Source organism: Citrobacter sp. RHBSTW-00599 (assembly GCF_013784065.1).
Classification (GTDB): Bacteria; Pseudomonadota; Gammaproteobacteria; order Enterobacterales; family Enterobacteriaceae; genus Citrobacter; species Citrobacter braakii.
Genome location: NZ_CP056717.1, coordinates 2,299,441 through 2,413,622, shown reverse-complemented (window position 1 = coordinate 2,413,622; position 114,182 = coordinate 2,299,441). Strand labels below are relative to the sequence as shown.

The 114,182-nt window shown below is 50.2% G+C and carries 117 protein-coding genes, 2 tRNA genes, 3 other RNA genes and 6 pseudogenes (2 of these 128 only partly in view); 47 read left to right on the top strand and 81 right to left on the bottom strand.

Annotated features, from left to right (window positions below; translation table 11 throughout):
* The 3 genes and pseudogenes from HV243_RS11800 to HV243_RS11790 form a co-directional block, all read left to right on the top strand.
* Positions 1 to 29: pseudogene (locus HV243_RS11800) on the top strand (DinI family protein) (its annotated part extends 52 nt beyond the left edge of the window); the annotation flags it as partial.
* 91 nt (positions 30 to 120) lie between these two features.
* Complete coding sequence (locus HV243_RS11795; RefSeq protein WP_181604062.1) at positions 121 to 363, top strand: DinI family protein; 243 nt, start codon at positions 121 to 123, stop codon at positions 361 to 363.
* A 240-nt stretch (positions 364 to 603) separates the two neighbouring features.
* Entirely contained in the window at positions 604 to 2,046 is a 1,443-nt protein-coding gene (locus HV243_RS11790; protein WP_047365884.1) for an IS1182 family transposase, read from the top strand.
* Positions 2,047 to 2,385: 339 nt separating this feature from the next.
* Here the strand turns inward: HV243_RS11790 and HV243_RS11785 are convergent, their stop codons facing one another.
* The 8 genes and pseudogenes from HV243_RS11785 to HV243_RS11750 all read right to left on the bottom strand — a co-directional run bounded on the left by HV243_RS11785 (position 2,386) and on the right by HV243_RS11750 (position 11,682).
* Positions 2,386 to 3,684 (bottom strand): GTP pyrophosphokinase, encoded by a 1,299-nt coding sequence (locus HV243_RS11785; RefSeq protein WP_181604061.1) that lies wholly within the window; start codon positions 3,682 to 3,684, stop codon positions 2,386 to 2,388.
* A 487-nt stretch (positions 3,685 to 4,171) separates the two neighbouring features.
* Positions 4,172 to 4,426: pseudogene (locus tag HV243_RS11780) on the bottom strand (recombinase family protein); the annotation flags it as partial.
* Between the two features lie 103 nt (positions 4,427 to 4,529).
* The gene (locus HV243_RS11775; protein ID WP_047502723.1) at positions 4,530 to 4,853 is read right to left on the bottom strand and encodes an antibiotic biosynthesis monooxygenase; all 324 of its coding nucleotides are present in this window, start codon (positions 4,851 to 4,853) and stop codon (positions 4,530 to 4,532) included.
* 325 nt (positions 4,854 to 5,178) lie between these two features.
* Complete coding sequence (locus HV243_RS11770; protein WP_220132204.1) at positions 5,179 to 7,494, bottom strand: sialate O-acetylesterase; 2,316 nt, start codon at positions 7,492 to 7,494, stop codon at positions 5,179 to 5,181.
* Between the two features lie 128 nt (positions 7,495 to 7,622).
* The gene (locus HV243_RS11765; RefSeq protein WP_181604059.1) at positions 7,623 to 10,346 is read right to left on the bottom strand and encodes a host specificity factor TipJ family phage tail protein; all 2,724 of its coding nucleotides are present in this window, start codon (positions 10,344 to 10,346) and stop codon (positions 7,623 to 7,625) included.
* Positions 10,343 to 10,723 (bottom strand): hypothetical protein, encoded by a 381-nt coding sequence (locus HV243_RS11760; RefSeq protein WP_047502209.1) that lies wholly within the window; start codon positions 10,721 to 10,723, stop codon positions 10,343 to 10,345. The genes HV243_RS11765 and HV243_RS11760 overlap by 4 nt, the downstream gene beginning before the upstream one ends.
* Before the next feature lie 9 nt (positions 10,724 to 10,732).
* The gene (locus HV243_RS11755; RefSeq protein ID WP_181604058.1) at positions 10,733 to 11,221 is read right to left on the bottom strand and encodes a DUF1833 family protein; all 489 of its coding nucleotides are present in this window, start codon (positions 11,219 to 11,221) and stop codon (positions 10,733 to 10,735) included.
* Positions 11,218 to 11,682: a hypothetical protein gene (locus HV243_RS11750; protein WP_181604057.1), complete on the bottom strand. Its 465-nt coding sequence runs from the start codon at positions 11,680 to 11,682 to the stop codon at positions 11,218 to 11,220. Before HV243_RS11750 ends, HV243_RS11755 begins: the two co-directional genes overlap by 4 nt.
* A gap of 57 nt (positions 11,683 to 11,739) precedes the next feature.
* On the opposite strand from HV243_RS11750, the gene HV243_RS11745 reads away from it, so the two are divergent.
* The gene (locus tag HV243_RS11745; RefSeq protein ID WP_181604056.1) at positions 11,740 to 11,961 is read left to right on the top strand and encodes a hypothetical protein; all 222 of its coding nucleotides are present in this window, start codon (positions 11,740 to 11,742) and stop codon (positions 11,959 to 11,961) included.
* A gap of 22 nt (positions 11,962 to 11,983) precedes the next feature.
* Here the strand turns inward: HV243_RS11745 and HV243_RS11740 are convergent, their stop codons facing one another.
* From HV243_RS11740 to HV243_RS11730, 3 genes and pseudogenes are all read right to left on the bottom strand, one after another.
* On the bottom strand, positions 11,984 to 15,235 hold the full coding sequence (locus tag HV243_RS11740; protein WP_181604055.1) for a phage tail length tape measure family protein: 3,252 nt from the start codon (positions 15,233 to 15,235) through the stop codon (positions 11,984 to 11,986).
* Positions 15,236 to 15,313: 78 nt separating this feature from the next.
* Positions 15,314 to 15,610, bottom strand: coding sequence for a hypothetical protein (locus HV243_RS11735; protein ID WP_181604054.1), 297 nt, complete (start codon positions 15,608 to 15,610; stop codon positions 15,314 to 15,316).
* A gap of 305 nt (positions 15,611 to 15,915) precedes the next feature.
* Positions 15,916 to 16,293, bottom strand: a pseudogene (locus HV243_RS11730) (phage antirepressor N-terminal domain-containing protein); the annotation flags it as partial.
* 323 nt (positions 16,294 to 16,616) lie between these two features.
* Here HV243_RS11730 and HV243_RS11725 point away from each other — a divergent pair.
* Positions 16,617 to 16,946, top strand: coding sequence for an Arc family DNA-binding protein (locus HV243_RS11725; RefSeq protein ID WP_181604053.1), 330 nt, complete (start codon positions 16,617 to 16,619; stop codon positions 16,944 to 16,946).
* Between the two features lie 44 nt (positions 16,947 to 16,990).
* Positions 16,991 to 17,497 carry a hypothetical protein gene (locus tag HV243_RS11720; protein ID WP_181604052.1) on the top strand — a complete coding sequence of 169 codons (507 nt, stop codon included), beginning with the start codon at positions 16,991 to 16,993 and terminating at the stop codon, positions 17,495 to 17,497.
* Between the two features lie 193 nt (positions 17,498 to 17,690).
* Here the strand turns inward: HV243_RS11720 and HV243_RS11715 are convergent, their stop codons facing one another.
* Positions 17,691 to 18,362: a hypothetical protein gene (locus HV243_RS11715; protein WP_181604051.1), complete on the bottom strand. Its 672-nt coding sequence runs from the start codon at positions 18,360 to 18,362 to the stop codon at positions 17,691 to 17,693.
* Positions 18,363 to 18,540: 178 nt separating this feature from the next.
* On the opposite strand from HV243_RS11715, the gene HV243_RS11710 reads away from it, so the two are divergent.
* Positions 18,541 to 19,002: a hypothetical protein gene (locus HV243_RS11710; protein ID WP_249415231.1), complete on the top strand. Its 462-nt coding sequence runs from the start codon at positions 18,541 to 18,543 to the stop codon at positions 19,000 to 19,002.
* A 35-nt stretch (positions 19,003 to 19,037) separates the two neighbouring features.
* Here HV243_RS11710 and HV243_RS11705 read toward each other — a convergent pair whose 3' ends face one another.
* The 32 genes and pseudogenes from HV243_RS11705 to HV243_RS11550 form a co-directional block, all read right to left on the bottom strand.
* Positions 19,038 to 19,547 carry a hypothetical protein gene (locus tag HV243_RS11705; RefSeq protein ID WP_181604050.1) on the bottom strand — a complete coding sequence of 170 codons (510 nt, stop codon included), beginning with the start codon at positions 19,545 to 19,547 and terminating at the stop codon, positions 19,038 to 19,040.
* Positions 19,544 to 20,587, bottom strand: a complete 1,044-nt coding sequence (locus HV243_RS11700) for a hypothetical protein (RefSeq protein WP_181604049.1) — start codon at positions 20,585 to 20,587, stop codon at positions 19,544 to 19,546. The genes HV243_RS11705 and HV243_RS11700 overlap by 4 nt, the downstream gene beginning before the upstream one ends.
* Before the next feature lie 216 nt (positions 20,588 to 20,803).
* Entirely contained in the window at positions 20,804 to 20,971 is a 168-nt protein-coding gene (locus HV243_RS11695; RefSeq protein WP_103766491.1) for a hypothetical protein, read from the bottom strand.
* Between the two features lie 149 nt (positions 20,972 to 21,120).
* Entirely contained in the window at positions 21,121 to 21,588 is a 468-nt protein-coding gene (locus HV243_RS11690; protein ID WP_047500751.1) for a hypothetical protein, read from the bottom strand.
* Between the two features lie 62 nt (positions 21,589 to 21,650).
* Positions 21,651 to 22,823 (bottom strand): phage tail tube protein, encoded by a 1,173-nt coding sequence (locus HV243_RS11685; RefSeq protein ID WP_181604048.1) that lies wholly within the window; start codon positions 22,821 to 22,823, stop codon positions 21,651 to 21,653.
* Between the two features lie 26 nt (positions 22,824 to 22,849).
* Entirely contained in the window at positions 22,850 to 23,242 is a 393-nt protein-coding gene (locus tag HV243_RS11680; protein ID WP_181604047.1) for a phage tail terminator-like protein, read from the bottom strand.
* Positions 23,239 to 23,790: a hypothetical protein gene (locus HV243_RS11675; RefSeq protein WP_047418035.1), complete on the bottom strand. Its 552-nt coding sequence runs from the start codon at positions 23,788 to 23,790 to the stop codon at positions 23,239 to 23,241. The genes HV243_RS11680 and HV243_RS11675 overlap by 4 nt, the downstream gene beginning before the upstream one ends.
* Before the next feature lies 1 nt (position 23,791).
* Positions 23,792 to 24,175, bottom strand: a complete 384-nt coding sequence (locus HV243_RS11670) for a glutamate 5-kinase (protein ID WP_181604046.1) — start codon at positions 24,173 to 24,175, stop codon at positions 23,792 to 23,794.
* 1 nt (position 24,176) lies between these two features.
* Positions 24,177 to 24,572 (bottom strand): protein singed, encoded by a 396-nt coding sequence (locus HV243_RS11665; protein WP_181604045.1) that lies wholly within the window; start codon positions 24,570 to 24,572, stop codon positions 24,177 to 24,179.
* A 40-nt stretch (positions 24,573 to 24,612) separates the two neighbouring features.
* The gene (locus tag HV243_RS11660; protein WP_131346010.1) at positions 24,613 to 24,846 is read right to left on the bottom strand and encodes an Ig-like domain-containing protein; all 234 of its coding nucleotides are present in this window, start codon (positions 24,844 to 24,846) and stop codon (positions 24,613 to 24,615) included.
* A 47-nt stretch (positions 24,847 to 24,893) separates the two neighbouring features.
* On the bottom strand, positions 24,894 to 25,847 hold the full coding sequence (locus HV243_RS11655) for a major capsid protein (protein ID WP_047500743.1): 954 nt from the start codon (positions 25,845 to 25,847) through the stop codon (positions 24,894 to 24,896).
* A gap of 10 nt (positions 25,848 to 25,857) precedes the next feature.
* Positions 25,858 to 26,625 (bottom strand): hypothetical protein, encoded by a 768-nt coding sequence (locus HV243_RS11650; RefSeq protein WP_181604044.1) that lies wholly within the window; start codon positions 26,623 to 26,625, stop codon positions 25,858 to 25,860.
* An 81-nt stretch (positions 26,626 to 26,706) separates the two neighbouring features.
* Positions 26,707 to 26,892 carry a hypothetical protein gene (locus HV243_RS11645; protein WP_131346016.1) on the bottom strand — a complete coding sequence of 62 codons (186 nt, stop codon included), beginning with the start codon at positions 26,890 to 26,892 and terminating at the stop codon, positions 26,707 to 26,709.
* A 617-nt stretch (positions 26,893 to 27,509) separates the two neighbouring features.
* A pseudogene (locus HV243_RS11640) lies at positions 27,510 to 28,589 on the bottom strand (phage minor head protein); the annotation flags it as partial.
* Positions 28,573 to 29,973: a DUF4055 domain-containing protein gene (locus HV243_RS11635; RefSeq protein ID WP_181604043.1), complete on the bottom strand. Its 1,401-nt coding sequence runs from the start codon at positions 29,971 to 29,973 to the stop codon at positions 28,573 to 28,575. The pseudogene HV243_RS11640 and the gene HV243_RS11635, both read right to left, overlap by 17 nt.
* Positions 29,973 to 31,280: a terminase family protein gene (locus HV243_RS11630; RefSeq protein WP_131346022.1), complete on the bottom strand. Its 1,308-nt coding sequence runs from the start codon at positions 31,278 to 31,280 to the stop codon at positions 29,973 to 29,975. The genes HV243_RS11635 and HV243_RS11630 overlap by 1 nt, the downstream gene beginning before the upstream one ends.
* Positions 31,258 to 32,244 (bottom strand): terminase small subunit, encoded by a 987-nt coding sequence (locus HV243_RS11625; RefSeq protein WP_181604042.1) that lies wholly within the window; start codon positions 32,242 to 32,244, stop codon positions 31,258 to 31,260. The genes HV243_RS11630 and HV243_RS11625 overlap by 23 nt, the downstream gene beginning before the upstream one ends.
* A gap of 35 nt (positions 32,245 to 32,279) precedes the next feature.
* Positions 32,280 to 32,483, bottom strand: a complete 204-nt coding sequence (locus HV243_RS11620; RefSeq protein ID WP_048244212.1) for a hypothetical protein — start codon at positions 32,481 to 32,483, stop codon at positions 32,280 to 32,282.
* Positions 32,484 to 32,869: 386 nt separating this feature from the next.
* The gene (locus HV243_RS11615; RefSeq protein WP_181604041.1) at positions 32,870 to 33,610 is read right to left on the bottom strand and encodes a protein phosphatase 2C domain-containing protein; all 741 of its coding nucleotides are present in this window, start codon (positions 33,608 to 33,610) and stop codon (positions 32,870 to 32,872) included.
* Positions 33,607 to 34,374: a protein kinase gene (locus HV243_RS11610; protein WP_181604040.1), complete on the bottom strand. Its 768-nt coding sequence runs from the start codon at positions 34,372 to 34,374 to the stop codon at positions 33,607 to 33,609. The genes HV243_RS11615 and HV243_RS11610 overlap by 4 nt, the downstream gene beginning before the upstream one ends.
* Before the next feature lie 115 nt (positions 34,375 to 34,489).
* Positions 34,490 to 35,002, bottom strand: a complete 513-nt coding sequence (locus HV243_RS11605) for a hypothetical protein (protein WP_181604039.1) — start codon at positions 35,000 to 35,002, stop codon at positions 34,490 to 34,492.
* The gene (locus HV243_RS11600) at positions 34,999 to 35,547 is read right to left on the bottom strand and encodes a lysozyme (protein WP_181604038.1); all 549 of its coding nucleotides are present in this window, start codon (positions 35,545 to 35,547) and stop codon (positions 34,999 to 35,001) included. Before HV243_RS11600 ends, HV243_RS11605 begins: the two co-directional genes overlap by 4 nt.
* Entirely contained in the window at positions 35,519 to 35,797 is a 279-nt protein-coding gene (locus tag HV243_RS11595; RefSeq protein ID WP_016150496.1) for a phage holin, read from the bottom strand. Before HV243_RS11595 ends, HV243_RS11600 begins: the two co-directional genes overlap by 29 nt.
* A gap of 154 nt (positions 35,798 to 35,951) precedes the next feature.
* Complete coding sequence (locus HV243_RS11590; protein WP_181604037.1) at positions 35,952 to 36,140, bottom strand: hypothetical protein; 189 nt, start codon at positions 36,138 to 36,140, stop codon at positions 35,952 to 35,954.
* 176 nt (positions 36,141 to 36,316) lie between these two features.
* Positions 36,317 to 37,006 carry a bacteriophage antitermination protein Q gene (locus HV243_RS11585; RefSeq protein ID WP_181604036.1) on the bottom strand — a complete coding sequence of 230 codons (690 nt, stop codon included), beginning with the start codon at positions 37,004 to 37,006 and terminating at the stop codon, positions 36,317 to 36,319.
* A complete protein-coding gene (locus HV243_RS11580) occupies positions 37,003 to 37,134 on the bottom strand; it encodes a YlcG family protein (protein WP_181604035.1) in 132 nt (43 codons plus the stop codon). The genes HV243_RS11585 and HV243_RS11580 overlap by 4 nt, the downstream gene beginning before the upstream one ends.
* Positions 37,131 to 37,739 (bottom strand): recombination protein NinG, encoded by a 609-nt coding sequence (locus HV243_RS11575; protein WP_181604034.1) that lies wholly within the window; start codon positions 37,737 to 37,739, stop codon positions 37,131 to 37,133. Before HV243_RS11575 ends, HV243_RS11580 begins: the two co-directional genes overlap by 4 nt.
* Before the next feature lie 2 nt (positions 37,740 to 37,741).
* Positions 37,742 to 37,948: a hypothetical protein gene (locus HV243_RS11570; protein ID WP_181604033.1), complete on the bottom strand. Its 207-nt coding sequence runs from the start codon at positions 37,946 to 37,948 to the stop codon at positions 37,742 to 37,744.
* The gene (locus HV243_RS11565; protein WP_181604032.1) at positions 37,948 to 38,550 is read right to left on the bottom strand and encodes a DUF1367 family protein; all 603 of its coding nucleotides are present in this window, start codon (positions 38,548 to 38,550) and stop codon (positions 37,948 to 37,950) included. Before HV243_RS11565 ends, HV243_RS11570 begins: the two co-directional genes overlap by 1 nt.
* A 34-nt stretch (positions 38,551 to 38,584) precedes the next feature.
* Positions 38,585 to 38,833 carry a hypothetical protein gene (locus HV243_RS11560; RefSeq protein ID WP_181604031.1) on the bottom strand — a complete coding sequence of 83 codons (249 nt, stop codon included), beginning with the start codon at positions 38,831 to 38,833 and terminating at the stop codon, positions 38,585 to 38,587.
* 117 nt (positions 38,834 to 38,950) lie between these two features.
* Positions 38,951 to 39,184: a DinI family protein gene (locus HV243_RS11555; protein WP_016236996.1), complete on the bottom strand. Its 234-nt coding sequence runs from the start codon at positions 39,182 to 39,184 to the stop codon at positions 38,951 to 38,953.
* 310 nt (positions 39,185 to 39,494) lie between these two features.
* Complete coding sequence (locus tag HV243_RS11550; protein ID WP_181604030.1) at positions 39,495 to 39,752, bottom strand: DNA polymerase III subunit theta; 258 nt, start codon at positions 39,750 to 39,752, stop codon at positions 39,495 to 39,497.
* A 630-nt stretch (positions 39,753 to 40,382) separates the two neighbouring features.
* Here HV243_RS11550 and HV243_RS25545 point away from each other — a divergent pair.
* Positions 40,383 to 41,000 carry a hypothetical protein gene (locus HV243_RS25545; protein WP_249415230.1) on the top strand — a complete coding sequence of 206 codons (618 nt, stop codon included), beginning with the start codon at positions 40,383 to 40,385 and terminating at the stop codon, positions 40,998 to 41,000.
* A gap of 111 nt (positions 41,001 to 41,111) precedes the next feature.
* Here the strand turns inward: HV243_RS25545 and HV243_RS11540 are convergent, their stop codons facing one another.
* The 6 genes from HV243_RS11540 to HV243_RS11515 all read right to left on the bottom strand — a co-directional run bounded on the left by HV243_RS11540 (position 41,112) and on the right by HV243_RS11515 (position 44,503).
* The gene (locus HV243_RS11540) at positions 41,112 to 41,636 is read right to left on the bottom strand and encodes a hypothetical protein (protein ID WP_181604029.1); all 525 of its coding nucleotides are present in this window, start codon (positions 41,634 to 41,636) and stop codon (positions 41,112 to 41,114) included.
* Positions 41,633 to 41,944, bottom strand: coding sequence for a hypothetical protein (locus HV243_RS11535; protein ID WP_181604028.1), 312 nt, complete (start codon positions 41,942 to 41,944; stop codon positions 41,633 to 41,635). The genes HV243_RS11540 and HV243_RS11535 overlap by 4 nt, the downstream gene beginning before the upstream one ends.
* A gap of 18 nt (positions 41,945 to 41,962) precedes the next feature.
* A complete protein-coding gene (locus tag HV243_RS11530; RefSeq protein ID WP_181604027.1) occupies positions 41,963 to 42,712 on the bottom strand; it encodes an ATP-binding protein in 750 nt (249 codons plus the stop codon).
* Between the two features lie 2 nt (positions 42,713 to 42,714).
* Positions 42,715 to 43,587, bottom strand: coding sequence for a DNA-binding protein (locus tag HV243_RS11525; RefSeq protein WP_181604026.1), 873 nt, complete (start codon positions 43,585 to 43,587; stop codon positions 42,715 to 42,717).
* A gap of 149 nt (positions 43,588 to 43,736) precedes the next feature.
* Positions 43,737 to 44,276, bottom strand: coding sequence for a toxin YdaT domain-containing protein (locus HV243_RS11520; protein WP_149382775.1), 540 nt, complete (start codon positions 44,274 to 44,276; stop codon positions 43,737 to 43,739).
* Positions 44,277 to 44,278: 2 nt separating this feature from the next.
* Complete coding sequence (locus tag HV243_RS11515; RefSeq protein WP_181604025.1) at positions 44,279 to 44,503, bottom strand: YdaS family helix-turn-helix protein; 225 nt, start codon at positions 44,501 to 44,503, stop codon at positions 44,279 to 44,281.
* 13 nt (positions 44,504 to 44,516) lie between these two features.
* Between HV243_RS11515 and HV243_RS11510 the strand changes: the two are divergent.
* From HV243_RS11510 to HV243_RS25705, 9 genes and pseudogenes are all read left to right on the top strand, one after another.
* A pseudogene (locus HV243_RS11510) lies at positions 44,517 to 44,985 on the top strand (helix-turn-helix domain-containing protein).
* Between the two features lie 19 nt (positions 44,986 to 45,004).
* Complete coding sequence (locus HV243_RS11505; protein ID WP_181604023.1) at positions 45,005 to 45,400, top strand: helix-turn-helix domain-containing protein; 396 nt, start codon at positions 45,005 to 45,007, stop codon at positions 45,398 to 45,400.
* 455 nt (positions 45,401 to 45,855) lie between these two features.
* Complete coding sequence (locus HV243_RS11500) at positions 45,856 to 46,095, top strand: hypothetical protein (protein ID WP_181604022.1); 240 nt, start codon at positions 45,856 to 45,858, stop codon at positions 46,093 to 46,095.
* Positions 46,096 to 46,117: 22 nt separating this feature from the next.
* Positions 46,118 to 46,234: pseudogene (locus tag HV243_RS25540) on the top strand (hypothetical protein); the annotation flags it as partial.
* Positions 46,227 to 46,388 (top strand): YdaE family protein, encoded by a 162-nt coding sequence (locus HV243_RS11495; protein WP_181604021.1) that lies wholly within the window; start codon positions 46,227 to 46,229, stop codon positions 46,386 to 46,388. The pseudogene HV243_RS25540 and the gene HV243_RS11495, both read left to right, overlap by 8 nt.
* Before the next feature lie 139 nt (positions 46,389 to 46,527).
* Entirely contained in the window at positions 46,528 to 49,350 is a 2,823-nt protein-coding gene (locus tag HV243_RS11490) for a RecE family exodeoxyribonuclease (protein ID WP_181604020.1), read from the top strand.
* Positions 49,351 to 49,361: 11 nt separating this feature from the next.
* Positions 49,362 to 50,408 (top strand): RecT family recombinase, encoded by a 1,047-nt coding sequence (locus HV243_RS11485; protein ID WP_181604073.1) that lies wholly within the window; start codon positions 49,362 to 49,364, stop codon positions 50,406 to 50,408.
* A gap of 39 nt (positions 50,409 to 50,447) precedes the next feature.
* A complete protein-coding gene (locus HV243_RS11480; RefSeq protein ID WP_019076930.1) occupies positions 50,448 to 50,690 on the top strand; it encodes a DUF4060 family protein in 243 nt (80 codons plus the stop codon).
* Positions 50,691 to 50,735: 45 nt separating this feature from the next.
* Positions 50,736 to 50,936 carry a hypothetical protein gene (locus HV243_RS25705; RefSeq protein WP_016156725.1) on the top strand — a complete coding sequence of 67 codons (201 nt, stop codon included), beginning with the start codon at positions 50,736 to 50,738 and terminating at the stop codon, positions 50,934 to 50,936.
* Here the strand turns inward: HV243_RS25705 and HV243_RS11475 are convergent.
* Positions 50,929 to 52,122, bottom strand: a complete 1,194-nt coding sequence (locus HV243_RS11475; protein WP_049269436.1) for a site-specific integrase — start codon at positions 52,120 to 52,122, stop codon at positions 50,929 to 50,931. The two genes, HV243_RS25705 and HV243_RS11475, sit on opposite strands and share 8 nt — an antisense overlap.
* 255 nt (positions 52,123 to 52,377) lie before the next feature.
* A complete protein-coding gene (locus tag HV243_RS11470) occupies positions 52,378 to 52,551 on the bottom strand; it encodes a YciY family protein (protein ID WP_016153268.1) in 174 nt (57 codons plus the stop codon).
* Between the two features lie 142 nt (positions 52,552 to 52,693).
* Between HV243_RS11470 and cls the strand changes: the two genes are divergently transcribed.
* Together cls and HV243_RS11460 are read left to right on the top strand one after the other, a co-directional pair.
* Positions 52,694 to 54,154: a cardiolipin synthase gene (gene cls, locus HV243_RS11465; RefSeq protein WP_016156727.1), complete on the top strand. Its 1,461-nt coding sequence runs from the start codon at positions 52,694 to 52,696 to the stop codon at positions 54,152 to 54,154.
* Between the two features lie 34 nt (positions 54,155 to 54,188).
* Positions 54,189 to 54,518 carry an HI1450 family dsDNA-mimic protein gene (locus tag HV243_RS11460; protein ID WP_003020691.1) on the top strand — a complete coding sequence of 110 codons (330 nt, stop codon included), beginning with the start codon at positions 54,189 to 54,191 and terminating at the stop codon, positions 54,516 to 54,518.
* Positions 54,519 to 54,554: 36 nt separating this feature from the next.
* On the opposite strand, the gene HV243_RS11455 is transcribed toward HV243_RS11460, so the two are convergent.
* From HV243_RS11455 to ychE, 7 genes are all read right to left on the bottom strand, one after another.
* Positions 54,555 to 55,391, bottom strand: coding sequence for an ion transporter (locus HV243_RS11455; RefSeq protein ID WP_049269434.1), 837 nt, complete (start codon positions 55,389 to 55,391; stop codon positions 54,555 to 54,557).
* Positions 55,392 to 55,437: 46 nt separating this feature from the next.
* A complete protein-coding gene (oppF, locus tag HV243_RS11450; RefSeq protein ID WP_016156729.1) occupies positions 55,438 to 56,442 on the bottom strand; it encodes a murein tripeptide/oligopeptide ABC transporter ATP-binding protein OppF in 1,005 nt (334 codons plus the stop codon).
* Positions 56,439 to 57,452 (bottom strand): murein tripeptide/oligopeptide ABC transporter ATP-binding protein OppD, encoded by a 1,014-nt coding sequence (oppD, locus tag HV243_RS11445; protein WP_003833364.1) that lies wholly within the window; start codon positions 57,450 to 57,452, stop codon positions 56,439 to 56,441. Before oppD ends, oppF begins: the two co-directional genes overlap by 4 nt.
* 11 nt (positions 57,453 to 57,463) lie before the next feature.
* Positions 57,464 to 58,372, bottom strand: coding sequence for an oligopeptide ABC transporter permease OppC (gene oppC / locus HV243_RS11440; RefSeq protein WP_003020701.1), 909 nt, complete (start codon positions 58,370 to 58,372; stop codon positions 57,464 to 57,466).
* A 14-nt stretch (positions 58,373 to 58,386) separates the two neighbouring features.
* Positions 58,387 to 59,307, bottom strand: a complete 921-nt coding sequence (oppB, locus tag HV243_RS11435) for an oligopeptide ABC transporter permease OppB (protein ID WP_003020708.1) — start codon at positions 59,305 to 59,307, stop codon at positions 58,387 to 58,389.
* Positions 59,308 to 59,428: 121 nt separating this feature from the next.
* Positions 59,429 to 61,060, bottom strand: a complete 1,632-nt coding sequence (gene oppA / locus HV243_RS11430) for an oligopeptide ABC transporter substrate-binding protein OppA (protein WP_047358083.1) — start codon at positions 61,058 to 61,060, stop codon at positions 59,429 to 59,431.
* A 772-nt stretch (positions 61,061 to 61,832) separates the two neighbouring features.
* Positions 61,833 to 62,480, bottom strand: coding sequence for an NAAT family transporter YchE (ychE, locus tag HV243_RS11425; protein ID WP_003020714.1), 648 nt, complete (start codon positions 62,478 to 62,480; stop codon positions 61,833 to 61,835).
* A gap of 487 nt (positions 62,481 to 62,967) precedes the next feature.
* Between ychE and adhE the strand changes: the two genes are divergently transcribed.
* A complete protein-coding gene (gene adhE, locus HV243_RS11420; RefSeq protein ID WP_053388567.1) occupies positions 62,968 to 65,646 on the top strand; it encodes a bifunctional acetaldehyde-CoA/alcohol dehydrogenase in 2,679 nt (892 codons plus the stop codon).
* Positions 65,647 to 65,881: 235 nt separating this feature from the next.
* On the opposite strand, the gene tdk is transcribed toward adhE, so the two are convergent.
* Positions 65,882 to 66,499: a thymidine kinase gene (tdk, locus tag HV243_RS11415; protein ID WP_019076935.1), complete on the bottom strand. Its 618-nt coding sequence runs from the start codon at positions 66,497 to 66,499 to the stop codon at positions 65,882 to 65,884.
* A 623-nt stretch (positions 66,500 to 67,122) separates the two neighbouring features.
* On the opposite strand from tdk, the gene hns reads away from it, so the two are divergent.
* A complete protein-coding gene (gene hns, locus HV243_RS11410) occupies positions 67,123 to 67,536 on the top strand; it encodes a histone-like nucleoid-structuring protein H-NS (RefSeq protein ID WP_003020723.1) in 414 nt (137 codons plus the stop codon).
* A 137-nt stretch (positions 67,537 to 67,673) separates the two neighbouring features.
* On the opposite strand, the gene galU is transcribed toward hns, so the two are convergent.
* From galU to rssA, 3 genes are all read right to left on the bottom strand, one after another.
* Positions 67,674 to 68,582, bottom strand: a complete 909-nt coding sequence (gene galU / locus HV243_RS11405; protein WP_016153274.1) for a UTP--glucose-1-phosphate uridylyltransferase GalU — start codon at positions 68,580 to 68,582, stop codon at positions 67,674 to 67,676.
* Between the two features lie 204 nt (positions 68,583 to 68,786).
* Positions 68,787 to 69,800 carry a two-component system response regulator RssB gene (gene rssB / locus HV243_RS11400; RefSeq protein ID WP_016153275.1) on the bottom strand — a complete coding sequence of 338 codons (1,014 nt, stop codon included), beginning with the start codon at positions 69,798 to 69,800 and terminating at the stop codon, positions 68,787 to 68,789.
* Between the two features lie 90 nt (positions 69,801 to 69,890).
* Positions 69,891 to 70,802 carry a patatin-like phospholipase RssA gene (gene rssA, locus HV243_RS11395; RefSeq protein ID WP_016156731.1) on the bottom strand — a complete coding sequence of 304 codons (912 nt, stop codon included), beginning with the start codon at positions 70,800 to 70,802 and terminating at the stop codon, positions 69,891 to 69,893.
* Positions 70,803 to 70,913: 111 nt separating this feature from the next.
* Here rssA and HV243_RS11390 point away from each other — a divergent pair, with 111 nt between their 5' ends.
* The 7 genes from HV243_RS11390 (at position 70,914) to HV243_RS11360 (ending at position 73,157) form a co-directional block, all read left to right on the top strand.
* On the top strand, positions 70,914 to 71,369 hold the full coding sequence (locus HV243_RS11390) for a YchJ family protein (protein ID WP_016153277.1): 456 nt from the start codon (positions 70,914 to 70,916) through the stop codon (positions 71,367 to 71,369).
* Between the two features lie 55 nt (positions 71,370 to 71,424).
* Positions 71,425 to 72,267, top strand: coding sequence for a formyltetrahydrofolate deformylase (gene purU, locus HV243_RS11385; protein ID WP_016153278.1), 843 nt, complete (start codon positions 71,425 to 71,427; stop codon positions 72,265 to 72,267).
* Positions 72,268 to 72,423: 156 nt separating this feature from the next.
* A tRNA-Tyr gene (locus HV243_RS11380) sits at positions 72,424 to 72,508 on the top strand.
* A 36-nt stretch (positions 72,509 to 72,544) separates the two neighbouring features.
* Positions 72,545 to 72,629, top strand: a tRNA-Tyr gene (locus HV243_RS11375).
* A 44-nt stretch (positions 72,630 to 72,673) separates the two neighbouring features.
* Positions 72,674 to 72,805: non-coding RNA, RtT sRNA (locus tag HV243_RS11370), on the top strand.
* Positions 72,806 to 72,849: 44 nt separating this feature from the next.
* A non-coding RNA gene (locus tag HV243_RS11365) (RtT sRNA) lies at positions 72,850 to 72,981 on the top strand.
* A gap of 44 nt (positions 72,982 to 73,025) precedes the next feature.
* Positions 73,026 to 73,157, top strand: a non-coding RNA gene (locus tag HV243_RS11360) — RtT sRNA.
* Between the two features lie 154 nt (positions 73,158 to 73,311).
* On the opposite strand, the gene narI is transcribed toward HV243_RS11360, so the two are convergent.
* The 5 genes from narI to HV243_RS11335 all read right to left on the bottom strand — a co-directional run bounded on the left by narI (position 73,312) and on the right by HV243_RS11335 (position 81,761).
* Positions 73,312 to 73,989 carry a respiratory nitrate reductase subunit gamma gene (gene narI, locus HV243_RS11355; RefSeq protein ID WP_016153281.1) on the bottom strand — a complete coding sequence of 226 codons (678 nt, stop codon included), beginning with the start codon at positions 73,987 to 73,989 and terminating at the stop codon, positions 73,312 to 73,314.
* Positions 73,989 to 74,699, bottom strand: a complete 711-nt coding sequence (gene narJ, locus HV243_RS11350) for a nitrate reductase molybdenum cofactor assembly chaperone (protein ID WP_016153282.1) — start codon at positions 74,697 to 74,699, stop codon at positions 73,989 to 73,991. Before narJ ends, narI begins: the two co-directional genes overlap by 1 nt.
* A complete protein-coding gene (gene narH, locus HV243_RS11345; protein WP_053390080.1) occupies positions 74,696 to 76,234 on the bottom strand; it encodes a nitrate reductase subunit beta in 1,539 nt (512 codons plus the stop codon). Before narH ends, narJ begins: the two co-directional genes overlap by 4 nt.
* Positions 76,231 to 79,974, bottom strand: a complete 3,744-nt coding sequence (locus tag HV243_RS11340) for a nitrate reductase subunit alpha (RefSeq protein WP_047358964.1) — start codon at positions 79,972 to 79,974, stop codon at positions 76,231 to 76,233. Before HV243_RS11340 ends, narH begins: the two co-directional genes overlap by 4 nt.
* Before the next feature lie 395 nt (positions 79,975 to 80,369).
* On the bottom strand, positions 80,370 to 81,761 hold the full coding sequence (locus HV243_RS11335) for a NarK family nitrate/nitrite MFS transporter (protein WP_016153284.1): 1,392 nt from the start codon (positions 81,759 to 81,761) through the stop codon (positions 80,370 to 80,372).
* 340 nt (positions 81,762 to 82,101) lie between these two features.
* Between HV243_RS11335 and narX the strand changes: the two genes are divergently transcribed.
* Positions 82,102 to 83,898 carry a nitrate/nitrite two-component system sensor histidine kinase NarX gene (gene narX / locus HV243_RS11330; RefSeq protein ID WP_053390081.1) on the top strand — a complete coding sequence of 599 codons (1,797 nt, stop codon included), beginning with the start codon at positions 82,102 to 82,104 and terminating at the stop codon, positions 83,896 to 83,898.
* Positions 83,891 to 84,541 carry a two-component system response regulator NarL gene (gene narL / locus HV243_RS11325; RefSeq protein ID WP_003020756.1) on the top strand — a complete coding sequence of 217 codons (651 nt, stop codon included), beginning with the start codon at positions 83,891 to 83,893 and terminating at the stop codon, positions 84,539 to 84,541. Before narX ends, narL begins: the two co-directional genes overlap by 8 nt.
* Before the next feature lie 21 nt (positions 84,542 to 84,562).
* Here narL and HV243_RS11320 read toward each other — a convergent pair whose 3' ends face one another.
* Positions 84,563 to 85,948 carry a YchO/YchP family invasin gene (locus HV243_RS11320; protein ID WP_072161095.1) on the bottom strand — a complete coding sequence of 462 codons (1,386 nt, stop codon included), beginning with the start codon at positions 85,946 to 85,948 and terminating at the stop codon, positions 84,563 to 84,565.
* A gap of 175 nt (positions 85,949 to 86,123) precedes the next feature.
* Between HV243_RS11320 and HV243_RS11315 the strand changes: the two genes are divergently transcribed.
* Both HV243_RS11315 and HV243_RS11310 read left to right on the top strand, forming a co-directional pair.
* Positions 86,124 to 86,477, top strand: coding sequence for a DsrE/DsrF/TusD sulfur relay family protein (locus HV243_RS11315; protein ID WP_049042858.1), 354 nt, complete (start codon positions 86,124 to 86,126; stop codon positions 86,475 to 86,477).
* A gap of 262 nt (positions 86,478 to 86,739) precedes the next feature.
* Entirely contained in the window at positions 86,740 to 86,985 is a 246-nt protein-coding gene (locus tag HV243_RS11310; protein ID WP_003833405.1) for a DUF1883 domain-containing protein, read from the top strand.
* A gap of 54 nt (positions 86,986 to 87,039) precedes the next feature.
* Here HV243_RS11310 and HV243_RS11305 read toward each other — a convergent pair whose 3' ends face one another.
* Together HV243_RS11305 and chaB are read right to left on the bottom strand one after the other, a co-directional pair.
* Positions 87,040 to 87,735 carry a gamma-glutamylcyclotransferase gene (locus tag HV243_RS11305; RefSeq protein WP_016156738.1) on the bottom strand — a complete coding sequence of 232 codons (696 nt, stop codon included), beginning with the start codon at positions 87,733 to 87,735 and terminating at the stop codon, positions 87,040 to 87,042.
* A 196-nt stretch (positions 87,736 to 87,931) separates the two neighbouring features.
* Positions 87,932 to 88,162 (bottom strand): putative cation transport regulator ChaB, encoded by a 231-nt coding sequence (gene chaB, locus HV243_RS11300; RefSeq protein ID WP_016153288.1) that lies wholly within the window; start codon positions 88,160 to 88,162, stop codon positions 87,932 to 87,934.
* A 275-nt stretch (positions 88,163 to 88,437) separates the two neighbouring features.
* Here chaB and chaA point away from each other — a divergent pair, with 275 nt between their 5' ends.
* Positions 88,438 to 89,538 carry a sodium-potassium/proton antiporter ChaA gene (chaA, locus tag HV243_RS11295; protein ID WP_049269389.1) on the top strand — a complete coding sequence of 367 codons (1,101 nt, stop codon included), beginning with the start codon at positions 88,438 to 88,440 and terminating at the stop codon, positions 89,536 to 89,538.
* Positions 89,539 to 89,690: 152 nt separating this feature from the next.
* Here the strand turns inward: chaA and kdsA are convergent, their stop codons facing one another.
* The 6 genes from kdsA to hemA are packed head-to-tail and all read right to left on the bottom strand — an operon-like array spanning position 89,691 to position 94,995.
* Positions 89,691 to 90,545: a 3-deoxy-8-phosphooctulonate synthase gene (kdsA, locus tag HV243_RS11290; RefSeq protein ID WP_016156739.1), complete on the bottom strand. Its 855-nt coding sequence runs from the start codon at positions 90,543 to 90,545 to the stop codon at positions 89,691 to 89,693.
* Positions 90,546 to 90,580: 35 nt separating this feature from the next.
* A complete protein-coding gene (sirB1, locus tag HV243_RS11285) occupies positions 90,581 to 91,390 on the bottom strand; it encodes an invasion regulator SirB1 (protein WP_053389597.1) in 810 nt (269 codons plus the stop codon).
* Between the two features lie 2 nt (positions 91,391 to 91,392).
* On the bottom strand, positions 91,393 to 91,785 hold the full coding sequence (sirB2, locus tag HV243_RS11280; RefSeq protein ID WP_053389598.1) for an invasion regulator SirB2: 393 nt from the start codon (positions 91,783 to 91,785) through the stop codon (positions 91,393 to 91,395).
* A complete protein-coding gene (gene prmC, locus HV243_RS11275; RefSeq protein ID WP_047358967.1) occupies positions 91,782 to 92,615 on the bottom strand; it encodes a peptide chain release factor N(5)-glutamine methyltransferase in 834 nt (277 codons plus the stop codon). Before prmC ends, sirB2 begins: the two co-directional genes overlap by 4 nt.
* Entirely contained in the window at positions 92,615 to 93,697 is a 1,083-nt protein-coding gene (gene prfA, locus HV243_RS11270; RefSeq protein ID WP_016153293.1) for a peptide chain release factor 1, read from the bottom strand. Before prfA ends, prmC begins: the two co-directional genes overlap by 1 nt.
* Before the next feature lie 41 nt (positions 93,698 to 93,738).
* Entirely contained in the window at positions 93,739 to 94,995 is a 1,257-nt protein-coding gene (gene hemA, locus HV243_RS11265) for a glutamyl-tRNA reductase (protein WP_016153294.1), read from the bottom strand.
* A gap of 211 nt (positions 94,996 to 95,206) precedes the next feature.
* Between hemA and lolB the strand changes: the two genes are divergently transcribed.
* The 4 genes from lolB (at position 95,207) to dauA (ending at position 99,650) form a co-directional block, all read left to right on the top strand.
* Positions 95,207 to 95,830, top strand: a complete 624-nt coding sequence (lolB, locus tag HV243_RS11260) for a lipoprotein insertase outer membrane protein LolB (RefSeq protein ID WP_053389608.1) — start codon at positions 95,207 to 95,209, stop codon at positions 95,828 to 95,830.
* Positions 95,827 to 96,678, top strand: coding sequence for a 4-(cytidine 5'-diphospho)-2-C-methyl-D-erythritol kinase (gene ispE, locus HV243_RS11255; RefSeq protein WP_047498056.1), 852 nt, complete (start codon positions 95,827 to 95,829; stop codon positions 96,676 to 96,678). The genes lolB and ispE overlap by 4 nt, the downstream gene beginning before the upstream one ends.
* 217 nt (positions 96,679 to 96,895) lie before the next feature.
* A complete protein-coding gene (prs, locus tag HV243_RS11250; RefSeq protein WP_001518537.1) occupies positions 96,896 to 97,843 on the top strand; it encodes a ribose-phosphate diphosphokinase in 948 nt (315 codons plus the stop codon).
* 151 nt (positions 97,844 to 97,994) lie between these two features.
* Positions 97,995 to 99,650, top strand: coding sequence for a C4-dicarboxylic acid transporter DauA (gene dauA / locus HV243_RS11245; protein WP_016153297.1), 1,656 nt, complete (start codon positions 97,995 to 97,997; stop codon positions 99,648 to 99,650).
* Positions 99,651 to 99,747: 97 nt separating this feature from the next.
* Here the strand turns inward: dauA and HV243_RS11240 are convergent, their stop codons facing one another.
* Together HV243_RS11240 and HV243_RS11235 are read right to left on the bottom strand one after the other, a co-directional pair.
* Positions 99,748 to 101,211, bottom strand: a complete 1,464-nt coding sequence (locus HV243_RS11240) for an aspartate aminotransferase family protein (protein ID WP_016156743.1) — start codon at positions 101,209 to 101,211, stop codon at positions 99,748 to 99,750.
* Positions 101,212 to 101,226: 15 nt separating this feature from the next.
* Positions 101,227 to 102,612, bottom strand: a complete 1,386-nt coding sequence (locus tag HV243_RS11235) for a diaminobutyrate--2-oxoglutarate transaminase (RefSeq protein ID WP_019076946.1) — start codon at positions 102,610 to 102,612, stop codon at positions 101,227 to 101,229.
* A gap of 611 nt (positions 102,613 to 103,223) precedes the next feature.
* Here HV243_RS11235 and lysC point away from each other — a divergent pair.
* Positions 103,224 to 104,585, top strand: a complete 1,362-nt coding sequence (lysC, locus tag HV243_RS11230; RefSeq protein WP_053389599.1) for a lysine-sensitive aspartokinase 3 — start codon at positions 103,224 to 103,226, stop codon at positions 104,583 to 104,585.
* Positions 104,586 to 104,709: 124 nt separating this feature from the next.
* On the opposite strand, the gene ychH is transcribed toward lysC, so the two are convergent.
* The gene (ychH, locus tag HV243_RS11225) at positions 104,710 to 104,991 is read right to left on the bottom strand and encodes a stress-induced protein YchH (protein ID WP_016153301.1); all 282 of its coding nucleotides are present in this window, start codon (positions 104,989 to 104,991) and stop codon (positions 104,710 to 104,712) included.
* A 274-nt stretch (positions 104,992 to 105,265) separates the two neighbouring features.
* Here ychH and pth point away from each other — a divergent pair, with 274 nt between their 5' ends.
* The gene (pth, locus tag HV243_RS11220) at positions 105,266 to 105,850 is read left to right on the top strand and encodes an aminoacyl-tRNA hydrolase (protein ID WP_016153302.1); all 585 of its coding nucleotides are present in this window, start codon (positions 105,266 to 105,268) and stop codon (positions 105,848 to 105,850) included.
* A 115-nt stretch (positions 105,851 to 105,965) separates the two neighbouring features.
* A complete protein-coding gene (gene ychF, locus HV243_RS11215; protein WP_016153303.1) occupies positions 105,966 to 107,060 on the top strand; it encodes a redox-regulated ATPase YchF in 1,095 nt (364 codons plus the stop codon).
* 390 nt (positions 107,061 to 107,450) lie between these two features.
* Here ychF and HV243_RS11210 read toward each other — a convergent pair whose 3' ends face one another.
* The gene (locus tag HV243_RS11210; RefSeq protein WP_016153322.1) at positions 107,451 to 108,500 is read right to left on the bottom strand and encodes an alpha/beta hydrolase; all 1,050 of its coding nucleotides are present in this window, start codon (positions 108,498 to 108,500) and stop codon (positions 107,451 to 107,453) included.
* A 219-nt stretch (positions 108,501 to 108,719) separates the two neighbouring features.
* Here HV243_RS11210 and HV243_RS11205 point away from each other — a divergent pair, with 219 nt between their 5' ends.
* The 7 genes from HV243_RS11205 to HV243_RS11175 all read left to right on the top strand — a co-directional run.
* Positions 108,720 to 109,400: a heavy metal response regulator transcription factor gene (locus HV243_RS11205; RefSeq protein WP_053389600.1), complete on the top strand. Its 681-nt coding sequence runs from the start codon at positions 108,720 to 108,722 to the stop codon at positions 109,398 to 109,400.
* Positions 109,401 to 109,415: 15 nt separating this feature from the next.
* Entirely contained in the window at positions 109,416 to 110,885 is a 1,470-nt protein-coding gene (locus HV243_RS11200) for a heavy metal sensor histidine kinase (RefSeq protein ID WP_053389601.1), read from the top strand.
* 70 nt (positions 110,886 to 110,955) lie between these two features.
* On the top strand, positions 110,956 to 111,606 hold the full coding sequence (locus HV243_RS11195) for a flavodoxin (protein ID WP_053389602.1): 651 nt from the start codon (positions 110,956 to 110,958) through the stop codon (positions 111,604 to 111,606).
* 51 nt (positions 111,607 to 111,657) lie between these two features.
* The gene (locus tag HV243_RS11190) at positions 111,658 to 112,305 is read left to right on the top strand and encodes a DUF4405 domain-containing protein (RefSeq protein ID WP_053389609.1); all 648 of its coding nucleotides are present in this window, start codon (positions 111,658 to 111,660) and stop codon (positions 112,303 to 112,305) included.
* 107 nt (positions 112,306 to 112,412) lie between these two features.
* Positions 112,413 to 112,892 carry a cupin domain-containing protein gene (locus tag HV243_RS11185; protein WP_016153327.1) on the top strand — a complete coding sequence of 160 codons (480 nt, stop codon included), beginning with the start codon at positions 112,413 to 112,415 and terminating at the stop codon, positions 112,890 to 112,892.
* Complete coding sequence (locus HV243_RS11180; protein ID WP_053389603.1) at positions 112,870 to 113,631, top strand: carboxymuconolactone decarboxylase family protein; 762 nt, start codon at positions 112,870 to 112,872, stop codon at positions 113,629 to 113,631. Before HV243_RS11185 ends, HV243_RS11180 begins: the two co-directional genes overlap by 23 nt.
* A gap of 135 nt (positions 113,632 to 113,766) precedes the next feature.
* On the top strand, positions 113,767 to 114,182 hold the 5' portion of the coding sequence (locus HV243_RS11175; RefSeq protein ID WP_047389853.1) for an alpha/beta fold hydrolase. 649 nt of this gene lie beyond the right edge of the window; the window shows 416 of its 1,065 coding nt (coding positions 1-416); the start codon lies at positions 113,767 to 113,769; its stop codon lies beyond the right edge, outside the window.

Here is a 114,182-nt window from a genome sequence, read left to right as displayed (position 1 = left end):
ATCGAAGCATGCCAGGCTATTTCAATATCGCTACGTCGTGGCATCATTAGCCCCTCTTGAATACTGGATAAAAACACAGTATAAATACTGTATACCCATCCAGTAAAGAGGCATTAAGCAATGTACGTGGAACTCGTTTATGACAAAAGGAATTTTGATGGCCTGCCCGGTGCAAAAGATATCATTCTGGGCGAGTTGACCAAGAGGGTTCACCGGATTTTCCCCGATGCTGATGTCCGGGTTAAACCGATGATGACGCTGCCGGCGATCAACACTGACGCCAGCAAGCATGAGAAGGAACAGATAAGCCGTATTGTTCAGGAAATGTTTGAAGAGGCTGATATGTGGCTGGTTTCAGATTAAACGCCTTGAACCATCATATCGCTTGAGTAGTATTAGCTCAGACCTGAGCTGGCAGTCTTATGGCACAGAGCCAAACCTAACCTGACAGTCCACTCTGTGCCCAGGCTGTGTGAAAACTACTGATCACTTTTTGGTCTAAGTAGTGGTTTTATATGATCAACCATTCTTGATAAACCAATGCAGAAACTTACTTTATTTAATAAAATTAGAATCATACGATTAAATAAAGCGGGTGCAGGTATGACTCAACATATCAAAGGTCAAGGCAGACATCAGGTGACGTTGCTCCCTGAAGTGCTGGATGATTTTGTCACAGAAGACAACCCTGTCAGAGTTATTGACGTCTTTGTTGATGAACTACAGCTTGATACACTTGGCTTTGAGCGCGTTAATGCAAAGCAAACCGGGCGGCCTGGATATCATCCCGCAACCATGCTGAAGCTTTACATTTATGGATACCTGAACCGCATCCAGTCATCCCGCCGGTTAGAGAAAGAAGCCCATCGTAACGTTGAATTGATGTGGTTACTTGAACGATTAACACCTGATTTTAAAACCATTGCAGACTTCAGAAAAAACAATGGTAAAGGCATCAAAAATGCTTGCCGCACTTTCATTGATCTGTGTCGGCAGATGCAGATGTTCACCGATGTGGTGGTTGCCATTGATGGTAGTAAGTTCAAGGCGGTAAACAGCAAATCGAACAATTTCACGCCCCAGAAAACAAAAGGCCACATTGAAAGGGTTGAGCAAAGTATTGCTCTTTACCTGAATAAGCTCGATGAAGCTGACAAGGCTGCGGAGCCCGAAAAAAATGCATGTTTAACAACTGCGAAACTGGCATGGCTGCAAAAGCGTCTGAAAGAACTCAAGAAAATTCAGCAGGCCGTTGTGCAGCACCCTGATAAGCAGCTGTCACTGACAGATCCTGATTCCCGGTTAATGAAGATAAACAATGTTAACCGCCAGGTGAGCTATAACGTTCAGACTGCCGTTGATGCTAAATATCACCTGATTGTTGCGCATGAAGTAACGAATACACCAGACCGTGGTCAGCTAACAGCGGTGACCAAATTAGCGCAGGAAGCAGTTGGCAAAGCGGATATTACCGTACTGGCTGATAAAGGTTATTACAGCCGGGGAGATATTAAAGCAACGCAGGACTTAGGTGCCGTAGCCTTAGTACCAAAAGGCGATACCTCTGGCGCTGACCGTAAAGGTCTTTTCAATCGTTCATTGTTCAAATATGACCAGGAAAAAGATATTTATATTTGCCCGATGGGTGAAGAACTTCAGAACCGATTTACGATGGTTGAGGATGGTTTAGAACAGCAAATGTACTTTAACAATATTGCCTGTCGCGATTGCAGTCAGCGGTCAAGGTGCACCACATCAAAACGCGATCCGAGGCGTATAAGGCGCTGGGTTCATGAAGCAGAAATGGAAGACATGCAAGCCAGGCTTAATGCATCGCCACAAACAGCTGTCGTGCGAAAGCAAACGGTAGAGCATCCGTTCGGGACAATTAAGATGTGGATGGGAGCGACTCACTTCCTGACGCAACGGTTTAAAAACGTCAGCACAGAAATCAGTCTGCATGTACTGGCTTATAACCTGAAGAGGATGATGTCCATCTGGGGGGCCGAAGGATTGGCCATTAAGCTGCGAGAACGATGCAGCTAGCGGCAGTGGCCGCTTTAACTCCTAATAACTGGCCATTAGTACTCCATATCAAGCCACAAAGTCTCGTTTTGCCTCAACATACAAATCACTGCGAATACAGCCCATATCAGGAATATCTTGCATCCCTGCTGGTGTTAGTCCTCAGATACTGAAAAAACCGAGTTTTTACACAGCCTGTGCCAGAAGCGGAAGTTGCTCGTATATAATTGTATTAATCAACAGGGTGCAGATTGTAAATATTAATGATGCAATGGAGGGAATTGATTGAAATCTGAGGGAGTGCAGAACTGTAAAAGTAGCTCTGCACCTAAATAGACTCAAGACTAATTGGCGGATAAACTAAGTCGGTGAGGTAAATTCGTTTAGATTTGCCACAAAAGAAAATAAATATTCGCCTTCCTCGATATATTTTAATTTATCATTAAAAACATGGGCGTTAAAATCTCTTGTGTTACCCACTCCAGTGTTAACTCTTAAATCAGATATCTTTGTATTCTTTGCCGTTGTTTCAATTGGTGTGACACTTACATTTGGTATTGATTCTAATGCTGGAGTGAAATGGCCAGCGAAAGATGCGAAGTCATTAGTTCTTAATACCTGTATCTTTATGGTTCCCTCATATCTATCATTTGTTTTAACCGTATCAGTTTGACTAATAATCTTTGATACAGGGGATTTTTGCCTATTCAGTTTTATTTTTTCGTCTGTTCTAGATTTTAGTTCTTCTTTTAAACTTTTCATTTCCTCATTCTGAACTTCTATGAGTTTATCATATGCGCTCTTCATTTCCGCGAAATTGCTTTGATTTGCAGATAGACTTTTAATTTCAGCCTCAAGCCTTTCTTTCTCAGAATCATACGCTTGATCTTTTAAATCCCGCTCACTCTCTAGTTTATTATTTTTTTTGATTAACTCTACGAGTTCATTCACATAACTGCCCATTTCGTCAGCACTTCCCGCCAACCTATTAAATATGGTTAAATAGCTCATTAGGTTTTCATCATCGGAGTAATCAGGGTATCTTACCTGATGGTCTATTTCGCTCCAGCCCTCCTCAAAAATAGTTCTTGTCTGTATTTCACAATATACCTGAACAGATTCAATATTTGTTGCTGGCACAACATAGTGAATTGAGCGATAATTATGCTTGTGTATTTCTTGCTTGCATTCAGGATGACCTGCATAAATATCCATAATATCACCATCACGGTGATATATCATTACTGATTCGTCCTTTTTAGTTGTCCACCTTGATAAAATATGTTCGTGAACGTCTTTCCAGTCACTTTTGAAAAGATAAATTGCTCTGACACCGATAAGATCAGTAATTATAGATTTGTAGTTACCTGAGTTTATTCCTTTGTACTTTTCAGACGGTTCATCTTCTGTTAGTTTTCTGATGATTTTATTTAAAAGATGGGAAGTATCTTTGATACGCCAACGAACAGAATGTACAGAATCACAACGTTGGATTTTTTTTGCGATATACTCAGCCTCATCTAGCAATGTTAGCTGATTGCTTTTGTAGTCTTGTACGATAGACCTTAAAGTGTCTACTGATAAACCACTTTTTTCAACCAATGCTGAAGCAAGTCCCCATTCCTGTAAAAAAATCGAATCCTGATTTATTTTTTCCATCTTTGATTCCTAATAAGATTGTTATTTACTATTTATCATTCAAAATGACACTTACTTGCTGATTAGTAATGTTTTTATAACACGTATTGACCTTGTTGGCGAGCAAAGAGCTGATAGTTCGGATAGGATACAGTATAGACACGAATTAGCCATGCTTTACTAGAATATTTGCTGAAATACTTGTGGGATAACTTAAGATATTATGTTTTTTTCATTTAGTTAAGTTTGCGTAATAAGTTAGAGCATCAAGTTGCCAAGCATTGTGTTTTGGATACGACCACTTAGCACTTCACACTATTAACCAAACGTTATTTTGAAAGGTAAGTTTGATGGTTGCGACTACAGCAATTAACTTTTAGGTTAGCAGCAACATTCAACGTCCGCTCTTCGCTCAAAGCGGACTGGCAATCATTCAATACTCGCACTATCGAACGTTCGCCAGTTCGCCGCCGCCCGTTCTTGCATACGACGACGCGGTGGCGTCTTCTCAACACCGAGCAGGAAAATTTTTGTATAGCGTCGACACCCCTACATTGTAAATTATAGCCACACGTTTTCTTGACCCACCTGCAGCTATCAACCTTCCAGCCTGAGCCCACTCTTCTGCGGTTAACTTTGGCCGTCTGCCGCCGATCCGACCATCTTCGCGCGCAGCAGCTAAGCCAGCCCGTGTTCGCTCAACAATAAGCTCTCTCTCCATCTCCGCCAACGCACCCATGACATTAAAGAAGAATCTCCCCATGACTGTCCACGCGCGCCTATCCATCAGGGCGCACACCGTTTTTGCCCAGCACACTGCCAAGTGAGGCAGCGAACCCGGAATGTTGCTTAGAATGACGTGAATGTCATACATGCTGATGTGCCTCCTTATCAGAAGAGTAATCACGGAACACTCTGGCAACACGTATTCTGTAGAATGAAAAAATTGACTGTTTTCCTTCTTTCTGTGCTGCCAAGTGCATAACATTTTGCTTCCATCCTGCTACAGATTCCTCATCTTCCCACCATGACAAAGAAAGAATTTTTCCGGGCGCGCTCAGGCTCTGGTAGCGCTCAATAGAAATAAAACCCGGCGTGTCTGACAGTAAAGGCTTCAGTTCGGCAGCAAGCTGAAGATATCTTTCCTGTGCCTCTGGCAGGGCGTCAGCTTCAAAAAGTACCGCAATCATGATTTAGCTCCGTCGTTAATTTCCGATCAGTTTATTACCGACGAAAGTATGACGCTTCGGCCAGCACCGAAGTATGTATGCTGCGTAAGAAGTGGAGGGAACGGATAAAAGCTAACTGAGCGATGAACAGGAGATGAATCGCCACGGATTTAACAGACACCTCAGAGTCATTTTTGGACTGCCCCCACCCCGGTAGTGTCAAAGACATCCAGCAGATTGGCCCTGATATGTTCGTCGGAAAAGTGGAATAGATACTGATCGGGTTGGATTTTAGCTATCACTGTTCCCGCACCTGGCTGCGTAAGGTGCGGGAACAGATGGTCTTTTACTGATTTAAGGACGCCCTCCCTATCTCAAGCTCATCAAGGCGCGCCGCCAGCTTAGTGCTGACAGAGCGCTGATAAGCCGCTTCAAAAATAAGGCATTCTGTATAACGCAGCCCGAGGCGTATCCCGGCTGACTTTCGAACCGGAATCATCACTGTCTCTTCCACTTCTTCAATCTCGGGCACGAACTCATCATTAACAAGCTTGTACTGAAGCGCGTCTTCGACTCTACGCTCGACCGTAACTTCTTCGCCGTCAACAATACCGGTCTCCCTGATAACTCCCGGCCCACGCTTCTGACGTGAAACAGTCCTGATTTGAGGTTCGAATACTTCTTCGAATATTTCGTCTTCACAGAACAACGCGTAACGGCGCGGATCCAGCCCCTCAGATTCAAACGCCGTAGCAACATCCTGTGCAATCAGCCCTGCGTGTAGCCGCGCGTCCTCACCTTTTTCATTCAGTGATTCCAGTATCTGATAAATTGTCGGCGGCACTTTAGCCCATGCCCGTAATTCAGCATCGGTTAACACTCCACGTAATTTTTTCGTCGTTATATCAGAGGTGTTGATTGCAGCAGTACCCGCATAGATAACTGACGCGCGGGCGCCTGGCGTTCCAACAGAAAAAGCATTGTCTGTCCTGAAATCGATGTTACCTGAAAACAGAGCGCGCCCTGATTCAAAGACAGCAAAGCCGGTTTTAGGTAAGGTTTCCGATTTTCCTGTCCCCACTTGAAAACGCACTGGGTCTTCGAGTGAGGTTTTGTATTCAGAAAACGCCCCGAGAGCCGCGCAATACGGATCCGCTATAGTATGTCCCCGCCCAGCAGCAAAGGCATAAGGCGCATTAATCGTGTTGCCATATCCAAATGCAGATGAGTACTGCGCGACTGCACTGAACGTGTTCAGGCGTCCCCAGGAAACAGAATAATTAGCGCCAGTATCCATCATGTTCTGATAGCCGCCAGCCAAAGAATAGTTTGTCGCTTGACACTGGTATCCCCAGTGAATCGCGTGCGACGCAGCAGGGCCGTTCGCCGGAAAATCACCCGTCGTGGAGCCTGCACTTACCAGGCTCGAAAATTTTGCCAGCGCGATGGCCTCGCCACTCCACGGACCCGCCCCCCGGGCAGAGAACGCTGCAAGAGTATGGCGGTGTGTGACCCCGCGTTCATGCAGTGCTTGCCAGATTCGATAATAGCCATGTTCCCAAAGGGATGTACCCAGCCAGTGCGTGTAATCTCCTGCACCATCAACGTCGTATTGCGTCTTTAGTCCTGCAGAGTTCACATAAATGCAGTTGCGGTTGTGGTTTTCACAATAATCCAGTTGCGCCTGCCAGACCTGGTAACGCATGTGTAATCCGCTCATACCCATGATAAACATCGGTGTGGTATCAGACATCCAGCTTTCAGCACGAAACTGCCTGTCCAGCGTGGCAAGCTTGCTGCGGTAATCCGTAATGGTATCTGTCAGTCCGTTAGCTTCCCCTTGCGCAAAGACAACCATATCGACTCTCGTCTTCCCTGTGGCGACAATTTCCGGTGAGGCCAGCGCCGCTTCAACCTTGCCTTTTATCGCTGCGTAGCGGACTGAGTTAACCCCCTCCCCTGTCCAGTCCTCAATGGAACGCCCACCTGCCGCATCATAGATGATGAACACCTTTTCTGCCTTAAACTCATCCACAAGGCGATGTGCAAATGCCAGCGCAATATTGTTGTTGCCGCCGTTCCCGTTAGGACTGGAGCGTGACAGCGGTGGACGGGTATAATCACTGCTTCCCCAGTCGCCCGTTGCACCATCCCAGATAACGATTTTATCGCTTGCCGGATTAGGCCCTCCACTATTTGCACCGACTGCATTCGACTGTCCGGTAATGACAATAATGAAGATTTTCTGAGCCAGTATCTCACCCAGCGTCAAATCACCCAGTCCTACCAGCCAGGCTCCATCCGGTAGTGCCAGTTCCTGACGCAGCATGTCAGCGTCCATCAGGACCAGATGATTAACATCCTCTGCCCAGCTTATGGCATCCGTTCCGCGGGTCGTGAATGGAACATCCGTTGCTGTATTCAGTCTCCAGAACTGCCCCTGATACCGGATTGTCTGATTTCGTGCAGTGAAAGTAAGGGGACCGTCCTCGTAATCGCCGAGAAAGTCATATCCGGACTTAACAAGAAATTCCTGAAAGGCAGCAGAAAAGCGGGCAAGTTGTTCTTCATGAGCTGACTCCATGCCGTGCCAGGTTTTACGGGAATGTCCAAGACGATCATTGCGTCGATCATTCACCTGGTCATTCATCAGATAATCCATGTTTTGCGCGTTATCGTTAAGGTCTTTAGCAGCAGCAGATCCCAGCGGGTTGCCGGTGTTATAAGTCGTCATATGAGCCTCATAAACGAAAAAACCCGCCGAAGCGGGTGATAGTTAAGTAGGTGAAATCAGGCTGTATCGCCGGGATATGTTGCATTGTCGTAATCGTAGAAGCTGGGTTTATACTGTTTCGCCGTTATCTGACATGTGCCATCAGATTGCGGGGCTATCTCTGAGACAAGAGCGTTATAGCCCACTCGTGAAGAGTCGCAGAAAATCAGGCGTGGCGGTTCAATGCCGGGATCATCAAGAATCATGTCATCGAACGTCGCCAGGTAAGGTACGGAAACCCGGTAATCACCTGCACTGGTCGCCACCATTAGTGAGGAAGCCGAACCATCCTGATAACGAACCAGCACGCGAGGATTTGGAAACGACCAGTCAAGCCGCTCTGTCACCGTGAATGTCGTTGTGCCATCCACAGACGCCATCGACTCAATCAGTGTGCTGACCGTCTGGCTACCGGGTATATCGTCAGTCAGCACGATACGGTCGCCGATGTTATAGCAAAGTGCGTCCAGCTCAGTAGATGTCGTATGGGTCAGCCGCTGCTGCTGATACTTCATCAACCGGCGCATGCCGATTTGGTACGCGCGATCACGATCAAGCACACCATCAAGAGTGTAGTCTTCGATTTTGACAGGGGTTGGATTATCCGGGGTCCGGCACTGTACCGTCTCCTCAGCCCAGGTCGTTCCGTTGATATACGTGACATCAACGCCGTCATAATCGTCACCGGAGGGAGCAACGAATGCAGTTTGCAGGTCTTCAGTCATCTCATGCGGACTGATAACCCCGGACCATGGCTTTACGCCTTCACGCGCAACCGAAGCAAGCCCGTCCGTCAGCAGAAAATAACTTTTCCCGGCGTTGGCTATCTTCTGCAAAACCTCCAGCGCAGATGTGCTGTCAGTCGTCTCGAAATCGAAAAACTCATTGCCTGGCGTCCAGTACGCACTTTCCAGCGCATCAATGGCGTCGGTGTCCATGTCCAGCCCCAGCGAGTTACCAACGTGGTACAGGGCGCCAGAGATGCTTCTTGGTGCGCCAGTGTCGTAAATCCTTGTCGCTACCACGTTAACCCGGCGATCGGACTGAGCAGCCAGCTTGCCGCCTGTTTCCACCGTGACCCCCATCGTCGTTACGCCAGCGTACGATGACGGCCAGGTCAGAAGGCGGCCACGCAACGATTGCCAGTACATATTATCGCGGCTGTTATCCTGTCCCTGCTCGTTAGTGCGTCGACACCGCACTTCAACAAGGCCGGGAGAACTCAGCGTGATGCGCTCAGTAAAACCAAGACCATTTATATTTTTTGTATTATACGAGCCGGTTTTGCTCATCCATCCAGAACCAGAGCCATAGACGCGGTACTGAACTTCCCAGCGAACCGTTCTGTTTTGTTTTCTCCCTTTTTTGTCGTACCAGCAAATGCCATTCGGGAAGAAGAAATTCACTTCAAACATGTCGATGGTTTCATTATCCGGGCATGCCAGAAACGGCCCCATCCAGGAATCATTCTGGTTAACGCCAGATGCGTCAAAATCAAGCACGGTGCGCGCAACGAAACCCGGCCATGTGTTATTGACAACGCCGTCAATCAAGCGTTGAAGAGTCACACTTGTACCGTCAACGTCGAAAATTTTGTACTGATATCCGGCGTGAGAAACGGAAAGCCTGATATCCCCCTCTGGAATACCCGTAAAAGGCGTGCCGGTGTCACTCTCATAAGCCAGCGTTACCGAGGCGGGGACTTCCTCTTCTTCCTCTGTCGCGTCTGCATGCGGCGTATACGAAGCGATAAACAGGCTATAGTCGACGCTGTTGTACCAGAGCGTTACCGGCATGCCGACATAAGGGGCGAGTTCCGCCAGATTGTCACTGGTAATTCGGCTGTATGCGCCATCGTTGGTTACAACAAACTGATCGGGTACGATTAGCTCAACCGTTGCGCCAGCAATCCACGAATCAGGCAGCTCGTTTGTTGCAGTATCGTCGTCAGCGCTTAATCCGTTAAACGTGATTGTGCTTCCAGACACCGTCAGTGACTGCGCAACAACATCATCCTTGTCCGGCGCGGTCTGGGCCATATCCAGCCCGGCGCCAGAGCTGGTGCCTCCAACTTCAGTGGAGTTAAACCAGTTTTCGCTACGGCGATCACCAGCCACATTCTGGCCGGGCTGAAAAACGGTGTACGCGAAACTATCACCCAGCGATGAAACAGGCGTGGCACCAACACGCATATCCCCTTTGCCGAATGAAAATTGTCCGAATCCCAGCGCGACGAACATTTCAACGGTCATCACTGTCGGATCATCCTGGCTGAAGCGGGTTACCGGCTGTACTACGTAATCGGGGTAAATTCGGCGGCGTCCGAACAGCTCACGAATCGGCTCCCCAAGCTTAGCCTGGTTGGCTTTAGCCGGGTTTACATCGAGTGAATCGCCTGTTCCTGATGAATACCCTCCCGGATCGACCGCGCCTGGTGCAAAAAATAGCGCATATGCAACGGATGCGGCAGAAATAGCAACAGCTATCCACGCAATTGTCCCGGCCTCCAGCCCGTAAGGGATCGGATAGATACGTACTTCACTGGATGGGGCTATGACATAATCGAACCATTCCGTTGCGGGAATATTTTCGCCATCAACTTCAACCGCAATCGGGTGTTTAATATCTGAACGATAATTATCAACGTTGCTAGACAACCACTGATGAAGAGTCAGCGCGCCATGTTCATGTATTTCCAGCGGCTCGCCGGGTAACCGGGATGGATAAATTCTGATAGTCACTGCCAGAACTCCACTTTAACAAACCGACGCATAAAGCGCGGCAATGGAAGGATGGTCACGTTGGTCTTTGGGTTGCATTCCACAACATAAAGTTGCTCGTTGATATCCACCACGACTGCAACATGCGTTACTGTTGAACCGGAATAGCAATAAACCCCTGCACCAGCGCAAGGCTCGCATTGGGAAAGAGTCAGTGAAAAACTTTTTGCTTCTCGGTCAAGGCCACCATCGTCTTTAGTTACTCCGGCAAAATCCGGCCATTCATGAAGCCCCAGATCGCGACGAACTTCATTCACGATGCCGAAACAGTCAAGTTCAGGGTAAGCGCGTCCGCCCTTCAGCCATTTGACTGAAAGGTATTTATCTTGATTGAACATTGAAACTCCTTAGCTCATGTAACGAAGGCCAGGATAGAACGGGAGTGTGTAGCGATAGCGGGGCCAGCCTGTATCCAACACGTTCATGTACCCTGCGATAATCTGCGCCTGCGTCGCGGTCCAGTACCCGTTTTTAACCGTCATGGTATAAGGACGTTCGGCGGGAGCGGTTAAATCGTCAGAGGTAAACTGGCGGTAAGTTACTGTGGCGCCACGCAAGTTTTCCAGCGCGCTACGCACGGATGTCGATGCCTCGCCATTAATGTTAGAGACTGCAAACTGCAGATCCTGTGTACCGTCGCTGTTTCGCGCAGGTAACGCAACGTCGATGGTGCTTGCGATAAATGTCACTTCTTCTCCGGTTTCTGTTGTCGCGGTTATGTCGTCATAGCCATCACAGAGATACAGAGCATCATCACCGATGTTGATCTGCAGGGTTTTGATAATGACCTCTTCACCGGAAGAGGCGTACAGTCGTTTTAAAGTCGGGCTGGTCATGCTTCGGGCCACTCCCTGTTAATTGCAATATCAATGATGCTGCTGTTGATGATGTAATCCGGGAACTCAGCCCAGCCATCGCCAAGAACAGGACGTGTCCATAGCTCCAGCGTCGCGGAGAACTGCCAGTAAATCGGGGCGACCAGCGTCGGCCCCTGATAGATATCGGTGAACCGGCATTTATAGAACTCAACGCCAAGCGGGGTCTGTAGTCGCATAAAAAACCAGTCAGCACCGTCAGTGATCGTTTCGCGGTACCAGGCCTCAAATAGCTGGGCCTGAATGTCCGTTTCAAAAAGCCACTGCACATTTGCCTGTGTTGGCGTGGAAATGAATGCCCGGCGCTGGCGGGCACGGCCGGTTGTCATTGCGGTACGCTTTAACGGACTGACTGGCTGAAATGCATAGCCATCCTGAAGCGGCATCGGAAGGTAGTCGTGCGGGTAGAAAATGTCAGGCATACCCTCCCCCTAAAAAGCATGTAGAATAATTTTTCACCTTTAAACCCTGGAGGCCTCATGGATTTCTCAACCAATCACGACAATAGCGATCTCTTTGCCGATTATGGCTTGCGGATTTACGAAGATACCGAAACTGGCAGCAACTCAGCGGAGATTGCTGTTCGAATTGAAGAATTTATTGATTCAAGGAAAGAGCTGGACATGGAAATCCGTAAGCGCGCCCTCGAATTCTTGAAGAGAGCTGTAATCCAGTTAGAAGAAGAGCTTTCAGATAAGTGAATAAGGGGCCACGTCTGTCCCCTTATTCTTTATATCCGCGTACATAACGGCTTTTAAGTGCCTTCCCGAAGCTGCCCTGTGGATTGATAACATCGTTTGTCATCTCCCCCTTTAACTGCCGGGTAAGTTGCTTGTTGTTCTGGTTGAGCGTAGCGTTCAACTGTTCTGGGGTAACACCCTGCAAGTTAAACTCTTGTTTAATCGGTGCATGAACAGTAGTTCGCCTGCTGTTATCACTATTCACGTTCTGCACCCCGGTCCCAAAACCCGGTTTGCTGAGCGTTGCATCGAGTGGTTTACCATTCCGTAACGCCTCAAGTTGAGTGACGCCGATTCGGTTCGTTGCAGCCTGATCGAAGACAAACTCCCCTTTATGAACAACACCCGCGGGCTGATACTTACCGCCGGGGCCGGTATAACCGCCGGAGGCGAAGCCAACGGCAGCGGCACTGGTTATGCTGGAGGTAATCGAGGCCATAAGCCCAACAACCTGTGCAACGGCAGCAAGGTTGGCCGGGAACGGCAACCCCGCCAGCGCCTGCCCCATCGCCATAGGGAGTTGCAGGGCAGCCTGAGCAATAGCAAACCCTTTCTGTGTCACAAAAGCAGCTTTGTACATCGCGGATTGCTCACCAAACATCGCACCCATCGAATCGGTGATGCTGGAGAAGGAGTTTTGAGCGGATTGCATCTGCGCAACGTAGACAGCCGTGCTTAACGCCTCCTGGTTCTGACGTCCCTGTTGCTGCAAGGCCAGTAGCTGTTGCTGCTTCTGCTCCTCATTCCATACGGTACTCTGCGTTATCGCCTGCTGTTGCTGATTCAGCCAGGCTGCATAATCAGTCAGGGACTGTTTCAGCTTATCAATGATTTCAAGCTGCGGATCGATTTGCAGCCCTATCATGTTCAGGCCCTGCCCTGCGAGGTCGTTATTGGTCGCACTTGAGGTAAGCGTTCCACCTGCCTTGTTAACTCCTGATATGACTGAATCCGGCAGTATTGATTTACTAATCAGGTCAGTTGCCTGTTTTCCAGCATCCTCAGGTGACAGTTTTTTGAGATCGACCATCTTTTGCAGGATTTCGAGACGTTTTTGCAGCGCCTCATTTTGCCGTAACTCCTTCGGTGCGATTTGCTCCTGTATCTTCCGGTATTCGTCCAGGGTCTTAACAGAGTTCTGTAGCGCTTCCTGCTGTTTGTAGGCCTGCAATATTGCACCAGAACGGGAAAGAATCGACCGTTGATCGGCTGTAAGCTGCGTTTTTGACTTTAGGTCAGCAATCTGCTGTTCGAACTTAACCCGTGCCTGTGTCGAGCTATTCAGCCTGTCACTGGATTCCAGTTGAGACTGCATAGCGGCAGTCTGCTGATTGATTTGATCGAGTAGTCGGGTGGCTGCGTCCTCTGTGTAGGCCCTTCCTTTAGGTGTTTTTGGCGTTTTGGGTTCTTTGTATCGGTTGCGGATTTCAGATTCCAAAAAGGTGTAATCCAACTTCGCGCCCCTTGCTTTCAGGTCGTTTAAATCCTTAAGCTCTTTAGCCATCTGCTGTTGTCTGGTTTGATATTTCAAGGCAAAGGCATTCTGATCTTGCTGAAGTTTTATTCCATCCTGCTGTTTTTTAAGATACCCATCATAGGCTTCGTTAATAGCCTCCTGCGCAATTTTTTCTCCCTGAAGAGATGAAAGACGCTGTTTTAATAAGGCTACGCCCTTTTGTTGACGATCAAGATCATCAGACTTCCAAGGTCCGTATGGCCCTGCATTTGCGGACTGTCCTTTCTGAAAGTCAGATAACGCCCTTTGTGCACGTTCAAGCTCTCCGCTAGCATCCTGAATCTTCTGCTCAATAGACACTTCGCGACCAATATCAAGCATAGAGTTCCAAGCCCAACCAGCAGCTTTGGCTACAGAGTTCCATGCAGTTTCAAGATAGCCGAGATTTTCTTTAATTTGGTTTGAGCGCTGGATCATTGAGGATGAATAGGATTCACTGGCAACTCGCGCCGCCTCCCGCTGATTTCCCTCATCTTGCAATGCTTTAATCTGGTTATAGGTTGCCAGTGTCAGAAAGTGGTACTGGTCGTTAAGTTTGGTGATGGCTGCTACTGGATCGACAGCAATGTCGTTGAAGTTACCTACCAACTTTTCAGTGGCAATGCCTGTGGCGTCACTGGTTTTAACGATAGCGTTTGTAACGCGCTCCAGCAAATCGCCAGCCACCTTCCCAGAAGAAACAAGTTGATTAAGCGTGGATGCAGCTTTACCAGTGGTTGAATCCGCCGCAATGCCAGCACGGGCAGCTATATCAGCCAATTGGCCGGATGTTTTTCCGACCTGATTACCAGTTAGAACGAGGGATTTATAAAACTCGTCCTGCTCCTGCGAGCCTTTGTAATAAGCCAGGCCAAGGACACCGACTGCCGCAGCTGATAGAGTTAACGGATTTATAAGCCCAGTTACATACCTCCCTACACCTTTAATCGCTGGTCCGATACCGCCAAACATGTCCTTAAGCTGCCCGCCCTGTTGTAACAGTACGGTCATTGGAGCCTGGCCGGAAGCTAAACTCACTACAATGTCAGTCATCTGCGCAGGAATCATGCGCATCTGATAAGCCATAGCGCGGGAAGTGACACCAGTCTTTTTCATCGCGTCTTGGGTGATTTCGAGTTGCTTGCGGGTATTTGCAAGGCTGTAAGAAAGCACATCGTATCTTTCTGGCGACAACATGCCCGAAGCCTTCGCGTTGTCGAGCTGCTTCTGCTGATCTACCAGTTTCTTAAATGCAGTACCTATCGGGTCAAGCTGAGCTGAAAGGCGCTGAAGTGATGCGCTTTGCTCATCTCTGGCTTTTGCAGCTGCTCTTTCAGCCAGCGCCTCACCATTGATTGCCTTTTCCGTATCGCGGATTTTGGATACCAGGTAATCAAAATCATCATCTGGCAGAATCCCAGCCTTCTGGTATTTCTTGAGTTCCTGATATCTGTCATCCAGCTTATCCAAGGCCGCACTAACCGGGTCAATCTGGTCCCTTAGTTTTGCAAGCGCTTTTTGTTGCACACTCAGTTCTTGGCGATGGTTCCGCGTCTCTTTGGCTGCGGATTTTTGCACAACGTTGTAATCAATGAACTCATGCTTCAGTCTGTCTGTTGCCCTTTCCGCCTGCTCGCCAGCCTGGGTGATTCTAGCCAGCGCCGTCGCCAGATTATCGGCATTATTCTTTGCCCCGGAACTATCCAGAACAATAGCAAGGCGTGATGTTTGTTCGGTCATTTACCTTTCTCCGGGCGTAAAAAAACCCCGCCGAAGCGAGGTCGTTTGCATTGAGTGATTATTCTGAAAAACAGATAACTAGTTATTATCAAACTTCTTTAAATATCCAACTAAAGCCTTTGCATTATCACAATGTTTTTTATCTTTTGGTAAAACCTTAGTTTCCTCAAGGCAGCTTTGGGTATAGAAACCTGCATTGTACATCGCTAGGGAAGCGAGCGATAAAACCATTTGTTGGCATAAAGTCTCATCTTGATGATTTTTACATACCAACTCAGCTCCTTCTTTTATCTCTTCAACGGGTTTTTTTTCTTGTGCCAATGCGCTTGAAGACAATAAAAAATACAAAATTCCAGCAACAAATATTTTTCTCACATCCCCATCCCCCTAAATAAATGATGGGGCAATCGTAGCAGAGGCGAATGGATACGACAAAACCCGCAGTTAAGCGGGTTTTGTCGTATGTGAATGACAGCGCTCTTACATCACCACGTAGCCAACTTCTCAGCCAACAAATCCCGTTTAATGACAATCCAACCACTTTTACGCAGACCGCTTAGTATCTGCTCAACTTTACCGACAAACATGTCTGACCCGATGCGCTCGATGCTCTCAACCTGCCCATCGCGAATACGGAGATGGAGATCAATATTCATCATGTCGATTGCTGGCTCCACGATACGCGGATTCGTCACCTGCCCCTTCGTCCAATATTCGTAGAGAACATCGTCGCATTCTTCCTGGTAGCGGATTACGTTATCGCGGATCTCCGACTTAACCTTGTTCGGGCTGATGGTGTTCAGCCAGGCGGCAAGTTTGCGGAGAGCGAGGCAGATCATCGAGCGAGATTTGCCATCTGCAGCAACTATTGTGATTTCCACAATAGTTGATTTGAAGCGTTGTTTAAGCTTCGTAAACTGCGATGCCCAGTCCATGCCCATGCCATCAATGATCGGCTTCATCGGGGTGTACGGCTCGCCGTTGTGATTCACTATATACAGCTCATTGCCGTGGAATGGTACGTTGATGGTAGAAACTGCTGTTGATATACTGTTCATGTTGGTTTTTCTCTCAAGGATTTACTGACAATCGAAGCCCTGACTGTTACCGCAGTCGGGGCTTTGTTCATTCTCGACACTTAATTCCCTGTCGCTCCGCGTACTCACGCATGGCCCGCACCGCCTCTTTACTAAAAGATCGATCGGATTTTATAGCCAGTTCTTCGAACGCCTTTTCCAACCACTCAGGCATCCTCAATGTCTTAACTTTCATACTCCCTCCTTTTGTATGTGGTACGCATACATAGTATTTAGGTACGCATTGCTAGTCAATACATATGTACTTATCCTGATGATACATATTTGTATCATGGTGAAATCTCGTGAGTAGACCTTATAAAAATCCCCAAGTTAACCTGCGACTGCCTGAAGATCTTAAGCAGAAAATTGCTGCGCTTGCGGAAAAAAATGGTCGCTCTGCAAACGCAGAAATGGTCGCAGCCATCGAGGCTTGGGTTGAGATGCATGACATCCCGACAGAAAAGGCATTGACGCTTTCAGAAGTAGCTTTGGGCATAAAGAAACTACAACAGCAGTTGAATATTCTCGCAGAAGGTGCTCACCTCAGAATTGATGAACCAGATGCGTATCTGCATCCAGCAATTGAGGCTCAGATTGGCGCTCACATCAAAAAAAACACTGGTAAAAACTAAAGCGCTCTTTAGGAAGCGAGTTTAAAATCAGTCAAGGATAAGTGATGGATAAGTTCGACAGAGAATTACAGCTGCTTATACTTAAGGCCGCTGTGGATGCATACCCCAAAACAACTTCACATGAGCAATTTCGTAAGCATATAGAATTTTACTCTGAAGAACACTCGCAAAAAGTTCTGGCAAATATAAGCTACCTTGTTGAACATGGCTTAATTAGGATGTTTTCCCACAATCACTTGGCAACAACAAGCGTGGCGCTTGGAGGGATGCTCGCCACAAAAGATGGAATTGATTTCTTACTTCAGGATGGCGGATTAGGTGCGATTTTGAAAGTTCAAACCATCAAATTGCACCGAGAAACACTTACAGCCATTGAGGATTTTATCTCTCTGGCAAACATTCCCGAATCTGAGAAGCAGAGTATCGTTTCAAAGCTTCGGCAGCTTCCGGCAGACGCCATAGAACATTTGACGAAGGAATTAGTGGTGAAGGGGGCTCTGAGCCTGCCGGTAGCACTTCCACTAATTCAAAAATTCCTCCATCTGGGGTAAATTCATAAGATTCGCACACCAGCGAGAATCTGCCCCACCCCAACGTGCGGCTAAGCAGCACCCAGAAATCAGGCTGGTTCGGTGCATCAATAAAAAACCCATTAGGGTGAAATACAGCAGAATGAATTTTCATCATAGCCTCATAAGAAAAGCCCACCTGAGTGGGCTTAAACCATCGGGGAAATTAATAATTTTATCTAAAGTTACTAATTACTTTATATCGGATGCTCTGGTTTGTAGCTTCAAGCACTTCAATCTTGGCGCCTTTATAACCTATAACTTTAGATTCCGATAAGTCATATTCGACATCGTTATTGAAGGCAGGTCTTGCCATATCAGATGATGACTCACGATAGCCAATGTTGATTTTATTACCTACACGACCGTTATACAGCAATGTCTGCTGAAAATTATTAGAAGAACTAATGTTTAGGTTGGTTTTTTCAAAAGGCATATTGTCTTCGCAAGTTGATACTGAAAAGACAGTGATAACACAGAGTGTCTTGGTACCTTCTTTGACCATCAATGCCTGCCACATATCAGCTAATGCAGCTTTCTGAACATTCGCAGAATCAGCCATTCCTGTAGGCATATAGAATTCGGACTTTCCATCCTGGCCGACTTTCTTCAGATTGCCGGGGGTCACTGTATAACCCCATGAAACTCTTGCTGGTGCAGTAACTTTTATCCCTTCGTATTTTGCTAAAATACCTTGAGATAACAGAGCGTCTCCTACATAGGACGTGTTAACGGAGCCTACAGGTGGTTCACTTAAACTTTGCGTTGTTGGCGCATAGTTGTACTTGGGCGATGTACACCCCACTAAAAGCACTGCTCCCAAGGCCACGGCCAGATTTTTTTTCATAATATAGTCCCTTTGATTGCAATCGGAAACATCCTATCACACAAAATTTGTAAGGCAATCAAGGCTTCTTGGGCAGCGAGGCAACAAATACAGCTCCGATTGGCTGATCGTTTATCAGGCTTTTAGATAGCGAGCTTCCGGGGTAGGTTAAATGGTAAACTCAAGCTAAGGAAACGACATGGAAAAGTATGACCGCGAATTACAACATTATATTCTTTCTTGCTGTATAAACTCCTACCCAGCTCACACCACATGGGATAGTTTTGATTCCGAAATAATGCAGGTTGACGATGTTAAACTCTCTGCAAATATGATTTATCTTGCTGAACACGGCCTACTCACAATCAGAGAGCAGAGGAGTGATGACCCTTACTCTTTTCTTGATAACATGCGCGCTACATGCAAAGGAGTAGATTTTATGCAAAACGATGGTGGGCTTAGTGCAATCCTCAACGTCCAGACCATCAAATTCCACCGAGAAGCAGTGGTCATCCTCGAAGATCTCATTGCCATATCCAACATGAACGACGAGCAGAAAGAAAAGGCTAAATCCACACTCGGCGAACTATCAACGGAAGCCCTTAAAATTGTGGTGCAAGCTGCAACTACAGCTGGGCTATCGAAGCTATTTGGACAATGAAGGCTGGCCAAAAGCAAAAACCCGCCGTCGCGGGTTTATTCTTTTTTCTTCGGAGCGAGAACAGACTCGGCAGCACGGCGAGTTGTACTTTGCCTTGAGGTATACCGTTTAACCATATCCGGACCAATCAAACTGTAGACAACTGTTATGAGCTGCCATAACGTCAGGAATACAAGAAGACCGTATGACAAACCTCTAAAAAAGACTTTATGAAGAATAATCCAGTCAAACTCTTTTAATAAAGGAGCAAACACTCCTATTATTAAGACACTTGCCAAAATTGCTGTCGAATGAACTATGGGGGTGAACAATCGATGTATACCGCTACCATTGGCATCCTCTTTCCCGCCCTTAAATGATTTTTTTAATCTTTCAGGATAGATAATAGCGAACCAAGCACCAACAACTGCAAAAATAATTGAAGCAGTAGTCCTAAGCGCTTCAAATAACGGCCATTGCTGGGAAAAAGAGATATGGCGTCCCAGATACCCAGCACCAATCACAGTACATGCGGTAATCAAAATAAACGCCACCTTTATCTTCATAACAAGCCAGCTCCTCTCAGTATTCGTTCTTTTTTACCTCCAAGCTCATCTAATAGAGACTGAAGATTAACTATCTCATCGTTTTCCCTCTCTAAGCGTAAATCAAATTGAGTGCGCGAAAGAGAATTACTCAACCAATAAGTTTTGTTCGGCTCACCCTGAAAAATGAAGCCATAATCATTGACCTCAGAAACATCTTCATCCCAATCTTCAATCATTTGATTCACGTCAGCTAAAGTTACATCAGGTGAAACAATATATTTAATTTTAGTAGATGCACCAGGAGCCTGGTTAGCACCAAGCTGAATGAAATCGAGCATTTTTTGCCAAAGCCCAAGTTGCTCTGGTTGAGCAAGATCGAGTTCAATCACTCGCTCAATTTTTTTGATTAAATTAGCTTTTTGCCTGATGACCTCATGGCGACCAGGATTTTTTATTAAAGAGGTTGAAAATCGTGGGTAGTAACGCTTCTTTTCCTCATCAACATCATCAACATTAGCCATGTAACCAGTAATTTTTACTTCATGTGCTCCCTCTTCTGTTTCAACAACTTCGGCTTTCACGTGCCTAGACGATTGTTTGAGGAAACATTGCAAATACTTTTGTAAAGTGCCTTGTGATGTAAGCTTGTTATGCAATCTCACCGTCGCCATGAGATTTCGTTCGGGAATGAACCAGAAATAAGTGGCGTACCCAGGAATACTGCCCTCTTGTATCGGATTCATTATCACCGCAGGCTCCTCACCAAACCTAGAATCCTCACTAAGAGAAGGCATCCTTTGTCCATTGCTGGGAACTTCATTCCAAAGAAGAAGAGCCCAATCACTGCCAGAGGAACGAGAATCAACAAGGTAAGCGGGATATCGTTCTTCGTCAGTCTCAAAAGTCTTTGTTTCTTTGAGTGTCTTCGGCTCAGCCCAAGCTTTCAAATCCTCCAACATCTCTGTCACGCTACCAAATTCAGCTTCCCTTGCCCCCGTTCGGTAGTATCCGGCCTTGTTAATTTTGTAAAATGTAAAAGTGGCCTGTTCAGTTACCATAAAGCTCAATCCCATAAGAAGTAAGATGAGATTACTTTAATAAATAATGGTCTAATTAGTTACATGGTTATTTGAACAGGTCGGCAACTGTATAAACATACAGTATTGTTTTGTAGCTCTGTAAACAACAAGTTTTTGTCTATCAATCATACGGTGATCCATCAGTATATAGTTGAATTTTACCTAAAACTAAAAACCTTCGAGCAATGCGGAGGCTCATTTCTTCTTGCTGCTTCCTTTCTGTTCCTTCGCCCACTCATCCCGCCAGGCATCGTCGAGGGCAAGTATCGAAGCATCAAACTCTGTACGGTCAATCAGGATAGAACGTGAGGCCAGATAGCGCTCGATATCGTGCAGGGACAACGGGAGCGGTACGCCAGCCATTCCGGTATACTGTCTGCCGCGAGAAATCATTGCGTAAGCGTTGAGTATCTCCCCCGTTACAGCATCAATCTCAGGCTCAGGAATTGGCGGGAGTTTTAATTTCTCCCTTCGCCACTTTGCCTTTTCACCCTGCTCCCCGCCGAATTCACTCAGCCACTTCTGCGCTTCGATGACTTTTTTACGGTTTCCTGCTTTTGCTGCTCTTTGCCCTGGGCGATGCTGGCTGCCTCCGCCAGAATTTGCCAGTAAATCGCTGGCTCCTGTTTCAGAAGTGCAGCTCCGCGTTCCGGCGTGTATTCAATCGGAACTTCTTCGCCATCAACAAGCTCACCAACGCCCTTCCAGTCTTTGAGCAGGTAATGCGCACAGTTGTCGATAAGCAGATCATCAGCAGAGTCTATTTCCCCGACCGCTGACAGGCTAAATTCGCTGGTTCCAACCTGGTAACTGGCGTCCATTTTTTCAATATGACGACGGATAAGAGCATTACGCGAGCGATACTGGTCGTTATCAATGCTGTTGACGAGCAGTTTCAGGCCTTCAATGGGTTTCAGACCTTTCAGTGGTGTGAACCAGCGCTCGCCACCAACATCAATTCGTGGGGCTAGGATAATCATTAAAAACTCCTGCATGAAAAAAGCCCGCGCCACCATGTAGAGCGGAACGGGCAAGGGAAATTTTATGGTTCAGTTACGGTAATCTCGGCGGTGGCGGTGAAGCCTCGCACTTTACCGGTTATCGTTGCGGTGCCGTCGCCGGCTCTGACTACCTGGCAGGTTTTTTGGCCTGTCGATACCACCGTTGCGACAGTCGGATCTGATGACTCCCACTGCACAGCATCAGTCGCACCAGCCGGGGCAAGGTTCGCTGTCAGCGTGACGGAAGTACCGACATTACCTGATGAAGTTTCTGGCGTTACGCTGATTGCCGTGGCAGGGACGGTAACAGCGCGGGTAATCGTCGGCGACTCGTCAGCTGCAGTGATATCCAGTTGAACCTGGATAATGTCGGTATTGCCGCCATCCGGCCAGTCGCCAGAGACCTGCACTTTTGGGAAGTTAAACGTGTACTGTCCTTCGTCGTTCGCCAGTGTGAAACTGAATGGCACGGTTGCGCCGGTAAGCGTTTTACTCCAGACCTCCCACGCTGCTTTTGACCACGACAAAGTGATCGAACCTGACGGCGTGAACGTAGTCGGGATATTGGCCCCGGCATACGGTGAGCCGGTACCGATACAACGCTGAGTCTGAACGTTGTTATCAAACTGGATGTTAAAGGTATCAATACAGAAACCATCACCACCATCGACGCCATTCAGGTTAATTGCCGTGACCTCTTTGAACGAGTAACGCAACTCGCCAGCATTATCAGCAGGGCTGCCTGTGATGTAACTCGTATCGTCTGCTTTTGAGTCCCAACCCAGCCCGGCGAATGTGACTGTCGCGGTAACGTCACCATCATTCGGAACTTCCAACTGGAACACGCTTACCTGCGCGCCACGAACAATAGAGGCAATGCCAACGTCCGAAGCATATGTCGCAAGAGAGAAGGAAATACGGTCATTCCCCATCGTCAGCACATTGCTTGCCCACTCTGCGCCAAAACACGAAGCAAGAAAGTCATCATGCTGGCCATAGCGGAATTTTGCCCCGACATCGCCGCCAACATCGACCGTCCCCAGCGTAGCGCCCTGCGCCATTCTGGTACCGCCGATTTCGTCGTTATCGTTGGTGTTCTGGGACGGGCCAACGCCCCAATTGGTACGTTTGAGAAGATTCCAGACGCCAGCAGGCGTAATTCCTGGTGTCGTCTCCCGGATAAAGGCCGAGAGTACCTTAGCGCCGCTCGACATGCGGTCACCTCCATCGAAGTTAAGCGCTACAGAGCGCGGTAAGGAATTTGTAGATTGAGCTGAGACCAGCCGTCGGCCTCGCCCGCCGGGACTGCCGATACAGCGAAGTAACTCAGTCGTCCGTCATTCTGGAATTCAAAATGCTCCGTTAGCTGGTCTGCTGTTTGAGTAAGCAGAATCGTGCCGGTGTAGACCGGTACAAATAGCTGAATGATAAGTACACCGGTTCGATGAACTACCGGCCCGTTCCCGGTTTCTTTGGCTCCCGCCTGCCCTGAAATATTGGTGAAGCGTGCCCAGATATCGCAGCCGCTCGGATCAAATAGCGGTCCGTTGGGATAGTCCACCGCATCAGAAGCAATAGCGGTCTGAGCCGTCATTCGGGAAATGACGGCGTTTCTGATTTCTGTAAGGGTCATTTGTAGGCCTGAACGACACCGTTAAATGAAACTGCATAGACGCCCGCTGGAGCCTGCGTTGAATGCCCGTTCTCCAGAGGTACGGAGTAAGGAAGGTTTGACTGGATATAAATCACTGAGTAGGCCGGAGCCTGATCGATGATGTTTTTACCGTTGAGAAATGTCGTCGTTCCGCGCGGGTCCTCCTCTGTTGGAACCGAGTAATCCGGTGATCCGATACTTACGAAATGCGAAGCCCTGAACGTACCCGCACGATAATCTGCCGGGCGTTTGATATCCATGCTGTCGTTAACACGTACTTTCTTCCTGAGTCGCCCGGTTTTGGTCAGATTATCCGGGTTGTCGTAGAGCGATTCGTTCCATTCTCCAACCGCTTTGGAGTACTCGACGGCGGTAGCGTTAATCGCCCATAACTCTGGATTGCCGACAGGAGACCGTTTCACGATTTCATTCAGCAACTGTGTAGCGATGGCTCGCTGCCGCAACCTCACGTCATCGGCCACCAGCCCGGCGAATGCTGCCGGGTCAATACTCCAGCCCTTAGCCATATCACGCCCTCCGTAACTGGATGGAATACGCAGCACCAGCGGAATCAACAGCGGCGGTTATGACCTCATAACGCTGAGGTACACAAGTTATCGGTTCCGGCGCCGTGACAAAGTGCCCGACTGCTGGCCTATCGGTCACCTCGTTAACCAGGGCGGTTAATTTCAGGTCACCGTGCAGGATATTAACGCCATCGATACGACGGAGTTTGTACCGCGCCATAACACCGCGCCCTGAATACATCACCTGCGTTTCACTGCCGGTTTCCGTTACCGGATCCCAGTCACCTCGATGGGTGTATGTTCCAGTGAAATCCTTAACAGCATCCTGCAGGTCGGTATCGAATGCTGCGGCGACTTCAGTTTGGAATTCATCACGTATTCCCATATCACGCCCTCACAAAGAACGTCTGAATCGGGTTAAGCATCCATGGCTTGAGCATGGCAAACGCCAGTTGCAGATCGGGATCGAGTAGCTCAGTACTGGAGGTTGAAAGCTCGGCAAATGTTTTTGAGACTTTCACATCATCGGCTTCAACGCTTTTGCTCGTCACCACGCCGGAATCCGTCTTTTGCTGATACAGATTGCCAGCAGCTGCTACGGAAGCGACAAACGCTCCGGCTTGCTTAACCTCTTCGGGAATATGTTCCAAGTCGATATCCTGAAGGTTTAGAGCCGTCATCCAGGTGTTTGCCTGGAGCAAGGCTTTAGCCTTTATGTCGGCTGCAGCCCAGGTATCACCCAGCAACTCGTCAACGTCCTGGATTGTTATATAAACGGTCATTGAGATCTCACCAAAAGAAACGGGGCTTACGCCCCGTCAGTTAACCACCCGCTGGAGCAGTGAACGCAATCGCTTCAGTTGTTTTCACCACATCATCGACGGTAGCCGTCACAGTAAAGGAGCCGGCCGTATCAGAGGTGAGTTTCACCGTCGAGCCGCCTGCAGACCCCGTCTGTGATGTCGAAGCGCTTAGCGTACCGCCAGTAGACGTCCACGCTACAGATGCCCCTGAGACTCCTGCACCATTTTTGGTGTACTTGAGCGAAACGGTCACCGCGTCGGTACTGTCAGCAGTTGCGGAAGTTTTATCCGCTGACAGGGTTACTCCCCCGTAGGGGCTTCCAGCTTGATCAGTACGCCTGCAGTGGATTTGTTACTGGTAAAATGTTTCTTCCAGTTCGCACCAGTGCCGATTTTGGTCAAGTCAGGGTTAGCGCCCTTCGTTTCATCCCAGCTGTAACCCAGAAGTTCAACGTTAACCGTACCCTCTGCGCGATAACCGATCGCAAGGTTTTCCTGGTCGTTAATGTTGTAGGAACGAAAACCCGGAGCCTGCGATTCCGTTACGGATACCGCGCCGGCCACCAGCCCCAGAATCGCATCAACAGGCATGGTGTCGGTTACCAGTACAGGCTTACCCAGTGTGCCTGGCTGTCCGCCATAAACCACCACCCCAGCTTCTTCGTAGATTTTGTTGTCGATAGACTGATCAACAATGTCGAAATAGGTCGTGGAATGCATTACGAACAGCGCAACACGGTTGAATTTATCGCCGTATTTACGCAGGCCTCGGGTCAGGGTTTTCTTACCATCAGTGGCTATATCCGCTGATACCGCCATATCAGCGTTAGCGCCAATGGCTGCGACAAGTCCCTGAAGGGCATATTTGATATAACCTTCAAGCGTTGCGTCAGCTACGTCTACGCCAATCACCTCTGAGAATTCGCTAACATCGCGGCCACGACGTTTAAACGCTTCTTCGGTGGTTTCATATGGGCCGTATTTCCACGGCGCTTTAACGCTGACAGACTCACCGGCACCGATTTTTTTACCCGTTACCGGGTCAGTGGAGTTAACGTCGCGCGACTCAATAGAACCGCCAACTTTATAGAAGGTACGCTTGCGGAAATCCCCCTCGATCAGCTCGTTATCAAGAATGATTGCGCCATTTGAGGCGGCATTGAAGACTTCCAGATTATCCTGGCGACGCTCAAGAAACGCAGTCTGCGCGAGGTCATCATAAATAATCAGATCGCTGTTTACGGTCGTAGGCATTGATTAGTCCTTACTTAGGCAATTTGAGATAGGCCTGCTGGCCATGTTTGCGGATGTAGTCCGCTTTATTGCTTGAGCTCATTTCTGAACGTTTGAGGCTTCCGCCGCCAACTGGTTTGTGACCACCAGCACCGGAGCCTTCAGCGCGCGGGAACAGGTGCGGGGCCGTCTCTTTCAGAGATTCAGCCCACTCGACAGGGGTTAACGGAGTCTTACCGTCTTTTCCGAACAGAACATCGCCATTTGCATCAACCGCTACGGCCTCGCCATCATCGTTGAGCTGGAAAGTGCCTTTGGCACGGAGAATGAGATCGTCGGACGCTTCCGGCAATGCTCCCGCCTTTAGCGCGGCACTGCGGATAGCATCACCGAGAACACGATCCCGGAATTTACTGGAGAACGCTTCAGCCTTTTCAGCGCGTTCATTCGCGGCTTTGATTTGCTTATCAACATCAGCGCGTAACCGTTCAGTGCGCTTATCCAGAACCTCATCAACTTTCCCGGCGGCGATCAGCTGCGCCTCTTCATCGTCGGAAAAACGCTGGAGAATGCCGCGCACAGCGTCCGGGTCGATACCATCAAAGCGGGAAAGGTTTTCTTTCTGCTGTTTAATGGTGCCCAGCAGTTCTCTGTTTTTCGTTTTCAGGCCCGTGACTTCGCTGGTCACGCGCTCATCAATCATCTTCTGGATTTCAGGGGTGATTTCGATACCACCGCCAGCACCCTCACCATTGCCTTCAGGCGCACAATATTTCAGAAGCATATTTCGGATTAACATATTTTCCCCTCGGGATTTTGCCGGGCCTCGCCCATAAAAAAGCCCCGGCAGATGCCAGGGCTATGTGTGTACGTTTAACGCTTAATCAGGGTTGTTTAACCGGGTGTAAACCGAGCCTATCAAGATGCCGATCATTCGGCCTTCCGGCGTGGTTTCTCCAGCCTCTTTGCAGATAGTGTCCAGTTGTTCAAGGATGTCATCAGGCAATGGGTCTGCGTGGGCCAGATCTGATGCTTTTTTCAGGAACGGGAATTTTGTTTCAGCCACTGGAGGATCTCGGGATTAATAATGTCAAGATTACCGCTCATATACGCCGACATAATTTCAGCGAAAAGCTCTTTCGGCGCTTCGGACGCATAGGCGCTGATGGAGCGCCACCAGCCTTCATCATATGCGCTTTCTACCATGCCACCAACATCAGTGCGTGAGTAATACAAATGATGACCTAACTCATGCCATACTGTCCCCTTTATTGATGGTGTGGCTACATAGGGAAGATCCGCAGGTGAAACATCCAGAACGTCCTGAGATACGGCCTTCACAAGATGCTCTCTCACCATCATCGTCATATCGACACCTTCGCTGTTCTTCCTGATGTAATCCCATTCACTGCTATCCAGTGCCCAACCGGCAACATGCACTGTTCGTGTTGACTGTTCATAAGCACCGGCGATAGATGCTGGTACTTCCAGCATGTCACCAAAAGCCGAAACGGGCTGTAGCCTGAATCGCTGTATAACATCAAATGCGGCCTGTGCCGCTTCTTTCGCTGAATCCAGGGAGACACCATCAGGAAATCTCACCTCCTGCGCCACGCGGCCAGTCATCCATTTAGCCACTTCTTCAACCGAATTCGCTGAATCTAGATTTGTTGCCAGTACTGACCTCTCACGCAACTGCTCTAGCGTCAGCCATTCCCCCTTGTCAGTGAAGAACTCATCATATTTTATGACGCCATCGCGCATCATTTTCGCACGAGTCTCGCCAAGTATTTCTTTCTGCCGTGAAAATGGCTGCCGTTGTAGCCACTCAGAATAAGTGGTATCACCTGCAACCTGTCCGTCCATTGAGGCACGAGTACCTTCCGGTAATTCACGGACATCAATACCAAGTTCTTCAGCGGATTTGAGGATGTAGGTTTCGGTACTGCGGCAACAGAAGTGTATGCGACCAGGCCCCTGTAGATAAGGCACCTTGTGACCTATCGGTTTGTTATCCAGCGTGTACTTAAGGCGGTCGCGGATCCGACAATCCTTTGATGTCCGGTTATCTAAAGTAGATAACCACTGCTTACCTTTCAGAATGTCGTCGTTCGCCGCCGCAAAGCTATGTCTGGCTGTCGATGCAAGATGCCCTACTGCTGTTTTCGCAATGCTGGCTGCATTGGCTCGGCTCATCTGCAGCGCACCATCCTGGTAACCACGGTTAGCATGTCCACGGACCTTTTTTGCGATTTGCTCCTGCGTATCGCCAAGCAAAAATCCCTGCCGCACCGTATTGGATATACGCGCCATCCGATCAGCTTCGAGGTTGCTGGCCCATTCGCTTAGCAAACGCCCCTGGAATGGACGTCCCATCGCCGCGGCATAAACCGCATCAGGGGAAATACCCACCAGCGGATGAAGAGCCAGAACAGCGTCGGGAATGGCAAACTGGAAGAGACTCATCTGAAAAGTGGCTTCGTGCTTCGCCAGTTCCTGTAGCTCGGTAGTAAGAGCAGCATACATCGACTGAATGGCATCCTTGTTTATCGCCCTGACGCTTACCAGTAACGCTTGCAGACGCGAAACGGTAAAGCTCTCAGCATCCAGCGTATCAATAGCCACCAGCAGCCTGGCGGTAAGTTCGGCGTCGCTGTCATTCAGAATTTTTATCATCCTGTTGGCAACGCCTGTGCTGTAGCGACTAACCCATATTGCGTGGGCTAAGGATTCATCCTGCAGTTTGTCATTCGCCGTTGCCATTATTGCCACCAATCAGGTTAGGCGCGCCGTTACGAATGGCGTCAATGACGGTTTCAGGGTTATCAGCTGGATCTATCAGGTCAAGCTTCTGCAACGCTCTGACCATATCCGTGTCGCGAATCGCGCCGGACTGCCATGCATTGACGATTGCCGTTACCATGCCGGATTCAGCGACTTTGGCGATGAACTCCTGATTGATGCTGTAACGGTATTCCTCGGCTTTAATACCGAGATATCTGGCGCACCAGCCGAGTACCAGCGTATAGGCCTCAGAAACATTGGAAACGCAAATGCCGAGCACCGAAGTAGATGCGGTTTGCTCACCGCTGGATTGCGTGGCGGTTTTAACCGCGCTGTTCTGCTCGATAAGCCTTGCGCCAAGCTGAACAGAATAATCACGCTTACTGTCCATCGCCTCTTTAGCCAGTGTATTTGGTTGCGCCTGGGCGTAGGTAAAACTCGCCTCCTTCGGCAACAGAAAAGGTGAACGAGAACCGACACGGATTCCCTTATCCTGCAACCAGTCACGCCAGGCTGTATCAAGCCCGGAAATCACCGGTTGAACCTGACCACAGAAAAATACGCTGTCTTCGTAATCCGCAGAATTACGATAATGCCCAAGGTTTATTTCAACGAGGGCAGCCAGAGGCGACTCGTCGATGCTGGGATCGTTATTCTGTGCACCGACAAAGGTAAAGGGGATCTCATCCCAGAACTCCTCACCTTTTGGCTTTGGCTGATACTCAGAACTGATAACATAAGAACCAACATCATCTGACTTCCGCCAGACTCTGCAGATAAACTTTCCGTCCTCCAGGGCAAGTTCGCGATACTGGATTTCATCCTCGTATGCATAACCATCTTCCTTTTCCATACATTCGCGTAAAACCACCAGCACCAGTTGATCGCGCCCATTAATGCGTTTGGTTCGCCAGTTAATGATACTATCCGCCTGATAGCGAAGGATGATCGCCTCGGCGGATTCAGCCGCATAATCCGTATACAGCCCCTCGCGCGCGGCTTCCAGAATATTTTCTGTAACCTGCTGGGACTGCTGATAAATGCTGGTGCCAGCACCATCAGCATTATCACTAAGGTAAATCAGCTTATCCGGCACGGTCATTGTCGGGTCTTTACGGAACGCCAGTCCCAATAAACCAACCTTTGTATTGCCCGTTATCGCGTAGAAAACTGCACGCTGAATGTAATCGGCATTGCGTTTTTTGTTGCGTGCAGACTTATCGGACGGGTCCAGAAAAGGGAGGTAATCATTTCCGGCGGCCTTTACAGCATCAGCCCCCTTGCACACGTCACGTATTTTTTTCCACACAGGCAGCGCCGCCCTGACCTCAGGGCGAACGTAAGTAATATCGTTATTGGCCATCAGAATGTCGTGTCCAGTGAAATAGAGAATGCAGGTCGAACGATTGGGAATTGCTTCACAATGAAGTAACCGGCGCCATCGTTGGGGTGATCGTTATCGCTCTTTTTATCCGGCTCGCCGTTTTTATCCCACACCTGTTGTTCCAGACAGTCGGCGTAGACCGGGCAGCGGGACACGTTCACCTTGTATCGGCGATCGCCATTACCATTGCAGAACATGGCGTTCATGGAGTTGATGCGGTCCTTTACTGGCGGGTTAGCATCATCAACGATGACGTTAAATCCAGCCTGTCGCAGTTGCTCAATATCTGTTTTGCTGGCGTTGTTTGACTTCCTGGAGTCGCCAGATGCATCAGGATAAATATATATTTCCCGGACCTTGCGATAGTCACCATCGGCATACAGCCAGAAACGCTCCTTGATGATGCGAATCATGTCGGGAGTATCGTAAGCGTTGATAATCTCTGTTACCGCGTGTGGTAAGCCGAGTCGTAATACGTGGACGATTCCGGCCATCTTCCCGACGTTGAAGTCCATCCCGATATAGAGCGATTCACCGGGCTGATCTTCTTCGCTGGAGTTATTCAGCACCCTGTCGAACTGGTGATAAATGGTGCCGCTGGTCAGGTTAGTAAACTGGCCGTTCAGATAGGCCTTGATCAACTCCGGCGGGTAACTCGCCAGGAGCGAAGGAATATAGTCATCCGGCAGGTTCTTTTCGTTGTCGAACGTCGAGGCCTGCACAAGACCATACATCGGCCTCAGCTCAGGTTTTTCCCTTACCGCCTTAACAAACTGGTTGTAGACGAACTTAAATCCTTCAGGTGTTGTGGTCACGTCAATGCCATTACGCAGACCATCAACCTTATAACGCATACGCGCGATTATTTTCCGCCACGCCTGACGCGCCTTATCCGCTTTCAGAACGTCGAACTCATCCACCAGCGCATTGCCGATTTTAAAGCCGACTATCGTGTCTGGCTTTTCCATCGACCGACAAATTGTCGTGCCGCGGTACCGCCGCCCTTCGTAGAAGTGAACCTCTTTGTTCCCCTCGTTGATTTTGACGTTCAGGCCCCAATCGAAGGCCACCTCTTCAATCGTTGGGTAAAAGATGTCACGTATCTGCGGGTAAGTCGGCGCGAAGTAACCCTGGTTAATCTTCGGATGCTCCCACATCCCTTTGCAGATGCCGCCGCAACCCACCCATGTCTTACCGGAACCGAACCCGGCAACGTAGGCTTTGAACTTGTGCTTCATCGCGAGGAAGCGCGCCTGCGGGATGTTAAGTGTCGGGCTGATCCCCATCGTCCGCCCTCGCATCTACTACGTTGATATTGATTTGAACAGGTGTAGGTTCATCATCCTCGCCATCGCCGGCCAATTCTTTACGGAGTTTTTCCACTTCCAGTTGTCGGCGCTCGATTTCAATCTGTTGAAGTCGCTGCGCAAATTCACTATCTGCCAGGCCGAGGCGCTTCATGACGGCTTCAAACATCCGTTCGCGGCTTATCGCGGTAATTTCAACGCCGTGCTTGCCGAGCTTCACGCCGGAATAAGCCAAGGCAGCATCAGGGGGAAGTTTTCGGGTATCAGCAAAGTATGGCTGTCCGATCCCATCACCATTGCAGCGCGGACAGGCAGGGTTTGGCTCCCGGTTGTGGTCGTAGCCATAACCTCCGACGTCTACCGGCTCTTTGCCCTTCCGCTCAAGGGCTTTAAGCCGTTGCTCCTCGAACTCCACCATGTCACGCCACTGATAGTGATGACTGAAGCCCCAGCAATAGCGGCAGGCACCGCGGCGATACTGTGATAACTGGTTTGCATCGAAAGTGGCGAGTTGCCACATCTGAGTAAGCACCTCGTCAGCGCTGCCAAGCGTACGCATTAACGACTCTTTCTGCTGCTGCGCAATTGCGTTCGCAACGTTAGGATTCATTATGAGCTGACGACCATAGTTTGGGTCACTATAGCCAGCTCGCTCAGCTGCTGCAGTGGCGTTCTGGTCATTCAGATATTCAGCAATGAAGCGCTTTACCTTCGGGCTGAGTTTGCTGTTAACCAGTTCCTCTGCACTTTTTCCTTTCTGCGCAGTGCGCAATTTCTTCTGCGCAGGTTTTTGCGCAGTCTGCGCAGTTGGCTTTTTAATGTAGCGCCGCGCAGATGTATAATTCAGTCCCTGCTCATCGCACCAGTCTTTCGGGGAAATACCGGATTTGGCATGTTCGGACAGGAACCGTTGCTGAAGCTCACCCCAGTCCGGTTTTGCCATTGCTTACTCCAATAAAAAAAACCGCCCTGAGGCGGTTAAACTTTGTTGAATGCTACGCACTGTATCCAGAGGTTTTCTCGCAGCCTCTGTTTTTCAGCCATTAAGGACTCGAATATTTCACCTGAGGATTGTCCACCATCGCAACTGTAGACTTCACCATACGAATACGCCGGTAAGTGCTCCCATGTGGTTGCATCGTAAGCATTCCATGAAAAAAACCACTGCTCTTTCTCTTCCATAACCCCTCCATATGACGAGGAGTTATTGTGCATTATCACAGGCACTCAGTGAATGCCTGCTGTAATGCCCGCTCAGTCAAGTTGAAGCACACCGTGTTCTTCTGAATCAGAGAATGCAACCAACCCAGTGTATTCGGGGATAGTGTTACCGTCATCAGCATCAAATGCTGAAATGGTTGCGTGAAAAATCAAAAATGCTCCAAATCCCGCGCCGCTGCTGCCCCGTGGCAGGGCACCCAGCCAGGAGGGACCGCACCAATGCAAAGCTGGTTCGATTGAATATCTCCATTTGCAACTATTTCGGTCCATATCTCCCTAATGGGGATAAAACTGATGTAGATAGCTAGCTGCAGGAAAATAGAAAACCGCCCGAAGGCGGTTTACGGCTATTTCGATGTTTGGAAAGATGCAACGATCAATGTGTAATCGTCTATAGGTCCGGACCGTTCAATCCTTCTCAGCAAACTTGCGGCAAACTTTGGTGCTTTCGAAATAGTTTCAAGTGAGAGCCTTGGTCTTTTTTCCCAGAAGTGATGTGCTCCATCAGACATGATATAAACAGTAATGAGCCCATTTTCATCAGCCAGCTCTGATAGCGGCAACTTGACACTTTGGAAGCGTAAAGCAATGTTTCTGGATATCGCCGATGTGAGAGTGTTTTTACCTGGCAGATCACGTAACTCTTTCTTTGTGTATATACCATCATCAAAAAGTTCTTGGTGTTGGGTGTGATCTTTGGTTATCAACTGAAGCTTTGCGCCTTTTTTAACATAGACGCGGGTATCACCAATATGTCCAACATACAAAGCTTCATGGTCAATGAAACAGAATGAAAGCGTGGTCGCTGCATTGATCCATTCGGATTTAGCATCTACAACCGCATCAACCTTCTCTTTGAGATCCAGAAATGTTTTTTGGATGTCCGTGATGCTTTCATTATTGGAAGACCTTAGAGCAGAAGTAGCAGCATCAGCTATCTCTTTGGCGCCCTCATAAGAACCAACGCCATCAGCGACCGCAAATACAAATCCGTTACCTGTCGGAGCTGGCAAAACATATGAGTCTTGATTGCCGCGATCGGAATCTTTTGGGCATGAGAAAAAGCCACAACTCAGAAGATTTATCATGCCTGCCTCCCTTCAATTATGGCGTTAAGATCGACAAGCATCTCACTGACCGAATCATATCTCGCAGTCGGTTTGTAAGCTGTAGCCTTGCCTATCAAAGCATCAATACCATCCACATGGCTTAAATTTAAAATATTCACTATGGCACCCGCTGCATAGATGTCAGTTTTAGGACTGTACAAACCCCTATTCACCTCTGGAGCTTTATAGCCATCTGTTCCCATGGTGACAGCTATATTCGTTAGCACTGCTGAAGCAGCGCTAGGGTCATCGTGCTTAACTAAACCAAAATCAGACACTTTGTACTGCCCATCAGAAAACTTTAGGATATTTTCAGGCTTGAGATCTCGATGAAGATACCCGCGACTGTGGATAAATTCGACGCCGAGTAACATCATTCTAATCGCCGATAGTTTTTCATCATCGCTTAATACGTTTCCTTCAATCTCCTTCATGAGATCCGTATCAGCTAGCGGCATAACAAACCACGGATTCTCAGCATAGAGATTATGTATTAAAACAGGGACAACGTTTGAATGCCGACAGCGAGATTGGTAAGTCACTTCTCTCTCAAATCTTCTTCTCCAGTCATCAGGGCTGAAGATTGAACCAACAATGTCGTGATTGACTGCGAGACTTTTGCGCGCGTAGTAGCCACAAAAATGCTCACTAGAATTGAATAGTTCGATTTTCTCTACACGTCCAAATGTCCCGCTTCCAAGTTCTGAAATTGGCCTTAAACGATAATTCCCTCTAACTTCCATTTCGGCTCTCTTTCGTACAAGTTAATGCCAGATAAATTACTACCATTTAAGAGAGTAAGCCATTGACTTTTTCTCTAGAAACCCGATTGTTATCAACTCGATTGCGAACTAAGGGTTAGCGCTGTTGCTCAATCTGACGAATACCAGCAAAGTTGTTGTTGCCTTTCTCAATAACGGCCAGCAGCGGCTTAATCCAGAGAACAGCCTGGCAGTAAGTCATTGCGTTGGTGGAAGCGGCACTATCATCGGCTGCGTTAGATTTGCCGGGATCGGCGTGCACTGCGCTGGAACGTAAACGGTACGCGTATTCGAGCAGCCCACCAGCAATGTCAGCAGGAACAGGCAGATCACAAGTTTTTTCACGGTGGAGAATCTCTCTGTATTCGATAACGGTCTCTTCAGCGCTCACATCAATCAAAGAATTCAGCTTATTAGCGTGCTCTGTAATCTGATTGAATCGGCTGAAGTTGAAAGCCTGAGTAGCAATTACCTGCCCCTGCAAAGTGTTGTCACTTCGCAGAACGTCGTTATCGCTCTGAAGGGTACTGGCGTTTGAGCAACTCTTTACGAGAGCGACCGAAAGGCCAGCAATAACGACAACGCCGATAAGACCCGGATTAATTTTCATTGGTCTATCCCCCAGCACGTCAGCGCGCTTTCCTGGTCTCGCCGCTCTACCTGCCCATAGCAGCCGTTTTTCTGGCCTTTAGTCAGGCGACAATCGCGGCCACCGTCTTTTATCCACCAGCGGATAGCTTCACAGGCTCCTTCACGGTCGCCTGCATTGATGCGCTTATAGAACGTAGAAGGGAAGCATTTTCCGGGGCCGATGTTATATGGGCAGAAAGACGCGATCCCGGCTTTCTGCGGTTCGGTCAGCGGTACTTTGATATTTCGCTCAACCCACGCCAGCGCCTTGTCGCGCTCTATGGCGTTCACCTGGGCGCATTTCTCAGCAGACAGCTTCATGCCCTGAACTACTGGCTTACCATCAACCATCGTGGCGCCACGACAAATCGTCCAGAGTCCGCCGCCGTCGCGATACGCCGTCAGGCTATTACCCTCTTTCTCATCCAGAAACTGATCGAGAATCACGGGCGCGGAAGCCCCGGCAAGAATCAAACCAACGACCGCTGCGCTCAGTTTATTCTTCAGCTTTGGTGACATTGCCATTAAGCCGGTCCTCCCTTTCCTTTTGCCTGTAGTACCAGTTCACTGCACAGGTGATAACGGTGCATGCGATACCGACAATAATTGCCCAGTCGCTCAGGCTTAATCCTGCAATCCTGTCGGCCAACATCCAGGACACCTCTTTTGCTGTTTTAGCTGTTTCGGCATATGCCTTCGCTGATACACCGCAGCCGGTCAGCGTGGTTCCTGTTCCATATGAAAGTCTGCTGTAAATGGTGCTCATTCTGGTCATAGCCTCACCTCCGATTTTTCGGATGGCGATGTGTGTGATGTAAGGGTCAGGCTTCACGGGCTGGATTTATCAACAAAGCACGTAGCGGATGATTCCCGTGAGCCTGAAATGAAAAATCCCCGACGAGAGCCAGGGATTGGATGTTTGGTGTTTTTTATTTCGGTGGCTGCAACGGCCCTTCGAGCACTTCAACTTCACCGTTGTGGCAAATATCATCGCCTCTGGTTAGATGCCAGACTCCAGTAATCGTTTTGCCTGTCTCCAGGTCTTCAAAAATCTCATTGGTAAAATATGCCACCTGAGCGGTCCCATTAAACTGGATCCAGTAAAACCCGTTATCCATATCGCCTCCTGTAAGTATGAGGGAATTATACGAGGCTGGTCTCAGAGTGGTTTTAGAAATTCTTAAATCGCTATAAAGCAAAAAGCCCAAGGCGTTAACCTCGGGCTTGAATACTCATTTACTGCCAGTGCATACAACAATGGCACAATATCAGATTTACACGAAATATATGCTAATTAGTTCATTTCTGCAATACCTTGCTGATAATTTGCTGTCTTTTGTTGTGAACGTGATCGCGAAACATGAAGTAGCGCTTGGGAATCGAGCCCCTTATACAGGCTGATCATCGCATCGTAATGTTCCACGTAATTCTGAGACCAGTTTGTTTTGTTAACCCCCACCAGCTCAGCCAGATCACCATACTGATAGACATCGCGCCCAGCCAATTCAGCCTTCACATCCTGTGCCGCTAGCCAGATAAGCTGTCGCAACCGTTCGACGGTCTTCTTCGCCACCCTCTTCCCGGCCAGATGTTCACAGAATTTCGACCACGCCCAATGAGTAATCAGCACCTGATTATCCCAGCGCACATTCTCACTGTAGTTCCACAGTAGCCAGGCCCTCTGGGGTTCTTCGAGTGACATCAGCGCGCGGCGCCACGATGCAGTGGAGTATTCAACTGGCTGCACCAGGGGAATGTGCGATCCCTTAGCATGCGACTGTTTGCCGGGTATTGGTGGGTTATCCAACGTAATCATTTTCCCGGTCACTTCATCCATCACTCGAGGCTTTTTACGTTTAAACGTTCCAGTATCGAACTGTGCGTTTTCAAGCCAGGCCATCAACAGCCCTTTCGTCGCACCACTTAAATCGGCGGTGGCCACCATCAGCTGCTGGCGCACGTATTCAAGAAATTGAGTGTTCATACAGCACCGCCTATGGTTTTGATGTAATTCTTCAGTATCCGGTAGTCCGTCAGCACAGAGCCCGGGAAATGATATAAGCGCAATCGCTGCCAGCGAACGCGAAGGACCTCATTCAGTTCTGGTGTCATGCTGCCTCCCTGCTCTTAATTAACTCGCGACGCAATGCGCTGTAATGCTTCCTGATGGCTTCGAGTTCTTCGATGGCATATCGGTGTGGGGCGTTGTTGTTTTCGAGAGCCTCAACGCGTTCAGACCCGATTTTCTCTATAAGCCCAAGCCGGTACTGCTGCTGATTACCCGACAGTTGCACGTTGCAGTGGTGACATTGTTTACTAATATTGTCCTCGTTATAGCGCAGGTGTGATGCCTTACCGCGTGACCGGTAGTGACCAGCTTCCCACTGGACGGTATCGAACGTACCGCAACTAATGCACGGCAGCTCATGGTCACGCTCGCGAATGTAGTCATTGACTACGCGCTGGGTTAAATCTTCCCAGTGCTTCAACGGCTTAACTGCAGCTTTACGCCGGAGCCAGGCGGCTCGCTCTTTTTTCTCAGTGGTGCGCTGTTTGGCAGACTCCTGGCGTTGGGCGGTCTCCCTGTCCTTTCTGGTCTGCTCTTTGCCATATGCGCTGGCACATTCGTACGAACAAACAATCTGCTCGTTTCGTACCGGATGGAACCACTGGCGGCATGCTTTGTTGGCGCACTTACGGCGCGGTAGCTTAGCCATACTCAACCCCACGCCCTGTTTTGCCAGACCTTACTCGGGCGCGGCGCTATCTCGCTTTCCGGCAGCTGCACACTGACAGTCCAGGTGATGTTGTCGCGATTAAGGCTGCGTTCTACCGTGGAGCCACGACGGCGGTAACTGGCCACCAGCTCGTCGGCCTGTTCGGTTGTGCATTCGTGATGGTGAAACCAACTTATTTTCATCGCCATCACCCCGCAAAGCTCATTAGCTGCGATGCGGCGTTTTCCGCTTCACGCTGGTCCTTGAATGCCCGGGACAATACCCAGCGCCACAGAACATCGAGCGCGGCTTTGTACAGTTGCTGGAACTCGGTTTCGTCCATGTTAGCGAAGGCAATACTGCGGGGATGTTTACGAAGGGTACCATCAGGCAGTTGAATGGCATCGTAGTGGCCGGCCTCGACAATTACCCATGCACGGTACGCGTCAAAGGATTTACACAGGCTGATCCCATTGGTAATTCGGCGACTGGCTACCTGCTCCAGATACTGCTCGGCAGCATCGAAAAGAGCTGTTTCGCTTCCCCCGAATGAGGCAAGGTATTTGGCGTACCCGGTCACCAATTTACGCTCGTTGGAAGATATTGCCCCGCCGGTAGGTTCCCAGTATTCGAAACCGAGATTGAGTAATGCGAAGAAACGACGGTGAAAGGCCGGGTTGCGTGCTTGCCGGAACTCAGCCACCAGCACAGCGCCGAGTTTGATTTTTGATTGCAGAATATCGCTGGTCTCCGGCGTCGCGGGGATCAGGATTCCTGAGGACTGCTTGATGAGTTGTAGTTCGTGCGCCATGGTTTCTCTCCGTGGCGCAGTAGGTTACGGTTGTTCAGACCGTTGATTTCATATTATCAGAAGGCGGAGTTACCCGGTAGCCGAGACGGCGGATAAATTGCACAAAACCATTGGGAGTAAAGACCTCTTCATCATCCAGCAAAGGCCGCATAGAAACCATGCCATTGACGCGATAAATTAGATGCCTGCCCGATGAAGGAAAGCTAAACACCACGCAGCCGTCAGACCTTCTTACAATGTCATACCAGTTGTCTTCTGACGTTTGCAAAGCTGAATCACTCACATTTATGTTCTCCCTTTGAGCGACTAACAGACGCGATTAAAGATTGTCGGCAGCAGCATCAGAGGGATACGCAAATTGCGGTATTCTGAAAAACGCGCGCCAGCCTTAAGCGCAATTCTAATAAAACCAGTCGTCAGCGCTTTCCCAGGTATCCTGGAGGATTGATTCAATTTTCTTTTTATCGTCCTTGTCACCGCCAAAAACACTTAACCCATCCGACCCGGCACGGCGGATTGTGAGCCTGCAATTGTCATAGTGATCATTCAGGCGCTTAAGCAATTCTTTCTCCAGTGCAGGAACCGCGCCTTTAGGAAGTTCTTTCATACGATCAATGGTTAATTCAACTTTCATAATGGCCTCCATTGCATGTACTGTGTTTTTATACAGTATACCTATGAGAAGAAATGATCAACGTTTTAAGAGCACAAATTGTTAATTTTCTGTCAGGCGTAAAAAAAGAAAACCCGCCGTAGCGGGTTGAATTCGTGATGGTTTATAAAGATGTAATTTCTTTCTACTGACAAATCTATGGCTACCCATTTACCCTCAAACTTGAATACAGCATACGCACCGACATACCGGTTATCAGCATGCGGATCCGGGTATGACTCACCTTCTGCCAGAGTGTAAAACTTGACGCCGCTAACGATGAGACAGCCAATTATTTCTTCTCGTTCTGGGCTGCCATATCCAGATAGCGAGGGTCGGATGCTTTTGGCAGTGTCAGGCTTTGCTCGCGATAGTATCGAACTCGTTCCATGAAGTATTCGCGAAGCTGCTCTGGCTGCTCGCGGGCCACCTGCTCAGCGATAACCGGCATGTTCATGCGCTCTTTGTACGCAACGCCGCTTGCAGCCAGATCAACGTTAACCTTGTCCTGCTCTTCTTTCGATTTTGCTGCGATGTTATGGCCTGACATGATGAATCCCCCTCGAGGCTTTGAGAGGGATTATACAAAGAAAAACCCGCCAGAGCGGGTTTAATAAGATAGAGTTACTAATGTGACGTTAACCTTGACGTTCTATTGCATTCTTTTAAATCACCCGAACCACAGCCTTTTCATTTCTCCACAGAATAAGAAGTAAAGAAAAAATAGTCATTTTGATAGCCACACCTAACGTGATGGGAAGAGCCAATTTTATGTTATATGACCCTGTTACTTCTAAGTTGTTCAAACCTGCCAACAGTTTATTGCAGCCAGTGAAACGAGAACTGCATAATATTTTGTAAGCCTACCTTTTTCCCAGCATCCTCTGGTTTTTGCCCAATCAATACAGCGTAAAACGCATGCAGATTGCATTGGCATCGATACCCTTGCCGTAAATGTAAACACTCAGGATGCCTGCAAGTACCAGCAATGTGATTAACGAGCCACATAAAGCCTTAATTAAGAGCGTCTTAATATTCATTTCCACCCGCTAACCAGCCAAAGTAAATCATTTAAAAAAACCATCATCCTTCACATCCAGGCTATTGAAGAATGCGAACAACGTCTTTGCCATCTTCATTTCGTCCATGTAGGTTCCGCCGTTTTTGAAGCGCAGGAGTCGTGCGAGGTCTGTTTCATTTGCTGGAGAGAATACGCCGCCCGGGTTTTAACCAGGTCGATTTGCATTTTTTTCTAACCCCCTATTGCATTCAAAATAAAAAAAGACTAATTTTACTCAAATCACTTAATATGAGTAGAAATAGAAAAATGGAAGTAAAAGATAAAATACTAAAAGCTAAGCATTTACTTGAGGATGCAGCATTTATCGTTTCCTCGGGGAAAGAGCTACCTAATGCTCACCGAAACATCATTAAAGCACTTGTATCTTTGGAAGAGATTGAATCAATGCTCTCAAATACTGACTCATCAGCAAGCGTAGAAATGAGCGAGGTATCTAAAGTCTCACGCCGGTTGAAGCTGTGGGCCAAACGGCCTGAGCAAATTAATGCCCGCATCCTTCGGGCTTTCCTGAACTTGTCATCGCAATCTGTATCACCTATAACTGAAAGTCAGTTACGGGATGCTGTTGGGGGGGTGAGTTTTGATACAAACTTTGCACAGATGAAAAATATCTCTGATAAAAACCATGGAAAGGTTTTTGATGTGATCGCTGATGTTGTTAGTATCTGGAAACCAGTAGCATCAGCTGTTAATGAGTTTGACGTTGCTACAAAGTAGTTTCGTCGGATAGTACAGGATGAACTCTTGTACTAGTTACCTCCTGCGCGGCTTTGCGCTCTGCTTCGGTAGGCTTTGTTGAGCGCATCCACTCCGGAATTATGTTCCTGCTCATAGCGCGGCTCCTTTGCGAAGTTGGGCGGCGAACTCGCGTAACTCTTTCAACTCTGCGCTCATTGCCGCAACGATTGAGCCAATGGCGTGGGTGTCGGGATGTAGTGACATCATTTCTCTGTGTTTGCGTTCGGCGAACATCTCCACACTCTGCGCCCGCACTTCAGCAAGGATCTCGTCAGTGGTCGGGGTTACTATCGGCATATAATGCGATGCATCTTTAAATTCATCAGGCATATCATCTTCATGGCCACCATCGAATACGTAGCAGCTACCGGATATGAAGCGGCTTAACCTTTTGCTCTCCGCTGCCAGCTCCCTGCACTTACTCTCGACGTTAGATAGCTGCTCTGCCTGCACGTTACCTCGCGCCAGTTGCACCTCAAGCTGCGAAGCCAGATCGCTAATCAGTTGCGCCACGCTGCGCACGTCGACTGCACCGCATGATGCTTTCAGTTCAGCCGCGCGCTCATGTCCCAACTTCGCTAACTCAATGATATTTTCTTGTACTATTTGTTTCATGCTGATGCTCTCCCGTAAAATTCCAGAACCCGCTTCATCGCCGGACTTGTACGGCATACTGAAGTAACCATGTTTTTTCTCATACTCGATTTGAGCTGCTTGATATTCAGTTCCCCGCCGGGTTGCAGCGAATAGACCGGGTGATGTGGCTCGCCAGCTCGTATAACTACTGCCCTACGTACCAGGTGAAGCAGCAGGTTGTGTGCCTTCTTACTGTCGCATCCCAGCAGATTCTTAACCTGTCGCGGCGTGATGGTCTGGTTAACCCGAAGAAAATCGACAATTGCCCACAGTGATTTGCTTGCCATAGTGATTTGCCCTCGAGGTTATTTAACGACCCGGAGATGGCTAACGTTTTTGCGGTAGCTACCCCAGTCAAAGTTCACCCACATCCCGCCATCCATTTGAAGACGGTCGATAACCCGCGCGCCCAACGCCACGAGAAGGTCATTGTGGTTTAGGTTCGTCAGGATCCCTACCGGACGCATTGACGACAGGCGACGGTCGATAACCTGATTCAGAATGACTTTCTCGCCGTTACTTCCACGCTGAATACCGACTTCATCCAGCACCAGCAGATCGACTTTGCAGAGGTCGTCCAGCAACGCAGCCTCTGATTGACCACCGTCGTAGCACTCGCGAACGCGCAGCATCAGGTCAGGGATAGTTACTACCAACACTGATTGGCCACCAGACAGGAGATGATTTCCGATCGCTGCCGCCAGATGGTTTTTCCCAGTACCAGGACCACCACTGAACACGAAGCTCGCAAATCCGACCCCAAAGTTCTGCGCGTAGCTCTTTGCCATCGTGAAGGTTTTACGCTGCCCTTCCCCGGATACCTGGTAATTCGCGAACGTGCAGCTGCGGTGCAGGCTTTGAATTCCTGAGCGACCGAAAATTTTCTCTGTCCGGGCTTTCTGATTCAGCCTGTCCAGTTCTTCACACCGCTTCAAGCCCTCTTCCCGTTGCCAGGCCAACAACTCTGCTGCACTGGTGAACTTCGGCTGAACGCCAGGTGGAATGAGTTTTCTGAGGCGCTCGAGAGCACTTCCGGTACCAACCATGTTTTTCATCGTCACCCCCTGAATCCGGTCGGAATCGCTTTATCTGGTTGAGAAATTTTGTTCGGATCCCGTTTTCCATCTGGCTTCGCTAAAGACCACGACTCTTCGTAGTGCTTTGAGGGGCCAAAAAACGTGGATGCCTGTTTCACATACTCGGTGTTAAGTTTTCCAGCGGCAGTTACGTAATCCGCGTATCGCCGAACACCATCGGTAAGCTCCTGAACTGTTGCTCCGGATTTAATACGTGCAGTCCAGGCTTTGAACGCATCAGCCTTGCTGTTACCACCGGCGCGTTTTGGGTATTCCTGCCACGCCAGTTCAAAATCATCCGGATAAGTATTTTTCCCTCGGGGTGTGGCGGCGCCATGCCCCAAAATATCTTTATCCTGATCTTGTTCCTGATCCTGTTCCTGATCTTGGCTTCGTAGCCCCTTCGAAGCCCCTTCGGAAATTTGGCGCGATTCACGTTTTAAATTAAGGTGAAAATCTGTTTTATAACGTTCATAAAATAATGATAAAAAAGGGTTTTCAGGTAATGACACATACTCATTCCTGACACCAGCACAACGGTTATCCCCTGGCTTCAGTGATCGACCAACCTGATAGGCGGCCATTTCATGCACCCAAACCATCTCAGTGTCCTCGTCATAGCTACAAAATCCCGCTTCAATGGAGCTTTTTAGCCCCTTCGAAGCCCCTTCCAAGCCCAGACCTGTTTCATGGGCTATGTACAGAATTGGCAGGTAATACAACCCGAGCATATTTGCGTGTGGCGAGGTCATCAGATAGAACGAAACCACCTGCGCCTCCGCGCCTTGTTTCCTCAGTTCACGGCCTGTTTTTCCAAGCCAGAACTGAGGCGCAACGGTTGCGTAATCACGCATAAAAACCTCTTAATCGCTAAAGTGGTGGCCCATCTATCTTTCTGAAGGCTGACTTTTCTGACATAATTTCCTCGCAATGAGTCCACAACGAATTGCACCTGAAAGCCGTTGGTGTTCGAGCACCACGGCTTTCGCCATTTTTGAACCGGTCATATAGCCCCCAGCATCATCTGCACCATTTCCATCAGCGGACCGGTTAACCCAGGGTCAACGCGGTACATCTCCACAATCCCCTCACTCAGCTCTTTCAACTTCTGATGACGTGGCGCATCCATCGCGACGGCAATCTTCGCTTCGCTGGTTTCTTTCTCCAGCCGAGCCAGACGGGCCATAACGTTGTCTTCTGGTAGCAGGCGATTGCGGAACTCGAGCGGCAGAACAGCAAGAATTGCCGGAGTCAACTGACGAACGTTCTCGCGGTACCGCTCGCTATTGAAATGGTTATCGAGAAAGCGGAAAAGCTTCTGACGCTGTCGGCTGAGATCGCCAGGGAAAGTAATCTCGTCCCCCCCCTGCGCCCGGTACTCTTCGACGATCAGAGCAGAAACGACATCCTGACCATCTACACCCGCCCACGCACGAACGGCATCGCGGATCTGGTCATGTTTATCTACCGAGACAGGTTGATTGCGATTTATCATCGCAGCCGGTTGATATCCGCTATTTTGATGAAGTGACAGTGACTGCATAGTTATGCCCTCGTTTTTTGCGCTGGTAAGGCATCGGTTGGATTGGGATATAAGTCAGGCCGCAACTCATGCGGAGTGACTCCCGTAAGCTCAAAAACAGAGCGAATGTGATCGGGCGGAATGCCTGTTTTCTTCCAGTTGGAAATTGTCATTTTTGAAAATCCAAGCGCTCTTCCAAGTGCCGCACCCGTTCCGAATTTTTGAATAGCTTTCTCAACACCAGTCATAGGGCCTCCTTAGATGGCAAAAGTAAAGCACCATTTTACTTTAAAAGTCAAATCATGAATGCCTACCTGACAGTAAAGCGATCATTTACACTAATGAAATGAGCGAAAAAACAATGACAAATGAGCTGATTTCCAGGCTTACAGAATTGAACAAGAAAGGTTTCTCTAAAACAGAGATGGCCAGGATTGCTGGTGTCAGCAAGCAAGCTGTTTCCAGTTGGTTCAAAACAGGAAGAATTAGCAAAGGTTCTGCATTGGCTATAGCTGATGCAGCTGGCGTCTCAGTGCCATGGCTACTTGGAGAGGATGTTGGAGAAAAGGATGGACTTAAGCCTGACGAACAACGCCTACTGGAGCTATACCGTCAGTTACCAGAAGAAGAGCAACGGAACATGATTCGGATTTTCTCTCTGCGCCTTAAGGAACTTGACGAGTTATATGCGAAATATATGAATCGCAGGATTAAAGAAGACTCTGAGTAATCTCAATAAAATCAGATTTATGAAAAAAAACACTAAGTTAGCTGAAAACCAACAAGTTCAAAGACTTAAAGAAATAATAGAAAGTAACCATCTTTCAAAGGCAGATCTTGCAAGAATTTGTGGTGTCACTTCCCAGTCTGTTAATAACTGGTTCTTGAGGGGGACAATAGGGAAAAATTCCGCGATTAAACTCGCTGATAGACTGGGAGTAAGCTTAGCTTGGGTTCTGGGCCAGGAAGTGGGACCAGATGATGGTCTAAAGAATAATGAACGCCAACTTTTAGATCTCTTCCGTCAACTACCAGAAGAAGACCAAAACGATGTGATTCAGGCAATATCAATACGTTTAAAAAAACTCGATGAACTATACGAAAGGTATATGAGCCGCAGGACAAGTGACAGTATCAAGAAATAAAAATCTTAAAATAAAAATATCTTTCAAGTAGTTAAGCACACCAACATCAGCAAACTGTAATCTCAATTCCGTTTTTCAATCACCAAGCCCAGCCTTTTTACATTCCATTTTCTTTTTTTGAAATTCCTCCTTCTGGAGCGATATCCCAACATTTTCAGCATTCTAAACCTCAGACTTCCGCACCTCTGTGAAAAAGCCACGCCTCCAGTAAAGCATCATTTTATTTTTCAATACCACTTTGCTTGACACAAAAGTAAAGCAGTGTTTTACTTACTCCATCAACACAACCACCTAGGCAGGACGCCCACGAAGTAGCCGTCCGGGGCATACGAAGACCGAAATGAGGTGGTGAGATTAACGCGCAGTAGGTTTGAAACGTTCCGCCAGCCTGGCGACAAGGGCAAAGCACAGAGTGAGCTTCGCGGTGGTGAACTGCAGAGTTAAAACGCTCAACCGTGAAGATCAGCGCCGCGGCACCACCAGCGAAGTTCACTGAGTTTCAGAAGCAAGGTATCGAGGGTGAGATGAGATATTTCATGGCGTTCCACGGTGAACATCAGGAGTTGATAGTTATTAAGGCTAAAAGCATGTTTGTCGCAAAAGCCTTACTCAATGACGATTGCGATTGCCTAAAGCGCATCACCGCAAAAGAAGCTAAGGAACTGCTTTCTCGTGGTTTTCAGCTGAAAAAATGAGATCAGCTAGAGGGGGGGTTATATGAAAGACTTTGCACGAGAACCAGCCCAGCAGCAGGCCGTAAGGCTGAATTACTTTGAGGTGCTTCTCCGCCGTCTCTGCTACCTGCTGGCACAGAAGGGGGATCCAGATGCTTGACAAGAAATGCGGTTATTGCAGGAAGCCGGTTAAACCGGAAGAAGTAATCAAAAGCACCCTTCTCTATCGCAACGGCTCACAGCTGGCGCGTAAAGAGAAAGAGTATTGCTCCAGACGTTGCGCTTCGCACGACCAGATGGCTCACGAAGGCTAACGTAAAACCCGCGCAAGGCGGGAGCTACGTCCGGTGCCACCGACCAAAGTTACACCGGAAACAACATTAAAACCAAAGTTAACCCAATGGGCGCTATCAATGGTCCGGGGATTCTAACACCCAAAAATGAGGATCTCACATGGAATTCTTTAATGTGGTTAAAGCCACTCAGAAATCCGGAAAGCAAGATGCAGTGGTCTGGTTCACTGCAAAAACTGAGGCTCGCGCCAACCTAATGCTGGATGTCGCACTGGAAGATGCAGGCATCGAAACGGGCCGTGGTAAGGACTACGCCAAACCAATTCGCACTGATTTCCCGGTTGTTGACGGTCTGCCAAAAGAAGGTGAAGTTGATTTCACCTGGTGTGATCGTTACGAACTGGCCGAAGACCAGCGCACCTGGAATGTGAAATTGAAAGCTGATGATGCGGCGCAGGAAGAAAACCACCAGACAGATAACAATGTCGTTGATGGTCAAGTCGGTACTGACGATCAATCTCAGCAGACAGACCAGCCTAACCTAATCGTCATTGCCACCCTGCCATTCCGCCAGCGCGTACTGGCTCAGTTCATTGGTGATGGTGAATATCTCTATCACGTCGACGCTGGGCAGAAAAACGAGATTGTACGCCTTGAGATGGACACCGATGACGCGTACGTCCAGAACCTGCTGCTGGCTGCTGAGAATGTGGAAGCATTCAAAAAAGCCATTGAGCACGATATTCATAAAGTTGTGAATGCAGTTAAGAAAGCATTCCCTGTCGACGGGAAAAAACCAGAACTGGCAACCGTTATTCAGTTCCTGACGGTATGGTTCAATACAGATTACATCGATCGCGGCCTACTGGTTAAAGAGTGGAGCAAAGGTAATCGTGTAACAACCATTAATCGCACACCTTCTGGTGCGAACGCCGGTGGCGGCATTGCCTCTGACCGCAAATTCCCGCAAACCATTCTCGGGCTGGAGCATGAAATTGCTCTGGCGTTACGTGCCCGTGACCGCGAATTTGATATTTACAACGTCCCTCTGGATATAGAACTACAGGCAAACTCCATCATGAATAAGATGGACGATCCTGAATGGCTGGCTACTCGAGAGAGATTCGTTTCAATGCCTGGTAGCCTGGACTACTCACGTGCCTGCATTATCGCAACAGTAAAAACTACACCAGAAGGACTTTATGAAGATCCCGTCAAACATCAGGAATATTTGAATAGAGTACTGACAGAAACTGACCACGCTAATCCAGATCCGCTGCTCGTTGATATAGCCTGCGGTCGTTCGTCTATGCCTGTACCGATGAAACAGGAAAAAGTAACGGCTGAAGAGGTAAACAAAATTCTTGCGGTTTCGCGCGGTGACTTCGTTGAAGGCATTAGTGACCCGAACGATCCGAAGTGGGTTCATGAAAGCTACAACGCCGCCTCAAATGAGGAAGATAAAACGGAAAATGAGGACGCCGCCGATGTGCAGATGGAAGAAACTGTCAGTGATGAAAAACAGGCTGGTACTGAAGTGCAGTCAGGCAAAAGCAGTCTGGAAACTGGTGAAGAGTCATATACCAGCCAGCAAGCCGATGTAAACCAGAATACGGATTCTGTCGCCCAAAATAGCGACTCTGTAAACCAAACCGAACCAGAAGCGCAAACTGACGAACCGGCTGTCATGTACCCCGCTTACTTCGAGCCAGGTCGCTATGAGGGTTTGCCGAACGAGGTTTATCACGCAGCGAACGGTATCAGCTCAACCCAGGTGAAAGACGCACGTGTTTCGCTGATGTACTTCAATGCGCGCCACGTAGAGAAAACCATTATCAAAGAACGCTCTTCTGTACTGGATATGGGTAACCTGGTGCATGCGCTGGCGTTGCAGCCAGAGCAGCTCGATGAAGAATTTAGCGTTGAACCCGTAATCCCGGAAGGCGCATTTACCACCACGGCAACGATCCGCGCGTTTATTGATGAGTACAACGCCAGCCTGCCAGCGCAACTGAGCGCAGACGATATCAAAGCTTTGCTAGAGGAATACAACGCCACTCTGCCTGCTCAGGTGCCGCTGGGTGGTTCAGCCGAGGAAACCGGTCAGAGCTATATGTCGCTGCCAGAAGAGTACCAGCGTATCGAAGCGGATCAGAAGCAGACCGCTGCGGCGATGAAAGCCTGCATCAAGGAATACAACGCCACTCTGCCTGCTCAGGTGAAAACCAGCGGTAGCCGTGATGCGTTACTCGAGCAACTGGCAATCATCAGTCCTGACCTGGTTGCACAGGAAGCGCAGAAACTGGCACCGCTGAAAGTGTCCGGTACCAAAGCAGATCTGATTCAGGCTGTGAAGTCTGTTAATCCGGAAGCCGTCTTCGCCGACGAGCTGTTGGATGCGTGGCGCGAGAATCCGCATGGGAAAGTGCTGGTCACCCGCCAGCAACTGAGCACTGCACTGAGCATTCAGAAAGCCCTGCTCCAGCACCCGACAGCTGGCAAGCTACTGACACACCCGAGCCGCGCAGTAGAAGTCAGCTACTTTGGCTTCGACGACGAAACCGGTCTGGAAGTCCGTGTGCGCCCGGATCTGGAAATCGACCTGGACGGCTTGCGCATCGGTGCCGACCTGAAAACCATCAGCATGTGGAACGTTAAGCAGGAAGGTCTTCGCGCCAAACTGCACCGAGAAATCATCGATCGTGACTACCACCTGAGCGCGGCTATGTATTGCGAGACCGCAACACTGGACCAGTTCTTCTGGATTTTCGTCAACAAAGACGAGAACTACCATTGGATTGCCATCATCGAGGCCTCCGCCGAACTGCTGGAACTGGGCATGCTCGAGTACCGCAAGGCGATGCGCGCTATCGCTACCGGCTTTGACACTGGCGAATGGCCAGCGCCGATCACCGCTGATTACACCGACGAACTGAACGACTTCGACCTGCGCCGCCTTGAAGCGCTGCGCACTCAGGCATAAGGGGAATGATGATGGAAAAGACCAACGTTGCAGTTGTTGAACATAACGAATCGAACACGATGAATAACACATCCCTGCTTCTGAATATCGACGTCATGGATCGCATGATGAAGCTAGCAGAGGTGATGTCTCAGGGCGTAGCGACAGTACCGAAACATCTACAGGGAAGACCTTCTGATTGCCTGGCAATAATCATGCAGGCCGCTCGTTGGGGTATGGACCCATTTGTTGTAGGACAGAAAACACACCTGGTTAACGGGGCTCTGGGTTATGAAGCACAGCTTTACAACGCTTTAATCACCAGCTCCAAAGTTGTACACGGGCGCTTTAAATACGAGTACGGCGGCGAGTGGGAAAAAATTGTTGGCAAAAAAGACGGGCGTGATGAATCAGGTTTGTTTGTTCGTGTCGGAGCAGTCCTTCGAGGCGAGACAGAGGTGACCTGGGGAGAGCCAATTTACCTTGCTGATATTACTACGCGAAATTCCCCTTTGTGGAAAACCGCACCTAAACAGCAAATAGGTTATTTGGCCGTCAAGTATTGGGCGAGGACTTACTGCCCTGAAGTCACAATGGGGGTTTATGACAGAGAAGATCTGGAACAACGAACAGAGCGCGAAATTAACCCTGCACCAATACAACGAATGAGCGCTGCTGAAATAGCAGGTGACACCGTCACAACCACGCAGAGCGCGCAGGAGTCGTCGGTAAATATCGACTCACTGGCTGATGATTTCCGCGAGCGTATAGATGCCGCACAGGATGTTGATAGCGCCAAAGCGCTGCGCGCTGATATCGAAAGCGCGAAGGTTACGCTGGGTTCAGCCCTGTTCACTGAGCTGAAGAACAAGGCGGTGAAACGTTATTACCTGGTTGATTCACGTAACAAGGTTGAGGCAGCGATCAACTCCCTACCGTCTCCGGACGAACCGGATGCAGCTGAAGGGTTTGGGGAAGTTGAGCGAGTTCTTGCAACGGCGAAACGTCATCTGGGCGACGAGCTGCACGATCAGTTCAGTATCACCCTGGCGGATATGAAACCGGAATACGTTGGCTAACTGAGTTGGGAGGGTCCGCCCTCCCACTGAGGAGATGTAATGCGACTAATTAACCGAGCCAATCAGCAGTCTCCGTTAGCGCGTCAGGCATGCGACATCGCGCTGGCCACTCATCACGAACGCTACGGCGACTACGGACGCAGCAAGATGAAGGAAACGTACACGGTGAGAGTTGAAGGTGTGAAGGTCTGGGTGGAGGTAGTGAACCGCAAGGCGAGCTACGTGGCCACGGCGATGACAGGCATGCGCAGATTGCGAGCGCTGCCGGGTCAGGTGAGTTGATATTACTTTTATAAATGGCCCAGTACGGGCCATTGGAGAAAAACGATGGATGATATTTTGCTGACGTCAGACCTGACCAGTCGATACAAAATCTCACGTAAAACCCTTTGGTCATGGCAAAGCACAGAAACTATGCCGCGGGGTTTTGCGAAGCCGTTCCCTGCTCCTGATTTTCCTGGTAACCCAAACCGCTGGAAGTCGGAGTCAGTCAAAGAGTGGGAAGGTGTGAAACAGCCAATTAACTGAATGGCTCACCAATGATACTTTCAAGATGGCTCTGCCAAACGTGGAGCCAGTGTTTTTGGTCATCGATGTAGTCGTGCAGATTGTAGTGAGCCATTACACCGACCATCTGATGACCAAGTAGTTTTTCAATCACATGCGGCGGACAGCCAAGTTCTGAAAGGTTTGTCGCGATCGTTCTTCTCATATCATGGAGAGACCAGGGTTCCATTCCCGCAGCAGACCAAATATACCTTGCGTAATTTGAAGCGACTGGCGGATGTACTGGGACGTCCTTGATTTCACCATCCAGTAAGCGCTGTGAGGTGACTAAGTGTTTTGTGTTAATCTTCTCAAGATGATTTTTGACCACCCCCACCGCAGCATCAGAAAGAGCCCTTCTCATGTGCACTCGCGTTTTGTAACTTCCAGCAGGAACTATCCACTCATTTTCATTCAGTCTAAACCACGACCTTTCGCTTAATCGAATTTCTGCCGTTCTACACCCGGTCAGCATAATAAACTTCACAAGAAATACGGACTCAATCGACATGCGATTTTGCAGCCAGCGATAAATTGCCACCAGTTCACTATCATCCAGACGCCGCGTTCTCTTTTTCGGCTTTTGCCCGACATCAGTGGGTAGCAACCCCTCAAGCGGGTTAGTCGATATAACGCCCCTGTTGATACAGAACCTGAATGAGCGCTTGCACAGTGAAAGCATATAGTGGGCCATTACCCTGCTTTCAATCTGATCAAATACATCTATCCAGTGCATTTTTGTCGAGTTATCGACTTTGACGTTCCGCATCGGTTCGGCGATATGTTTGGCGAATACCAGCTGATAATAATCCGTCTTTGTGAGTTGATTCGCGATGCAGTGTTTCTCGATCCAATAATTGAAGGCTTCAGCCACTGTCATAGAACCTTCGCGAGATAATTTTTCCAGCTTCACTTGCTCGCGAGGATCTAAACCTTCAGTTAGCCACGTTCTGAACTGCTGACGCCTTTCCCTTGCCTGAGCAATGCTCATTGCTGGATAATCACCGACATTGAGTTTTACAGCTTTACCAGCCCATCTGTATCGATAGAAGAAAGAAACTTTTCCAGCCTGGCTGATCCTTGCGTTGAGTCCGTGAGAATCTGAAATGGTTTCGATATCATCGCGCTTCTTGCCAAGGGCCTTCCTGAGCTTTGTGTCAGTGATCATTGAATGGGTACACATTTGGCTTTTGAGTACGCAAAAGTGTACACAAAACTCGTTGCTCTAAGCTACCCGCAATGTAACACTTGTACTCAAAGTGTGATGATTGGAAGGCCGAAAGGCAGGTAATAGAAGGCTTTAGCGTAACAGAACGTTTTTACGCGGAATTCTTCGAAATAGGCCGAATGACAATACAAAAAAGTATTTTAAAAACAAAACGAAAAGCAGACATTGGGCACCGCCAGCGGTGCCCTTTTGAGATCAGATGTTGTGGATCGCAAACAGCAACGAGTTACGTTGATGGTTGAGAATACACTTTCTGATGGTATGGATACGCATATTACGGCGCGATTGTCCTTCAAGCCAACGTGCTTTACGGCGGCTAGCCTGACGCAGCATCCGCCAGCGTCCCACTTCCGTTCTACTACGCTTCATGTTTACTACTCTTTCAGTCACTGAACGGCCATTATAACGCCACACCGAATGCTGACCAGTGGTTTTCCCGTGTTTTTATTTGCCAGATTAATCCTGATGCGTAAACTCTTAACAATACGCTTTCAAAAGGATTTTTAAATTTATGACAACCTTCTACACCGTGGTGAGTTGGCTGGTCATTCTGGGTTACTGGGTACTCATTGCTGGCGTAACATTACGCATTCTAATGAAACGACGCGCAGTGCCCTCCGCAATGGCCTGGCTTTTGATCATCTATATTCTGCCATTGGTAGGGATCATTGCTTATCTGTCCTTCGGTGAGCTCCACCTGGGTAAACGTCGCGCCGAACGCGCCCGGGCAATGTGGCCGTCAACGGCCAAGTGGCTGAACGATCTTAAAGCCTGTAAGCATATTTTTGCGCAGGAAAACAGCAGCGTCGCGTCATCCTTATTTAAGCTGTGCGAGCGTCGTCAGGGAATCGCTGGCGTTAAAGGGAATCAATTGCAGTTGCTCACCAGTTCAGAGGACGTGATGCAGGCATTGATCCGTGATATTCAACTGGCGCGTCACAACATCGAGATGGTGTTCTACATCTGGCAACCAGGCGGTATGGCCGATCAGGTCGCCGAGTCATTAATGGCTGCCGCAAGGCGTGGAATTCACTGCCGCCTGATGCTGGACTCCGCGGGTAGCGTGGCGTTCTTTCGCAGCCCATGGGCCGCGATGATGCGTAACGCGGGTATCGAGGTTGTTGAAGCGCTGAAAGTAAACCTGATGCGTGTATTTTTACGCCGTATGGACCTGCGTCAGCACCGCAAAATGATCATGATCGATAACTATATTGCTTATACCGGCAGCATGAACATGGTCGATCCGCGTTTCTTCAAACAAGATGCAGGCGTCGGGCAATGGGTGGATTTGATGGCGAGAATGGAAGGTCCGGTAGCCACCGCTATGGGCATCGTCTATTCCTGCGACTGGGAAATTGAGACCGGCAAGCGCATTCTGCCCCCGCCGCCAGACGTCAATATCATGCCGTTTGAGCAGGCCAGCGGCCACACCATTCACACAATCGCTTCGGGACCTGGTTTCCCTGAAGATTTGATTCATCAGGCGCTGTTAACCGCGGCTTATTCGGCGCGTGAATATTTAATTATGACCACGCCCTACTTCGTTCCCAGCGACGATCTGCTGCACGCGATCTGTACAGCGGCGCAGCGCGGGGTCGACGTCAGTATTATTCTTCCACGCAAGAATGATTCCCTGCTGGTTGGCTGGGCAAGCCGGGCCTTTTTCACTGAGCTGCTGGCGGCTGGCGTTAAAATCTATCAGTTCGAAGGTGGCTTACTGCACACCAAGAGCGTACTGGTCGATGGCGAGCTGAGTCTGGTCGGTACCGTTAACCTGGATATGCGAAGTCTGTGGCTCAATTTTGAAATCACGCTGGTCATTGATGATGCCGGATTCGGTGGTGATCTCGCGGCAGTACAGGATGATTATATTTCGCGTTCTCGTCTGCTTGATGCCCGTTTGTGGGTAAAACGACCACTCTGGCAGCGGATCGCTGAGCGACTGTTTTACTTCTTTAGTCCGTTGCTGTAAAACGTGCCCATCAGACAGTAAACAGGTAGTCATTATGGATATGGATTTGAACAATCGCCTGACTGAAGACGAAACGCTTGAGCAGGCTTACGATATTTTTCTTGAACTGGCTGCGGACAACCTGGATCCAGCCGACATCATTCTGTTCAATTTACAGTTTGAAGAGCGCGGTGGTGCCGAGTTATTCGACCCGGCAGAAGACTGGCAGGAGCATGTTGATTTTGACCTGAACCCTGACTTCTTTGCCGAAGTGGTGATTGGTCTGGCAGATACAGAAGACGGCGAGATTAACGATATTTTTGCGCGCGTTTTATTATGTCGCGAAAAAGATCACAAACTCTGCCATATTCTCTGGCGCGAGTAACAAACAAAAAAGCTGCTCTCGCAGCTTTTTTCATTTTTAGCCCGGCAGTTTACTTCCGCAGCGGTTACAAAACTGCGCACTATGTTCATGCTGCGCCTGCTGACACTGTGGGCATCTACGCTGATATCCGCGCTGTTGGAACGCACTGCTCATGTGTGTAGTTATCAATCCGGTCGGTATCGCAATCACAGAGTATCCAATCAGGATAAGCACTGACGCCACCATGCGTCCCAACGGCGTGTGCGGTGTAATGTCACCGTAGCCGACGGTGGTGACCGTAACAATAGCCCAATACACAGACGCATTCAGCGTAGTAAAGCCATATTTGGGCCCTTCTATCAGATACATCATCGCGCCGAAAACAACCATCAGAATGGCAATAAAGGAATAGAACAACATCAGTTGATGACGGGCGCTTTTTAACGCATTCCAGAACACTCGCAGAGAAGGCATAAAACGCAGCAGCTTGAGAATACGCAAGACGCGCAGGACACGCATCGCTCGCCAGGCGAAGACATAGCTCAGACTGATTTCAGGCCATAGCCACATCACGTACAGCGGTAAAATGGTGGCCAGATCGATAATCCCCCAGAAGCTAAACACATATTTTGCGGGATTGGCCCAGCTGCATAAGCGAAGAAAATATTCGAGGGTAAAGACCAGAGTAATAAAGATCTCCAGCCAGACAAAAATGCGCCATTCCTCAAAGGTTAAATGGTATTGCGTCCCGACCCCGGACTCAATGAAGATAACAATAACGCTGAGCAAGGCGAACAGCGCGCACATACCTTCAAAGCGACGCCCTGAACGGGTGTTTAAATCGAATAATTTGCGATAGAGCGCGCGGCGGACAGAAGAGACTAAACCTGACACATATACCTCACCAAAAAGAAGGGCTGACCTTTGTCAGCCCTCTGGATTATAGCGGGTCTACTTTCAGGCAGGAAACTGCGTGACGGAAACTTCCTTCGAGAACCGGGCGGGTTTTTGCGCATTCCGGTCCGGCAATCGGGCAGCGCGTACGGAACACGCAGCCGGAAGGAGGATTAATCGGCGACGGCAATTCGCCTTCCAGCAACTGGATAACCTTGTTCCTTTCCTGATCCGGGTCGGGAATCGGCACTGCAGACATCAACGCTTTGGTATAAGGGTGCAGCGGATTATGGTACACCTCATCATAAGTCCCTAATTCCACCGCGTGTCCGAGATACATGACCAGCACGCGATCGGAGATATGTTTCACCACCGCCAGGTCGTGAGCAATGAAGATTAACGATAATCCCATTTCACGCTGGAGCTGTTGTAACAGGTTCACCACCTGGGCCTGAATGGATACGTCCAGCGCCGAAACCGGTTCATCGCAAATAATCAGCTTCGGCTCGAGGATCAGCGCCCGGGCAATACCAATACGCTGACACTGACCGCCGGAAAACTCATGCGGGTAGCGGTTAATCAGATTTGGCAGCAACCCCACCTTCATCATCATCGCCTTCACACGGTCGCGGACTTCCTGACCAGACAGGTTCGGATGATAAGTCCGCAGCGGTTCGGCAATGATTTCACCGATGGTCATGCGCGGGTTCAATGATGCCAGCGGATCCTGGAAAATCATCTGAATATCGCTACGCACTTCCCGCCACTCATCGGGTTTCATGCCCAGCAAATCTTTACCCAGCCAGGCGACTTTTCCATCGGTGGCTTTCACCAGGCCAATAATCGCACGGGCAAAAGTCGATTTTCCACAGCCTGATTCGCCGACCACGCCCAGGGTTTCACCTTCATACAGTCGCAGAGTCACGCCATCAACCGCTTTCAGGGTTTTAGACGGCTGCCAGAACCACTGCTTGCCGTCTTTAATGTCGAAATGGACTTTAAGATCGGCAATTTCAAGGAGCACTTTTCGTTGTTCGGTGACCGCATTCATACCAGTTCCTCCACCGGTTTAAAGCAGGCGCGCAGGCGGCCCGGACTAAACTCTTCCAGTGGCGGAGCACTGCTACAGATTTCCATCGCATGCGGGCAACGCGGCTGGAATGGACAGCCTTTTGGTAGACGCAACAGGTTCGGCGGGTTGCCCGGAATAGTCAGCATCTCTTCCCCTTCGGCATCCAGACGAGGTACGGCATTCAGCAAACCAATCGAATACGGATGAACGGGCTTATAAAAGACATCCCGCGCACTGCCATATTCCATGGTACGTCCGGCGTACATCACCAAAACTTTATCGCAAATACCGGCAACTACTCCCAGATCGTGGGTGATCATGATAATCGCAGTGTTGAATTCGCTTTTCAGTTCATTCAGCAGGGTCATGATTTGCGCCTGTACCGTAACATCGAGCGCAGTAGTCGGCTCATCGGCTATCAGTAATTTAGGCCTGCACAACAGTGCCATGGCGATCATTACACGCTGACGCATCCCGCCGGAGAATTCATGCGGATACATTTTCATACGCTTACGCGCTTCCGGCATTTTCACCGCATCCAGCATTCTGACCGATTCTTCAAAGGCTTCCGCTTTGCTCATGCCTTTATGCAGCATGAGAACTTCCATCAACTGCTCGCCGACTCGCATGTACGGATTGAGAGAGGTCATCGGGTCCTGGAAAATCATCGAGATTTGCTCGGCGCGCAGTTTGTTCAACTCTCGTTCCGGTAAATTCAGAATTTCACGTCCGTTGAAGGTTGCGGAACCTCCGATACGGCCATTTGCCGCCAGCAGGCCCATCAGGGCAAAAGCCGTTTGCGATTTCCCTGAACCGGATTCCCCAACAATACCCAGCGTTTCTCCAGCTCGCAGAGAAAAGTTTAAATCGTTTACCGCAGTCACATCGCCGTCGGGGGTGGCAAACGTCACGCGCAGATCTTTAACGTTCAGCAGTGCGTTAGCCTGTTGTTGCGCGAGCGGCGCGGTTGAGGTTTCAATTACGCTCATGGCTGCACTCCTTAACGGTCTTTCGGGTCGAGGGCATCACGCAGGCCATCGCCAATAAAGTTAAAACAGAACAAAGTGACCACCAGGAAGCCTGCCGGGAACAGCAGCAGCCATGGTGAGACTTCCATCGAGTTGGCACCATCACTCAGCAACGCCCCCCAGCTACTTAATGGCTCCTGCGTCCCTAATCCCAAAAAGCTCAGGAAGGATTCAAACAGGATCATGCTGGGCACCAGCAACGAAGCGTACACCACCACCACGCCCAGCACGTTCGGCACAATATGACGGATAACGATGCGCACGGTAGATACCCCACCCACTTGCGCTGCTTCAATAAACTCTTTGCGCTTGAGACTCAGCGTTTGTCCACGCACGATACGCGCCATATCCAGCCAGGATACCATCCCAATAGCGACAAAAATCAGCAGGATATTTTGCCCAAAGAAAGTGACCAGCAGAATCACGAAGAACATGAACGGGAAGGAGTTGAGGATTTCCAGCAGACGCATCATCACGGAGTCGATTTTACCGCCGAGGTAGCCCGACAGAGAACCGTATAGCGTGCCGACAACTACCGCGACCAACGCCGCGGCAATGCCGACCATCAACGAGATGCGACCGCCAATCGCCACACGAACCAGCAGGTCTCGACCTGACGAGTCGGTGCCGAAATAGTGTCCAGATTCCGTATCCGGCGCGCTGGACATCATACCCCAGTCGGTATCGAAGTAGGTAAACTGCGACAGCATCGGCGCCAGCGTCACAAACAGCGCAATAATCACCAGCACTACCAGGCTTGCTACCGCCGCGCGGTTATGCATAAAGCGTCGACGCGCGTCCTGCCACAGACTGCGGCCCTCGACCTCCAGCTTTTCACTGAAATTCTCCAGCGCTTCGCTGTTTTTCTTACTTAACATCATAGCGAGCTCCAGTATCAGTAACGAATTTTCGGGTCGATAACGGCATACAGCACGTCAACAATCGCGTTAAACACGATGGTCAGCGTCCCTACCAGTATGGTGAGGCTCAGGACCAGCGAATAGTCGCGGTTTAACGCGCCATTGACGAACAGTTGGCCAATGCCCGGCAAACCATAGATGGTTTCAATAACCATCGAACCGGTAATAATGCCGACAAATGCTGGTCCCATATAGGACAGCACAGGCAACAGCGCAGGTTTTAACGCATGGCGGAAAATAATCCGCCGCATCGGCAACCCTTTAGCGCGCGCGGTACGAATAAAGTTAGAGTGCAGCACTTCAATCATCGAACCGCGGGTAATACGGGCGATACTGGCGATATAAGCCAGTGACAAGGCCACCATCGGCAGGATCATAAATTTCAACGCCCCGCCATTCCAGCCGCCTCCGGGCAGCCATTTCAAGGTTATGGCAAATATCATGACCAATAAGGGAGCGACCACGAAACTGGGGATAACCACCCCGGTCATTGCCACCCCCATCACCGTGTAGTCCCAGCGCGTATTCTGTTTCAGCGCGGCTATCACCCCAGCGCTAACGCCAACGAGGACCGCCAGAATAAAGGCCGCAGCTCCCAGCTTCGCAGAAACCGGAAAGCTCGATGCCACAAGGTCGTTTACCGTATAGTCTTTATATTTAAAAGATGGCCCAAAATCGCCATGCGCCAGCTGCTTGAGGTAGCTGAAGTACTGCGTCGAGATAGGATCGTTAAGATGATATTTCGCTTCGATATTAGCCAGTACCTCTGGCGGTAACGCACGTTCCCCGGTGAATGGACTTCCCGGCGCAAGGCGCATCATAAAGAATGAAATCGTAATAAGTATAAACAGCGTCGGAATCGCTTCCAGACAGCGACGTAATATAAATTTTAACATTGCCCGTACCTTCTGGCGTGTGCCTTTACACCTCTTCTACCCCGACGTTCAGGTAAAGCGGTGTTAATAGTTCGAAGAAAAAAGACACTGTGGGGCAAAATGATTGCCCCACGTCTTGCCATTAATGCTTGATAATATACAAGTCTTTAACGTGGATATTATCCATCGGGTCTTTACCGGAGTATCCGCCAACCCATGGTTTTACCAGGCGGGCGTTAACATAGTAATAAACCGGTACAATCGCAGAATCTTTATCCAGCTGCTGTTCCGCTTTCGAATACAGTTCGCTGCGCTGCGCTTCATCAGTCACTTTCAGCGTATCCGCAATCAGCTTATCAAACGCCGGGCTCTTATAGTGGACGGTGTTGTTGGAGCTGTCAGACAGCACCATATTCAGGAAGGATGTTGGTTCGTTGTAATCCGCACACCAGCCCGCACGCGAAACATCATAGTTACCCTGATGGCGCGTATCGAGGAACGTTTTCCATTCCTGGTTTTCCAGCTTCACGTTGGCGCCCAGATTTTTCTTCCAGATAGATGCCGCAGCGATGGCCAGCTTTTTATGCAGGTCTGAGGTGTTATACAGCAGGTCAAAGGTCAACGGTTTTTCAGCGGTATACCCGGCTTCAGCCAGCAGTTTTTTCGCTTCTTCATTACGTTTTTCCTGAGACCATTTGAACCACTCTGGTTCAACCAGTTTCGCGCCATCGGTGTAAGGAGGGGTAAAGCTATACGCCGGCAGGTCCCCCTGGTTTTTAACTTTGTTGACGATAATGTCACGATCCAACGCCAGTTTCAGGGCGGTACGAACACGAACATCGTTGAACGGTGCTTTCTGGTTGTTGATTTCGTAATAATAGGTGCACAGATACGGGTCAACGTGAACTTCGTTCGGGATCTCTTTTTTCAGTTTCTGGAATAACTCGATCGGCATGTTGTTATAGGTCATGTCGATTTCGCCGCTGCGATAGCGGTTAACGTCAGTCACTTCAGAAGAAATTGGCAGGTAGGTAACCTGGTTAATAACCGTTTTGGCGTTGTCCCAGTAGTTGGTGTTACGCTCAAGTACAATGCGCTCGTTGACCACCCAGTCTTTCAGCTTATAGGCGCCGTTGGTGACGATGTTAGAGGGCTGGGTCCATTTCTCACCGTATTTTTCAACCGCTGCTTTAGGAACCGGAGAAACGGATGAGTGCACAAGCAATTTGTAGAAATAAGGAACAGGCTCGCTCAGGGTGACTTCAAATGTATGATCGTCGAGAGCTTTGACACCGAGATCGGTGATCGGCTTTTTGCCGGCGATAATATCGTCAATATTTACAATGTGACCGTACTGTAAATAACTGGCGTACGGTGACGCGGTATTTGGATTAGCCAGGCGTTGCCAGCTATACACGAAATCTTGCGCGGTAACAGGCGTGCCGTCAGACCATTTAGCGTCTTTACGCAGATGGAATGTCCACACCTTAAAGTCTTTATTTTCCCACTTTTCAGCTACGCCAGGCGATGGTTTGCCATCGACATCGCTGATTAATAAACCTTCAAACAGGTCACGGTTGATATTGGATTCAGGTACACCTTCGATTTTATGTGGATCGAGTGACTGAACTTCCGAACCGTTATTACGCACCAGAGTCTGCTTTTCAGCAAGCTGCACACCTGCTGGCACAACTGCCGCCGTAGCAACATTCCCAGCGATTAGCGCAGTTAGGATCCCCGCAGCTACTAAACTTTTTTTAGTGATGTTAGTCATTGTGTTTGTACTCCCTCATTATTATGGCTGGTTTTTTAACCAGACTGTTAATCCTGTCAGGATCCCTGTACGGCACCGGAGATTTTCTGCCGTCAGGTAGTTTCTTGTTTTACTGCTTGCTATCACCGACTTTATTTATTTCTGGCGATTCGTATGATCGCCTTGCGTCGATTATCTACGTGCCTCCCCTGCCGGAAACACGCTATTACCCTGTTGAGAGAAACTAATTGAAAATGATTCTCATCAACGTGAATTCTTCTGCATAATACCTGGCCGGAAAGTATCAAATGCGTTTCTTAACCGCCAATACATTTTACAAATTTGTTAACCAATTCTCTTTTATTGGAAATAAATCTCACTAAAAAAGTCTTACGAATGAAAGATTATGACAATAAAACGATAAAAATCAATATATTGCATAACGCGCAGTGTTAACTCCCCAGTCCTGTGTCAACACCACGCCAAAATGCACATAAATTTAACAATTGGTTATTAATTAGCACATTCATCTAAAAAAAACGCTGAAATAACTAATAACATTTCGATAATCCTTCAGCAAGCCCCAGAGTATGATGTTAATAAAATAACAGTGACATCGGGATCCCTCTGGTGGACCATTGAGTGTTATATCCATAAAATCAATGAATAAATTAATGAATAACCATCAGATATTTTTATATTTCTATGCTGATTTTCAACTTTAGTGAGAAGTTTTACTAATAACGAATGGAAACGGAGCCGAAAGAGGCTCCGTTGATGCCGAAGAGGAATATCAGGCAAGTAAACCGGGGAAAATGGACTTGATTCCAGTCACAATGAATTCGATCCCTAAGGCCATTAACAACAACCCCATAATACGCGTAATGACGTTGATACCGGTTTGGCCCAGCAGCCGTACCAGCCACGGTGCCATGCGAAAAAGTCCCCAACAGCACAGGGCAAACAACGCAATCGCCACAAAAAAACCAAACAGGTTAATCGCACTGTGATAACGCGTACCCCAAACAATAGTTGAGCTTATCGCCCCTGGCCCCGCCATAAGCGGCAATGCCAGCGGCACTACGCCGATACTTTCGCGGATTGCTGTTTCTGATTTTTCCTGTTTGTTTTGCTTATCTTCGCCCAGTTTTCCGCTAATCATCGACATTGCGATAGTCACCACCAGAATGCCGCCGGCAATCCTGAACGAATCTATCGAGATACCGAAGAGCTGCAGAATACCGTCACCAAGGAACAGCGAAGTCCACAGGATGATGGCAACCGACAGGTTTGCCGTAAGGTTGGTTTTATTTCGCGCAGCAGCCGTTTGATAGCTGGTCATACTGATAAAGACAGGGATGATCCCGACCGGGTTAACCAATGCGAATAACCCAATGAAAAACTTAAAATAGACAGGAAAATCAAATAGCGTTTGGATCACGGTTAGCTCCGAAGCGTTAGCCGGATAAAATGAGTCATAAAAATTGATAAAATCCGCGCTGAAGATACGCCTTTTGTCAGCATACTTCACCTTCTATCTGTGTATATCTACGTAAATACACTTCCAATACTTAGTGTTATTAATATGTATTAAATATGCTAATGTTAATGACATTCACCCCATCAATTTATTAACACTTACCGATAAACGCTAAAAGGGCCTGCTGAAAGGTGTCAGCTTTGCGAAATTTTGATCCAGATCACGCAATTACTACTCAGAAGTGAGTAATCTTGCTTACGCCACCTGGAGGTAGCGCGTTAGAATTAAGTGGCGCTAGCGTATAAGCTCTTTTAGTAAATCAAGGTAAAGTGGACGTTAATTAACCGTTTGATTTTCAAAACGTTACACAAATTTTCGTCGATCTGTCTATACTCTCGTATCGAGCAGATGATTTACTAAAAAAGTTTAACATTATCAGGAGAGCATTATGGCTGTTACTAATGTCGCTGAACTTAACGCACTTGTAGAGCGCGTAAAAAAAGCCCAGCGTGAATATGCCAGTTTCACTCAAGAACAGGTTGACAAAATCTTCCGTGCCGCCGCTCTGGCTGCCGCAGACGCTCGAATCCCTCTCGCGAAAATGGCCGTTGCTGAATCTGGCATGGGCATCGTCGAAGATAAAGTGATTAAAAACCACTTTGCTTCCGAATACATTTATAACGCATATAAAGACGAAAAAACCTGTGGTGTGCTGGCTGAAGACCACACTTTCGGTACCATTACCATCGCTGAACCGATTGGTATCATCTGCGGTATCGTTCCAACCACTAACCCGACTTCTACTGCAATCTTCAAATCACTGATCAGCCTGAAGACGCGTAACGCCATCATCTTCTCTCCGCATCCGCGTGCTAAAGATGCCACTAACAAAGCTGCTGATATCGTTCTGCAGGCAGCAATTGCTGCTGGCGCACCGAAAGATCTGATCGGCTGGATCGATCAACCTTCCGTAGAACTGTCAAACGCACTGATGCACCACCCGGACATCAACCTGATCCTTGCGACCGGTGGTCCAGGCATGGTTAAAGCAGCATACAGCTCCGGTAAACCGGCAATCGGTGTAGGCGCAGGTAACACCCCTGTAGTTATCGATGAAACCGCTGATATCAAACGTGCTGTTGCATCTGTTCTGATGTCTAAAACTTTCGATAACGGCGTGATTTGTGCTTCTGAACAGTCCGTTGTCGTTGTTGATTCTGTATACGATGCAGTACGTGAGCGTTTCGCGACTCACGGCGGCTACATGCTGCAAGGCAAAGAGCTGAAAGCCGTTCAGGACGTTATCCTGAAAAATGGCGCGCTGAACGCGGCTATCGTTGGTCAGCCGGCATACAAAATTGCTGAACTGGCAGGCTTCTCCGTACCAGAAACCACTAAGATTTTGATCGGTGAAGTGACAGTTGTTGACGAAAGCGAACCGTTCGCTCACGAAAAATTGTCTCCGACGCTGGCAATGTACCGTGCGAAAGACTTCGAAGACGCCGTTATTAAAGCTGAAAAACTGGTTGCGATGGGCGGTATCGGTCATACCTCTTGCCTGTACACCGACCAAGACAACCAGCCAGAACGTGTTGCTTACTTCGGTCAGATGATGAAAACCGCACGTATCCTGATTAACACCCCAGCTTCTCAGGGTGGTATCGGTGACCTGTACAACTTTAAACTCGCGCCTTCCCTGACTCTGGGTTGTGGTTCCTGGGGTGGTAACTCCATCTCTGAAAACGTTGGTCCTAAGCACCTGATCAACAAGAAAACCGTTGCTAAACGAGCTGAAAACATGTTGTGGCACAAACTTCCGAAATCTATCTACTTCCGTCGTGGCTCTCTGCCAATCGCACTGGATGAAGTGATTACCGATGGTCACAAACGTGCGCTGATCGTGACCGACCGCTTCCTGTTTAACAATGGCTATGCTGACCAGATCACCTCCGTGCTGAAAGCTGCTGGCGTTGAAACCGAAGTGTTCTTTGAAGTTGAAGCTGACCCAACTCTGACCGTTGTACGCAAAGGTGCTGAGCTGGCTAACTCCTTTAAACCAGACGTGATCATCGCGCTGGGTGGCGGTTCCCCGATGGATGCCGCGAAAATCATGTGGGTTATGTACGAACACCCAGAAACCCACTTCGAAGAACTGGCACTGCGCTTTATGGACATCCGTAAACGTATCTACAAGTTCCCGAAAATGGGCGTAAAAGCGAAGATGGTTGCCGTCACCACCACTTCTGGTACCGGTTCTGAAGTTACTCCGTTTGCGGTTGTTACTGACGATGCAACTGGTCAGAAATATCCGCTGGCAGACTATGCGCTGACTCCGGACATGGCTATTGTTGACGCCAACCTGGTGATGGATATGCCTAAGTCCCTGTGTGCGTTCGGTGGCCTGGATGCCGTCACTCACGCTCTGGAAGCTTACGTATCCGTGCTGGCTTCTGAGTTCTCCGACGGTCAGGCTCTGCAAGCGCTGAAACTGCTGAAAGAAAACCTGCCAGCGTCCTACCACGAAGGTTCTAAGAACCCGGTAGCGCGTGAGCGTGTACACAGTGCAGCAACCATCGCCGGTATTGCGTTTGCTAACGCCTTCCTGGGTGTATGTCACTCAATGGCGCACAAGCTGGGTTCTCAGTTCCACATTCCTCACGGTCTGGCGAACGCCCTGCTGATCAGCAACGTTATTCGTTATAACGCAAACGACAACCCGACTAAACAGACTGCATTCAGCCAGTACGACCGTCCACAGGCTCGTCGTCGCTACGCTGAAATCGCAGACCATCTGGGTCTGAGCGCACCGGGCGACCGTACTGCTGCAAAAATCCAGAAACTGCTGGGCTGGCTGGAAGAAATCAAAGCTGAACTGGGTATTCCTAAGTCTATCCGTGAAGCTGGCGTTCAGGAAGCTGACTTCCTGGCACACGTGGACAAACTGTCTGAAGATGCGTTTGATGACCAGTGTACCGGTGCTAACCCGCGTTACCCGCTGATTTCTGAACTGAAACAGATCCTGATGGATACCTACTACGGTCGTGAATACAGCGAAGATCAAACCGCCGTTAAGACTGAAGCAGTAGCTGCTCCGAAAGCTGAGAAGAAAGCGAAGAAATCCGCTTAATTCATCCAGATAAGTTTTAGTTTCACCATAAACGGTCCCGAATTGGGGCCGTTTTTTTACATCTTACGTTATCAGAATCGATACATGACCAATTCAGCGACGTTTAAAGGGTGAACCTGTAAAAGGATGCTTAGGAGGATGCGAGAATAGCGTCAGGAGAGTGTCTTACAGGGTAGCGAACATTAGCGAATGCGCAGCCTACCCTGTGCTAATAAGCGCCCAGAAGCGCGTAGAGTTAATCGTGGTTGTGTCGTTCTTGTATCGCCGTCAGAGAGCCCTCAGACTGTGCTTGCTTATAATGCTTACGGCATACCGATACATAGCGTTCGTTCCCGCCAATCACCACCTGTTCGCCCTCGTTATAAGGTCGTCCTGCCTGATCAAGACGCAACACCATACTGGCCTTACGCCCACAGAAACAAATGGTTTTTAATTCAACCAGTTTATCTGACCACGCCAACAGGTATTCGCTGCCGCCAAATAACTCACCACGAAAATCGGTACGCAAGCCGTAGCACAACACGGGAATATCCAGCTGATCGACAACTTCAGATAATTCATAAACCTGCTGTCGAGTCAGAAACTGCGACTCATCAACCAGTACACAGTGAATTCTTTGCTGCTCATTCTCAGCCCGAATCTCTTCGAACAATGATGAATTTTGGTTAAACAATTTTGCAGGTGACGACAGACCTATACGTGAACTTACTTTTCCAGCACCAAAGCGGTCATCAATTTCCGCTGTATATACCACGGCACGCATCCCACGTTCCTGATAATTGTACGAAGATTGCAGCAATGCAGTCGACTTACCGGCATTCATTGCAGAATAGTAAAAATATAGCTGTGCCATTGACCGTAGGCCCTCACCCGGGGAAATAAATATGGGCAGGATTGTACCATATTTCACGAACGTGTCGGTGTAGCGTTGCCTGCATAGGCGTATAAATAGGCGTTCAGACTCGCTCAGTGTCGCCTAAATAACCGATCCTTTAAGTGACATGGGAGCGTGAGTACACTCCAGTCATAGCCCAGGTAGCCTGAAACTGGACGGGTATATACACACTCTTTCACAAATAGTGCTCATGAAATTTATCCATACCTCTTATCTTCTTACGGCAATAAAGAAACCCTTCCCTTATTGTTATTGAATCTACCCACTGTCGCCATGTATTAGCGAATTCATGTAAGCAAAACTAATACAAAAGGTTGAAATCACTGCAAAGAGATACTATTTGCACACCATAAAATGTGACCTGAATCTTGAATTTTTACTCTCAGCAGCTGAGAAGCCCCCTCACCAATAAGCCTTTTTTATGCCCAACGTCGCGGAGAATTTAAGACAGATGAATTAATTCTGATACTAAATAAAGCGCAATTTTGAATTCCTTACATTCCTGGCTATTGCACAACTGAATTTATCGCTCTATTATTAGCTCAACAAACCACCCCCAATATAAGTTTGAGATTACTACAATGAGCGAAGCACTTAAAATTCTGAACAACATCCGTACTCTTCGTGCGCAGGCAAGAGAATGTACTCTGGAAACGCTTGAAGAAATGCTGGAAAAATTAGAAGTTGTTGTTAGCGAGCGCCGTGAAGAAGAAAGCGCTGCAGCTGCTGAAGTTGAAGAACGTACTCGTAAACTGCAACAATATCGTGAAATGCTGATCGCTGACGGCATTGACCCGAACGAACTGCTGAATAGCATGGCTGCTGTTAAATCTGGCACCAAAGCTAAACGCGCTGCACGTCCGGCTAAATATAGCTATGTTGACGAAAACGGTGAAACTAAAACCTGGACTGGTCAGGGTCGTACACCGGCAGTGATCAAAAAAGCGATGGAAGAACAAGGTAAACAACTGGACGATTTCTTAATCAAAGAATAATTCAGAAATAGTTTGCTTAAAATCCCGCCAGTGGCGGGATTTTTTTTACCTGTACTTCGCACAGTCCCTACCCAGTTCAGGTATAAAAAAACGGTGCTGGATTAACAGCACCGTTCAGACCTGATAATACCAGCAGGTTACTTCTTAATACCCATCTCATCTTCCAGCCAGGCTTTAAATTCAGCGCCGAGAGTATTATGGCGAATACCATATTCAACGAACGCCTGCATATAGCCCAGCTTATTACCACAGTCATGGCTTTTGCCCTTCATGTGATAAGCTTCAACCGTTTCTTTTTCAATCAGCATATCGATAGCATCAGTCAGCTGAATTTCGTCACCGGCTCCCGGAGGCGTTTTTGCCAGCAGAGGCCAGATATCCGCGCTAAGGACGTAACGCCCCACGACGGCCAGATTAGATGGCGCCACATTCGCTTTCGGCTTTTCAACAACGCCAACCATCGGTACGCTTTCGCCCGGCGCTAATTCAACGCCTTTACAATCAACAACACCATAAGCGGTAACATCTTCTACCGGCTCAACCATAATCTGGCTGCTGCCTGTTTCATCGAAACGATGAATCATTTCGGCAAGGTTGTCGCGTGATAAATCAGATTCGTATTCGTCAAGAATGACATCCGGCAAGATAACCGCAACGGGCTCATCGCCAACCACCGGGTGCGCGCACAATACCGCGTGGCCCAGACCTTTGGCCAGTCCCTGACGCACCTGCATAATAGTGACATGTGGCGGACAAATAGATTGCACTTCTTCCAGAAGCTGGCGTTTTACACGTTTTTCCAGCATAGCTTCAAGTTCAAAGCTGGTATCGAAGTGGTTTTCAATCGAATTTTTAGACGAGTGAGTTACAAGTACAATTTCAGTGATGCCCGCAGCAATACATTCGTTTACGACGTACTGAATTAATGGCTTATCAACCAACGGTAGCATCTCTTTCGGGATTGCTTTCGTAGCCGGTAACATCCTGGTTCCTAATCCCGCAACCGGGATAACGGCCTTTTTGACTTTTGAATTAAGGGCAGCCATTTAAAACTCTCCTGGACTGTTCATGTATTGAACGTGTTCATCAATCTGTATCGCATCCAAGTATATCAGTACCGCGACAAGCTTCTGGTCTGAAAAGGACGCGCGTCGGTATAATTAAGATAAATACGAATAAATCTGGCGCTGATAGTAGCACTCACAGCATGAGGGGGGTGAGCCAATTTCATTCTCACGCCACTCGGTTGTTCATTCTGCAGACAACATCAGGCGCAGGCGACCACCTGCCCCCCAAATTTGGCATTGCCAGGATTCGCAACGTTGGCTCAGTTGATTAAGATACGCATTCCCTAAGGTTCCCAACGGAACGCCATTGCTGATTTGTACATTGTGGGAACCTGTATTTAATGTCGCATTCAGCCCTGCTGATACCAGAATCAGGTTTTTTAATCCGCTGTGGTAATAACCCACCAGCAAAGGGAATTGTCCGGGCAAATTAGCCTGGCGCAATAAATGGTTAACCTGTTTCAATAACGCACCGAGCTCCGGCAATCGTTGATTTTGATGCGCGAGCTGTTCCTGCAGCAAACCGTTAAATAGCGCCCGCAGTAACAATGCTGCCAGAACGCCATTATCCCCTGCCCGCGTCACATCCAGACAATAAAACGCAAGGTCATGGTCCGATAGCGGTGCAATATCCAGTACCAGCCCCGGTTGATCGGCGGCTACCAATTGACGATAGTTGATCCGACATCGTGAAATAACTTGCGACACAGGAGGCTGTAATTCTTGCAACAGCTTCGCTGCAGCGGCAGGATCACCAACCATCGCATCCCAGTCACGAAACAGCCGCTCTTCTTCTTCCACGCGTGAATTAAACATATTCGGATACAGACACGCAAAGACGGTTTCGCGCAGGCGGTTCAGGTCCTTGACCGGCTTTAGCAGCACATCATCCACACCCAATCGCAGTGCTTTGGCTATATCAGACATGTTTTCCGTCGCTGATATCACCAGGATTGGGGTCTGATCGCCACGATTACGCAGATACTCTACTAGCTTAAGTCCGTTCATACGTGGCATAGCCAGGTCGCAGATAATCAGGTCGGGGTTAAAGTGCCCGAGTAATTCAAGTGCTTCAAGTCCATCGCCAGCTACCGCCGTTGTCGCTCCCAAAGAGGAAAACCATGAGTCCATGAGTGAGCGAAATACCGGCTCATCCTCAACGATAAGAATCTGTTTTCCGACCAATGGCTGCGTCATATTCTCCCCCCTGACTGGCTTTAGTAAATAGTGGCATGCTATTGCTACTCACGCCTGTCAGAATTTGCTTAAGTGTTGATAAAAAATGCGTTAGATGTTGGTTTTCACCAGGGGTAGAAGCTCATCCATTTTCTTCTCGACCGCCAGTTGTCCAGCAGCAATTGCTGCGCTGGCGCGGTGAAAATCCAGCGTTGATATTTGCGGACAAAACGGCTGGATCAGGATATCTGGCGGGTCACCGGCCATGCGGTTACGTTTCAGACGGTTTTCCAGAACCTGAATAGAAGTCGTCATGATCTCCATCGCCGTCGGCGCGGTTACCGCACGCCTGGCAGTTATGTTGCTCAAGCGCTCTTTCAGTCGGGCACGCCATGAAAGCGCGTCGACATCATCACCCGTTTCGGCATCACTGCTGACGTTAAAGGAGAGTAAATCTTGCTGCATAAGATGCGCATCGTGTTGCAGATCGACGGCAATAACGATGTCAGCGCCCAGCGCGCGAGTTAAGGATACAGGAACGGGATTCACCACCGCGCCATCGACCAGCCAGTAACCATTATGCGCTACAGGGGACATCAGACCAGGAATACTGCAGGAGGCCCGAACAGCCAGGTGCAAATCACCTTCCGTGAACCAGAGCTCCCGACCCGTACTCAGATTAGTAGCCACAGTTGCGAAACGGCGAGTGCATTGCTCAATTGCTTCTACCGGCATGACATTACGGTACTGATTGAATACCCGTTCACCACGCAGTAAACCGCCCCTGCGCCACGAGAGATCCATCAGACGTAAGACATCCCAATAGCTGAAAGAACAAACCCATTGTTCGAGAGCAGGTAACTTATTGCATGCGTAGGCTGCACCAACCAGCGAACCAATGGAGCACCCTGCCACAATATCAACATCAATGCCCATATGCTTTAGGGCTTTAATAACGCCAATATGCGACCAACCTCGCGCCGCGCCGGAACCTAGCGCCAGCCCAATTTTTATTTTTCTCATTGTACGTACAAACTTCCCCTGGCTTGCAGACGTAGCAACATCGCTACCGCTCAGTTAACATAGTGCTACCCTGGCGTTTTTACGCCGTTTTTTTATTCCAGGGAGTACTTTGTGTCTCAGCTTTGTCCCTGTGGTAGCGCTGTCGAGTATAGCCTATGTTGCTACCGTTATGTGTCCGGCGCGCAAGTAGCACCTACGCCGTCACACCTCATGCGTTCTCGTTACTGTGCTTTTGTGATGAAAGACGCAGATTACCTTATCAAGACCTGGCATCCGGACTGTCATGCAGCCGCGTTTCGCGACGACATTATCGCAGGATTTAGCCACACTGAATGGCTCGGGCTGACCGTTTTTGAACAACAAACGGCAGACACAGAAAATATCGGCTATGTCAGCTTTGTTGCGCGATTTTCTGAACAAGGTAAAACAGGTGCAATTATCGAGCGCTCTCGTTTTTTAAAAGAAAACGGTCAGTGGTACTATATAGACGGTACACGCCCTCAAATTGGACGAAACGATACCTGCCCTTGTGGCTCCGGTAAAAAATTTAAAAAGTGCTGCGGCTAATCAACGCCCGACAGTATCAATTTTGCAAACATTCTCAACAGGATCACCGCTGCAAATGCATTCATTACAACGAAAAGTGCTGCGTACTATTTGTCCGGACCAAAAAGGTCTGATCGCGCGCATTACGAATATCTGTTACAAGCATGAACTGAACATCGTGCAGAACAATGAGTTCGTGGACCACCGGACCGGGCGCTTTTTTATGCGTACCGAACTGGAGGGTATTTTTAACGACGTCACGCTGCTTGCCGATCTGGATAGTGCCCTTCCAGATGGATCCATTCGTGAATTAACGCCAGCAGGACGCCGCCGTATCGTCATTTTGGTCACCAAGGAAGCACATTGTCTGGGTGACCTGTTAATGAAGGCCAATTATGGCGGGCTGGATGTTGAAATCGCCGCTGTGATCGGCAACCACGAGACGCTGCGACCTTTGGTTGAACGGTTTGATATCCCGTTTGAGCTGGTCAGCCACGAAGGTTTAACGCGTGACGAACATGACCTGAAAATGGCCGACGCTATCGACGCGCACCAACCTGACTATGTCGTGCTGGCAAAATACATGCGCGTTCTAACACCAACGTTTGTTTCACGCTTCCCGAATAAGATTATCAATATTCACCATTCATTCCTGCCAGCGTTTATTGGCGCTCGCCCTTACCATCAGGCTTATGAGCGCGGTGTGAAGATCATCGGTGCAACAGCCCACTACGTGAATGATAACCTCGATGAAGGCCCAATCATTATGCAGGACGTAATTCATGTGGATCACACCTACACCGCGGAAGACATGATGCGTGCGGGTCGCGACGTTGAGAAAAATGTATTAAGCCGCGCGCTGTATCAGGTTCTGGCTCAACGCGTCTTTGTTTACGGTAACCGAACGATTATTCTGTAATCGATTGATAATTGAATTGGTTACCTTTACATCTTTACGCGTAAAAATCAGGCAACCAGTTCTTTTTTATCAACGGAATACTTTACAGGGGCGCATCATTTGATATGATGCGCCCCGCTTCCAACGGAAGCAGGCCAGTAACTAGCATTACCCCGTGGTGGGGTTCCCGAGCGGCCAAAGGGAGCAGACTGTAAATCTGCCGTCATCGACTTCGAAGGTTCGAATCCTTCCCCCACCACCATTCATTCCGATAGATTCATAAAATTAGTATACCCCTGGTGGGGTTCCCGAGCGGCCAAAGGGAGCAGACTGTAAATCTGCCGTCATCGACTTCGAAGGTTCGAATCCTTCCCCCACCACCATCACCTCATAAAGCACCAGCATCCAATCCATCTGTAATGTCTCATATTCTGCCCAAGCGGGAAGGATGAGAAGCTTCGACTAAGGTTCGATTCGAGCGTTAGCGAGAAAGCGTTGCCGCAGGTAACGACCCGAAGGGCGAAGCGCACCGCGCTGAGTAATCCTTCCCCCACCACCATCACCTCATAAAGCACCTGTATCAAATCCATCTGTTATGCCTCATATTCTGCCCGGACGGGAAGGATGAGAAGCTTCGACTAAGGTTCGATTCGAGCGTTAGCGAGAAAGCGTTGCCGCAGGCAACGACCCGAAGGGCGAAGCGCACCGCGCTGAGTAATCCTTCCCCCACCACCATCACCTCATAAAGCACCAGCATCCAATCCATCTGTAATGTCTCATATTCTGCCCAAGCGGGAAGGATGAGAAGCTTCGACTAAGGTTCGATTCGAGCGTTAGCGAGAAAGCGTTGCCGCAGGTAACGACCCGAAGGGCGAAGCGCACCGCGTTGAGTAATCCTTCCCCCACCACCATCACTTCATAAAGCACCAGCATCCCATCCATCTGTAATGTCCCTCGATCAAGCCCAATTCGGGTCGGCAATTTGCCTGATGCACAATGCTTATCCGGCAATTAGTCGTAAAAAAACCCCGCCGGAGCGGGGTTTTGTCTTACACAGATAACCGATTAATGACGCGCACGAACAATCTGGTATTTGCGCGTCAGATATTCGACCGGAACGCTCCATATGTGCACCAGACGCGAGAACGGGAACAACAGGAACAGCGTCATACCCAGCACCAGGTGCATACGGAAAATGAACGCAACGCCATCCAGATATTGAGACGCACCACCCTGGAAGGTCACCACTGTCTGCGCCCAGTTCACCAGCTTCATCATCTCGCTGCCGTCCATATGCTGGGCGGAGAACGGAATGGTCAGCAGGCCCAGAGCGCACTGGATCACCAGCAGGGAGAGGATCAGAATGTCCGCTCCGGTAGTGGTCGCCCGCACACGTGGGCTGAACAGGCGGCGTTTCAGCAGCAGAACGCCGCCAATCAAACACATCACACCACTGGCACCACCCGCGAACATCGCCATCTTTTGTTTCACTTCAAGCGGCAGCCACGCTTCATACATCCAGTGTGGTGTCAGCATGCCAAGGAAGTGCCCGGCAAAAATCCCCAGGATCCCGATGTGGAACAGGTTTGACGCCAGGTTCATCCCTTTGCGATCCAGCATCTGACTGGAAGCCGCGCGCCAGGTATACTGCCCATAGTCATAACGCAGCCAACTGCCAATCAGAAAGACAGAACCCGCGATGTATGGATAGATGTCAAAGAAGAACGTATTCAGGAAGTGCATTATTGCTGTCCTCCGGTGGTGATATTCAGATACTGCGGCGCAACAGCCCCGGCAAAACGACGCTGGTGAGCGGAAATTTCCGACTCACCACACCCCTGATCGGCGAAGAATTTCACCTGCTCTTCTTCCCAGACCGCATCCAGCGCTTGTGGGGTATCGTCACGCGCTTCATCTGCAATTTTTTCAGCCACTTTATCGCTGTCGATAACGGTATTCGCCAGTTTTAACAGCAGATCGAACAGCACCGCATAACGGCTTTCACGCTGTTGCAAGCGAGCGCTGAGCAGCGCCAGAATCGGCGCAATATCCTGTAACCCCCCTAATGCTTCGCTTTTCGGCAACTGCGCAAGGTATTCCAGATACAGCGGCAGATGATCGGGAAGTTCGCGGCTGTCGAGCTGCAGACCGTGCTGTTCATACTGCGCCATCAGGTCAACCATAGCCTGACCACGATCGCGGGACTCGCCGTGTACATGTTCAAACAGCAACAACGAGGTGGCGCGGCCACGGTCAAACAGTTCGCTATAGCTTGCCTGCACATCCAGCATGTCCTGCGCGGTGAGATCGCGCAGGAAAATGCCCAGAGTCTGGGCATCCTCTTTATCCAGGTTCTCAGATGACGCGAGTGCATCGAAAAGTTCCTGCTGATGCTGCCACAAGGCAGCATCCGGGTACTCGAGCAGACGCGAAACAATGACAAGTTCAATCATTGGTGCGGCTCCGTTTTGCTGGTCACATCGACAGCGTCGATGCGGCGGCTGTTGAACAGATTGAATTTAGTATCAGAACCGTGGCAACCGTCACCGAAGGTAAAGCCACAACCGCTTTTCTCCGGGAACGCGTCACGCGCCAGTTCACGATGGCTGCTCGGTACCACGAAACGATCTTCGTAGTTAGCAATCGCCAGATAACGATACATTTCCTGTGCCTGCGCTTCGCTTAAGCCCACCTCTTCCAGCGCACGGGTATCAATTTTACCGTCAACGGTTTCCGCACGTTTGTAGTGACGCATCGCAAGCATACGTTTCAGCGCCAACAGTACCGGCTGAGTGTCGCCTGCGGTCAGCAGGTTCGCCAGGTACTGAACCGGGATACGCAGACTGTCAACGTCCGGCAGAATACCGTTGCTGCCCAGCTCACCCGCATCGGCGGCAGACTGGATCGGTGACAAAGGCGGCACGTACCAGACCATCGGTAGCGTGCGGTATTCCGGATGCAGCGGCAGCGCCAGCTTCCAGTCCATCGCCATTTTGTAAACCGGCGACTGCTGTGCAGCATCAATGACGCTCAACGGAATACCATCTTTCAGCGCTTGTTCAATAACAGCCGGATCGTTTGGATCGAGGAACACGTCCAGTTGACGCTGATACAGATCTTTCTCGTGCTCCGTGCTTGCCGCACTTTCAATCGCATCTGCGTCGTACAGCAGTACGCCGAGGTAACGAATACGGCCTACGCAGGTTTCGGAACAAACGGTCGGCTGACCGGCTTCGATACGCGGGTAGCAGAAAATGCACTTCTCAGATTTCCCGCTCTTCCAGTTGAAGTAGATCTTCTTATACGGGCAGCCAGTGATACACATACGCCAACCGCGGCATTTATCCTGGTCGATCAGCACGATGCCATCTTCTTCACGCTTGTAGATAGCGCCGCTTGGGCAGGTCGCCACGCACGCCGGGTTAAGGCAATGCTCACACAAACGCGGCAGATACATCATGAAGGTATTTTCGAACTGACCGTACATCGCCTTCTGCATGTTTTCGAAGTTCTGGTCTTTGGCGCGTTTTTCGAACTCGCCCCCCAGAATTTCTTCCCAGTTCGGACCGCTGGTGATTTTATCCATCCGCTGACCGGTGATCAGCGAACGCGGACGGGCAATCGGCTGCGCCTTACTGTCTGCTGGGGCGTTGTGCAACGTTTGGTAGTCAAAATCAAACGGCTCATAGTAATCATCCATGCCCGGCAGATGCGGGTTAGCAAAGATTTTACCCAGCAGCAGTGCTTTGTTACCCATGCGCGGCTGCAGTTTGCCGTTGATTTTACGGATCCAACCGCCCTTCCATTTTTCCTGGTTTTCCCAGTCGTTCGGGAAGCCAACGCCAGGCTTACTTTCGACGTTGTTGAACCAGGCGTACTCCATACCCTCACGGCTGGTCCAGACGTTTTTACAGGTCACTGAACAGGTGTGGCAGCCGATGCACTTATCGAGATTCAGCACCATGCCGACTTGTGAACGAATTTTCATTTTACGCTCTCCTGTACCTGGTCATTGCCTTCGCCATCCAACCAGTTAATGTTCTTCATCTTACGTACAACTACGAACTCATCGCGGTTTGAACCGACGGTACCGTAGTAGTTAAAGCCGTATGCCAGTTGCGCATAACCACCGATCATGTGAGTTGGTTTCGGCGTAATACGAGTTACCGAGTTGTGGATCCCGCCGCGCTGCTGGGTGATTTCAGAACCCGGCAGGTTAACAATACGTTCCTGCGCGTGGTACATCATGGTCATCCCGGCCGGCACACGCTGGCTGACAACTGCACGCGCCGTCAGCGCCCCGTTGCTGTTGAAGACTTCGATCCAGTCGTTATCTTCGATACCCAGATCCTTCGCATCAACTTCGCTCATCCACACAATCGGACCACCGCGAGACAGCGTCAGCATCAGCAGGTTGTCGCTGTAGGTGGAGTGGATACCCCATTTCTGGTGCGGCGTCAGGAAGTTGAGCGCTTTTTCCGGGTTACCGTTAGATTTCTCGCCGATCACCGCTTTCACCGAACGGGTGTCGATTGGCGGACGATACACCAGCAGGCTCTCACCGAAGTCACGCATCCACTGGTGATCCTGATACAACTGCTGGCGACCAGACAGCGTACGCCATGGGATCAGCTCATGAACGTTGGTATAACCGGCGTTATAAGACACATGTTCATCTTCCAGACCTGACCAGGTCGGACTGGAGATAATTTTGCGCGGCTGCGCCTGGATGTCACGGAAACGAATTTTTTCGTCTTCTTTATTCAGCGCCAGATGCGTATGGTCACGACCGGTAAATTCACTCAGCGCCGCCCAGGCTTTAACGGCAACCTGACCGTTAGTTTCCGGAGCCAGCGTCAGGATCATCTCAGCAGCATCAATTGCGGTATCCAGCATCGGTTGGCCTTTCGCCGGACCGTCAGCCTTGGTGTAGTTGAGCTTACGCAGCAGATCCATTTCGCTCTGGGTGTTCCAGGCAATCCCTTTACCGCCGTTACCGATTTTTTCCATCAGCGGACCGATGGAGGTGAAACGCTCGTACGTTGCCGGATAATCACGCTCAACGGTCATGATGTGCGGTGCCGTAACACCTGGAATCAGGTCGCATTCCCCTTTTTTCCAGTCCTTCACGTCCAGCGGCTGCGCCAGTTCAGCGGCGGAGTCGTGCTGAATCGGCAGCGTAACGACGTCGGTTTCTTTACCGAGGTGGCCCACACAAACTTCAGAGAATTTCTTGGCGATGGCTTTATAGATTTCCCAGTCGCTCTTCGATTCCCAGGCCGGGTCAACGGCCGCAGACAGAGGATGAATAAACGGATGCATATCCGAGGTATTCATGTCGTCTTTTTCATACCAGGTAGCGGTCGGCAGCACGATATCGGAATACAGACAGGTACTCGACAGGCGGAAGTCCAGCGTAACGACCAGATCCAGTTTGCCGTCCAGTCCGTTATCCTGCCATTCCACTTCTTCTGGCTTCACGCCGCTCTGCTGGCCGAGATCTTTGCCCTGAATACCATGTTCAGTACCCAGCAGATACTTGAGCATGTACTCGTGGCCTTTACCGGAAGAACCGAGTAGGTTTGAACGCCAGATAAACAGGTTACGCGGATGGTTTTTACCGTTTTCCGGCTGCTCTGCCGCAAAGCGAATAGAACCTTCTTTCAGGGATTTAACGGTGTAGTCCACCGGCGTCATACCTGCTTTCTGCGCTTCTTTCGCGATATACAGCGGGTTAGTCCCTAACTGCGGCGCCGACGGTAACCAGCCCATACGTTCAGCGCGAACGTTAAAGTCAATCAAATGACCGCTATAGCGGGATTTGTCTGCCATCGGGGACAGCAGTTCCTGCGCAGTCACCGTCTCATAGCGCCATTGGCTGGAGTGGTTATAGAAGTAGGAGGTGCTGTTCATATGACGAGGCGGACGCTGCCAGTCAAGAGCAAACGCAAGCGGCTGCCAGCCGGTTTGCGGACGCAGTTTTTCCTGCCCTACGTAGTGGGCCCAGCCGCCGCCGCTCTGGCCGATACAGCCACAGAACACCAGCATATTGATCAGGCCACGATAGTTCATATCGAGGTGGTACCAGTGGTTCAAACCGGCGCCGACGATAATCATCGAACGACCGTGCGTTTTATCTGCGTTATCCGCAAATTCACGGGCAATGCGCACAATCTGAGAACGTGATACGCCTGTAATTTTTTCTGCCCACGCTGGCGTGTACGCTTTCACGTCATCGTAGCTGGTCGCGCAGTTTTCATCGTTCAGACCACGTTCCAGGCCGTAGTTAGCCATAGTCAGATCGTAAACGGTGGTCACCAGCGCCGTAGAGCCATCGGCCAGTTGCAGGCGTTTAACGGGCAATTTATGCAGCAGAATGTTTTCCAGTTCGACTTTGCTGAAGTGCTCGGTGCCTTCGCCACCAAAGTACGGGAAGCCCACTTCAGCGATATCATCCTGGCTACCCAGCAGGCTGAGCTGCAGTTCAGTTTCATCACCGGACGTGCCGTCGCGCTGCTCAAGGTTCCATTTGCCTTTTTCGCCCCAACGGAAACCAATTGAACCGTTCGGCGCAACCATTTCGCCGTTGCTGTTGATAGCGACAGTTTTCCATTCCGGGTTATTTTCCTGGCCCAGAGAGTCAACCAGATCCGCAGCACGCAGCATACGACCAGCAGCATAGTAGCCGTCGCGCTCTTCGAGCATCACCAGCATTGGCATGTCGGTATAACGACGAACGTAGTCGGTGAAATATTGGCTCGGGTTATCGAGGTGGAACTCGCGCAGCATGACATGACCCATCGCCATTGCCATCGCCGCATCGGTTCCCTGCTTCGGAGCCAGCCACAGGTCGCACAGTTTGGCGATTTCTGCGTAGTCCGGGGTAATTGCTACTGTTTTGGTGCCTTTGTAACGAACTTCAGTAAAGAAGTGCGCATCCGGGGTACGGGTCTGCGGTACGTTAGAGCCCCATGCCAGAATGTAGCTGGAGTTATACCAGTCGGCAGATTCCGGTACGTCGGTCTGCTCGCCCCAGGTCTGCGGGGAAGCTGGCGGCAGGTCACAGTACCAGTCATAGAAGCTCAGGCAGGTCCCGCCAATCAGCGACATATAACGTGCGCCGGACGCATAAGAAACCATCGACATCGCGGGGATCGGCGAGAAGCCTGCGACGCGGTCAGGACCATAGGTTTTGATGGTGTAAACGTTAGATGCGGCAATCAGCTCATTCACTTCCTGCCAGGAAGAACGAACGAATCCACCACGACCACGCGCTTGTTTGAAGCTTTTTGCTTTATCGGCGTCTTCGATAATGGATGCCCATGCATCTACCGGATCGCTGTGCAGTCTTTTTGCTTCACGCCACATCTTCATCAGACGTTTACGCATCAGCGGGTATTTCAGACGGTTAGCGCTGTAGAGATACCATGAATAGCTTGCACCACGCGGGCAGCCGCGAGGCTCGTGGTTGGGCATATCTGGACGAGTGCGTGGGTAGTCAGTTTGCTGGGTTTCCCAGGTCACCAGACCATTTTTCACATAGATTTTCCAGCTGCATGAGCCAGTGCAGTTTACACCGTGGGTTGAACGCACGATTTTGTCATGCTGCCAACGCTGGCGGTATCCATCCTCCCAGTCCCTGTTGGTATTGAGAAGCTGGCCGTGCCCATCGGCAAAGGTTTCGCCCTTCTGCTTGAAGTAGCGAAACCGGTCCAGGAATTTACTCATCGGTTTTCTCCTGTAGGAGCCTGACGGCTCTCTGATAAATCGACATTGCTTGATTGAGAGCGAAGGTAACGCTCTGAAAGGGCGTGAGAATTGATAACGATCAAGGCAGGCAGGGATGAAAATTAAGGGTCGATTTTCACATACCCCCTTAGTGGGATATCGATAAATCAATCAACATATTGAATTTTATTGAGTTTTTTAAACTCACTTATCATACAAATGTTAAATTCTTTATAAGTGGGTATTAAGGGGTATCCCCCCTGTTTAGCATATTACGAGCACCGTTCTAACAGGCTGTTGTCGCGTCACAATATAAAAGTATGTTGTAACTAATGGCGGGCAAAAAAAAGCGCGGTCTAACACCGCGCAATGGATAATCAACAGTTACTACTTTTTTACTTTTTAGAATGACGTCCGTACACCGCCCAGGTGATAACCACACAGGCGACATAGAAGATCAGGAATACTTTCATCGCATCGACCGGAGAGCCAGTTAATGCCAGGGACGTACCGAATGCTTTCGGGATAAAGAAGCCACCGATCGCACCAATAGCTGAGATAAAACCCAGCGCCGCCGCGGTGTCGGTCGCCGCCTCGCGCATCGCTTTCTCTTCTGAACCGCCTTCAGCTTTCACTCTGTCCATCGTCAGCTTGCGAAAGATAACAGAGATCATCTGGAAGGTTGAACCACTCCCCAGACCAGCCGTCAGGAACAGCGCCAGGAACACCGCAAAGAAGGCGATAAAGTTGCCACCGACACCGTTTGATGGCAGCGTCAGGAACAGTAAGGCACTGAAAATAGCCATCAGCACGAAGTTCACCAGCGTTACGCGGGTCCCCCCCAGTCGGTCAGAGATTGCGCCGCCTGCTGAACGAGCCAGAGCGCCAATCAACGGTCCAAAGAAGGCGTAATGCAGGATCTGTACCTCAGGAAACTGCGTTTTTGACAGCATCGCGAAACCGGCAGAGAAACCGATAAATGAACCGAAGGTTGCCAGATACAGCAGGCTCATAATCCACAGGTGCCCGCGTTTCAGCACCGGCAGCTGCTCTTTCAGCGAAGCTTTTGAGGTTGCCAGTTCATTCATACCAAACCATGCGGCCAGAGTTAATACAGCCAGGAACGGGACCCAAATCCATGCAGCGTTTGCCAGATACAGCTGCGTACCATCCGGTTGTTCAACACCCTGGCTGCCAAATGCGGCAAAGATTGACAGTGAAACCACCAGCGGAGCGACCAACTGCATCACGCTGACGCCCATGTTACCCAAACCACCGTTCAGACCCAGCGCGCCGCCCTGTTTCTGTTTTGGAAAGAAGAAGCTGATGTTTGCCATGCTGGAGGCAAAGTTCGCACCGGCAAAACCGCACAACAGGGAGATAATGATAAAGGTACTAAATGGCGTGGAGGTATCCTGCACCGCAAAACCTAGCCATACGCAAGGAATGATCAGGATACCGGTGCTGAACGCCGTCCAGCGACGTCCACCAAACAGGGGGACCATAAAGGAGTACGGTACACGCAGCAGCGCGCCGGACACCGAAGGTAATGCCGTCAGCATGAACAGTTGTTCAGTGGTGAAATCAAATCCGACTTTCGGTAAGTTCACCGCCACGGCGCTAAATAACATCCACACGCAAAACGCCAGCAGCAAACAAGGGACGGAAATCCACAGGTTACGGCTGGCGATTCGATGACCACGCTGCTGCCAGAAGGCGGGATCTTCCGGCCGCCATTCAGTAATTACAGCTCCAGATGCCCTTTCCGGGGCAGATGAGTGACTCATAGACACCTCTGATACTTGTTTCGATGCCTGCCACATTAGGGTTTACAGCTGGAGGTAAGTTGATATAAATCAAAGGAAAAGGTGTCATTATTGATGCCTGAAATTTATCATCATCCTAAATGAGTACATAACTTCGGTAAAAAAGATGTGGTTTTTCACGCTTCTGTCGTCCCCTACTCCCCCTCGTTTAGGATCTCTCCCTCTGGCGGCAATTAAGGGGTAGCCCGTTTGAGGTATGGGTATACTCCAGTGTATCGCCGAGAATAACGCCACTGCCTGCAGCAGAATCGTCATTCAATAAGGTTTTCGGTTTTACGAAAACCCGAAGGAACAAGTCACCATGTTTAAACGTTGTCTTTCCCCGCTTACGCTGGTCAACCAGGTGGCGCTGATTGTTTTATTGTCTACTGCCATCGGCGTGGCGGGTATGGCAGTCTCTGGCTGGCTGGTTCAGGGCGTTCAGGGTAGCGCGCATGCAATCAACAAAGCGGGATCGCTACGCATGCAAAGCTATCGCCTGCTGGCGGCCATACCGCTGGACGCCAACGATCAACCACTGCTGGATGAAATGGAGCAAACGGCGTTTAGCCCGGAATTGACGCGTGCCGCGCAGCGTGACGGACAACAGGCGCAATTAAAAGCCTTACAGGATTACTGGCACACCAAACTGGCACCGGGGCTTGCGCATGCACAAACGCCTGATGCGGTAGCGCAGGATGTCAGGCGCTTTGTGGGCGGACTGGATAAGCTGGTCACCGCCTTTGACCATACCACCGAGTTACGCATTGAACGCGTCGTTCTGCTGCATCGCCTGATGGCCGTATTTATGGCATTGCTGCTGGTCTTCACCATTATCTGGCTACGCGTGCGCCTGTTACAGCCGTGGAAACAACTGCTGGCGATGGCGCGAGCCGTCAGTCAACGTGATTTTACCCAACGCGCACATATCAGTGGGCGTAATGAGATGGCAGCGCTGGGCTCGGCGCTGAATAATATGTCGGAAGAACTGGCCGAAAGTTACGCGGTGCTGGAACAGCGGGTACAGGAGAAAACGGCGGGTCTGGAGCACAAAAATCAGATCCTCTCTTTCCTGTGGCAAGCCAACCGCCGCCTGCACTCTCAGGTGCCGTTGTGCGAACGCCTCTCTCCGGTACTGAACGGTCTGCAAAATTTGACCCTGCTGCATGATATTGAACTGCGGGTCTATGACCTGGAAGATGAAGATAATCATCAGGAATTTACCTGCCAGTCCAATGTCAGCTGTGATGAGAAAGGCTGCCATTTGTGTCCGCGCGGTACGCTACCCGCCATTGACGGCGGTATCACACTGAAATGGCGGCTAACCGACGCCCATACTCAGTATGGTATCCTGCTCGCGACTTTGCCGTACGGACGCCATCTCAGCCACGATCAGCAGCAACTGGTTGATACCCTGGTTGAGCAACTGACCGCAACGCTTGCACTCGACAGGCATCAGGAGCGTCAGCAGCAGTTGATCGTGATGGAAGAGCGTGCCACCATTGCGCGCGAACTTCATGATTCTATTGCACAATCGCTCTCCTGTATGAAGATGCAGGTGAGCTGTTTGCAGATGCAGGGCGATGCGCTTTCAGATAACTGCCGCGAGCTGCTCAGTCAGATTCGTAACGAGCTAAACGCCTCCTGGGCGCAACTGCGCGAGCTGTTAACGACCTTCCGTTTACAGCTGACGGAACCTGGATTGAGACCGGCGCTGGAAGCCAGCTGTCAGGAATACAGCGCGCGTTTTGGCTTTACGGTTAAGCTGGATTATCAGCTGCCACCGCGTCTGGTCCCTTCGCATCAGGCGATTCACCTGCTACAAATTGCGCGCGAAGCCCTGAGCAACGCCCTCAAACACTCTCAGGCCGATGAAGTAGTCGTGACGGTGGTGCAAAATGGTAAGCAGATCAAACTTACAGTGCAAGATAACGGCTGCGGCGTACCGGAAAACGCCGAACGCAGTAACCACTACGGCATGATAATCATGCGCGACCGTGCGCAGAGCTTGCGCGGCGATTGCCGTGTACGCCGTCGCGAGACAGGCGGTACTGAAGTTGCTGTCACTTTTATTCCCGAAACAAACTTCACAGAAGTCCAAGGAGATACCCATGAGTAATCTGGAACCGGCAACCATCCTGTTGATCGACGATCATCCGATGCTGCGAACCGGTGTAAAACAGCTTGTCAGCATGGCGCCCGATATCACCGTTGTCGGCGAAGCCAGCAATGGTGAGCAGGGTATCGAGCTGGCAGAATCCCTTGATCCCGATCTGATCCTTCTTGATCTCAACATGCCCGGCATGAACGGTCTGGAAACACTCGACAAGCTGCGTGAGAAATCACTGTCAGGCCGTATCGTCGTGTTTAGCGTATCCAACCATGAAGAAGACGTGGTTACTGCACTGAAGCGCGGTGCCGACGGTTATCTACTGAAAGATATGGAGCCGGAAGATTTGCTGAAAGCATTGCAGCAAGCGGCTGCCGGTGAAATGGTGCTGAGCGAAGCCTTAACGCCGGTTCTGGCCGCCAGCCTACGCGCCAATCGTGCAACGTCCGACCGTGATGTTACTCAACTGACGCCGCGCGAACGCGATATTCTTAAGCTCATCGCCCAGGGCCTGCCTAACAAGATGATCGCCCGCCGCCTGGACATCACCGAAAGCACGGTAAAAGTTCACGTGAAGCATATGCTGAAGAAAATGAAGCTCAAATCACGTGTTGAAGCCGCGGTATGGGTGCACCAGGAACGTATTTTCTGATAACGCGCGCATGCGTCATTGTTAACGAGGATCATTTTCCGAAACGGTAGTAAACGGTTCGGTCAGTGATAGCGTGATCTCATTGGAAGAGACACGCTGGCCCTGCTCATCTTCTACCACCACAGACAACCGCCAGCGGTTCGTCGCACCTTCTCTGCTGTCCCACTTCGGCATAATAATCGTCCAGCCCTGCGCGCTTCGGTTATTGCTGCCAGCCGTTAAGCTCAACGCCTGAGTATCGCCCTGCCACGTCAGGTGGCGGATCCCATGCAAACTACGCACCTGCAGCTTCAACGCCACCGTCTCTCCCGGTTTGAGATCCCAGGGTGGCGTGGCCAAAAATACCGACAGCGTTTTACGCTGGCGATACTCCAGCGTCGGCAAATTGTTACGCTGCGGATCGTCATAACGACTGCCGCGCAGTGAACGGCTGTTCGCCACCTCACTGACCATCAACTGTTTTTTTAACGGCACGCCAAAACGGTAACTAAGGGTTAAGCCGAGGTTATTCTGGCTGATGCCGCTTTCCCCCTGCTTATGCTGCGCTGTCACCGTGATTAGCGGCACCGGTGTATAGCTCAGCCCGAGGTTCACCGCCACCGGATTGTGATACCCGGTTCCCGAATGAAATAGATCCACCCGGTCGCCAAAATACTGTTCCACGCTGACGCTGGTATTGAGGTGTTGATAGAACGGCATCCGCATTTGCGCGGTCAGATCGTAGCCGCGGGCCATCCGTTGTTGCTGGGTTGCAAAACGATCCTGCCAGGAAGACAACGGTTGATAATAGTTAGCGGATAAGCGCAAATATTCGCCCCACGCCTCTGCGCCGAGGCCTCCGCGGGGCAGATTTTCATCCAGTAAGTTGTCATAAAAGGTGTTGTAACCCAGTAACCAACCGTCGCGTACCCAACGTTGCCCAATCCCCGCATTACTGACTAAGCCGTCGTCCTGTTGCGTCACTCCTAGCTGGCTCCAGGTAAGATAACGTTGATTGTCCTGCCACGGCACAAACCAGCTTCCCCGACTCCCGGTAAAACTGCCTTCGTTATCAACCTGCAAACCGATGCTGGCGTTTCCCCAGGGAGAGAGCCAGGATTCCAGTTGCTGATTCACCTGTTCGCTGACCGTATCACGCACCTGGCCAAACGCGAACTGCTTCGCCTGTTCACCGGTATCAAGCCCGTTATCAGTCATGCTGGCTTCACCAAACGCTTTGACCATTTCGGCAAAATGCTTTTCGCCTGCCCGCGACTCCGGGGCCATGCCAAGATCGGGCAAGCCATCACTATTGTTATCGAAAGGGTTTTCAGCCTGGTGCACAAAGGACGACTGCGCGTTAGCAGTACCGCCTGCCAGCGGCAAGAGTGCGAATATAGCAAGAGAAGAACAGATAATACGGCTCAAATCGTTAGTGGTTTCTTACATCAATTAGCCACAGTGGCATACTTATCTTAAACCATAACGTTTTCAGCGTTGATTTTCAGCCCCTCCCCCTTTTTTCGGCATTATCCTGGCATTGAGAAATAGGTGTAACATACGTGTCGGTTATTAACGCTCACATGCAGTAACAGGAGTAAAAATGCAAAAGATAGTGATCGTCGCGAACGGAGCGGCTTATGGAAGCGAATCGTTATTTAACAGCCTGCGTCTGGCTATCGCCCTGCGCGAACAGGAAGCCGCTCTCGACCTGCGTCTGTTTTTAATGTCTGACGCCGTAACCGCAGGATTACGTGGTCAGAAACCCGCGGAGGGCTACAATATTCAGCAAATGCTGGAGATCCTGACAGCGCAAAATGTTCCGGTAAAACTATGCAAAACCTGCACCGATGGTCGTGGGATCACGGCGCTGCCGTTAATTGATGGAGTGGCCGTCGGCACGCTGGTAGAACTGGCTCAATGGACGCTGGCTGCAGATAAAGTGTTGACCTTCTGATACACCGTTTTCAGGCAAGCGCACTGAAAGTGTCGATAATTTCCGGATTTAATATTTGATGGGCGCGGTTTCGTTGAACGTTAGCACGCCCGTTCAACCCTTTTGAGGTGTTTTGTCACTTTTGTTTAATCGTTATGCCATTTTTTGATCAAAATCAGCATCCTGTTGCTCCCCCTTTGGTGTTATGCAATGAGTAAAATGTGAACAACATCACGCAGCACTTTCGACAGAAAGTACGTTGTTTTCAAGAACGGGGTGAAAAATGGCATTAGTGAAGGCAAGTTTAAAGTTATTTGGTGGCGATACGGTGGTTGTGCGCTGTTCCGAGCGCTGTCACATCCATCTGATGAGCGAAAAAAATCACGTCAAAGACACGCAGTCCGACATCTTAAGCGTGCAGGATCGTGATAACGCATGGTTGACCGTGCCCTATACCGGCGTCTGGAACGTGCTGATCGACAGCCACAGTCAGTCGCTTGAGCATTCGATAAGTTATATTGCAGCCTAAGCGTGACATGCCCGAAAAGCGCCTGGCTTTCGGGCATACAATTCCACGCCGGGTTCAGGCAAACCCAGGCCGCATAACGCCTTCTGGCAGGTTCTCTCCCAACAATCGTTTGACCGTGATCACCAGATCATTAAGACAATCATCCTGCATCCCCAGCTTGACCAGCTCTTGTTCCAGCGAGAACAGATACTGGGCATTGGTGCCTAAAGGTCCGCTGGCCGCGGCAATAAGCGGCGCGATCACCTGCGCGCGCGTGTCTGACTCAAACAGCGGATGGCGCGGATCCATAATAAACACCAGCGCGTTCACCGTACGGCCGTCATCAAGCGCCAGCTGGCACCAGGTCGGCAGATAGCATCCGGTGATCATTTCTCGCTTCCACAACAGAGAAAGCTCTTGTTCCAGCGACGCGTCCGGCAAGCGGTAGGCCACACCGGTGGTACGTCCGCCCTCTTTCAGGGCCAGCATGCGGCCTGGCTGACACGCCGTTCCTCGCCCCGCCGTCAGGCGCAGACAAAATGCACGGTGCCAGCCGACTAATGTGCCGGTACAGGACTCTTCAAACTCTAAGGCCGGGTTCCACATCAACGATCCATAACCGAAGATCCACACCGGTCCATCATCTGGTCGACAAGCGAGCGTAGCGGCCAGTGAGGCTGCACGTTGTTCCGCTGACCAGAGTAGTGATTCTTCAATAGCACCAAATGCCGTCTTACAGTCGGCATTCAATAAAAAATCACGCGTTAACACCTTACACCTCCGCCACTGCTGCTTCCCTGCGACAACTTTTTTGACGCCTTCCGGGCTTTTTTACTGCTCATTTTGAAACCAATAGCTGGACAATAGGCAATTCACCGCTCGCTTGCAAGCCAGTAACCGCGCGGCGTAGCACGATTCGCTAACGCCTGATGCAAGCGAGTTTATAAAGGCATTATAATTGATACTGTTACGTCTTTTTATGCCATTTACCATCATCACCTTTTTGGTAATCATTTTTAACCGCGGCCCACGCGACCTTATGTGCCGTCTCTTCTCGGGTGGCATCGTCACGGCGGTCAGATTTGTCTTTATACTGTTCCCAGGCGCTGTTGAAAGCTTCTTTATAAATGTCCTGAGCATGGGCTGGCAGAACGTGCTGCACGCTGTCAGGCAGATCGCTTTTAGATTTATAGGGCATTGTGAACTCCTCTTTTTAGGCTAAACCTTAAGTGTGGTTAACAATGCGGCGAGACGCCAATAATGGACATTTTTAGAAATTTTCTTTACCTAACCTTCTGTTAATTAAACAGTCTATAAACAAGAAATTGGTTTTTGGCCGCTTTGAGAGGGAAAACAGGTGATGTAGTAAAATTTCGTAAAATGTCACCTACAAAACCACGTTTTCTGTTATTTTTTACATTCTTTAATACTTTTTATAATTATAAATACCTGCAGAGATGGAGAATTAATGCAATGACACAAGCACATGAGGCGGTAAAAACCCGCCACAAGGAGACCTCTCTCGTCTTCCCGATTTTGGCGCTGGTAGTCCTGTTCTTCTGGGGGAGCAGTCAGTCACTACCAGTGGTCATCGGTATTAATGCGCTGGCCCTTATTGGTATATTAAGCAGCGCATTCAGCGTTGTCCGTCATGCGGACGTATTAGCGCATCGACTTGGCGAACCCTACGGGTCGCTGATCCTCAGTTTGTCCGTTGTTATTCTTGAAGTCAGCTTAATCTCCGCATTAATGGCAACCGGCGATGCCGCACCTACGCTCATGCGCGATACGCTGTATTCAATCATTATGATCGTAACCGGGGGTCTGGTCGGTTTTTCATTACTATTAGGTGGCCGTAAATTTGCCACTCAGTATATGAACCTATTTGGTATTAAGCAGTATTTAATCGCCCTGTTCCCACTGGCCATTATTGTACTGGTATTCCCGATGGCGTTGCCGGGGGCAAATTTCACTACCGCGCAGGCGCTGTTGGTGGCGTTAATTTCTGCGGCGATGTACGGCGTATTTTTGCTGATTCAAACTAAAACGCACCAAAGTCTGTTCATTTACGAGCATGAAGACGAGGGTGACGACGACGACCCGCATCACGGTAAGCCGTCAGCGCACAGCAATATGTGGCACGCCGCCTGGCTTATCATTCATCTGATCGCTGTTATCGCCGTGACCAAGATGAACGCCAGCCCGCTTGAGACCTTGCTGACTGAACTGAATGCGCCAGTCGCATTTACGGGTTTCCTGGTCGCGTTACTGATCCTCTCGCCTGAAGGACTGGGCGCACTGAAAGCGGTTCTGAGCAATCAGGTGCAGCGGGCAATGAATTTATTCTTCGGTTCGGTGTTAGCCACAATTTCGCTGACCGTACCGGTGGTGACGCTGATTGCATGGGCAACCGGGAATGATTTGATGTTTGCGCTGGGGGCGCCAGAGATGATTGTGATGGTTTCATCACTGGTTCTGTGTCAGATCTCTTTCTCCACCGGACGCACCAATGTGCTTAACGGTGCAGCGCATCTGGCACTGTTTATCGCCTATCTGATGACAATATTTGCCTGATTATTATTTTAGACGTACCCCACGGTCCGCTTCAGGGCCGTTTTCTTTTCTGTCGATATAACACAATCGATGGCACGTCTGGTGCCTGACGGCGACCTTTATACCCTTTTCAAATAGCAGGCCGGTGGGAAATTCCGGCCTGTCACATTCTCTTAGTTCTCGGTATCCAGCTCGTCGAAGCTTTTCACCAGGTCATCAATCGCTTTAATCTGCGTCAGGAACTGTTCCAGCTTCGCCAGCGGCAGCGCGGATGGACCATCGCATTTCGCATTGGCTGGATCCGGATGCGCTTCAATAAACAGACCTGCCAGACCAACCGCCATACCGGCACGCGCCAGTTCGGTAACCTGCGCACGACGACCGCCGCTTGCTGCGCCAAACGGATCGCGGCACTGCAGCGCATGGGTAACGTCAAAAATCACCGGTGAGTTGCCGGAGACTTTCTTCATCACGCTGAAGCCCAGCATGTCCACAACCAGGTTGTCATAACCAAAGTTCGCACCACGGTCGCACAGAATAACCTTATCGTTGCCGCCTTCATGGAATTTATCCACGATGTTGCCCATCTGAGCCGGGCTGATGAACTGCGGTTTCTTCACGTTGATAACGGCACCGGTTTTCGCCATCGCTTCCACCAGATCGGTCTGACGAGCAAGGAATGCCGGAAGCTGAATCACATCCACCACATCAGCAACAGGCTGTGCCTGGCTGGCTTCGTGAACGTCGGTGATCACTTTTACGCCAAAAGTCTGTTTCAGTTCCTGGAAGATTTTCATCCCTTCTTCAAGGCCCGGTCCACGGTAAGAGTGGATGGAAGAACGGTTGGCTTTATCAAAGGAGGCTTTAAACACGTAAGGGATACCCAGCTTTTGAGTAACGGTTACGTAGTGCTCACAAATGCGCATCGCCAGATCGCGGGATTCCAGCACGTTCATTCCGCCAAACAGCACGAACGGCAGGTCATTTGCCACGTTGATGTCGCCAATGCTAACCACTTTTTGTTTCATAGGATCGCCTTAAACGGTAGGTAAAGTGTGATTAATCAATGCAATACAATTTGTTTGTGCGAAATAGTATTAATTTGCGCACGAATCATTTCGCTGATCGGGTCTTCCGGACACTGTTCAACGAAATAACTTAAATCTGTCAGCGCAACATGTTCGCACTCGAGTTGCGCGTATATTAAACCACGATCGCGAATTTCATACGGATCTTCAGGATTAAACTGCAATAGTGCTTCACTGGCACGCAGCGCCAGCTCCATTTGCCGCTCTTCCATCAGTGATGATTTCAGCGTGTCGAGCAGTTTGCGGATCACTTCCGCGTTATCCGCCTCATCCAGGTCTTCGTTAAACAGCTCCGCGACCGGGCTGATATTCCCCTTCAACCACACTTCCAGCGTGTGCTCATTTAACGTTTCGCCATTGAATGGATTGATTAGCCACATTTCGCCATCGAGCGACTCAATACGAAGGATCAGTTGCGTCGGGAAAATCACCGGTACCAGCGGCAGCTCCAGTCTGTTGGCAATCCACAATAAGATTGCCCCCAGAGACACGGCGCTGCCCTGCCGATTTTTCAGTACCTGGTCAAGCCAGAGTGCATCAGAAAGACGATAGACGCCGTGGGTATCCGTAAATCCCCATTCGCCGTAAAAAAGTGCCAGCAGTTTTTCCAGTTGCTCATCCTGAGACAGGAGCTGGCTAATTTCTTCTTGCGCCAGACTGGCCAGACGTTCCAGTTCGTCGTAGACAGTTTGTGTTGGAAAATCCAGACGGATAGACTCCGACGCCAGGATCATCCCATCACACAATGGCGCTTTATTAAATTCGAAATCAGCTAACGACCTCATGCTTACCCCAGTAACGGTATTTTTGTGGTGGCGAGTTTAATGATGATGTACAGCACCACCAGCGCCAGCGGAAATGCGACTAATCGCGCCTGCTGACTGCGCGCCCGACGATTATCGAGCGCAATAAAACCCAAAACGATGTAAATGATAACCCCAAACAGCTTTTCAGTCAGCCATGTCCCGTGCTCAGTGAATGGCAGGATGTGCGCTTTAACCATTAGCGCCACGCCGCTGAGTAATAAAACGGTATCCACAACCGGTGGCACAATGCGCGTCCAGCGTGCGCAGGCAAGACGCGAGTCGGTGTAACGCCACCAAAAACGCAGCGTCAGCAAGCCAACGGAAAGCGCAATACTGATGAGATGAATGTTGAGTAACACACTGAAGGTACTCATGATGGGATGCGTCCAAGCGTAATTCGCTCGTTGCCGCCATAATCACGGCAGGTTTCAACCGCCTGGTAACCCGCACGAGTAAAGACGTCCCGGACGGCCTGCCCCTGCTGCCAGCCATGTTCCAGCAACAGATAGCCGCCGGGCGTTAACACGCGCTGAGACTGGTCAATGATATGCACAATATCCGCCAGTCCCCGATCGCCCGCCACCAGTGCCGACAGAGGTTCAAAGCGTACATCGCCTTGCGCCAGGTGCGGATCCTGTTCGTCGATATACGGCGGATTGCTGACAATCATGTCAAACTGCTGTCCCTGCAAAGCGCTGAACCAGTTGCTTTGCAGCACGCAAACATTGTCGATGCCCAGATGCTGTTTGTTGCGAGTGGCCAGCGCAACAGCATCCGGCATGCGGTCAACCGCCGTTACCGCGCAATCCGGACGTTCGGTTGCCAATGCCAGCGCAATGGCGCCCGTGCCGGTTCCCAAATCGAGAATGCGGCACGCTGACGCCGGCAGGCGAGCCAGCGCCTGTTCCACCAGACACTCAGTATCCGGACGAGGGATAAGCGTAGCCGGAGACACAAACAGCGGCAGCGACCAGAACTCCCGCACGCCGGTTAAATGCGCCACCGGCTCACCCCGCTGACGGCGCTCCAGTAATGTGCCGAGCTGTTGACGCTGCGCCTCGGTTAACACCGTTTCACCAAAAGCCAAAATAAAGGTGCGTCCCTTACCGGTAACAAACTCGAGCAAAATCTCGGCGTCACGGCGCGGGCTTTCACTTGCCTGTAATTGGCTTATCGCTTCACGCAGCCAGTGCTGATAATCCATTAATCCTGCTCGGACAACGCCGCCAGTTGGTCGGCCTGGTATTCCTGGACAATCGGCTCAATGAGCATATCCAGTTTGCCTTCCATCGCTTCATCCAGACGGTAGAGCGTCAGGTTAATGCGGTGATCGGTCACGCGACCCTGCGGGAAGTTATAGGTACGGTTGCGATCGCTGCGATCGCCACTGCCCAACAGATTGCGACGCTCAGAGGCTTCGGCCTGTTGACGTCTTGCCACTTCGGCGGCACGAATTCGCGCCCCCAGCACCGACATCGCTTTCGCTTTGTTTTTATGCTGCGAACGTTCGTCCTGGCATTCCACTACGATACCGGTCGGCAAGTGGGTAATACGGATTGCGGAGTCGGTGGTGTTAACGTGCTGACCCCCTGCGCCTGATGAACGGAAGGTATCAATACGCAGATCGGCCGGGTTGATGTCCGGCAGTTCGGCATCCGGCAGTTCCGGCATGACCGCGACCGTACAGGCAGAAGTGTGAATACGGCCCTGTGACTCCGTCGCAGGTACGCGCTGCACACGATGCCCACCGGACTCAAATTTCAGTCGACCGTACACGCCTTCGCCGCTAATTTTGGCAATGACTTCTTTAAACCCGCCATGTTCGCCTTCGCTGGCGCTCATGATCTCTACCCGCCAGCGACGCGATTCAGCGTAACGACTGTACATGCGGAACAGATCGCCGGCAAACAGCGCGGCCTCATCACCACCGGTTCCCGCTCGCACTTCGAGGAAGGCGTTACGTTCGTCATCAGGATCTTTAGGCAACAGCAGAACCTGCAGATGTTGCTCCAGCTGCTCGCATTTATCTTTTGCTTCACGCAGTTCATCCTGCGCCATTTCACGCATTTCAGGATCGTCGAGCATCATCTGAGCCGTCTCGATATCTTCCTGAACCTGTTGCCAGTCCGTAAAACAGCGAGATACATCGCTTAATTGCGCATATTCGCGCGACAGTGCACGAAAGCGTTCCTGGTCTGCGATAGTACCCGCATCCCCGAGCAGCGCCTGAACTTCTTCATGGCGTTCATGCAGGGCTTCCAGTTTGGCAACGATAGAAGGCTTCATAGGCGTAAATGCACCCTGTAAAAAATAAGATTGGTGTGCTGCTACTCCAGCCCGAGGCTGTCGCGCAGAATATTCAGGCGTTCACTATCCCCGTCACGGGCAGCCTGTTGAAGTGATTTGGTTGGTGCATGGATCAAGCGGTTGGTCAGTTTCCAGGCCAGATCCTGCATAATGGCTTGCGCATCACCACCCTGTTGAAGAGCGGCCAACGCTTTGGCAGTCAGTTCATCACGAATCTGTTCTGACTGACTGCGATACTCGCGGATAGTTTCACTTGCGCCCTGAGCGCGCAGCCAGGCCATAAATTCGCTGGTTTCCTGCGCCACAATGGTTTCGGCTTCCACGGCCGCCGCTTTGCGCTGGGCCAGGTTATGCGAAATGATGCTTTGCAGGTCGTCAACGCTGTACAGATAGGCGTTGGACAACTTACCCACTTCCGGCTCGACATCGCGCGGTACGGCGATATCCACCAGCAGCATAGGTTGATTACGGCGATTTTTAAGCGCGCGCTCCACCATTCCTTTGCCGATAATTGGCAGCGGGCTGGCGGTAGAACTGATAATAATATCGGCATCCTGTAAACGCGCGTCGATATCACTCAGCGAAATCACTTCGGCGCCGACTTCATCCGCCAGCACTTGCGCCCGCTCGCGGGTACGGTTGGCGATGATCATCTTCTTCACTTGATGCTCACGCAGGTGTCGCGCCACCAGCTCAATGGTTTCGCCTGCGCCCACTAACAGCACGGTCACCGTGGAGAGCGATTCAAATATTTGCCGCGCCAGCGTACAGGCGGCAAAAGCCACGGACACGGCGCTGGCACCGATGTCTGTTTCTGTACGTACACGTTTAGCGACAGAGAATGATTTCTGGAACATGCGCTCCAGCGCACTGGCGTTCAGGTGACCTTTTTGCGAATCCGCAAAAGCTTTTTTCACCTGCCCCAGAATCTGCGGTTCACCAAGCACCAGCGAATCCAGACCGCTGGCAACACGCATCAAATGGCTGACGGCGTCGTTGTCCTGGTGCCAGTACAGGCTATTGCGCAAGTCTTCTTCATTAAGATTATGGTAATCGCACAGCCAGCGAACCAGCGCTTCTTGCAGGTTATCCTGCTCTTCAACGCTGAGATACAGTTCCGTACGGTTACACGTCGACAGCACCACCCCGCCCTGCACCATTGGCTGCGCAAGCAGGCTGTCCAGCGCCTGATCGAGCGTATCCGGCGAAAACGTTACGCGTTCTCGCAGCGATACAGGTGCCGTTTTATGGTTAATACCAAGCGCTAAAAGGGTCATGTGTGCGGGAATAGTACCAGCGTTGATAAGGTTAGACTGGGTGCATCATACAGGATGCGTGCGGTCAATAAAAGAGACTGCCCCCTTTTGGAGTAATAGCTTAGTGCACAAATTTGAGCGATTTAAGATAACTTGAACGTAGACGATGTATGATGGCGGCGCTAGCATTAAGAGTTATAACTGCAACGTATCTCAAGGATTTGTCATCATTATGACCCTGCCTGATTTTCGCCTGATTCGCCTGCTGCCGCTCGCGGCCCTGGCTCTTACCGCCTGTACGCTCAACGCGCCGAAAGGTCCCGGCAAAAGCCCTGACTCTCCACAATGGCGCCAGCACCAGCAGGAAGTACGCGCCCTGAACCAATATCAGACGCGCGGTGCGTTTGCGTATATTTCCGATCAACAGAAAGTCTATGCCCGCTTTTTCTGGCAACAAACCGGACAAGATCGCTACCGTCTCCTGCTGACCAATCCCCTGGGCAGCACTGAACTGGAACTCAATGCCCAGCCGGGCAACGTCGAACTTGTCGATAACAAAGGCAAGCACTACACCGCTGACGACGCCGAAGAGATGATTGGTAAGTTGACCGGCATGCCTATTCCATTGAACAGCCTGCGCCAGTGGATCCTTGGCCTGCCGGGAGACGCCAGCGATTACAAACTCGACGACCAGTATCGTCTGAGTGAAGTGAACTACAGCAAAGACGGTAAAAACTGGAAAGTGGTCTATAGCGCCTACGACAGCAAAATTCAGCCTGCGATGCCGGCAAACATGGAACTGTCTGACGGCGATCAGCGTATTAAGCTGAAAATGGATAACTGGATTGTGAAATGATGACCCACTGGCCCTCTCCGGCAAAACTGAATCTGTTTTTATACATCACCGGGCAGCGTGCGGACGGTTATCACACTTTGCAAACGCTATTCCAGTTTCTTGATTATGGCGACACGTTAGGTATTGCGCTGCGTGGCGACGGCGAAATCCGCCTGTTAACGCCGGTGGAAGGCGTTGCACATGAAGACAATCTCATTGTCCGTGCGGCGCGCTTGCTGATGAAGGCGGCGTCTGAAAGCGATCGCCTTCCCAAAGGGAGCGGCGCCGACATCAGTATCGAAAAACGCCTGCCGATGGGCGGCGGTCTTGGCGGAGGTTCGTCGAATGCGGCTACCGTCCTGGTGGCGCTGAATCACCTTTGGCAGTGCGGACTTTCGGTTGATGAACTGGCAGGACTCGGCTTAACGCTGGGGGCGGACGTTCCCGTATTCGTGCGCGGCCATGCGGCCTTTGCTGAAGGCGTAGGTGAAATTCTGACCCCGGTCGAGCCAGAGGAAAAATGGTATCTGGTCGCCCACCCGGGAGTCAGTATTCCGACGCCGGTGATTTTTAAAGATCCCGACCTCCCGCGCAACACGCCAAAAAGGTCAATAAAAACGTTACTAAAATGTGAATTCAGCAATGATTGCGAGGTTATCGCAAGAAAACGTTTTCGCGAGGTTGATGCGGCGCTTTCCTGGCTGTTAGAATACGCGCCGTCGCGCCTGACTGGTACAGGGGCTTGTGTCTTTGCTGAATTTGACACTGAGTCTCGTGCTCGCCAGGTGCTTGAGCAAGCCCCGGAATGGCTCAAAGGCTTTGTGGCGAAAGGTGTCAACCTCTCCCCATTGCACAGAGCGCTACTCTAAATCGTTCGGGTTTCAGGAAGATGGCAAAATATGCCAGCATACATGAAACGTGAAAGATGACGAGTAAGCCGGGCAAGCTGAGTTGCGGTGACAACGTCACCCTGTTCCAGACGTTGCATCGCGCTCTTTAATACACCGCATGGAGAGGATACTGCCTGGCCCGCACAGTTTTCGGCAGATTCTTTCCACCAATGGACGCATGCCTGAGGTTCTTCTCGTGCCTGATATGAAGCTTTTTGCTGGTAACGCCACCCCGGAACTAGCACAACGTATTGCCAACCGCCTGTACACTTCACTCGGCGACGCCGCTGTAGGTCGCTTTAGCGACGGCGAAGTCAGCGTACAAATTAATGAAAATGTACGCGGTGGTGATATTTTCATCATCCAGTCCACTTGTGCCCCTACTAACGACAACCTGATGGAATTGGTCGTTATGGTTGATGCGCTGCGCCGTGCTTCCGCAGGCCGTATCACCGCCGTTATTCCTTACTTCGGCTATGCACGTCAGGATCGTCGCGTACGTTCCGCTCGTGTACCGATTACTGCTAAAGTCGTCGCTGATTTCCTGTCCAGCGTTGGCGTTGACCGCGTCCTCACCGTTGACCTGCATGCTGAACAGATCCAGGGCTTCTTTGACGTACCGGTTGATAACGTATTCGGTAGCCCGATCCTGTTAGAAGACATGCTGCAGCTGAATCTGGACAACCCGATTGTGGTTTCTCCGGACATCGGTGGCGTCGTGCGTGCCCGCGCTATCGCTAAACTGCTGAACGATACCGACATGGCTATCATCGACAAACGACGCCCGCGCGCGAACGTTTCTCAGGTGATGCACATTATTGGTGACGTTGCAGGTCGTGACTGCGTGCTGGTTGATGATATGATCGATACCGGCGGTACGCTGTGTAAAGCAGCAGAAGCACTGAAAGAACGTGGTGCAAAACGCGTATTTGCTTACGCTACCCACCCGATCTTCTCAGGTAATGCGGCAAACAACCTGCGCAATTCAGTGATTGATGAAGTCGTTGTCTGTGACACTATTCCACTGACTGACGAAATCAAAGCACTGCCAAACGTGCGTACATTGACCCTGTCGGGTATGCTGGCCGAAGCGATTCGTCGTATCAGCAACGAAGAATCCATCTCTGCTATGTTCGAGCATTAATCGAGCCCGGCTCAAAAACCCGCTGCGGCGGGTTTTTTTATCTGCAACATCTATTTGTATGACTTATGCCTCCTTCACCTGCCATTTAGTTGACAGATGATGCGCTCATGGATGAAACATTATTGTGAACAGATTATTTTCCTCACATGTGATGCCTTTCCGCGCCCTCATCGACGCTTGTTGGAAAGAAAAATATACCGCTTCTCGCTTCACCCGCGACCTGATCGCCGGGATAACCGTTGGGATCATTGCCATTCCGCTGGCGATGGCCCTGGCAATAGGCAGTGGCGTGGCGCCGCAGTACGGCTTGTATACCTCAGCCGTGGCTGGGATTGTTATCGCCCTTACCGGGGGGTCACGTTTTAGCGTATCTGGACCAACTGCCGCCTTCGTGGTGATTCTGTATCCGGTGTCGCAACAGTTTGGGTTGGCAGGCCTGCTGGTCGCAACGCTAATGTCCGGGATATTCCTGATCCTTTTCGGCCTCGCCCGTTTTGGTCGCCTGATCGAATATATCCCGGTATCCGTTACGTTAGGTTTTACATCGGGTATTGGTATCACCATCGGTACCATGCAGATTAAAGATTTTCTCGGTCTGCAAATGGCCCATGTCCCGGAGCACTACCTGCAAAAGGTCGGCGCGCTGTTTATGGCCCTGCCAACCCTCAACGTTGGCGATGCAGCAATTGGCGTGGTGACGCTGGGGATCCTGATTTTCTGGCCGCGTCTGGGGATCCGACTGCCGGGCCACCTTCCTGCGCTGCTGGCAGGCTGTGCGGTAATGGGAATTGTGAACCTGACCGGCGGCCATGTCGCCACCATCGGTTCTCAGTTCCACTACATTCTGGCTGATGGCTCGCAGGGTAACGGTATCCCGCAGTTGCTCCCGCAACTGGTATTACCGTGGGACATGCCGGAGTCAAACTTTACCCTGAGCTGGAGTTCGTTACAGGCGCTGTTACCGGCCGCCTTCTCCATGGCGATGCTCGGGGCGATTGAATCTCTACTGTGCGCCGTCGTACTTGATGGGATGACTGGCACCAAGCATAAAGCCAACAGTGAGCTGATTGGCCAGGGCCTGGGTAACATCGTGGCACCGTTCTTCGGTGGTATCACCGCCACGGCGGCAATTGCCCGTTCTGCGGCAAACGTCCGCGCCGGGGCGACCTCACCAATTTCAGCGGTCATCCACGCGATTCTGGTGATCCTCGCCCTGCTGGTGCTTGCGCCGCTGCTTTCCTGGTTACCGCTTTCCGCCATGGCCGCCCTGCTGCTGATGGTGGCATGGAACATGAGTGAAGCGCATAAAGTGGTGGATCTGCTGCGTCATGCGCCAAAAGACGACATCATTGTCATGCTTATGTGTATGTCGCTGACGGTGCTATTCGACATGGTGATCGCCATCAGCGTCGGTATCGTTCTCGCCTCCCTGCTGTTTATGCGTCGTATCGCGCGCATGACTCGTCTGGCGCCGGTCAACGTAGACGTACCTGACGATGTGCTGGTGCTGCGCGTTATTGGCCCACTTTTCTTTGCCGCTGCGGAGGGATTATTTACCGATCTCGAATCGCGTATTGCAGGTAAACGTATTGTGGTCTTAAAGTGGGACGCGGTCCCGGTACTGGATGCCGGTGGTCTGGACGCTTTCCAGCGTTTTGTAAAACGCCTCCCGGAAGGATGTGAACTGCGGATCAGTAATCTGGAATTCCAGCCGTTACGTACCATGGCGCGCGCGGGCATTCAGCCGATTGCCGGACGCCTGACGTTCTTCCCGAATAAAGACGCCGCGCTGGCAGATATCAGCTGACGTGTAGCCCAGCCAGGCGAAGCGCCGCCGGACTACAAATGACAGGCAAAAAAATGGCTCCCGTGTGTGGGAGCCATTTTTATAACCAGCTTATTGCTTACGCGTTCAGCAGTTGCTCAGCTGTCGCTTTCACGCTTGCCAGCAGGACTTTGACATCCTCCAGACACACCGTTGGGTTCAGCAGCGTCAGCTTCAGGCAGGTTACGCCATCCGCTTCGGTCACGCCAACGTTGGCGCTACCAGAAGCCAGCAGAACGTCGCCAATACGCTGGTTCAACAGCGCAACGAACGCCATGTCGTCACTGTGCGGACGGAAACGGAACAGCACGCTTGCCAGCTGCGGCTCCATCACCAGTTCCAGGTGTGGCTGAGTTTTCACAAACGCAGCCACATCACGCGCCAGCGTTACGCCGTTATCAATGATTTCGGCATACTGCTTTTTGCCCAGCGCTTCGAGCCCCATCCACAGCTTCAGCGCGTCAAAACGGCGCGTGGTCTGCAGCGATTTAGACACCAGATTCGGTACGCCCGCCTCTTCATCAAAATCAGAGTTCAGGTACGCCGCCTGGTAACGCATCAGCTCGTAATGACGCGCGTCTTTCAGCAGGAACGCGCCGCAGCTGATGGTCTGGAAGAACTGTTTGTGGAAGTCCAGCGTCACGGAATCCGCCAGTTCAAGGCCGTTCAGGAAGTGACGATACTGCTCAGAAAGCAGTAACGCCCCGCCCCATGCTGCATCCACATGCATCCAGATCTGGTGTTCTGCCGCCAGCGCCGCAATGTCCGCTAACGGATCGATTGCGCCCGCATCGGTAGTACCAGCAGTGGCGACAATCGCCATCACCTGTTCGCCGTTGGCTTTCGCCTGGGCCAGCTTGTCTTTCAGGTCAGCCAGATCCATGCGTGAGAACGCATCGGTCTTCACCTGGGTGACGGAACGGTAACCCAGCCCCATCAGCGCCATGTTCTTCTGCACAGAGAAGTGCGCGCTTTCAGAGCAAAATACTTTGATTTTGCTCAGGTCGCCGGTCAGACCATTCTGCTGAATGGAATGCCCCTGGCGGGCAAAGAAGGCGTCGCGCGCCAGCATCAGGCCCATCAGGTTGCTTTGGGTGCCGCCGCTAGTGAACACGCCCGCGTCGCCTGCCGCATAGCCCACCTGCTCACGCAACCATTCGATCAGTTTGATCTCAATGATGGTCGCCGACGGGCTCTGATCCCAGGAGTCCATACTCTGGTTGGTGGCGTTGATCAACACTTCTGCCGCCTGGCTAATCACCAGGCTCGGGCAGTGCAGGTGCGCCACGCACTGCGCATGGTGAACCAACAAGCTGTCTTTCAGAAAGTATTCAACCGCACGCTCAATAGCGGCCTGGTTGCCCAGGCCCTGAGACGTAAAATTCAGGTTGATACGTTCGCGCAGTTGCTCAACGGTTTTGCCCTGATACATCTCAGGTTGCTTCAACCATTCAACGACCGCTTGCGTACTCTGCTCGATAGCGTCCTGGTAGGCAGCAATGCTTTGTGCCGAGCCGGACAGAATCGGATTTACGTCTGACATTCGATCCAACTCCGTTTAAACCGGCTTCACGCCAGCGCCCAGCAGGGCATTTTCGAATTTATCGAGGAAAATCTCCAACTCTGCGTTGGTGATCAACAGAGACGGCAGCAGACGCAGTACGCAACCGTTACGGCCGCCACGCTCAAGAATCAGGCCGTTTTCGAAACATTTTTTCTGCAGCAGCGCGGAAAGCTCGCCATCGGCCGGGTAGCAGCCCATGTGATCCTGCGCTTCGTTCGGCTTAACGATTTCCAGACCAATCATCAGGCCCAGACCACGTACCTGGCCGATAACCGGGTAACGTTTCTGCAGGTCAGTCAGTTTGCCTTTCAGCCACTCGCCCTGGGCAGCAACTTTATCGGCAATCTTGTCGTCTTTGAGGATTTTCAGCGTTGTCAGACCGGTCGCCATCGCCAGTTGGTTGCCGCGGAAGGTGCCAGTGTGATGGCCCGGAGCCCACGCATCGAACTGCTTTTTAATGCCCAGTACCGCCAGTGGCAGACCGCCGCCAACCGCTTTGGACATCACGATGATATCCGGCTCAATACCGGCGTGTTCGAAGGCGAACAGTTTACCCGTGCGCGCGAAGCCAGCCTGAACTTCATCGATAATCAGCAGAATGCCGTGTTCCTGGGTCACTTTACGAATACGCTGCAGCCACTCGATCGGAGCCGGGTTTACCCCGCCCTCGCCCTGCACCGCTTCGAGGATCACGGCAGCCGGTTTACGCACGCCGCTCTCAACGTCGTTGATCAGGTTTTCGAAGTAGTAGGTCAATGCTTTGACGCCAGCGTCGCCGCCGATACCCAGCGGGCAACGGTACTGATGCGGATACGGCATAAACTGCACTTCCGCCATCATGTTGCTGACGGCTTCTTTCGGCGACAGGTTGCCGGTCACGGACAGCGCGCCGTGGGTCATCCCGTGGTAGCCACCGGAGAAGCTGATGATGCTGGAACGGCCGGTAACTTTCTTCGCCAGCTTCAGCGCCGCTTCAACGGCATCAGCACCGGACGGCCCGGTGAACTGCAGGCAATACTCTTTGCCCTGGCCCGGTAATAAAGAAAGTAAATACGATGAGAATTCATCTTTTAACGGTGTGGTAAGGTCAAGCGTATGTAACGGTAAGCCGCTTGTGATGACACTTTGAATGCTCTGCAGCACTTCAGGATGATTATGACCAAGCGCCAGGGTTCCGGCACCTGCCAGGCAATCAAGATATTGATTATTTTCTACGTCAGTAATCCAGACGCCCTGCGCTTTAGCAATCGCTAATGGCAGTTTACGTGGATAGCTGCGGACATTAGATTCAAACTCAGCCTGTCTTGCTAAAAAGGTATCATTGCTCTGTGGTAATGAATTAGCACTTAAAGTATCAATACGGACTTTATCCGTCATCATATCACTCCTACAACCAGGTGTAGATTAACGCCTGATTGAATAAATGGTTATAAGGGTTACCTGTAAAAAAGCGCGGCTAATATATGTTGTTTTAGCCCTGGACTCAATCATTTATTTTTCAACACATTTAGCAGGTGTTTTTTCTTTATAATTCAAAGTGTAACAGCCACCCTTCATTACGAAATCCTAAAGAAATATATCTATTTAATTAACAATTACCGTAGCCAATTGCAACGCATACGATGTTATAAAAACCATGGAATTTTCATGCTTTTATTATTTTTTTACACGTTTTTACCATTAATAATGTACGCATTTTCTTGTTACGACATGATTTTTCACTTATTTGTCGATAAATCGAATAAAAAAGTCGATCCCTAAATATAAATCACTTAGTATGGCGCGCTTATTTGCAGGCTATGTAAATAAAATTAATGCGCAGCACCCGGTAACGCGTACAGGCGACACGCGTTTTCGACAACAGGAATTCCCTGGGTTGTCAGCAGAAATGTTCGCGGGCGGACATTTCGTAAGGCGAACACCGTTTCCCCTTATGCCGAGAATGAAAATTTTCTAGCCATACTTTTATGGCGCCCTGATATGAGATTGTTATGACTCGCATTTATCCACCATCCGTCGTTGCCAAATTTGGCGGCACCAGCGTCGCTGATTTTGATGCGATGAACCGAAGCGCCAGCATTGTCCTTGCTGATCAAGATGTCCGTTTAGTCGTACTGTCTGCTTCAGCAGGCGTTACAAACTTACTGGTCGAGCTTTCTGAAGGTCTGGAAACGCATCAACAATTAGATAAGCTTGAGACCTTACGCGCCATCCAATACAACATTATTTCCCGCCTGAAGCAGCCGTCCGTTATCAGCACGGAAATCGATAATCTTCTCAACAACATCCGCCATCTTGCACAAACGGCGACCGTTTCACCGTCTGATGCGCTAAGCGATGAATTGGTCAGTCACGGCGAGCTGATGTCCTCTTTACTGTTTACTGAAGTCTTACGTGAACGGCATGCCGAGGCCGGGTGGTTTGACGCCCGCAGCGTGATGCGTACCAACTCGAGTTTCGGCTGCGCCGAACCCGAACTCAGTACCCTGCACCACCTGGTGGAGACTCACCTGCGCCCTCGTCTTGAGCAAGCGATTATGGTGACCCAGGGGTTTATCGGCCGGGATGCCGCAGGGCATACCACTACGCTGGGACGCGGTGGTAGTGATTACACGGCGACGCTTCTCGGTGAGGCGCTTCACGCCGCACGCGTGGACATCTGGACCGATGTCGCAGGGATCTACACCACCGATCCGCGCATTGCGCCGCGGGCCAAACGGATTGACCACATCTCATTTTCCGAGGCCAGCGATATGGCCGCCTTCGGTGCGAAGGTCCTCCACCCGGCTACGCTGCTTCCGGCAATGCGCAAAAGCATTCCGGTTTTTGTTGGCTCAAGTAAGGATACGGCTGCCGGTGGTACGCTGGTGCATAACACCACCGACAACCCACCTCGCTATCGTGCGCTTGCTGTGCGCCGTAAACAGACGCTGTTGCGATTACATAATCTGGAGACACAACCGTCAGGTTCTTTCCTGGCGCAGTCCTTCGCCATTTTAGCTCGCCACGCGGTCACGGTGGATTTGGTTACAACCTCAGAGAACAGTATTGCGCTGGCGCTGGACGCGACTCACGCTACCTCAGGTGAAGATCATATACTGACCAGCGCATTGTTTACCGCATTGTCCTCCCACTGTCGTGTGGAAGTGGAAACCGGACTGGCATTAGTCACTTTGGTGGGGAATCGGCTGACTCAGGCGGCGGGGGTTTGCAAAGACGTTTTTGCCTGGCTTGAAGGGCAAACGGTGCGAATGATTTGCCACGGGGCGTCAAATGACAACCTGTGTTTCCTGTTGCCCGCTGAAGACGCGGATAGCGCGGTTAAAACGTTACATTATCGGTTATTCGAATAACGTTTCTTATATTCCGTAGCGAATATAAAAGTGCGTTCTATGCAAGGATAATGAACAAGCAGAGTCCTGGTTTTTCAACCAGGACTTTGTATTCAAACCGCAGCACTCTCTGCCGGGAAACGATTTAGTTATGACGATGAGTGGTATCACCGCGACGACAGCGTTTGTCATAATGGCGTACCCACCAGTAACGGTCACTGATTTGCTCGTGCCCGCCCACTCTGGCTCCCGCCAACCACAGAACACCACCTACAAAAATACTGAGCACGGCACCATGTGCGAAAAACTGTGGCAGATTAAATTGCGGCAATTGGTTTAAAATAGAGTAACCAACACCCCCCACCATCACCACCAACCCTAAAGCCATGAGCACGTTACCGAGTAACGAAGCGTTTTTGCGTTTCATGTGTCACCTCCGGAACTTTGGGTTGCTACAGGGAATACCCCTAATCCTTATGTGTAAAGTATAGACAACACTGCCGTTCGCAAGTGCGGGAGCGATCACAATTACAAACACTCGCGCAACAAAACTTTACAAATAAGCTACTGAACATACTCAATTTCTAATAGTCCATTTGTGCAATTATTCAGTTTTTGGCGATTAGAACGCAGTTTTTTGTCAAGAGCAGCGTCAGACAGTAAACTACACGTCGTTTATGGAAACACTCAGGACAAAACACGTGACGATTAAATTGATTGTCGGCCTGGCGAACCCCGGCGCAGAGTATGCGGCAACGCGACACAACGCAGGCGCATGGTATGTCGATTTACTGGCAGAGAGATTACGCGCGCCCCTGCGTGATGAGCCGAAATTCTTCGGCTACACCTCCAGAGTAACGCTCGAAGGGGAAGATGTCCGTTTGCTGGTACCGACCACATTTATGAATCTCAGCGGCAAGGCCGTGGGTGCGATGGCCAGTTTTTATCGTATCAACCCCGATGAAATTTTGGTCGCGCACGACGAATTAGACCTGCCGCCTGGCGTGGCAAAATTTAAGCTCGGTGGCGGTCATGGCGGACATAATGGTCTGAAAGACATCATCAGCAAGTTGGGCAATAACCCCAACTTTCATCGTTTACGCGTGGGAATTGGTCATCCGGGTGATAAAAACAAAGTTGTCGGATTTGTTTTAGGCAAACCGCCTGTTTCAGAACAGAAGTTAATTGATGAAGCAATTGACGAAGCGGCACGTTGTACCGAGATTTTATTCAAAGATGGCCTGACCAAGGCAACGAGCCGGTTACACACCTTTAAAGCGCAATAAGCAGCGATGTGCGGCATTTTTCTCGCGTGCTGTGTATAATAGGCAGAGTTATTTACTTTTCTACAATCTGTTTTCCATAACAGGTTGAATATCAAAAGATTAAGGTGATTTAAACATGGGATTCAAATGCGGTATCGTCGGTTTGCCAAACGTAGGCAAATCCACCCTGTTCAACGCGCTCACAAAAGCGGGTATTGAAGCGGCAAACTTCCCGTTCTGTACTATCGAGCCGAACACAGGTGTTGTCCCGATGCCCGATCCGCGTCTGGATCAGTTGGCCGAAATCGTCAAACCGCAGCGTATCCTGCCAACAACGATGGAATTCGTCGACATTGCCGGTCTGGTAAAAGGCGCGTCCAAAGGCGAAGGTCTGGGTAACCAGTTCCTGACGAACATCCGTGAAACCGAAGCTATCGGCCACGTGGTTCGCTGCTTTGAAAACGACAACATCATCCACGTTAATAACAAAGTGGATCCGGCTGACGACATTGAGGTTATCAATACCGAACTGGCGCTGTCTGACCTGGATACCTGTGAGCGCGCTATCCATCGCGTACAGAAGAAGGCCAAAGGCGGCGATAAAGACGCTAAAGCGGAACTGGCTGCACTGGAAAAATGCCTGCCACAGCTGGAAAACGCTGGCATGCTGCGTGCGTTGAAAACGCTGACCGATGAAGACAAAGCGGCTATCAAATACCTGAGCTTCCTGACGTTGAAGCCAACCATGTACATCGCCAACGTCAATGAAGACGGTTTTGAAAACAACCCATACCTCGATAAAGTGCGTGAAATCGCCGCAGCTGAAGGCTCCGTGGTTGTTGCAGTTTGCGCTGCCGTTGAAGCTGACATCGCAGAACTCGATGATGCTGACCGTGAAGAATTCATGGCTGAAATGGGTCTGGAAGAACCTGGTCTGAACCGCGTAATCCGCGCTGGTTACGAACTGCTGAACCTGCAGACCTACTTCACCGCTGGCGTGAAAGAAGTTCGTGCGTGGACCATTCCTGTTGGCGCAACGGCTCCACAGGCGGCGGGTAAAATTCATACTGACTTCGAGAAAGGCTTTATCCGCGCACAAACCATCGCGTTTGAAGATTTCATCACCTATAAAGGTGAACAAGGTGCGAAAGAAGCCGGTAAGATGCGTGCAGAAGGTAAAGATTACATCGTTAAAGATGGTGATGTGATGAACTTCCTGTTCAACGTCTAAATAAAACTTCTCGTCTCATGAGGTTTCATCAAATCTCATGAATATCGAAAAAGTCTATAAAATCCACGCAATTGCGTGGATTTTTTCATTTCATAGAGTGTAAATCCATCTCGTAACGAGACAGTACAAACAAGAGCTCGTTATGCTCACCGGAATTCAATGCCGTAATGCTAAACCTAAAGTTGGCCTGGACCACGAAGTAAAACCTTACAGGCAAAAAATAATCCTCAGATGTCCCTGCCGTTTTATGAATTTCATTCATAGCGGCTATTTAATGTGCGTAATTATCTTTCCTCCCGACTTCGTTAGTCTTGGTCACATGCGGACACACTCATTATGTCCTGATATGACCAGCCTGAGTGGCTGGCCAAAGGTATCGTCTGATAGGGGTTAAATACTCTTATCGAAGAAGACGTCCAGCTTTTGCAAAGCCTTGTCGACGTACTCAGGAACCCAATACGTCTCGATATGGGTAGCGCCATCGATCAGGAAGAGTTCTTTGTCTTTTGTACCGGTGGCTTTCGCAAACGCATCTTCCGTCATATAGAGCGTATCGGCTTTTGTACCAGCAATCATCAGCAGCGGTTTATTGATGAGATTGATATGGTCCGTAACGTCAAAACTCATCAAATCTAACAGGCTGCTTGTCGTGTATTTAAACGTAGAGTTCGGGTGCGCGTGAGTTTTCCAGTAGTACTCATAGCCCTGTCGATATAAGGCAAAAGGTAACTTAGCGATCTGTTCATCAGTCAGATTGGCATCACCGGAGTACAGGACTTCGCCTCCGGAAGCTTCCTGAGCACGTGCGTCAGAAGCCTGCTGAAGACGCTGCTGAATAGTATCCAGCTGTGAGTCCTGAAAACCGTTGCGGCGCACCAGGCCTGAATTAAACATGCTGATGGTTGCGATCGATTTAAACCGTTGATCCGTTTCGGCCGCAACAAGTGAATAACCGCCACCTCCGCAAATACCCAGCAGACCGAGGCGGGAAGTATCCACTCCCGGATACTGGCTGATGTAGTCAGCCATGCCGTGGATATCCTCGATGCGATTAGCGGGTTTATCCACGCTGCGAGGCATCCCACCGCTCGCGCCCTGATAAGCCGCGTCGGCAGTAATCGTGATGTAGCCCTGCTCGGCGAGACGCTGGGCATACAAGCCTGCGACCTGCTCTTTTACGCCGCCATTCGGATGTGCAACCACTACGGCAGGGTATTTTTTGGCGGGATCGTAGTTAGCAGGGGTATAGACATTCGCAGCTATCTGAATGCCATGCAGATCGTACTTCACCGGATGAATGTTGACCTTGCCTTTGACGTTCTCAGTGATGGCACCGTCATAGGCCAGGGTGAATGGATTTTTTTTGTAATCAGCCGCATTGACTGAGGTGGCCCCGGTTATTGCCGTGAGCAGTATTGCAGTTAACAGATTGAATTTCATGGTCTCTCCCGATGAGTTTCAGGCTTGCGGATTTAAATGTGCAGACTCAGGTTAGAGAGAGAGGCCTGTCAGCATCGTGACAGGTAAATAACATTTTTGTCAGCAAGCAGGCTGAGATGGCTTCATGTTTCTGACAATGCTGTCAGGTAAGCGTCAGCTTTATGTTGGCAATCAAGAGGCAGAATAAGCCCGATTGCACAGTTAAGAGGAAATCCCGTTATGCGCCTGTTGCTAGTCGAAGATGAAGAAAAAACGTCAACCTATCTCAACCGTGCGTTGAGTGAATCCGGATTTACGGTAGATGTCTCTGCAGATGGCGCAGAAGGTCTTCATTACGCGCTGGAGCTTGACTACGACGCGATAATCCTTGATGTGATGCTGCCGGGGATGGATGGCTACCGGGTACTCGAGGGGCTGCGAGCCGTCAAACAAACGCCGGTACTGATGCTCTCGGCCCGCGGTTCGGTCGACGAGCGCGTCAAAGGGCTTCGGCTTGGCGCGGATGATTATCTCCCTAAGCCCTTTTCGCTGATTGAACTGGTGGCGCGCATTCAGGCACTGGTGCGTCGCCGCGCTACGGATGGCGCAGACATCACCCAACTGCAAATTCACGATCTGCATCTCGACCTGCTGGCCCGCCGCGTATTTCGCGCCGGAACGCGACTGGAGTTGACCGCGAAAGAGTTTTCCCTGTTAAGTCTTCTGGCCCGGCATCAGGGGGAGATCCTGTCAAAAATGATGATTGCTGAGCAGATATGGGACATGAATTTTGACAGCGATGCCAATGTGGTTGAAGTCGCCATTAAACGTCTGCGAGCCAAAGTGGATACCCCGTTCGACGTCAAACTGTTACATACCGTTCGTGGCATGGGGTATGTCCTCGAAGTCCGGTCGGAATAAATGAAGAGGCTCAGCATGCCTAAACGTTCCATCTCCGTTCACCTGGCGCTGATGTTTGCCTTATCCGCGCTGCTGATTGTGTCTATTATCGGTATCCTGCTCAGAAGCTCCTTACATGACTCTTTGCAAAAGCAGATGCACAACGAACTGTTGTTCCGGGAATCATTAATGAGTCCGTGGATCGCCGCACGAACCTCGGCTGACGGCTGGTCGACGTTGGCTAATAAATTTACTCTGCTAACCAATTCTGAAGGTGAGCGCGTTCGCTACTGGATAGTGAGCGATAACCCGCGCTTTAGCATGGGGGGAATACCACCGGTGGGCGTTCAGTGGTCTTCTTTGCTGGAGGGATTTAATAAAGTGCCCGGCGCATCGGAAGGTGCATGCTCACTGTTCCTGTTAGTGAAAACCATCCCCGCCAACGGTGAAAGGCCTGAGCTGCGCTATGTGGTTGCCATCGACTCTACGCCGTATATGGGCACACTTGATGCGTTCACACGGACGCTGCTGATTATTGCCGCGCTGGGCGTACTGATTGTCGCCTTACTGGGATACGTTGTTTCACGGATTGGCCTGCGTCCGGTGGGCATGCTCAGTCAGCAGGCACAACACCTTGCACCAGGTGACCATGGCCAGCGCCTGAATACCTGCGCGTTGCCCGAAGAACTGCAGCAACTGGCATCATCATTTAACGGTGTGTTAGAGCGTCAGGAAATCGCCTGGCGACAGCTCGAGAGCTTTAATGCCGATGTTGCGCATGAACTTCGTACCCCGCTGACTAACCTGATCGGTCAGACGCAACTCGGGCTATCACGCCGACGTTCACAAGATGAACTGGAAGAGTTATTGGGTTCCAATCTGGAAGAGCTTGAACGCATGACGTCGATAGTTAACGACATGCTGTTCCTGTCTCATGCGCACGCGGGTGAACATGCTTCCCAGCTTACGCAGGTGTCCCTGCGAGAAGAAACCCTGAAAACAGCGGAATATGTTGAACCCTCTTTTGCTGAAAAACAGCTTTTGCTGGAGGTTCAGGGCGACGTCACGGCGCATATCGACAGGCGGCTGTTTCACCGTTCACTGGCTAATTTGCTGGAAAATAGCGCCAGGCATTCCCCCTCCAATAGCACGGTTACGGTGCGCTTAAGCGAAAAAGGCAATCAAGCTTGTGTAGACGTTTCTAACCCTGGCGATCCGATAGCGCCAGAGCACTTACACCGGCTTTTCGAACGGTTCTATCGTGTTGACACCTCCCGAGCCAGGAGTGATACCCATCATGGGCTGGGCCTGTCGATCGTCCGCGCCGTCGCCATTATGCACCGGGGAGATGTCTTTGCCCGTAGCGAGAACGGTATCAATACCTTTGGCCTGACGTTTGCTAAACAGCCTGACGCTATCCGAACCGGGAGACTGATTTCAGAGACAAAATCGGGATCTCCGCGCGCAAAGACTTCTGACAAAATTGTCAGAGAGTCGTCAGTCTGATGTCAGGCTATCTGCGCCAGAATCACTGCTGATACTCACCACGGCTGATTGAAGGAATGAAACAGTGAGAATGAAAAAGGTATTTAGCGGGTTTCTGGCGATGATGGTCATGGGGCTTCTGGGGCAGCCCGCGTTCGCATCAGAGGATTTATCCGCACACGCCCGCACGCTGATTATCTACTTTTCACAGCCAGAGGAGATGAAACCTGGTGCCGTGGATGGTTTTTCCGGGGCCAGCGTATTACAAAAAAATACGCCAGAGACCGGCAGCACGCAGTTTATTGCGCAACTGATTCAGAAGCAGACTCACGGCGACCTGTTTCGCATTGAAACCGCCACTCCCTACCCTCGCCAGCATGATGCACTTTTGCGCGTTGCCGAAAAGGAACAGCAAACGAAAGCCAGACCCTCGCTAAAAACGCCGCTCCCTGACCTGAGCGATTACGACACCATTTACGTCGGCTACCCCATCTGGTGGTATACCATGCCAATGGTGATATACAGCCTCTTTGAGCAAAATGACTTTGCAGGCAAAACGGTCGTTCCCTTTACCACCCATGGTGGCAGCAGGTTAGCCGACTCCCTGCGAGAAATTGCTCGCATGCAGCCACAGGCCAAATTAGTCACTCGTGCGCTCGCGATCTCGCGCAACGATATTTCAGCTCCTGACGTACCCGCGCAGGTTGAGCAATGGGTAAAACAAGTCCAGCCACAGCGTTAATCCCTCGACATGAAGAAAATTTATATTTTCCAGGTCATGCAGGATGCGCTGATGACGTTACTTCTGTTGGTATTGATGGGATTTCACCTTCACGGTGAAATCGTGCATGAATGGGCGGGTATTATTTTTACGCTGCTCATCATGCTGCATTTATATCTTAACCGGCATCGCTTGTGGTCACTGTCACCCAATATTCCGTTACCCATGCTGGTAGTTAACAGAATCATTAATGCAGTGACATTCGTTGTCATTCTGACCGCGATTGTCTCGGGCATGATGCTGTCCCGACATATCCTTCTGGACCAGGCGTTCCACAACCCGGCGAGCTGGGTCAGGAAAGTACACATGACGTCGGTCCACTGGGGAATGCTCATTCTGGCGCTGCATATCGGGTTGCACTGGAAAATGCTGGCGACTTTTTTCTGCCGGGTCCTGAACATCTCCAGCAATTCATTCTTTGCAAATGTCATGATGCCAGGAGTTTTTTCGCTAATCGCACTACTGGGATTGTACGAATTACTGAACCAGGACTATCTCGATTATTTGTTGATAAAGGTCGATTTCTCCTTTTTCGATTACGATGAATCTGCCCTACTTTTTTATCTACGCTACCTGGCCATTATTGTTTTATTTTCATTAATGACACGGTTTTCGCTTTGGTGCCTTATTTTTAGAAAAGACAAAGCAGCGTCACCATAATAAGGGTTAACTGACAGAATTGTCAGGCTGGCGTCAGTCTGACGACATCTCCCCCTGATTAGAATCATTGCAGACCCTCTCCATCATTGTAGATAAGGACGCTTTGCATGATCAGACATTTACGTTACCTCGGGCTGTTACTGCCCCTCTTTACGTTTTCATCCTGGGCGGCGGAGCAAAATCCCGCTGTCCATATCGCCACCGCCGGAAGCCAGAATGCGGTGTACGGGGCAGCAGAGAACTTTACCGGTCGCGTCCGGGTTGATCCTCTCTTCAAACCAGATAACGAAATTAGCGTTTCCGGGGCTTATGTCACCTTTGAGCCAGGTGCTCGTTCCGCCTGGCATACGCATCCGGCAGGCCAGCGGCTGATTGTGACCTCGGGAGTTGGGCTTACCCAACAAGAAGGCCAGCCGGTGCAGGTCATCCGCGCTGGCGACGTTGTCTCTTGCCCAGCGGGCGTCAAACACTGGCACGGGGCGGCACCCGGCAGCGCAATGACGCACCTGGCGATAACCGGGATTGTGGATGGCAAAAGCGTTAACTGGATGGAGAAAGTGACAGATGAACAATACCACGCCCATTAAGGCATTAACGGCAGCGGTACTGCTGACCTTTGGTTTGGGTCTCACGGCACATGCTGCGCCCGTCAATAAAGGAGCCTCAGAAATGAACCACGAACAAACGGTTTCAGATACGCTGTCAGCTCGCCAGCAAGCCATCCCGTTGATTGCGGCATCAATGGCCAGCAGTCAGATGGATAAGCTGAATGCGGCACTGAATCAGGGGCTTGATGCAGGACTCACGATAAACGAGACCAAAGAGATTCTCGTCCAGCTCTATGCCTATACGGCATTTCCCCGTAGCCTGAACGCGCTGAATGAACTGATGAAAGTCGTCGAAGCACGTAAACAACGTGGCGTTGAAGACGTTGAAGGTAAAGAGCCGGTCGCCGCCATCCCTGTCGGAGATGAGCTTCGCCGTGTCGGTACCGCAAACCAGACTAAAATCTCCGGCGCTCCCGTCCAGGGACCTCTGTTCGATTTTGCCCCGGTTATTAATCAATTCCTACAAACGCATCTGTTCGGCGACATTTTCGCCCGCGATAACCTCGACTGGCAAAGCCGCGAGTTGGCAACGGTTGGCGCATTAGCCGCCACGCCGGGCGTTGAAGCTCAGCTGTTATCGCATACGCGAGCCAGCATGCGAGTCGGCCTGACGGCAGCGCAACTGCGCCAACTGGCACAGGTTCTGCGTGAACATGGCGAAAGTGATGCAGCAACGCGGGCTGAAAAGGCGCTGCAACAGGCGTTAGCAAACAGTTAGGCGTTGGTTTGAGACGATACGGTGCTAATCCTCCGCATTCATGAGTCTGCCAAATAAGGGCAATCAAAGGTGCTAAATAATTCACGCTGACAACTCAGATATGATTGAACGGCAAACATAACAGAGGATGTAATCTTGAAAACTGTCTTAAAAACGCTGGCCATCTGCGCGATGGCGGGTGGCATGGTGGCTCAGTCGGTATACGCCGAGCCGCTGGTCATTCAGGAACAGGGAAGCTTTTCTGCTGGTGGCACAATCATCACCGCACCAGGGAAATTTGACGCGAAAACGCCGCTGGACTCTGCGGGTCAAACCTGGCATGGCGATCATGCGTCTGTGTTCTACCAAATTCCGGAAAATCCGCATAAATACCCTATCGTCATGCTGCACGGCGCAGGTCAGTTCTCCCGCACCTGGGAAACCACGCCGGATGGTCGCGAAGGGTTCCAGAACATATTCCTGCGTCGTGGATTCTCAACTTATCTGGTCGATCAGCCACGTCGGGGCAGCGCCGGGCGCACGACGGTAGAAGGTACTGTTACGCCTAAACC

Bases quoted from the DNA above. Each gene is read 5' to 3' on its own strand.
- HV243_RS11795 (WP_181604062.1), top strand. From the start codon at position 121: ATGTACGTGGAACTCGTTTATGACAAAAGGAATTTTGATGGCCTGCCC.
- HV243_RS11790 (WP_047365884.1), top strand. From the start codon at position 604: ATGACTCAACATATCAAAGGTCAAGGCAGACATCAGGTGACGTTGCTC.
- HV243_RS11785 (WP_181604061.1), bottom strand. From the start codon at position 3,684: ATGGAAAAAATAAATCAGGATTCGATTTTTTTACAGGAATGGGGACTT.
- HV243_RS11775 (WP_047502723.1), bottom strand. From the start codon at position 4,853: ATGATTGCGGTACTTTTTGAAGCTGACGCCCTGCCAGAGGCACAGGAA.
- HV243_RS11770 (WP_220132204.1), bottom strand. From the start codon at position 7,494: ATGGATTATCTGATGAATGACCAGGTGAATGATCGACGCAATGATCGT.
- HV243_RS11760 (WP_047502209.1), bottom strand. From the start codon at position 10,723: ATGTTCAATCAAGATAAATACCTTTCAGTCAAATGGCTGAAGGGCGGA.
- HV243_RS11755 (WP_181604058.1), bottom strand. From the start codon at position 11,221: ATGACCAGCCCGACTTTAAAACGACTGTACGCCTCTTCCGGTGAAGAG.
- HV243_RS11750 (WP_181604057.1), bottom strand. From the start codon at position 11,682: ATGCCTGACATTTTCTACCCGCACGACTACCTTCCGATGCCGCTTCAG.
- HV243_RS11745 (WP_181604056.1), top strand. From the start codon at position 11,740: ATGGATTTCTCAACCAATCACGACAATAGCGATCTCTTTGCCGATTAT.
- HV243_RS11740 (WP_181604055.1), bottom strand. From the start codon at position 15,235: ATGACCGAACAAACATCACGCCTTGCTATTGTTCTGGATAGTTCCGGG.
- HV243_RS11720 (WP_181604052.1), top strand. From the start codon at position 16,991: ATGGATAAGTTCGACAGAGAATTACAGCTGCTTATACTTAAGGCCGCT.
- HV243_RS11715 (WP_181604051.1), bottom strand. From the start codon at position 18,362: ATGAAAAAAAATCTGGCCGTGGCCTTGGGAGCAGTGCTTTTAGTGGGG.
- HV243_RS11710 (WP_249415231.1), top strand. From the start codon at position 18,541: ATGGAAAAGTATGACCGCGAATTACAACATTATATTCTTTCTTGCTGT.
- HV243_RS11705 (WP_181604050.1), bottom strand. From the start codon at position 19,547: ATGAAGATAAAGGTGGCGTTTATTTTGATTACCGCATGTACTGTGATT.
- HV243_RS11700 (WP_181604049.1), bottom strand. From the start codon at position 20,587: ATGGTAACTGAACAGGCCACTTTTACATTTTACAAAATTAACAAGGCC.
- HV243_RS11695 (WP_103766491.1), bottom strand. From the start codon at position 20,971: ATGGCTGGCGTACCGCTCCCGTTGTCCCTGCACGATATCGAGCGCTAT.
- HV243_RS11690 (WP_047500751.1), bottom strand. From the start codon at position 21,588: ATGATTATCCTAGCCCCACGAATTGATGTTGGTGGCGAGCGCTGGTTC.
- HV243_RS11685 (WP_181604048.1), bottom strand. From the start codon at position 22,823: ATGTCGAGCGGCGCTAAGGTACTCTCGGCCTTTATCCGGGAGACGACA.
- HV243_RS11680 (WP_181604047.1), bottom strand. From the start codon at position 23,242: ATGACCCTTACAGAAATCAGAAACGCCGTCATTTCCCGAATGACGGCT.
- HV243_RS11675 (WP_047418035.1), bottom strand. From the start codon at position 23,790: ATGGCTAAGGGCTGGAGTATTGACCCGGCAGCATTCGCCGGGCTGGTG.
- HV243_RS11670 (WP_181604046.1), bottom strand. From the start codon at position 24,175: ATGGGAATACGTGATGAATTCCAAACTGAAGTCGCCGCAGCATTCGAT.
- HV243_RS11665 (WP_181604045.1), bottom strand. From the start codon at position 24,572: ATGACCGTTTATATAACAATCCAGGACGTTGACGAGTTGCTGGGTGAT.
- HV243_RS11655 (WP_047500743.1), bottom strand. From the start codon at position 25,847: ATGCCTACGACCGTAAACAGCGATCTGATTATTTATGATGACCTCGCG.
- HV243_RS11650 (WP_181604044.1), bottom strand. From the start codon at position 26,625: ATGTTAATCCGAAATATGCTTCTGAAATATTGTGCGCCTGAAGGCAAT.
- HV243_RS11635 (WP_181604043.1), bottom strand. From the start codon at position 29,973: ATGGCCAATAACGATATTACTTACGTTCGCCCTGAGGTCAGGGCGGCG.
- HV243_RS11630 (WP_131346022.1), bottom strand. From the start codon at position 31,280: ATGGGGATCAGCCCGACACTTAACATCCCGCAGGCGCGCTTCCTCGCG.
- HV243_RS11625 (WP_181604042.1), bottom strand. From the start codon at position 32,244: ATGGCAAAACCGGACTGGGGTGAGCTTCAGCAACGGTTCCTGTCCGAA.
- HV243_RS11620 (WP_048244212.1), bottom strand. From the start codon at position 32,483: ATGGAAGAGAAAGAGCAGTGGTTTTTTTCATGGAATGCTTACGATGCA.
- HV243_RS11615 (WP_181604041.1), bottom strand. From the start codon at position 33,610: ATGATAAATCTTCTGAGTTGTGGCTTTTTCTCATGCCCAAAAGATTCC.
- HV243_RS11610 (WP_181604040.1), bottom strand. From the start codon at position 34,374: ATGGAAGTTAGAGGGAATTATCGTTTAAGGCCAATTTCAGAACTTGGA.
- HV243_RS11605 (WP_181604039.1), bottom strand. From the start codon at position 35,002: ATGAAAATTAATCCGGGTCTTATCGGCGTTGTCGTTATTGCTGGCCTT.
- HV243_RS11600 (WP_181604038.1), bottom strand. From the start codon at position 35,547: ATGGCAATGTCACCAAAGCTGAAGAATAAACTGAGCGCAGCGGTCGTT.
- HV243_RS11595 (WP_016150496.1), bottom strand. From the start codon at position 35,797: ATGACCAGAATGAGCACCATTTACAGCAGACTTTCATATGGAACAGGA.
- HV243_RS11590 (WP_181604037.1), bottom strand. From the start codon at position 36,140: ATGGATAACGGGTTTTACTGGATCCAGTTTAATGGGACCGCTCAGGTG.
- HV243_RS11585 (WP_181604036.1), bottom strand. From the start codon at position 37,006: ATGAACACTCAATTTCTTGAATACGTGCGCCAGCAGCTGATGGTGGCC.
- HV243_RS11580 (WP_181604035.1), bottom strand. From the start codon at position 37,134: ATGACACCAGAACTGAATGAGGTCCTTCGCGTTCGCTGGCAGCGATTG.
- HV243_RS11575 (WP_181604034.1), bottom strand. From the start codon at position 37,739: ATGGCTAAGCTACCGCGCCGTAAGTGCGCCAACAAAGCATGCCGCCAG.
- HV243_RS11570 (WP_181604033.1), bottom strand. From the start codon at position 37,948: ATGGCGATGAAAATAAGTTGGTTTCACCATCACGAATGCACAACCGAA.
- HV243_RS11565 (WP_181604032.1), bottom strand. From the start codon at position 38,550: ATGGCGCACGAACTACAACTCATCAAGCAGTCCTCAGGAATCCTGATC.
- HV243_RS11555 (WP_016236996.1), bottom strand. From the start codon at position 39,184: ATGAAAGTTGAATTAACCATTGATCGTATGAAAGAACTTCCTAAAGGC.
- HV243_RS11550 (WP_181604030.1), bottom strand. From the start codon at position 39,752: ATGTCAGGCCATAACATCGCAGCAAAATCGAAAGAAGAGCAGGACAAG.
- HV243_RS11540 (WP_181604029.1), bottom strand. From the start codon at position 41,636: ATGAAACAAATAGTACAAGAAAATATCATTGAGTTAGCGAAGTTGGGA.
- HV243_RS11535 (WP_181604028.1), bottom strand. From the start codon at position 41,944: ATGGCAAGCAAATCACTGTGGGCAATTGTCGATTTTCTTCGGGTTAAC.
- HV243_RS11530 (WP_181604027.1), bottom strand. From the start codon at position 42,712: ATGAAAAACATGGTTGGTACCGGAAGTGCTCTCGAGCGCCTCAGAAAA.
- HV243_RS11525 (WP_181604026.1), bottom strand. From the start codon at position 43,587: ATGCGTGATTACGCAACCGTTGCGCCTCAGTTCTGGCTTGGAAAAACA.
- HV243_RS11520 (WP_149382775.1), bottom strand. From the start codon at position 44,276: ATGCAGTCACTGTCACTTCATCAAAATAGCGGATATCAACCGGCTGCG.
- HV243_RS11515 (WP_181604025.1), bottom strand. From the start codon at position 44,503: ATGACTGGTGTTGAGAAAGCTATTCAAAAATTCGGAACGGGTGCGGCA.
- HV243_RS11505 (WP_181604023.1), top strand. From the start codon at position 45,005: ATGAAAAAAAACACTAAGTTAGCTGAAAACCAACAAGTTCAAAGACTT.
- HV243_RS11495 (WP_181604021.1), top strand. From the start codon at position 46,227: ATGCTTGACAAGAAATGCGGTTATTGCAGGAAGCCGGTTAAACCGGAA.
- HV243_RS11490 (WP_181604020.1), top strand. From the start codon at position 46,528: ATGGAATTCTTTAATGTGGTTAAAGCCACTCAGAAATCCGGAAAGCAA.
- HV243_RS11485 (WP_181604073.1), top strand. From the start codon at position 49,362: ATGGAAAAGACCAACGTTGCAGTTGTTGAACATAACGAATCGAACACG.
- HV243_RS11480 (WP_019076930.1), top strand. From the start codon at position 50,448: ATGCGACTAATTAACCGAGCCAATCAGCAGTCTCCGTTAGCGCGTCAG.
- HV243_RS25705 (WP_016156725.1), top strand. From the start codon at position 50,736: ATGGATGATATTTTGCTGACGTCAGACCTGACCAGTCGATACAAAATC.
- HV243_RS11475 (WP_049269436.1), bottom strand. From the start codon at position 52,122: ATGATCACTGACACAAAGCTCAGGAAGGCCCTTGGCAAGAAGCGCGAT.
- HV243_RS11470 (WP_016153268.1), bottom strand. From the start codon at position 52,551: ATGAAGCGTAGTAGAACGGAAGTGGGACGCTGGCGGATGCTGCGTCAG.
- cls (WP_016156727.1), top strand. From the start codon at position 52,694: ATGACAACCTTCTACACCGTGGTGAGTTGGCTGGTCATTCTGGGTTAC.
- HV243_RS11460 (WP_003020691.1), top strand. From the start codon at position 54,189: ATGGATATGGATTTGAACAATCGCCTGACTGAAGACGAAACGCTTGAG.
- oppF (WP_016156729.1), bottom strand. From the start codon at position 56,442: ATGAATGCGGTCACCGAACAACGAAAAGTGCTCCTTGAAATTGCCGAT.
- oppD (WP_003833364.1), bottom strand. From the start codon at position 57,452: ATGAGCGTAATTGAAACCTCAACCGCGCCGCTCGCGCAACAACAGGCT.
- oppC (WP_003020701.1), bottom strand. From the start codon at position 58,372: ATGATGTTAAGTAAGAAAAACAGCGAAGCGCTGGAGAATTTCAGTGAA.
- oppB (WP_003020708.1), bottom strand. From the start codon at position 59,307: ATGTTAAAATTTATATTACGTCGCTGTCTGGAAGCGATTCCGACGCTG.
- oppA (WP_047358083.1), bottom strand. From the start codon at position 61,060: ATGACTAACATCACTAAAAAAAGTTTAGTAGCTGCGGGGATCCTAACT.
- adhE (WP_053388567.1), top strand. From the start codon at position 62,968: ATGGCTGTTACTAATGTCGCTGAACTTAACGCACTTGTAGAGCGCGTA.
- tdk (WP_019076935.1), bottom strand. From the start codon at position 66,499: ATGGCACAGCTATATTTTTACTATTCTGCAATGAATGCCGGTAAGTCG.
- hns (WP_003020723.1), top strand. From the start codon at position 67,123: ATGAGCGAAGCACTTAAAATTCTGAACAACATCCGTACTCTTCGTGCG.
- galU (WP_016153274.1), bottom strand. From the start codon at position 68,582: ATGGCTGCCCTTAATTCAAAAGTCAAAAAGGCCGTTATCCCGGTTGCG.
- rssB (WP_016153275.1), bottom strand. From the start codon at position 69,800: ATGACGCAGCCATTGGTCGGAAAACAGATTCTTATCGTTGAGGATGAG.
- rssA (WP_016156731.1), bottom strand. From the start codon at position 70,802: ATGAGAAAAATAAAAATTGGGCTGGCGCTAGGTTCCGGCGCGGCGCGA.
- purU (WP_016153278.1), top strand. From the start codon at position 71,425: ATGCATTCATTACAACGAAAAGTGCTGCGTACTATTTGTCCGGACCAA.
- narI (WP_016153281.1), bottom strand. From the start codon at position 73,989: ATGCACTTCCTGAATACGTTCTTCTTTGACATCTATCCATACATCGCG.
- narJ (WP_016153282.1), bottom strand. From the start codon at position 74,699: ATGATTGAACTTGTCATTGTTTCGCGTCTGCTCGAGTACCCGGATGCT.
- narH (WP_053390080.1), bottom strand. From the start codon at position 76,234: ATGAAAATTCGTTCACAAGTCGGCATGGTGCTGAATCTCGATAAGTGC.
- HV243_RS11340 (WP_047358964.1), bottom strand. From the start codon at position 79,974: ATGAGTAAATTCCTGGACCGGTTTCGCTACTTCAAGCAGAAGGGCGAA.
- HV243_RS11335 (WP_016153284.1), bottom strand. From the start codon at position 81,761: ATGAGTCACTCATCTGCCCCGGAAAGGGCATCTGGAGCTGTAATTACT.
- narX (WP_053390081.1), top strand. From the start codon at position 82,102: ATGTTTAAACGTTGTCTTTCCCCGCTTACGCTGGTCAACCAGGTGGCG.
- narL (WP_003020756.1), top strand. From the start codon at position 83,891: ATGAGTAATCTGGAACCGGCAACCATCCTGTTGATCGACGATCATCCG.
- HV243_RS11315 (WP_049042858.1), top strand. From the start codon at position 86,124: ATGCAAAAGATAGTGATCGTCGCGAACGGAGCGGCTTATGGAAGCGAA.
- HV243_RS11310 (WP_003833405.1), top strand. From the start codon at position 86,740: ATGGCATTAGTGAAGGCAAGTTTAAAGTTATTTGGTGGCGATACGGTG.
- chaB (WP_016153288.1), bottom strand. From the start codon at position 88,162: ATGCCCTATAAATCTAAAAGCGATCTGCCTGACAGCGTGCAGCACGTT.
- chaA (WP_049269389.1), top strand. From the start codon at position 88,438: ATGACACAAGCACATGAGGCGGTAAAAACCCGCCACAAGGAGACCTCT.
- kdsA (WP_016156739.1), bottom strand. From the start codon at position 90,545: ATGAAACAAAAAGTGGTTAGCATTGGCGACATCAACGTGGCAAATGAC.
- sirB1 (WP_053389597.1), bottom strand. From the start codon at position 91,390: ATGAGGTCGTTAGCTGATTTCGAATTTAATAAAGCGCCATTGTGTGAT.
- sirB2 (WP_053389598.1), bottom strand. From the start codon at position 91,785: ATGAGTACCTTCAGTGTGTTACTCAACATTCATCTCATCAGTATTGCG.
- prmC (WP_047358967.1), bottom strand. From the start codon at position 92,615: ATGGATTATCAGCACTGGCTGCGTGAAGCGATAAGCCAATTACAGGCA.
- prfA (WP_016153293.1), bottom strand. From the start codon at position 93,697: ATGAAGCCTTCTATCGTTGCCAAACTGGAAGCCCTGCATGAACGCCAT.
- hemA (WP_016153294.1), bottom strand. From the start codon at position 94,995: ATGACCCTTTTAGCGCTTGGTATTAACCATAAAACGGCACCTGTATCG.
- lolB (WP_053389608.1), top strand. From the start codon at position 95,207: ATGACCCTGCCTGATTTTCGCCTGATTCGCCTGCTGCCGCTCGCGGCC.
- ispE (WP_047498056.1), top strand. From the start codon at position 95,827: ATGATGACCCACTGGCCCTCTCCGGCAAAACTGAATCTGTTTTTATAC.
- dauA (WP_016153297.1), top strand. From the start codon at position 97,995: ATGCCTTTCCGCGCCCTCATCGACGCTTGTTGGAAAGAAAAATATACC.
- HV243_RS11240 (WP_016156743.1), bottom strand. From the start codon at position 101,211: ATGTCAGACGTAAATCCGATTCTGTCCGGCTCGGCACAAAGCATTGCT.
- HV243_RS11235 (WP_019076946.1), bottom strand. From the start codon at position 102,612: ATGATGACGGATAAAGTCCGTATTGATACTTTAAGTGCTAATTCATTA.
- lysC (WP_053389599.1), top strand. From the start codon at position 103,224: ATGACTCGCATTTATCCACCATCCGTCGTTGCCAAATTTGGCGGCACC.
- ychH (WP_016153301.1), bottom strand. From the start codon at position 104,991: ATGAAACGCAAAAACGCTTCGTTACTCGGTAACGTGCTCATGGCTTTA.
- ychF (WP_016153303.1), top strand. From the start codon at position 105,966: ATGGGATTCAAATGCGGTATCGTCGGTTTGCCAAACGTAGGCAAATCC.
- HV243_RS11210 (WP_016153322.1), bottom strand. From the start codon at position 108,500: ATGAAATTCAATCTGTTAACTGCAATACTGCTCACGGCAATAACCGGG.
- HV243_RS11205 (WP_053389600.1), top strand. From the start codon at position 108,720: ATGCGCCTGTTGCTAGTCGAAGATGAAGAAAAAACGTCAACCTATCTC.
- HV243_RS11200 (WP_053389601.1), top strand. From the start codon at position 109,416: ATGCCTAAACGTTCCATCTCCGTTCACCTGGCGCTGATGTTTGCCTTA.
- HV243_RS11195 (WP_053389602.1), top strand. From the start codon at position 110,956: ATGAAAAAGGTATTTAGCGGGTTTCTGGCGATGATGGTCATGGGGCTT.
- HV243_RS11190 (WP_053389609.1), top strand. From the start codon at position 111,658: ATGACGTTACTTCTGTTGGTATTGATGGGATTTCACCTTCACGGTGAA.
- HV243_RS11185 (WP_016153327.1), top strand. From the start codon at position 112,413: ATGATCAGACATTTACGTTACCTCGGGCTGTTACTGCCCCTCTTTACG.
- HV243_RS11180 (WP_053389603.1), top strand. From the start codon at position 112,870: ATGAACAATACCACGCCCATTAAGGCATTAACGGCAGCGGTACTGCTG.